At 47.7% G+C, this 115343-nt stretch carries 97 protein-coding genes, 1 other RNA gene and 1 riboswitch (1 of these 99 running past the window's edge); of the genes, 82 read left to right on the top strand and 16 right to left on the bottom strand.

Features of this window, described 5'->3' with window-relative positions:
• Window positions 1-77: the 3' end of an RluA family pseudouridine synthase gene (locus tag DWX00_RS11855; protein WP_055265689.1), read on the top strand. Its footprint begins 589 nt before the window's first position; the window shows 77 of its 666 coding nt (coding positions 590-666); the start codon falls outside the window, past its left edge; the stop codon is at window positions 75-77.
• 159 nt (window positions 78-236) lie between these two features.
• Entirely contained in the window at window positions 237-1457 is a 1221-nt protein-coding gene (locus tag DWX00_RS11850) for an ABC transporter substrate-binding protein (RefSeq protein WP_158578815.1), read from the top strand.
• A 77-nt stretch (window positions 1458-1534) separates the two neighbouring features.
• Here the strand turns inward: DWX00_RS11850 and DWX00_RS11845 are convergent, their stop codons facing one another.
• On the bottom strand, window positions 1535-2626 hold the full coding sequence (locus DWX00_RS11845) for a TM7S3/TM198-like domain-containing protein (protein WP_158565052.1): 1092 nt from the start codon (window positions 2624-2626) through the stop codon (window positions 1535-1537).
• 163 nt (window positions 2627-2789) lie between these two features.
• Between DWX00_RS11845 and DWX00_RS11840 the strand changes: the two genes are divergently transcribed.
• From DWX00_RS11840 to DWX00_RS11710, 28 genes are all read left to right on the top strand, one after another.
• Window positions 2790-3215: a hypothetical protein gene (locus tag DWX00_RS11840; protein ID WP_117762052.1), complete on the top strand. Its 426-nt coding sequence runs from the start codon at window positions 2790-2792 to the stop codon at window positions 3213-3215.
• A 147-nt stretch (window positions 3216-3362) separates the two neighbouring features.
• Entirely contained in the window at window positions 3363-4520 is a 1158-nt protein-coding gene (locus DWX00_RS11835; protein ID WP_118595292.1) for a class I SAM-dependent methyltransferase, read from the top strand.
• Window positions 4520-6988 carry a hypothetical protein gene (locus tag DWX00_RS11830; RefSeq protein ID WP_118595291.1) on the top strand — a complete coding sequence of 823 codons (2469 nt, stop codon included), beginning with the start codon at window positions 4520-4522 and terminating at the stop codon, window positions 6986-6988. The genes DWX00_RS11835 and DWX00_RS11830 overlap by 1 nt, the downstream gene beginning before the upstream one ends.
• Window positions 6989-7064: 76 nt before the next feature.
• A complete protein-coding gene (gene asnS, locus DWX00_RS11825; RefSeq protein WP_055219187.1) occupies window positions 7065-8456 on the top strand; it encodes an asparagine--tRNA ligase in 1392 nt (463 codons plus the stop codon).
• Between the two features lie 129 nt (window positions 8457-8585).
• On the top strand, window positions 8586-9650 hold the full coding sequence (locus DWX00_RS11820) for a metallophosphoesterase family protein (RefSeq protein ID WP_118595290.1): 1065 nt from the start codon (window positions 8586-8588) through the stop codon (window positions 9648-9650).
• 25 nt (window positions 9651-9675) lie between these two features.
• Window positions 9676-11208, top strand: coding sequence for an ATP-binding protein (locus tag DWX00_RS11815; protein ID WP_118595289.1), 1533 nt, complete (start codon window positions 9676-9678; stop codon window positions 11206-11208).
• 60 nt (window positions 11209-11268) lie between these two features.
• Entirely contained in the window at window positions 11269-12099 is an 831-nt protein-coding gene (locus DWX00_RS11810; RefSeq protein WP_118595288.1) for a deoxyribonuclease IV, read from the top strand.
• Between the two features lie 19 nt (window positions 12100-12118).
• Window positions 12119-13507 (top strand): 23S rRNA (uracil(1939)-C(5))-methyltransferase RlmD, encoded by a 1389-nt coding sequence (gene rlmD, locus DWX00_RS11805; protein WP_118595287.1) that lies wholly within the window; start codon window positions 12119-12121, stop codon window positions 13505-13507.
• 161 nt (window positions 13508-13668) lie between these two features.
• Window positions 13669-14604: a carbohydrate kinase family protein gene (locus tag DWX00_RS11800; RefSeq protein ID WP_118595286.1), complete on the top strand. Its 936-nt coding sequence runs from the start codon at window positions 13669-13671 to the stop codon at window positions 14602-14604.
• A gap of 12 nt (window positions 14605-14616) precedes the next feature.
• The gene (locus DWX00_RS20455; protein ID WP_118595285.1) at window positions 14617-15741 is read left to right on the top strand and encodes a non-canonical purine NTP pyrophosphatase; all 1125 of its coding nucleotides are present in this window, start codon (window positions 14617-14619) and stop codon (window positions 15739-15741) included.
• A gap of 85 nt (window positions 15742-15826) precedes the next feature.
• Window positions 15827-16378, top strand: coding sequence for a flavin reductase family protein (locus DWX00_RS11790; protein WP_055219194.1), 552 nt, complete (start codon window positions 15827-15829; stop codon window positions 16376-16378).
• A gap of 140 nt (window positions 16379-16518) precedes the next feature.
• On the top strand, window positions 16519-16836 hold the full coding sequence (locus DWX00_RS11785) for a PadR family transcriptional regulator (RefSeq protein ID WP_117509934.1): 318 nt from the start codon (window positions 16519-16521) through the stop codon (window positions 16834-16836).
• Entirely contained in the window at window positions 16833-17450 is a 618-nt protein-coding gene (locus DWX00_RS11780; RefSeq protein ID WP_118595284.1) for a DUF1700 domain-containing protein, read from the top strand. The genes DWX00_RS11785 and DWX00_RS11780 overlap by 4 nt, the downstream gene beginning before the upstream one ends.
• Window positions 17447-18376, top strand: a complete 930-nt coding sequence (locus DWX00_RS11775) for a DUF4097 family beta strand repeat-containing protein (RefSeq protein WP_118595283.1) — start codon at window positions 17447-17449, stop codon at window positions 18374-18376. Before DWX00_RS11780 ends, DWX00_RS11775 begins: the two co-directional genes overlap by 4 nt.
• A gap of 327 nt (window positions 18377-18703) precedes the next feature.
• Window positions 18704-19681, top strand: a complete 978-nt coding sequence (locus tag DWX00_RS11770) for a LacI family DNA-binding transcriptional regulator (RefSeq protein WP_022461553.1) — start codon at window positions 18704-18706, stop codon at window positions 19679-19681.
• A gap of 251 nt (window positions 19682-19932) precedes the next feature.
• Window positions 19933-20088, top strand: a complete 156-nt coding sequence (locus DWX00_RS19640; protein ID WP_158565053.1) for a hypothetical protein — start codon at window positions 19933-19935, stop codon at window positions 20086-20088.
• Window positions 20089-20229: 141 nt separating this feature from the next.
• Window positions 20230-21171 (top strand): ABC transporter permease, encoded by a 942-nt coding sequence (locus tag DWX00_RS11765; RefSeq protein WP_022461554.1) that lies wholly within the window; start codon window positions 20230-20232, stop codon window positions 21169-21171.
• A gap of 19 nt (window positions 21172-21190) precedes the next feature.
• Entirely contained in the window at window positions 21191-22102 is a 912-nt protein-coding gene (locus tag DWX00_RS11760; RefSeq protein WP_082426161.1) for a carbohydrate ABC transporter permease, read from the top strand.
• Between the two features lie 124 nt (window positions 22103-22226).
• Window positions 22227-24038 carry an extracellular solute-binding protein gene (locus DWX00_RS11755; protein ID WP_022461556.1) on the top strand — a complete coding sequence of 604 codons (1812 nt, stop codon included), beginning with the start codon at window positions 22227-22229 and terminating at the stop codon, window positions 24036-24038.
• Window positions 24039-24253: 215 nt separating this feature from the next.
• Complete coding sequence (locus tag DWX00_RS11750) at window positions 24254-25651, top strand: glycoside hydrolase family 32 protein (RefSeq protein ID WP_118595282.1); 1398 nt, start codon at window positions 24254-24256, stop codon at window positions 25649-25651.
• Between the two features lie 32 nt (window positions 25652-25683).
• On the top strand, window positions 25684-27051 hold the full coding sequence (locus DWX00_RS11745; RefSeq protein ID WP_055265616.1) for a glycoside hydrolase family 32 protein: 1368 nt from the start codon (window positions 25684-25686) through the stop codon (window positions 27049-27051).
• Between the two features lie 26 nt (window positions 27052-27077).
• Complete coding sequence (locus DWX00_RS11740; RefSeq protein WP_118595281.1) at window positions 27078-28583, top strand: serine hydrolase domain-containing protein; 1506 nt, start codon at window positions 27078-27080, stop codon at window positions 28581-28583.
• A 189-nt stretch (window positions 28584-28772) separates the two neighbouring features.
• Window positions 28773-29162, top strand: coding sequence for a helix-turn-helix domain-containing protein (locus DWX00_RS11735; RefSeq protein ID WP_118595280.1), 390 nt, complete (start codon window positions 28773-28775; stop codon window positions 29160-29162).
• Window positions 29138-29692: a hypothetical protein gene (locus DWX00_RS11730; protein ID WP_118595279.1), complete on the top strand. Its 555-nt coding sequence runs from the start codon at window positions 29138-29140 to the stop codon at window positions 29690-29692. The genes DWX00_RS11735 and DWX00_RS11730 overlap by 25 nt, the downstream gene beginning before the upstream one ends.
• A 142-nt stretch (window positions 29693-29834) precedes the next feature.
• On the top strand, window positions 29835-31196 hold the full coding sequence (locus tag DWX00_RS11725) for an MATE family efflux transporter (protein ID WP_118595306.1): 1362 nt from the start codon (window positions 29835-29837) through the stop codon (window positions 31194-31196).
• Complete coding sequence (locus DWX00_RS11720; RefSeq protein ID WP_055219212.1) at window positions 31193-31975, top strand: threonine/serine exporter family protein; 783 nt, start codon at window positions 31193-31195, stop codon at window positions 31973-31975. The genes DWX00_RS11725 and DWX00_RS11720 overlap by 4 nt, the downstream gene beginning before the upstream one ends.
• Window positions 31972-32427, top strand: coding sequence for a threonine/serine exporter family protein (locus DWX00_RS11715; protein ID WP_117761736.1), 456 nt, complete (start codon window positions 31972-31974; stop codon window positions 32425-32427). The genes DWX00_RS11720 and DWX00_RS11715 overlap by 4 nt, the downstream gene beginning before the upstream one ends.
• A gap of 45 nt (window positions 32428-32472) precedes the next feature.
• Window positions 32473-33252, top strand: coding sequence for a tRNA threonylcarbamoyladenosine dehydratase (locus DWX00_RS11710; protein ID WP_118595278.1), 780 nt, complete (start codon window positions 32473-32475; stop codon window positions 33250-33252).
• An 89-nt stretch (window positions 33253-33341) separates the two neighbouring features.
• Here DWX00_RS11710 and DWX00_RS11705 read toward each other — a convergent pair whose 3' ends face one another.
• From DWX00_RS11705 to murC, 5 genes are all read right to left on the bottom strand, one after another.
• Window positions 33342-35774, bottom strand: a complete 2433-nt coding sequence (locus DWX00_RS11705; RefSeq protein ID WP_118595277.1) for a GH36-type glycosyl hydrolase domain-containing protein — start codon at window positions 35772-35774, stop codon at window positions 33342-33344.
• A 222-nt stretch (window positions 35775-35996) separates the two neighbouring features.
• Window positions 35997-37187, bottom strand: coding sequence for a ribose-phosphate pyrophosphokinase (locus DWX00_RS11700; protein ID WP_022463223.1), 1191 nt, complete (start codon window positions 37185-37187; stop codon window positions 35997-35999).
• Entirely contained in the window at window positions 37184-38182 is a 999-nt protein-coding gene (locus DWX00_RS11695) for an ATP-binding protein (RefSeq protein WP_055219220.1), read from the bottom strand. Before DWX00_RS11695 ends, DWX00_RS11700 begins: the two co-directional genes overlap by 4 nt.
• Before the next feature lie 21 nt (window positions 38183-38203).
• The gene (locus DWX00_RS11690; RefSeq protein ID WP_117805049.1) at window positions 38204-39367 is read right to left on the bottom strand and encodes a DnaD domain protein; all 1164 of its coding nucleotides are present in this window, start codon (window positions 39365-39367) and stop codon (window positions 38204-38206) included.
• Window positions 39368-39904: 537 nt separating this feature from the next.
• Window positions 39905-41296, bottom strand: coding sequence for a UDP-N-acetylmuramate--L-alanine ligase (gene murC / locus DWX00_RS11685; RefSeq protein WP_055219224.1), 1392 nt, complete (start codon window positions 41294-41296; stop codon window positions 39905-39907).
• A gap of 697 nt (window positions 41297-41993) precedes the next feature.
• On the opposite strand from murC, the gene DWX00_RS11680 reads away from it, so the two are divergent.
• The 4 genes from DWX00_RS11680 (at window position 41994) to DWX00_RS11665 (ending at window position 46150) form a co-directional block, all read left to right on the top strand.
• On the top strand, window positions 41994-43265 hold the full coding sequence (locus DWX00_RS11680; RefSeq protein WP_118595276.1) for a glucose-1-phosphate adenylyltransferase: 1272 nt from the start codon (window positions 41994-41996) through the stop codon (window positions 43263-43265).
• Window position 43266: 1 nt separating this feature from the next.
• Window positions 43267-44382 carry a glucose-1-phosphate adenylyltransferase subunit GlgD gene (glgD, locus tag DWX00_RS11675; protein WP_118595275.1) on the top strand — a complete coding sequence of 372 codons (1116 nt, stop codon included), beginning with the start codon at window positions 43267-43269 and terminating at the stop codon, window positions 44380-44382.
• Between the two features lie 28 nt (window positions 44383-44410).
• Window positions 44411-44701 (top strand): septation regulator SpoVG, encoded by a 291-nt coding sequence (spoVG, locus tag DWX00_RS11670; RefSeq protein WP_118595274.1) that lies wholly within the window; start codon window positions 44411-44413, stop codon window positions 44699-44701.
• Between the two features lie 381 nt (window positions 44702-45082).
• Window positions 45083-46150, top strand: a complete 1068-nt coding sequence (locus DWX00_RS11665) for a P1 family peptidase (protein ID WP_118595273.1) — start codon at window positions 45083-45085, stop codon at window positions 46148-46150.
• Between the two features lies 1 nt (window position 46151).
• On the opposite strand, the gene DWX00_RS11660 is transcribed toward DWX00_RS11665, so the two are convergent.
• On the bottom strand, window positions 46152-48122 hold the full coding sequence (locus tag DWX00_RS11660) for a sigma 54-interacting transcriptional regulator (RefSeq protein ID WP_158578813.1): 1971 nt from the start codon (window positions 48120-48122) through the stop codon (window positions 46152-46154).
• A gap of 287 nt (window positions 48123-48409) precedes the next feature.
• Between DWX00_RS11660 and DWX00_RS11655 the strand changes: the two genes are divergently transcribed.
• The 17 genes from DWX00_RS11655 to DWX00_RS11575 all read left to right on the top strand — a co-directional run bounded on the left by DWX00_RS11655 (window position 48410) and on the right by DWX00_RS11575 (window position 66345).
• The gene (locus tag DWX00_RS11655; protein WP_118595271.1) at window positions 48410-50110 is read left to right on the top strand and encodes a glutathione ABC transporter substrate-binding protein; all 1701 of its coding nucleotides are present in this window, start codon (window positions 48410-48412) and stop codon (window positions 50108-50110) included.
• A gap of 140 nt (window positions 50111-50250) precedes the next feature.
• Window positions 50251-51171 carry an ABC transporter permease gene (locus tag DWX00_RS11650; RefSeq protein WP_055219236.1) on the top strand — a complete coding sequence of 307 codons (921 nt, stop codon included), beginning with the start codon at window positions 50251-50253 and terminating at the stop codon, window positions 51169-51171.
• A 12-nt stretch (window positions 51172-51183) separates the two neighbouring features.
• Window positions 51184-52068 (top strand): ABC transporter permease subunit, encoded by an 885-nt coding sequence (locus tag DWX00_RS11645; protein ID WP_055265632.1) that lies wholly within the window; start codon window positions 51184-51186, stop codon window positions 52066-52068.
• 15 nt (window positions 52069-52083) lie between these two features.
• Window positions 52084-53097 (top strand): ABC transporter ATP-binding protein, encoded by a 1014-nt coding sequence (locus DWX00_RS11640; RefSeq protein WP_055219240.1) that lies wholly within the window; start codon window positions 52084-52086, stop codon window positions 53095-53097.
• A 1-nt stretch (window position 53098) separates the two neighbouring features.
• Complete coding sequence (locus tag DWX00_RS11635; protein WP_055219243.1) at window positions 53099-54091, top strand: ABC transporter ATP-binding protein; 993 nt, start codon at window positions 53099-53101, stop codon at window positions 54089-54091.
• Window positions 54088-54888: a M55 family metallopeptidase gene (locus tag DWX00_RS11630; RefSeq protein WP_118595270.1), complete on the top strand. Its 801-nt coding sequence runs from the start codon at window positions 54088-54090 to the stop codon at window positions 54886-54888. The genes DWX00_RS11635 and DWX00_RS11630 overlap by 4 nt, the downstream gene beginning before the upstream one ends.
• 43 nt (window positions 54889-54931) lie before the next feature.
• Window positions 54932-56023 carry a M42 family metallopeptidase gene (locus DWX00_RS11625; protein ID WP_118595269.1) on the top strand — a complete coding sequence of 364 codons (1092 nt, stop codon included), beginning with the start codon at window positions 54932-54934 and terminating at the stop codon, window positions 56021-56023.
• A gap of 96 nt (window positions 56024-56119) precedes the next feature.
• Window positions 56120-56860 carry a gamma-glutamyl-gamma-aminobutyrate hydrolase family protein gene (locus tag DWX00_RS11620; RefSeq protein ID WP_055219249.1) on the top strand — a complete coding sequence of 247 codons (741 nt, stop codon included), beginning with the start codon at window positions 56120-56122 and terminating at the stop codon, window positions 56858-56860.
• Window positions 56861-56989: 129 nt separating this feature from the next.
• Window positions 56990-58300: a CapA family protein gene (locus DWX00_RS11615; RefSeq protein ID WP_119188878.1), complete on the top strand. Its 1311-nt coding sequence runs from the start codon at window positions 56990-56992 to the stop codon at window positions 58298-58300.
• A complete protein-coding gene (locus DWX00_RS11610; protein WP_158554999.1) occupies window positions 58293-59990 on the top strand; it encodes a M20/M25/M40 family metallo-hydrolase in 1698 nt (565 codons plus the stop codon). The genes DWX00_RS11615 and DWX00_RS11610 overlap by 8 nt, the downstream gene beginning before the upstream one ends.
• 72 nt (window positions 59991-60062) lie before the next feature.
• The gene (locus DWX00_RS11605) at window positions 60063-61547 is read left to right on the top strand and encodes a C69 family dipeptidase (protein ID WP_118595268.1); all 1485 of its coding nucleotides are present in this window, start codon (window positions 60063-60065) and stop codon (window positions 61545-61547) included.
• A 343-nt stretch (window positions 61548-61890) separates the two neighbouring features.
• Entirely contained in the window at window positions 61891-62040 is a 150-nt protein-coding gene (gene rpmG, locus DWX00_RS11600; RefSeq protein WP_055219257.1) for a 50S ribosomal protein L33, read from the top strand.
• Window positions 62041-62061: 21 nt separating this feature from the next.
• Window positions 62062-62262: a preprotein translocase subunit SecE gene (secE, locus tag DWX00_RS11595; RefSeq protein ID WP_022463243.1), complete on the top strand. Its 201-nt coding sequence runs from the start codon at window positions 62062-62064 to the stop codon at window positions 62260-62262.
• Between the two features lie 16 nt (window positions 62263-62278).
• Window positions 62279-62800: a transcription termination/antitermination protein NusG gene (gene nusG, locus DWX00_RS11590; RefSeq protein ID WP_022463244.1), complete on the top strand. Its 522-nt coding sequence runs from the start codon at window positions 62279-62281 to the stop codon at window positions 62798-62800.
• A 72-nt stretch (window positions 62801-62872) separates the two neighbouring features.
• Window positions 62873-63298: a 50S ribosomal protein L11 gene (rplK, locus tag DWX00_RS11585; RefSeq protein WP_022463245.1), complete on the top strand. Its 426-nt coding sequence runs from the start codon at window positions 62873-62875 to the stop codon at window positions 63296-63298.
• 79 nt (window positions 63299-63377) lie between these two features.
• Window positions 63378-64070 (top strand): 50S ribosomal protein L1, encoded by a 693-nt coding sequence (gene rplA / locus DWX00_RS11580; RefSeq protein WP_022463246.1) that lies wholly within the window; start codon window positions 63378-63380, stop codon window positions 64068-64070.
• 274 nt (window positions 64071-64344) lie between these two features.
• Window positions 64345-66345 carry a glycoside hydrolase family 31 protein gene (locus tag DWX00_RS11575; protein ID WP_118595305.1) on the top strand — a complete coding sequence of 667 codons (2001 nt, stop codon included), beginning with the start codon at window positions 64345-64347 and terminating at the stop codon, window positions 66343-66345.
• 303 nt (window positions 66346-66648) lie between these two features.
• Here DWX00_RS11575 and DWX00_RS11570 read toward each other — a convergent pair whose 3' ends face one another.
• Window positions 66649-67569, bottom strand: coding sequence for an aldo/keto reductase (locus DWX00_RS11570; RefSeq protein ID WP_117805060.1), 921 nt, complete (start codon window positions 67567-67569; stop codon window positions 66649-66651).
• A 351-nt stretch (window positions 67570-67920) separates the two neighbouring features.
• Here DWX00_RS11570 and DWX00_RS11565 point away from each other — a divergent pair, with 351 nt between their 5' ends.
• Window positions 67921-68694 carry an SGNH/GDSL hydrolase family protein gene (locus tag DWX00_RS11565; RefSeq protein ID WP_118595267.1) on the top strand — a complete coding sequence of 258 codons (774 nt, stop codon included), beginning with the start codon at window positions 67921-67923 and terminating at the stop codon, window positions 68692-68694.
• Window positions 68695-68900: 206 nt separating this feature from the next.
• Here DWX00_RS11565 and DWX00_RS11560 read toward each other — a convergent pair whose 3' ends face one another.
• Entirely contained in the window at window positions 68901-69560 is a 660-nt protein-coding gene (locus DWX00_RS11560) for a TetR/AcrR family transcriptional regulator (protein ID WP_118595266.1), read from the bottom strand.
• 350 nt (window positions 69561-69910) lie between these two features.
• Between DWX00_RS11560 and DWX00_RS11555 the strand changes: the two genes are divergently transcribed.
• On the top strand, window positions 69911-73009 hold the full coding sequence (locus DWX00_RS11555) for a hypothetical protein (protein ID WP_118595265.1): 3099 nt from the start codon (window positions 69911-69913) through the stop codon (window positions 73007-73009).
• 350 nt (window positions 73010-73359) lie between these two features.
• Here the strand turns inward: DWX00_RS11555 and DWX00_RS11550 are convergent, their stop codons facing one another.
• Window positions 73360-74292 carry an AraC family transcriptional regulator gene (locus DWX00_RS11550; RefSeq protein ID WP_117509907.1) on the bottom strand — a complete coding sequence of 311 codons (933 nt, stop codon included), beginning with the start codon at window positions 74290-74292 and terminating at the stop codon, window positions 73360-73362.
• Between the two features lie 189 nt (window positions 74293-74481).
• Here DWX00_RS11550 and DWX00_RS11545 point away from each other — a divergent pair, with 189 nt between their 5' ends.
• Window positions 74482-76491 carry a glycoside hydrolase family 127 protein gene (locus tag DWX00_RS11545; protein WP_118595264.1) on the top strand — a complete coding sequence of 670 codons (2010 nt, stop codon included), beginning with the start codon at window positions 74482-74484 and terminating at the stop codon, window positions 76489-76491.
• A 152-nt stretch (window positions 76492-76643) separates the two neighbouring features.
• Here DWX00_RS11545 and DWX00_RS11540 read toward each other — a convergent pair whose 3' ends face one another.
• Both DWX00_RS11540 and DWX00_RS11535 read right to left on the bottom strand, forming a co-directional pair.
• Window positions 76644-77252, bottom strand: a complete 609-nt coding sequence (locus DWX00_RS11540; protein WP_118595263.1) for an ECF transporter S component — start codon at window positions 77250-77252, stop codon at window positions 76644-76646.
• On the bottom strand, window positions 77249-78298 hold the full coding sequence (locus DWX00_RS11535; RefSeq protein ID WP_118595262.1) for a nucleoside hydrolase: 1050 nt from the start codon (window positions 78296-78298) through the stop codon (window positions 77249-77251). Before DWX00_RS11535 ends, DWX00_RS11540 begins: the two co-directional genes overlap by 4 nt.
• Window positions 78299-78329: 31 nt before the next feature.
• Window positions 78330-78374: riboswitch (PreQ1 riboswitch) on the bottom strand.
• A gap of 209 nt (window positions 78375-78583) precedes the next feature.
• Between DWX00_RS11535 and DWX00_RS11530 the strand changes: the two genes are divergently transcribed.
• From DWX00_RS11530 to DWX00_RS11500, 7 genes are all read left to right on the top strand, one after another.
• Window positions 78584-79051, top strand: a complete 468-nt coding sequence (locus DWX00_RS11530; protein WP_117802594.1) for a hypothetical protein — start codon at window positions 78584-78586, stop codon at window positions 79049-79051.
• A 407-nt stretch (window positions 79052-79458) separates the two neighbouring features.
• Complete coding sequence (rpsL, locus tag DWX00_RS11525) at window positions 79459-79875, top strand: 30S ribosomal protein S12 (protein WP_022463258.1); 417 nt, start codon at window positions 79459-79461, stop codon at window positions 79873-79875.
• Between the two features lie 173 nt (window positions 79876-80048).
• The gene (gene rpsG / locus DWX00_RS11520) at window positions 80049-80519 is read left to right on the top strand and encodes a 30S ribosomal protein S7 (protein WP_022463259.1); all 471 of its coding nucleotides are present in this window, start codon (window positions 80049-80051) and stop codon (window positions 80517-80519) included.
• A 15-nt stretch (window positions 80520-80534) separates the two neighbouring features.
• Window positions 80535-82652: an elongation factor G gene (fusA, locus tag DWX00_RS11515; protein ID WP_022463260.1), complete on the top strand. Its 2118-nt coding sequence runs from the start codon at window positions 80535-80537 to the stop codon at window positions 82650-82652.
• 197 nt (window positions 82653-82849) lie between these two features.
• The gene (gene tuf / locus DWX00_RS11510) at window positions 82850-84043 is read left to right on the top strand and encodes an elongation factor Tu (RefSeq protein WP_022463261.1); all 1194 of its coding nucleotides are present in this window, start codon (window positions 82850-82852) and stop codon (window positions 84041-84043) included.
• A gap of 208 nt (window positions 84044-84251) precedes the next feature.
• Entirely contained in the window at window positions 84252-84710 is a 459-nt protein-coding gene (locus DWX00_RS11505) for a DUF2399 domain-containing protein (protein WP_243038006.1), read from the top strand.
• Window positions 84711-84731: 21 nt separating this feature from the next.
• Window positions 84732-88127 (top strand): DEAD/DEAH box helicase, encoded by a 3396-nt coding sequence (locus DWX00_RS11500; RefSeq protein ID WP_118595260.1) that lies wholly within the window; start codon window positions 84732-84734, stop codon window positions 88125-88127.
• Window positions 88128-88277: 150 nt separating this feature from the next.
• Here the strand turns inward: DWX00_RS11500 and asnA are convergent, their stop codons facing one another.
• The 3 genes from asnA to DWX00_RS11485 form a co-directional block, all read right to left on the bottom strand.
• Entirely contained in the window at window positions 88278-89291 is a 1014-nt protein-coding gene (asnA, locus tag DWX00_RS11495; protein ID WP_022463264.1) for an aspartate--ammonia ligase, read from the bottom strand.
• A 214-nt stretch (window positions 89292-89505) separates the two neighbouring features.
• The gene (locus DWX00_RS11490) at window positions 89506-90357 is read right to left on the bottom strand and encodes a sugar phosphate isomerase/epimerase family protein (RefSeq protein WP_117805070.1); all 852 of its coding nucleotides are present in this window, start codon (window positions 90355-90357) and stop codon (window positions 89506-89508) included.
• A 133-nt stretch (window positions 90358-90490) separates the two neighbouring features.
• A complete protein-coding gene (locus DWX00_RS11485) occupies window positions 90491-91234 on the bottom strand; it encodes a ThuA domain-containing protein (protein ID WP_117805071.1) in 744 nt (247 codons plus the stop codon).
• 214 nt (window positions 91235-91448) lie between these two features.
• On the opposite strand from DWX00_RS11485, the gene ffs reads away from it, so the two are divergent.
• From ffs to DWX00_RS11440, 9 genes are all read left to right on the top strand, one after another.
• Window positions 91449-91711: signal recognition particle sRNA large type (ffs, locus tag DWX00_RS11480), an RNA gene on the top strand.
• A 194-nt stretch (window positions 91712-91905) separates the two neighbouring features.
• The gene (locus tag DWX00_RS11475; protein ID WP_022463267.1) at window positions 91906-92985 is read left to right on the top strand and encodes a 6-phosphofructokinase; all 1080 of its coding nucleotides are present in this window, start codon (window positions 91906-91908) and stop codon (window positions 92983-92985) included.
• 143 nt (window positions 92986-93128) lie between these two features.
• Window positions 93129-94778 (top strand): DNA polymerase III subunit gamma/tau, encoded by a 1650-nt coding sequence (gene dnaX / locus DWX00_RS11470; RefSeq protein ID WP_055265662.1) that lies wholly within the window; start codon window positions 93129-93131, stop codon window positions 94776-94778.
• Window positions 94779-94811: 33 nt separating this feature from the next.
• Entirely contained in the window at window positions 94812-95165 is a 354-nt protein-coding gene (locus DWX00_RS11465; protein ID WP_022463269.1) for a YbaB/EbfC family nucleoid-associated protein, read from the top strand.
• Window positions 95165-95761, top strand: coding sequence for a recombination mediator RecR (gene recR, locus DWX00_RS11460; protein ID WP_022463270.1), 597 nt, complete (start codon window positions 95165-95167; stop codon window positions 95759-95761). The genes DWX00_RS11465 and recR overlap by 1 nt, the downstream gene beginning before the upstream one ends.
• Before the next feature lie 2 nt (window positions 95762-95763).
• On the top strand, window positions 95764-96867 hold the full coding sequence (locus tag DWX00_RS11455; protein ID WP_117761711.1) for a LacI family DNA-binding transcriptional regulator: 1104 nt from the start codon (window positions 95764-95766) through the stop codon (window positions 96865-96867).
• 280 nt (window positions 96868-97147) lie between these two features.
• Entirely contained in the window at window positions 97148-97801 is a 654-nt protein-coding gene (gene fsa, locus DWX00_RS11450; protein ID WP_022463272.1) for a fructose-6-phosphate aldolase, read from the top strand.
• Between the two features lie 109 nt (window positions 97802-97910).
• Window positions 97911-98750 (top strand): transketolase, encoded by an 840-nt coding sequence (locus tag DWX00_RS11445; protein WP_055219293.1) that lies wholly within the window; start codon window positions 97911-97913, stop codon window positions 98748-98750.
• Window positions 98738-99679, top strand: coding sequence for a transketolase family protein (locus DWX00_RS11440; RefSeq protein WP_055219295.1), 942 nt, complete (start codon window positions 98738-98740; stop codon window positions 99677-99679). Before DWX00_RS11445 ends, DWX00_RS11440 begins: the two co-directional genes overlap by 13 nt.
• A gap of 91 nt (window positions 99680-99770) precedes the next feature.
• On the opposite strand, the gene yyaC is transcribed toward DWX00_RS11440, so the two are convergent.
• Window positions 99771-100358: a spore protease YyaC gene (yyaC, locus tag DWX00_RS11435; protein ID WP_022463275.1), complete on the bottom strand. Its 588-nt coding sequence runs from the start codon at window positions 100356-100358 to the stop codon at window positions 99771-99773.
• 200 nt (window positions 100359-100558) lie between these two features.
• Between yyaC and DWX00_RS11430 the strand changes: the two genes are divergently transcribed.
• The 12 genes from DWX00_RS11430 to DWX00_RS11375 all read left to right on the top strand — a co-directional run bounded on the left by DWX00_RS11430 (window position 100559) and on the right by DWX00_RS11375 (window position 114955).
• The gene (locus DWX00_RS11430) at window positions 100559-101866 is read left to right on the top strand and encodes a LysM peptidoglycan-binding domain-containing protein (RefSeq protein ID WP_226906423.1); all 1308 of its coding nucleotides are present in this window, start codon (window positions 100559-100561) and stop codon (window positions 101864-101866) included.
• A gap of 88 nt (window positions 101867-101954) precedes the next feature.
• Window positions 101955-103151 (top strand): DUF5711 family protein, encoded by a 1197-nt coding sequence (locus DWX00_RS11425; RefSeq protein ID WP_117805072.1) that lies wholly within the window; start codon window positions 101955-101957, stop codon window positions 103149-103151.
• Between the two features lie 12 nt (window positions 103152-103163).
• Window positions 103164-103853 carry a CvpA family protein gene (locus DWX00_RS11420; protein ID WP_055265670.1) on the top strand — a complete coding sequence of 230 codons (690 nt, stop codon included), beginning with the start codon at window positions 103164-103166 and terminating at the stop codon, window positions 103851-103853.
• 682 nt (window positions 103854-104535) lie between these two features.
• Window positions 104536-105675 carry a hypothetical protein gene (locus DWX00_RS11415; protein WP_055226864.1) on the top strand — a complete coding sequence of 380 codons (1140 nt, stop codon included), beginning with the start codon at window positions 104536-104538 and terminating at the stop codon, window positions 105673-105675.
• Window positions 105676-106141: 466 nt separating this feature from the next.
• Complete coding sequence (locus tag DWX00_RS11410) at window positions 106142-106408, top strand: hypothetical protein (protein ID WP_055226866.1); 267 nt, start codon at window positions 106142-106144, stop codon at window positions 106406-106408.
• Window positions 106401-107807 carry a Cys-rich peptide radical SAM maturase CcpM gene (ccpM, locus tag DWX00_RS11405; protein WP_055265672.1) on the top strand — a complete coding sequence of 469 codons (1407 nt, stop codon included), beginning with the start codon at window positions 106401-106403 and terminating at the stop codon, window positions 107805-107807. The genes DWX00_RS11410 and ccpM overlap by 8 nt, the downstream gene beginning before the upstream one ends.
• A 2-nt stretch (window positions 107808-107809) precedes the next feature.
• Window positions 107810-108853, top strand: a complete 1044-nt coding sequence (locus DWX00_RS11400; RefSeq protein ID WP_055226872.1) for a DUF1611 domain-containing protein — start codon at window positions 107810-107812, stop codon at window positions 108851-108853.
• 141 nt (window positions 108854-108994) lie between these two features.
• Complete coding sequence (locus DWX00_RS11395; protein WP_158554998.1) at window positions 108995-110404, top strand: ABC transporter permease; 1410 nt, start codon at window positions 108995-108997, stop codon at window positions 110402-110404.
• A gap of 6 nt (window positions 110405-110410) precedes the next feature.
• Window positions 110411-111304 carry a leucine-rich repeat domain-containing protein gene (locus DWX00_RS11390; RefSeq protein ID WP_022463281.1) on the top strand — a complete coding sequence of 298 codons (894 nt, stop codon included), beginning with the start codon at window positions 110411-110413 and terminating at the stop codon, window positions 111302-111304.
• A 20-nt stretch (window positions 111305-111324) separates the two neighbouring features.
• A complete protein-coding gene (locus DWX00_RS11385) occupies window positions 111325-113001 on the top strand; it encodes an ABC transporter ATP-binding protein (protein WP_055226874.1) in 1677 nt (558 codons plus the stop codon).
• A gap of 31 nt (window positions 113002-113032) precedes the next feature.
• Window positions 113033-113698: an ABC transporter ATP-binding protein gene (locus DWX00_RS11380; protein WP_055226876.1), complete on the top strand. Its 666-nt coding sequence runs from the start codon at window positions 113033-113035 to the stop codon at window positions 113696-113698.
• 24 nt (window positions 113699-113722) lie between these two features.
• Window positions 113723-114955 (top strand): ABC transporter permease, encoded by a 1233-nt coding sequence (locus DWX00_RS11375; RefSeq protein WP_055226878.1) that lies wholly within the window; start codon window positions 113723-113725, stop codon window positions 114953-114955.
• Window positions 114956-115343: the final 388 nt, after the last annotated feature.

Genomic DNA, 115343 nt, shown 5'->3' with positions numbered 1-115343 from the left:
TGAAGCATCCGCGGACAGGCAAACGGCTTTCGTTTACCGTAAAACCAGAAGGTGAAATCTTCCACAGCTTTGTGTAACTATTCAGAACTATGTGAAATTGCAAAAAAGTTCAGAAAATCATAAGAAAACAGGACTGGACTATTTTTACGGTTTGTGTATAATAGAGAAAGGTTATGTAACAAAACTGTAAAAAGTAATGGAAAATGATTCATCAGGCAAAGCAGAAAGGGAGAATTATGAAACGCAGAATGATTGCAGTACTGCTTTCCGGAATCCTGCTGTGCTCGGCAGCTGGATGCGGAAAAGAAGCAGTGACAGACAAGAGCACCGCAGCATCGTCGTCTCAGGAAGTGACAGAAACTCCGGCGGCAGAAGAAAGCCCGGAGGCCTCATCGTCCAGCGCAGATTCTACAGCAGAGTCAGCCAGTGCATCCACATCTTCTGAAAGCTCTGGAGATGAAGGAAAAGAAGCAGACAAAAAACGAATAGAAATCACCGTTCCGCACAAAGACGGCATGGAAGCATTGTACGACACCGTGGATGGACTTAACGTTGAAAAAGGCTCTTACATCGCCGTGGTTGCAAAAGACTTAAGTGCCGGTTTTTGGAAAGCCGTAAAAGCCGGTGCGCAGCAGGCACTTGACGATCTGAACGCCTCGCTTGGCTACACCGGAAACGACAAAGTTTATATGACATTTGAAGGCCCGGAAAATGAAAGTGACACCAACTCTCAGATCAATATCATCGACTCTGTCATTTCGGAAAATCCGGACGCGCTGATCCTTGGTATCATTGACCAGCAGTCGGGACAGGCACAGATGGAAGAGGCTTCCGACAGCCAGATTCCAGTCATCATCGCGGATTCCGGTATCGAGAGTGATCTGATCACCTCGACATGTGCGACTGATCACGCAGCGGCAGCAAAGCTTGCGGCAGATCATCTCTGTGAGGCCATCGGCAACAGCGGAGAGGTTGCGATTGTTGCACATCAGTACAACACCGAGAGCAGCGTAGAGCGCGTGGAAGCATTTAAAAAAGAGATCGAAGAAAAATATACCGATGTGAAAGTGGTTCAGGTGAATTACGGAGATGGAGAAGAATCCATCGCGGACATGCTGAAAAATACACTTGAAACCTACCCGGCTCTGAAGGGCATCTTCTGTACGAACGAAGACATGGCAGACCAGACGCTGGATGCGCTGGCAGATATGGAAAATACTGAGCAGATTCAGATTGTCGGTTTTGATTCCGGTGAAAAACAGCAGAAAGCGATCCAGGAGGGACGCGAGTACGGTACCGTAACGCAGAATCCGTACGGTCTTGGCTATGCGGCAATCGTGGCGGCCGTCCGCGCGATTCAGGGACTTCCGGTAGATCAGAAGATCGATACGGGATATCAGTGGCTCGACAAAGACACGATCGATCTGGAGACAAATCAGAAGTATCTTTATAACTGAAAATCAGGATAAAAAATGAACCCGGCAGACAAGGGAATGTTCCTTTGCCTGCCGGGTTTTCTGCGCTGCAGTGCGGATTACGAGTTCTGATCGTCTTCGTAAATTCTCTGTACCTCTTCGGAAATCTGCTGCCGGATCGCGGAGAGATCGACATCCGGGATGCCGTCCTCGGTGATCTGCGGTTTGGAAGGAGAGGTATACGGCTTCGTGTCGCCCATGGAAGCTTTTGGGGATGTTTCTTCTTCGTCAAACTCCTCCGGAGCGGCCGGTTTTGCGGATGGCCGGCGGCGGATGATTTTCGGAAGATCTTTCTCATCGTCGTCATCGTCAGGTTCTTCCGGAACAAAACGGAAATCGTACATGGTGTTCTGCGAAACACGGGTACGGTTCGACGGTTTCTGATAGCTGCGGTACGGATCTCTTGCGTTGCCGGAAGAAGAGGAAGAGGAGCCGCGGCGTTTCTTTTTCTTCTTTCTGGATGGAAGAGGATCGAAACCGGATCTGCGCTTCCGTCTGGCGCGCGCTTTTGCACGGTGTTCGCGTTCTTCTTCGTCGTCATCCTCCCAGTAGTCCGCCTCTTTCCACGGTTTAAACTGGAAGAGCATGCCTGCTGCGGCGAGAATGGCAGAGACAATCCAGAACATCATGTTCAGATCGAGGTCCTTGAAGAAATATGCCATGCGGATCGTCGTGAGGGCGCCGCAGATGGAGGTGACCAGGATTACGGAAATGCGTTCGAACGGAACGCAGATCAGGCTGATCACGAAAGCGACGAGGGCGACGAGTCCATAACCTGTGATATCGTTTGGATTAACGAGATGCCAGAGGCAAAAGCCGACGAGCCCGCAGATCAGAAGAAAAAGTCCGATCCGGTAGAGGACGAAGGCAATGATTGCGGTCAGAAGACCGGTGCCGACGGCAAGCGCCAGGGTGATCGTCGTGGTCTGATTCGTGTAGGTACCCGCTGCATAACCAGCGGCCGCGCCGAGAAAAAATCCGGGAATGACGCTCCAGAGTTTGCGGAGCGCATAGCCGAAGAAACAGTTCAGCAGGGCAAAAACAATCACAATCAGAAGAAGCTGCTGCTGGTAAACACCCATGACGTCCCGGACTTTATCGAGACCGCCAAGCAGCGTGTTGATGTTAAAAGCTTGCATATTCAGATTCATGATATTCACTCCTATATGATGTATCGGAAAAATAGATACAGGTTGTATTTTAGTACGGAACGGCGGTTTTGGCAAGTGAAATTGTGTTTGAGATCTGGAAAACGGCAGAATGGCGGCGGTGTGCATATGGTATAAGGAAGAGCAAAAAGGAAATAAAACAGGCATGAATCAGGATAGAGTGTATGAAAATAGAAGAAATTCCTATCAGGGAAATCCGATGGAGCGGCCGGAGCCGTTTTTTGCGGCACAGCCCTTATGGGGAAGAAGTATGGAGGAGCAGCAGGAAGCGCGGGAACGGCAGCGGATGCAGTCGTATTATTCCCGGACGGCATCTGATCTGCAGAGGCTGGTGGAGGCAGAGTGTGACCGCATGGATTACCGCGGCAGCATGATGTACGACGAATTCCCGGACCGGCTCATGATGGAGCACACCTGCCGGAATATCGCACGTCAGTACAGCAGGGAAAACGGCGGGAAGGATGAGAAAACGGCAGAAGAGGAACTGCTCGATTTAATCGGCGTTCTTTTTTATAATGAAATGTTCCGGAGGCGGAGCAGGAGGAAACATTATTACAATCTGTGGCTTTAAACCGCGCCATAAAGTAATAAGAGGGTAACACATTTTTAATAATTTTTTTGTTGTGGTTTTGCGGAAAACAGATTACAATATTAGCGGGGTTGTAAGGGGCTTTATTACACATGTTTACAAACGATTCAGGAAGTTTGGAGAGTATAAATGGAATTACAGAAATTATTACAGGATGAAATCCGGGAAGGGCTGTACCGTATCACGATCAGCGGTCCAAGAGGGGACAGTGAAGTGTCCAAAGTGAGAATACGCCCGGTTGAAATAAAAGGAAAACTGCTCTTTCAGTGCCAGGAGACCGTCGGCACGAAGGAGTTTCATAAAAATATGACAAAAGACGATGTGATCACCCGGATCAGCGACTGGATGAACGGAACCTTCAAGCAGATGCAGCTCGAATCCGACACCTGCACAGCATCCGTTCTGGTCAGCAAAAAGGGAACGATGACGATCAAAAAGAAACCGCATATGAAAGGAACCGGCAAACCCGTCAATCTGGCGCACAACCGGAAGAAACGGTATATTCTGGAAGAAGGAATCCCGGTTCCTTTTTTACAGGATCTTGGTGTTATGACAAAAGAAGGCAAAATCGTGCGGACCCGCTACGACAAGTTCCGCCAGATCAACCGCTTTCTGGAGTTCATCGAAGATATCCTGCCGCAGCTCCCATCGGACCGCGAGATCACGATTCTCGATTTCGGCTGCGGAAAATCGTATCTGACGTTTGCGATGTATTATTACTTCCGCGAACTGAAAAAACTGGATGTCAATATCATCGGACTTGACTTGAAAGAGGATGTCATCGCAATCTGCAACGGACTGGCGGAGAAATACGGCTATGAAAAGCTGCATTTCTATCAGGGTGACATCGCTTCTTATACCGGCCGCGACGAGGTCGATATGGTGGTGACGCTGCACGCGTGCGACACGGCGACTGACTATGCGCTGGAAAAGGCCGTCAAATGGAATGCAAAAGTTATTCTTTCCGTTCCGTGCTGCCAGCATGAGCTGAACCGCCAGATTGCAAACAAAGAACTGTATCCGATCATGGATTACGGCATCTTAAAAGAGCGCATGGCGGCGCTTCTGACCGACGGAATCCCGGCAAAGCTTCTGGAGAATGCAGGCTATGAGACACAGATTCTCGAATTCATCGACATGGAGCACACGCCGAAGAACCTTCTGATCCGCGCGGTAAAACGCCAGGAAGGCTCGAAAAAACTGCCGGAAGAACTGAAAGTGTGCATGGAAGCGTACCATGTGAAGCCGACACTGGCAGACCTCCTCACAGAAAAGGAGGAGCCGTGATGAATAAAAGAGCAGCAAGGATTCTGATCCTTTTTCTTGTTTTTGCCGCATCAGTCGGTGTGTTCACACACCTGATGAGCCACGAGACGACGGAGAATGCGACCGATCTGGACGCAGCGAGTCTTCCGGTGCTGTACATGAAGACCGCGGACACGACAGTGAACCGCATGTACGGATACCGCCAGGAGATGAACGGCGTAACGACAAGAGAAAACCTGACACCGCTGCCGATGGACCGTTCGCTTACGCTTGAAATTGATGCGAAGGGACAGAAAATTATAAACGTGACCTATACGGTGGAAAGCACAGACGGCGGAGCGCTGATTGAAAACTCGGTGCTGAAATCGTTTGACGAGGACGGAAGCTATCTGAAAGCAGACTTCCAGTTAGAGACCGCGATTCTGATGAATCAGGAATATACGCTGAAGCTCGAGGTTGCCTACGGAAACGGCCAGTCTGCCTGGTATTACACCCGCATTGTACAGCGCAACGGCGTGGAGGTCGGCGATTATCTGGCCTACACGCAGATGTTTGCGCAGACATGCCTGGATAAAACGCAGGCGGAAGCGCTCGTTCCGCAGCTTGAGCCGGATGAGACGGGGGATAATTCTTCGTTCCTCAATGTCAACATTCATTCCAGCCTCGACCAGATTTCCTGGGGAAGCCTCGCACCGACGATCGTACAGCAGCCGGTGCAGCAGATCAAAGAAGCGAATGAGACGACGACCAGCATCAAACAGGAGTACATGATCAGTGCGCAGGATGAGAACGGACAGACGGAGTATTATACCGTAAGCGAGTTCTACCGGATGCGAGAGTCCGACGGAGAGATTATTCTGCTGGACTTCGAGCGGAGCGCACAGCAGATCTTTGATCCGGAGCTTGGTGTTCTGACGAAATCCGGCATTAACCTCGGTGTGACCGGCGAGGATACCAAGTATGTGACGAATACGGCAGGTGATATTGTCGCATTTGTAGTAAACGGTGATCTCTGGTGCTACAACCGCAGCGCCAACAAGACGATCCGCGTTTTCAGCTTCCGTGAGAACGGCAGCATGGATGACCGGGAACAGCACGGAGAGCATGATGTCAACATTGTACGTGTGGATGATGCGGGCGATGTGACGTTTGTTGTTTATGGCTATATGAACCGCGGAAACCACGAGGGTGAAGTGGGAGCAGCCGTTTACTATTATCGCGCCGAGCGGAATGTGGCAACCGAGGAGATTTTCGTTCCGGCGGATATTTCCTACGAGATGCTGAAAAAACAGCTCGACCGCCTCTCCTACGTCAACAAGCAGAGAGAGATGTATCTCTATCTGAATGAGAACCTGTGTAAGGTAGATATTGAAACCGGCACGACGACGGTGGTCCGGGAAAGTATCCCGGAGGACTGCTTTGTAGTATCGGAAAGCCAGGAGAGCATCGCGTGGATGGATGCGGACAATGCAAGCAGTGCGATGAACATCACCGTGATGAATCTGGAGAGCGGGGAAACGCAGCGCTTTGCGGCGGATGACGGACAGAAGATCCGGGCACTTGGCTTTATCAATGAAGACTTTGTCTATGGTATGGCAAACGACAGCGATATTTTAAAAGATATTTCCGGCAATGAAGTTTTCGCTATGCATACGGTGCGGATTGTCAGCATCGACGGAAACGTGAAAAAAGAGTATCACCAGGACGGCTATTATGTGACAGGTGTGTCGATTTCGGACGGCCTTCTGGAGCTGGACCGCGTGGTACGCCAGGAAAACGGCTATGCGGATGCGCCGGAGGATCACATCATGAACGGCGAGCAGCAGAGCCAGGAACTGGTGACGGGCCGCCTGGCAACGGTGGACGACAGAAGAGAGCAGCAGTTCCTTCTGGAATTCTCGACGAGCGGCAAAACACAGTCGCTTCTGACACTGACACCGAAATATATCTATTCAACCTTACGGACCGATCTTACGATGTCGTACGACACGGGCAGCGCAGATCTTTACTATGTATATGGAAAAGGAAAACTGATCGCCATTTTAAGCTCCCCGGCCGAGGCCGTACAGCTTGCCGATGAGAATGTCGGCGTTGTGCTGAACAGCAGCCAGTCCTATGTGTGGGAGCGCGGAAACCGCCAGCAGGGCATGCGCCTCGACGAGACAACGATGCCGTCGGGATTCCAGAGTGCATCTCTGGACGAAAACGTGCTGAATGAGTCACTCGGTGATGATTACGAACTGCTGAACCTGACGGGCTGCACAAGAGAAGAAATTCTCTACATGATCAGCAGCGGCTACGGCGTTGTTGTAAAGACCGGCGCGAACGAGAGTCTGCTTCTGACCGGATACGATATTTTTGGAAATTCCTGGCTGTATAACCCGGCAACGGGCGAGACAACTGCACTTTCTGACGATGACAGCGATGCATTGTTCGCACAGAACGGCAATGTCTTCATCAGTTATATTAAAAAAGTAAAGATCGAGTGATTTGCGGGGTTTTCTAATGACGCAAAAAGTGCTAGAATAAAGAAAGCACTATGAATATTTAGGGAGAAAAAAGACAATGAAACTTACAACCATCCGAGAGATTTATAAAAACCGGGAAGTATACCTGGACAAAGAAGTAACCGTAGGCGGCTGGGTGCGCAGCGTACGTGATTCCAAAACCTTTGGTTTCATCGTTCTGCACGACGGAAGCTATTTCGAAACCCTGCAGATCGTATACCACGATGAGATGGAAAACTTCGCTGAGATTTCCAAAATGAACGTCGGCGCAGCCATCATCGTAAAAGGTACCCTCGTTGCTACCCCGCAGGCAAAACAGCCGTTTGAGATTCAGGCGGCAGAAGTTACCGTAGAGGGCGTTTCCGCACCGGATTACCCGCTGCAGAAAAAACGCCACTCCATGGAATACCTTCGTACCATTTCCCATCTGCGTCCGAGAACCAACACCTTCCAGGCAGTCTTCCGTGTTCGTTCCCTCTGCGCCTATGCGATCCATCAGTTCTTCCAGGAGAGAGACTTCGTTTATGTCAATACCCCGCTGATCACCGGAAGCGACTGCGAGGGAGCCGGCGAGATGTTCCAGGTAACCACCATGGATCTTGACAATATTCCGAAAACCGAGGACGGCGCTGTTGATTTCACACAGGACTTCTTCGGAAAGAAGACAAGCCTTACCGTAAGCGGACAGTTAAACGGCGAGACCTTTGCACAGGCATTCCGCAATATCTACACCTTCGGACCGACTTTCCGTGCAGAGAATTCCAACACCACCCGCCACGCAGCTGAGTTCTGGATGATCGAGCCGGAAATCGCATTCGCTGATCTGGAGGACGATATGGAGCTTGCTGAGGCAATGCTGAAATATGTCATCCGCTACGTTATGGAGCATGCACCGGAAGAAATGCAGTTCTTCAACAGTTTCGTGGACAAGGGACTGATCGAGCGTCTGAACCATGTCGTAAATTCTGAGTTCGGCCGTGTAACCTACACCGAGGCTATCGAGCTTCTGGAGAAAAACAACGACAAATTCGATTACAAAGTATACTGGGGATGCGATCTGCAGACCGAGCATGAGCGTTATTTGACCGAGCAGATCTTCAAGAGACCGGTTTTCGTTACCGATTATCCGAAGGAGATCAAAGCGTTCTACATGAAGCTGAACGATGACAACAAGACCGTTGCCGCTATGGACTGTCTGGTTCCTGGCATCGGAGAGATCATCGGCGGAAGCCAGCGTGAGGACGACTACGAGAAACTGCTTGGCCGTATGAAAGAGCTGGGACTTGCTGAGGAAGATTACGGATTCTATCTGGACCTCAGAAAATATGGTTCTACCCACCATGCAGGATTCGGACTGGGATTTGAAAGATGCGTCATGTATCTGACCGGAATGGGCAATATCCGCGACGTCATCCCGTTCCCGAGAACAGTAAACAACTGCGAGCTGTAATTACGAAAAGTGATATAGAAACTTAAAAAATACGGATGCCGGGTGCAGTGGAATCCAATGTGGATTTGGTGTGCCTGACGTCCGTATTGTAGTAATGGAGAAAATGAATCCAGAAAGGGGTATGCGCCTATGCGGTTTATTCATATTGCGGACGTGCATCTTGGCATGCAGCCGGATGCGGGATTTCCCTGGAGCGAGGAGCGCGGGGAGGCCATCTGGGAGAGCTTCCGGCGGATCATCCGCCTGGCCGGTCGGGAAAAGACGGACTTTCTGTTGATCGCGGGAGATCTGTTCCAGCGTCAGCCGCTGCTGCGGGAACTGAAAGAGGTTAATGATCTCTTTGCTTCCATCCCGGAGACGATCGTCGTGCTGATTGCCGGAAACCACGATTATGTGAAGCGGGAGAGCTTTTACCGCGGTTTCGACTGGGCAGACAACGTGGTAATGCTCCTGTCGCCGGAGCCGGAGTGTGTTGAAGTTCCGGAGAAGAAGACGGCGGTGTACGGATGCAGTTACGACAAAAAAGAGATCCTGGAAAACCGGCTGGACGGCGTGCGGCCGGAGGGAAAAATGAAATATCATCTGCTGCTCGCGCACGGCGGCGATGCCCGCCACATGCCGTGGAATCCGGGCCGCATGGCGCAGGCTGGGTTTGATTATATTGCGTGCGGGCACATTCATAAGCCGGGGATTCTTATTCCCGACAAAATGGCATACGCAGGCGCACTCGAACCGACGGATGAGACGCAGTTGGGGCCGCACGGCTACATCCGCGGAACAGTGGACGAGCACGGCACGCGGATTCAGTTTGTGCCGTTTGCCAGATATGAGTACGAAGATCTGGTGTTGAACGTGACGGAGGATCTGACACAGTATGCGCTGGAGACGAAGCTGAAACAGGAGCTGGCGCTGCGGGAGGATGGGAAGATCCGAAAAATCATCCGCCTGAAACTTGTGGGACACCGTGCCGCCGAGCTGGAATTTTCTCCGAAACGGCTGCTGGACTGCGGCAGAGTCATCTCCGTGGAGGATAAAACACGTCCGGCATACGATCTGGAACAGCTGAAGAAAACGTATGGCGCTAGTCTGATCAGCGCCTATATTGAAGCATTTGAAACAAAGACGGATGCGCAGTCACAGAAGGCGCTCGACTATGGTCTCGAGGCGCTGCTGGCGGCACGCAGGAACGGCTGAAAAAAGATTGCGGGAGGCATAGAAGATGAAAATAGAAAAACTGGAAATCCGCAATTTTGGAAAAATGCAGAACCGCACACTGGAATTTTCCGATGGGATTCAGCTCATCAGCGGGGAAAATGAGAGCGGAAAATCGACCGTCCATACCTTCATCCGCAGCATGCTGTTCGGCATGACACGCGGCCGGGGGCGGGCGGCAAAAAATGATGTCTACAGTCGTTATGAGCCATGGGAAAATCCGGCATACTATGCGGGAGAGATGGTGCTTGAAAGCGGCGGCAAACGGTTCCGCCTGACACGGAATTTCGGGCGGCAGAACGCCAATGCAAAGCTGGTGTGCCTGACGGACGGCGAGGTGCTCTCCGTGGTGGACGGCGATCTTTCCATGCTGCTCGGCGGTGTCAGTGAGATTGTGTATGATAATACGGCTTCGATCGGGCAGTTAAAAGGCAGAACCGAGGAAGGGCTTGCGGATGAGCTGCGGAACTATATGGCAAATTACCAGGGGAGCAGCGATGGAGAGCTAGATGTGGCGGCGGCGCTGGATCTGCTGAAGCAGAAGAGAAAGCGCCTGGAGCAGGAACAGAAAAAGACGCTGGCGGGACTGGAAAAACGGAAGGAAGAACTTGAGACGAAAATTTCCGTTTTTACGGAGGAGTGCCGTCAGAGCGAGGAGAATCTGCAGCAGGCGAAAGAGCAGATGAAGCGGGATATCTATCAGAAGGATGTGCCGATCGAACGGGTGCGGAAGATGAAAAAAGAATCTCGGAAGAGCCGCAAATGGGGTGCCGCGTGCGTGGCGCTGGCTGGATTTCTCTTGTTCTTATGCATTCTGCAGTTCTTCCATATTGATTCGCTGCTGACGAGAACGGGACTCGGGCTTGCGATTGCGGCGCTCTTGTATCTGGCGTACAGTCTGTTCCGTCACCGGAAAACGGAGGTCGAGCAGGTCGTGACGGAGCCGGAGGAGCAGGCGATCCGCCGCCAGCAGTGGAATGTGGACCGCCTGAAGCAGGAGCTGGGGCAGAAACAGACGGTGCTGTCGAACTTGCAGAGTGAATACGAAGAGCTCTGCATTTCCATGACGGAAAAAGATCATCTGCAGGAAGAACTCGATGCGCTTTCCCTGTCGGGGGAGACGATCCAGAGTCTCTCCGTACAGATGCAGAGCCGGATCGGCGACCGCTTAAAACAGCAGATGTCAAAAACGCTGTCATCGCTGACGAATGGCCGCTATCTGCAGGTGAATATGGATGAGAATCTGCGGATCGGCCTTCACACCGCAGACGAATATGTGCCGCTTGAACAGGTCAGCCGCGGCACGATCGAGCAGGCGTACTTTGCGCTCCGCATGGCGGCGATGGATGTGCTCTGCGGCGAGGAGGAGCTGCCGGTGATTCTCGATGAATCGTTTGCGTTTTACGATGAAAACCGGCTGAAAGAAACTTTGAAATGGCTGGCGGAAAACCGGACGCAGGTGCTGCTCTTTACGTGTCAGAAGCGGGAGGAGGAAGCACTCTCGGAGATGGGAATTCCGTACCGGAAAATTGTGCTTTAAGTAATGCGGCTCGCAGAGAATCGGTGAGTTGTGGTTTGGAAATAAAGGAGAATAGAAGTTATGCTGACAATAGGATGTCATTTATCATCGTCCAAAGGATATCTTGCCATGGGAAAAGAGGCGGTGTCCATCGGGGCGAATACCTTTCAGTTTTTTACAAGAAACCCGAGAGGAAGCAAGGCGAAAGCCATCGACGAGGCGGATGTCGCAGCGTTTCTTTCTTACAGTAAGGAGCATGGAATCGAGCGCATTTTGGCACATGCGCCGTACACGCTGAATCCGTGCTCGAAGGATGCGCACACGAGAGAGTTTGCATGGATGACGATGGCGGATGATCTGAAACGGATGGAGTATACGCCGGGAAACTGCTACAATTTCCACCCGGGCAGTCATACCGGACAGGGGGCGGAAGAGGGAATCCGTCTGATTTCGGAGATGCTGAATGAAATTTTAAAACCGGAGCAGACGACCACGGTGCTGCTTGAGACGATGGCAGGAAAAGGAACCGAAGTCGGCCGCTCGTTTGAGGAGCTGGCGGCGATTCTGGAGCGCGTGGAATTAAAAGACCACATGGGTGTCTGCCTAGATACGTGCCATGTGTACGATGCGGGATACGATATTGTGGATCACCTCGATGATGTGCTTGAGAGGTTCGACCGCGTGGTAGGACTTTCGAAGCTGAAAGCGGTTCATCTGAACGACAGCAAGAATCCGTTTGAGAGCCATAAGGACCGCCATGAGAAGATCGGCGAGGGATCGCTGGGACTTGCGGCATTTGAGCGGATTGTGACACATCCGGCGCTGGCGGGACTGTCGTTCTATCTGGAAACACCGAATGAGCTGGACGGATATGCAAAAGAGATCGCGCTGCTGCGCGGGTTTGCGAAATAGAGGAAGAAGGTAAGAGAAAGTGGAAAACACGAGAGAGAAGAATAAAAGATCTGACGGAAGAAAAAAGACGTATTTCGACAGGGAAAATAAAAAGAAAGCTGTTCGTATCGAGAAAACAAAGAGCGTGGCACCGGAAAAAGGAAAGCAGAAAAAGAGTTCATCATCGTCGAAATGTCCTTATCAGAAAAAATGCGGCGGATGCACATATCTGAACCTCTCCTACGAAGAGCAGCTCGCGAAAAAAGAGCAGTTCCTGAAGAAGACTCTGAAGGGCATCGTCCCGGTCAAAGGCATGGTTGGCATGGAAAATCCTTATCATTACCGGAATAAAGTCAATTCCGCCTTTGCACGCAAAAAAGACGGAACGATCATATCCGGCATTTATGAAAAGGGCACACACAAAGTGGTTCCGGTCGATGAGTGCCTGCTCGAGGATCAGCGTGCCGATGCCATCATCTGCGATATCCGCAGTCTGCTGAAGAGCTTCAAAATCATGATCTACAACGAGGACAGCGGCTACGGCCTCCTGCGCCACGTCATGGTGCGCACCGGCTTTGCTTCCGGCGAGATCATGGTCGTCCTCGTCTGCGTATCACCAGTCTTCCCGTCAAAAAACAACTTCGTAAAGGCCCTGCGCAAACTCCACCCGGAGATCACCACGATCGTACTGAACGTCAACGACCGCACCGACAGCATGGTACTCGGAAAACGCGACATTGTCCTCTTCGGACGCGGTTACATCGAGGATGAACTCTGCGGCTGCACCTTCCGCATCTCCCCGCAGTCCTTCTACCAGGTCAACCCGGTTCAGACGAAAAAACTGTACGAAAAAGCCATCTCCCTGGCCGGCCTCACCGGAAACGAACGCGTCCTGGACGCCTACTGCGGAATCGGAACCATCGGCCTCATCGCATCCCGCGATGCCAGAGAAGTCATCAGCGTCGAACTGAACCCGGACGCCGTCCGCGATGCCGTAACAAACGCCAAACGAAACCAAATCAAAAACGTCTCCTTCTACCAGAACGACGCCGGCGCCTTCATGGTCTCCATGGCCGAAAAAGGCGAAAAAGCCGATGTCGTCTTCATGGACCCGCCAAGAGCCGGCAGTGATGAAGCCTTTCTGTCCTCTGTCGTAACCCTTTCACCGAAAAAAGTGGTCTACGTCTCCTGCAATCCGGAGACATTGGCGAGAGACCTGCGGTATCTGACGAAACACGGATATAAGGCAGAAGAGGCATGGGGGTATGATATGTTCGCGTGGTCGGAGCATGTGGAGACGGTAGTCTTGATGTCAAAACAAAGAAATAAGGACCAGCTTCCAGGTCGAGACGGTGAAATCCGGCAACTCAACTCCCTGCGAGTGTATGGCCAATCAGAGGTCAGAGCGGATGGATTGTGTAGGAGTTGAGCGTTCTTCACTGTCTCAACTGTCGAGACAGTAGCAGAGAGCAGCAATGTAAAAGTGCCTTACATTATTTGGATGCTGAGAAGACAGAAATTTCGTGAAACAGACGAAGAGGCTTGTCTGAAAAAAGAAGGAATGAAAAAACAGGAGAGGAAAAAAGAAACATGGCAGTAAATAAAAATGGAATCGTAGTATTAGGAGCAGTTTTTGTGGATATCAAAGGTTTTCCAGAGGACATCTACGTCCCGGACGGCAGAAACGCCGGCCATGTCGAATACATCCACGGCGGTGTGAGCCGAAACGTGGTGGAGGATATCGCAAACCTGGAACTGCGCCCGACCTTCCTTGGAATCGTGGATAATACCGCACTCGGCGAGGATGTTGTGCGCAAACTGCAGCGCCACAAAGTCAATACCGAATACATGAAAGAAATCCCGAACGGTATGGGAACATGGCTTGCTGTCTTCGATCACAACGGTGACCTGGCGGGCTCCATTTCCCAGCGCCCGAACCTGATGCCGATTCTCGATATTCTGGAAGAAAACGGAGATGAAATTATCGAAAACTGCGATTCCATTGTGGCAGAGATCGATATGGACAAAGAGATCATCAAAAAGCTGGTACAGCTCTGTGAAAAATACGATAAAAAATTGTACGGCGTTGTCAGCAACATGAACATCGCAGTCAGCAGAAGAGATCTTCTGCAGAAATTTGACTGCCTGATCTGCAACCAGATCGAGGCAGGCGTTTTCTTCTCCGATGATTACAGCGAAAAAACACCGGCCGAGATGGAAAAGATTCTCGCCGAGCGTCTGAAAGCGGCAAATGTTCCGGCCATGGTCGTAACAATGGGCGGCGACGGAGCGGTTTATGCGGAAGCAGACGGAGAGAGCGGCTTCTGCCCGGCGCAGAAAGTACAGGTAAAAGATACAACAGGAGCCGGTGATGCGTTCTGCGCAGGTGTTTCCGCCGGTCTGACCTATGGAAAAACGCTTGGCAAGGCAGTTGAAATCGGTACGCGTCTTGCTGCATCCGTCATCACATCGTCGGAAAATGTCTGCCCGCGCTTCCGCCCGGAAGAGTTCGGCATCGAGGCATAGAAGGGGGCAGAAATGAAGTTACTGTACGGAACCGGCAACCCGGCAAAACTCGACGCGATGCGTCACCGCCTTGCCGGTCTTGGAATTGAGCTGATCGGGCTGAAAGATCTTGGCGGTGTTAAGCAGCCAGAGATTATCGAGGATGGAAAAACGCCGCTGGAAAATGCCAGGAAAAAGGCGGAGGCGTATTTCAACGCGCTTCATATGCCGGTGTTCTCCTGTGATTCCGGTCTGTATTTTGACAACGTGGCAGAGGACGACCAGCCCGGCGTCCATGTGCGGACCGTGAACGGAAAGTATCTGTCCGATGAAGAAATGACCGTGCATTACGCCGCCCTTGCAGAAAAGTACGGCGGCCTGACGGGACGCTACAAAAACGCAGTTTCGCTGATTCTTGATGCGGACCACCGCTATGACGCGATGGACCCGTCAATGGAGAGCGCTCCTTTCCGCATGGTCAGCACACCCCATCCGATGAGCAAAAAAGGCTTTCCGCTCGACCGTCTGTCGATCGATCTGCGGACCGGAAAATATTATTACGATCTGAATGAGCAAGAAGCCGCGCTCGATCAGCTTGCCGTGGAAGACGGTTTTCTGCAGTTTTTTGAGCGGGCAATGGAGGAATACCATAAAATGGAACGATATGAACTTCGAACCATCCGCCAGGACGAAATGGAACAGGGCGTTGCCATTGAGCTGGCGTGCTTTCCGCCGAATGAGGCGTGCTCCGAAAAGAGCATGCGCGAGCGGGTGCAGTACGCGCCGGAGCTGTTTCTGGCGGCAGTAGACAAAGAAACCGGAAAAATCGCCGGAACGCTGAACGGACTTGCAACAAACGAGACAAAATTCCGTGATGCCTTTTTCGATGAAATCAGTCTGTACGACCCGAAGGGAGAAAACGTCATGCTGCTGGGTCTCAGTGTCCTGCCGGAATACCGCGGCCAGGGAATCGCCCGCGCGCTGATGGAAGAGTACAGCCGCCGGGAACAGAAAAACGGAAGAAAACAGCTCATTCTGACCTGCCTGCAGGATAAGGTGGAGATGTACAAAAAGATGAATTTCCGCGACGAGGGAATCTCCGCATCCACCTGGGGCGGCGAGGAATGGCATGATATGACGAGAAAATTAAACGATTAAGAAAATTTGCAGAGAAAATCTCTTGTGTTAAAGTTTGCTGTAAGCGTTATAATAAAGAAAATCAAGCAAAACAGGAGGAACAACCATGAGCAGAGTAAATTTTGGAGCAAAACCAAACATGTATCCACTTCCGGTTCTGATTATTGCAACATATGACAAAGATGGCAACCCGGATGCCATGAATGCTGCATGGGGTGTAGTCACAGATTTCAATGAGATCTCCATCAGCATGGGCGACCACAAGACAACAGACAACCTTGCCGCAACCGGTGCCTTCACCGTCAGCATGGCAACCGAGGATACTGTTGTTGGCTGCGATTACGTCGGCATCGAGTCCGGCAGAAAAGTTCCGGATAAATTTGCACGCGCCGGTTTCCATGCAACGAAGAGCGAATTCGTCAACGCGCCGCTGATCGACGAGCTTCCGATGGCACTGGAGTGCAAAGTGAAAAGCTTTGACAACGGCATTCTGGTCGGCGAGATCGTGAACGTCTGCGCAGACGAGAGCGTTCTGACCGACGGAAAGATCGACCCGAAAAAACTGAAACCAATCGCCTTCGACCCGGTCAACAACACCTATCTCGCCATGGGCGACAAAGTCGGCGACGCATTCGGTTCCGGAAAAGCCCTGAAATAAACACAGATGATGACATGACAGCGAATATGTAAAAATTTTATATATTCCCCTTGACAAACCGCCTCCATAGTCTTATGATATGTATAAATTATATATATATAAATATTTTACATATCAGAAACTAACGGAGGTGGTTTTTTATGTATTTTCCGGTATCAGCACTGCTGATCGAATTTATGATCCTGTCGATTGTGAATCGGGAAGATTCTTATGGATATGAAATCAGCCAGACGATCAAACTGGTTGCAGACATCAAAGAGTCGACACTGTACCCGATCCTGAAAAAACTGGAAAAGGCGGGCTACGTGACGACGTATTCCGCAGAGTACCAGGGCAGAAAACGGAAGTATTATTCGATCACAGAAGCAGGAAAAACACAGATGGCGTACCTGCAGGGCGAATGGAAGTCCTATCGTGACACCATTGACGACATTATCGTGTGGAGGAAAAAAGAATGACGAGTGGGGAATATCTGAAACAATTGGAAAAGTATCTGAGGAAGCTTCCGCAGAGCGACTATGAAGATGCGATGGAATACTTCACCGAGTATTTTGCAGATGCCGGTCCGGAAAATGAGCAGGCCGTGATCAAAGAACTCGGAACACCGAAACAGGCAGCCGCCGAGCTGATGCGGAATCTTCTGGACAAAAAAGTAGATGAACGCGAGGCAATGGAAAAGGAAGAAAAACGGAAAGAGAAGAAAAAAACGACAGGCGCCAACATCGTCTGGATCGCGATTCTCGCCCTGTTTGCAGCCCCGGTCGGAGCCCCGATTCTGATCAGCATTCTCATCGTTCTGCTCTGCGCGGCCCTCTGTGCGGCACTGCTTGATATGAGCGTTTTTCTGATTGCAGTTGTCGGCGTGGCCGCCGGAATTAAGATGCTGCTGCGCGGCATTCTGGCAGTCTCGGTTTCCTTCGGCGGATTCTGCTTTATTACCGGAATGGGCGTTTTCATGCTGGGAATCAGTATTCTGTGCGCGGTGTTCGGCGTATACTTTGCAAAATGGATGGGACGGCTGTTCGTGTGGTGTACACGTAAGGTAACGAAAAAAGGAGGAAGCAGATCATGAAAAAATGGACAAAAACAGCATTACTGACAGGATGTGCCTGCTGTATTGCCGGTGCAGTGCTGATGTTCAGCGGATGGGCAAGCGGCGGAAAAGCATACGCGGAAACGTATGATCTGAATGCGATGAGCGGTTCTGCGAAGAAGGAAGACGGCATTTCCACACAGGAAAAGATAAAACTTGATGATTTTGATGAACTGCAGGCAGACCTTACGATCGGCGACCTGAACATCCTTCCGTCCGGTGACGATTCCTGTTATCTCGCCTGGCGGATTCCGTCGAAAAAAGGAGAGACTGCAGTGGAATATCGCGTGCGGGACGGTGTTCTGAGCATCGAAGAGACAAGCGCAGTGTCCGATACGATTTACATTAATATTGACTTTACGGAAGAAATCTTAAGTGGCGGTAAACAGTCGGAAACAGGAGTGATTCTGTATGTACCGGAAAAGAAGGTACTGAAAAAAATAGAGGTAACGATGGGATTCGGTGATGTGCAGATGAATGGCATCCAGGCGGAAAGCGGAAGACTGCAAAATGCGGATGGAGATATCACACTTTTCGGATGTGACATGCAGAATATCAAATGCAAAGCAGATTACGGTGATGTGGAACTGAAGAGCGGAACGTGGGAGAATGGGTCGATCACGCTGGAGGATGGCGATGCGAAAATCCAAAATACGAAGCTTTCCGGAGACGTGTCGGTGGAAAACTCCTACGGCGATATTGAACTTGAACTGGGTAAAAAAGATCTGGAACGGCTGGAAATTACGGCAAAGACAGATTTTGGGGAGATCAATGTACCGGATACCATGGAGAATCTGATGCAGAAAGAGGAGGACGAGCAGAGCTTTTCTTATGTACCGGATCAGCCAGCGGGCAGAATCACACTGATGACAAAGGATGGTGATATCTCGTTGGAAAACGATTAAGCGTTTCTGAATGTTCAGGGACATATGAAATTCCAGAAAAATCGCAAAGCATGCCCGCATGAATGAGCGTTTTTGGAAAATAAGACAAAAGTGACAAAAACACAGGAGGCTGTTTGGATGGTTTCACCAGAAAAAGGGAAATGATCCAAACAGTCGCTTGTTTTTTGTACTTAAATTTTCAGCTTTTAACTTGATTTGTAGATTGCGGTGCTTTAAAATAAAAGTAATCAAGCATTGTGGAACGGGCTCCACAGACCGGCAGCGGGGGAAAAGCCGGAACGAGTCAGAGAAAACAGCCCAGTGTCAGAATAGGAGTTAGGAGAAACTATGGCAAGTATTAGAGATGTCGCGATCAAAGCGGGAGTAGGAATCGGAACGGTATCCCGTGCACTCAATGGGAGCGGGTATATTTCCGATGAAACAAAACAGAAGATCATGCAGGCAGTGGAGGAACTGAACTATAAACCAAATGAGCTTGCCCAGAACCTGTTCCGCAACAAGTCCGGTTTTATCGGAATTGTTGTTAAGAATCTTTCACATCCGTTTATGGCATCTCTGGTGAAACATGTCGAGAATAATCTGTACACCAATGGCTACAAGTGCATGCTCTGCGAGGTTGGGGACAATCCGAACCGCATCGAGGAATTTGTGGAAATGCTGCAGCGAAATGTCATGGACGGCATTATCTGCTGTGCGGATATCCCGTCTTCTGTCAGCCTGGCGGAAATTCACCGTCCGATTGTCATGATTGACCGCTACGTCACCGAAGGGATTCCGTGTATACATTCCGACCATAAGCGCGGCGGTGAGCTTGCGGCGCAGGCGCTTTTGAGCGCAGGATGTAAGAATGTGCTCTATTTTGCATCGAGTGCAACAGAGCGTGGTTGCTCCATGGATCGTTACCGACGGTTTGCGGAAGTCTGCAAACAGCATAAATGTAAAATTACAGCGATTGATGCCGGAAGCAAGATTCTGAATTTTCAGAGCGGCCCGACGATCTGGAAAAAATACATCAGCCATTTTGATGGAATTGATGGACTCTTTACAGCCGATGTCACAGCGGCAGCGTGCATGAAGATGCTGCAGAAAAAAGGGATTAAGATTCCGAAAAAACTGAAGGTGGTTGGCTACGACGGCCTGGATTTTACCCGCTTTTTGACACCGGAGCTGACGACGGTCTGTCAGAATGTGCCGGAAATCGCAAAGCGGAGCGTGGACACAATCATCCGCATGATTGACGGAAAGAAGATTGAGGAGATGGAGCAGATTGTGGATGTGACCTTCCGAAAAGGAGAAAGTACCTGAAGATAACAAAACAGGGAATTACCGAATTTTGCATCATTTTCCGGGATTGCGATAGAACAGAAGAAGAACAGATATCAGAGACACTCGATCTGAAAAGAAAGGGTGTCTCTTTTTCATGTATAAAATAAAAATGAAATAAAACCAACTTATATACGGCAAAAGGGCAGAAAGACTGAGCAAAAGGATATGAAATCGCTGCTGAAACAGTTGCAATTGTCGAAAAAATAGTGAAAAACGGAAAAGTGGAACATATGGAACAGGAAAAGCATGGAACAGCGGAACATGTGGAACAGGAGAATGGGAGAAGAAAGAAGATAAGTGTGAATTTTATGAAAAACAGGATGCATATTGCACAAAAACACAAAATAAAAATTGTGAAAATATTGAAAATGACGAAAAAATATTGATGATTTGTTGACATTGGGCGAACTGCGTACTATGATACAGGTATGGAACAGGTTCCACAAGGCAAAGTGCCAAAACGGAAACGATGCAAATGTGGAACGAAAAGCGGTTGGTAAAGCTTTTAGAGAAATAAGGAGGGAACTATGAAGAAAAAAACGTCATCGCCGAAAACGGCAGAAAGTGGAAAATTGAAAAAAGCGCTCTCGTGCTGGCAGCTGTACATCCTGCTGATTCCTGCACTGATCTGGCTGATCGTTTTTGCTTACTATCCAATGTACGGCCTGATCATCGCCTTTAAAGATTTTAAAGGCCGCATGGGAATCATGGGAAGTCCGTGGGCAGATCCGATCTTCAAGTATTTCAAGATGTTCTTCAGTACCAGTATTGCCATGACGGCAATCAAGAACACGATCGTCATCAGTCTGGAGAGCCTGATCATCGGATTCCCGATTCCGGTTATCTTCGCACTCTTACTGAACCAGGTACAGAGAAGCGGACCGAGACGAATCATCCAGACCATCTCCTACGCACCGTACTTTATGTCAAACGTAGTTGTAGTCAGCCTGATTTCCGTACTGTTTTCCGCAAACGGTCTTGTAAACCACGCAGTTATGGGAGCCGGCGGAAAAGCAATCATGTTCACCAGCCTTCCGGAGTACTTCCGCAAACTCTTCATCGGAAGTAACATCTGGCAGACGATGGGATTCAACGCCATCATCTTCATCGCAGCACTGACCGCAATCAGCCCGGAATATTACGAAGCAGCAACGATGGATGGTGCTTCCAGATTTCAGAAGATCCTTTACATTGATTTACCTCTGATTATGCCGACCATCATCCTGATGCTGATCCTTCAGGTAGGTAACATTATGAACGTGGGATATGAGAAAGCTTATCTGATGCAGAACGGTACCAACACAACCGTCAGTGAGATCATTTCGACATACGTATACAAAGTAGGTCTCCAGACCGCACAGTACAGTTTTGCGACAGCCGTTGGCTTATTTAACTCCGTTGTAAACTTCATTATTCTGGTTATCACAAACGCAGTTGCAAAGAAGACCAGCGATATCAGTATTTTCTAAGAGTCAGGGGGCTTGAAAAATGGCAAATAATAACACTGTGAAAAAGAAAAAAGTAAAAATGAGTACGGGAGACAAGGTCTTTACCGTGATCAATACCGTCATCATGATCCTTGTCTGTATTGCAATTGTATATCCTCTGTATTACGTGCTTCTGGCATCTGTTACAGACCCGGTTGTTGTAAGCTCCGGTAAAATTCTTCTCTATCCGGAAGCGTGGTACACCAACGGATATGAAACCACACTGAAATACCAGCCGCTCTGGACCGGCTATGCAAACACCATCAAATATACCGTATTAGGAACGCTGATTTCCCTGGTCTGCACCATTCCGGCCGGCTATGCACTTTCCAGATACGATATGGTAGGAAGAAAACCGATTATGTTCCTGTTCACCTTCACGATGTTCTTCAGCGGCGGTATGATTCCGATGTACTTAACCGTACAGCAGCTGCACATCTACAACACAACATGGGCTATGGTCCTTCCGGTAGCAGTGTCCGCTTACAACCTGATCGTATGCCGCTCCTTCTTTGAAAGTGGTATTCCGGTCGAGCTTCTCGAAGCAGCAAAAATCGACGGCTGCAGCGATTTTGGATTCTTCTTCAAAATTGCAATTCCGCTGTCGAAAACGATCATCGCAGTTATGTGTCTGTTCTATGCAACCGCAATGTGGAACCAGTTCTTCAACGCACTGATGTTCCTGCAGGATGACAGCAAGATGCCTCTTCAGGTCGTTCTTCGAAACTTGGTACTGATGAACCAGTCCAACCAGATGGGAAGTAGTGCTTCTGAGATGGTAACAAAACAGAAACTGGCTGAGCAGTTAAAATACTGTGTCGTAGTTGTTTCCGCATTCCCGCTTCTGTGCGTATATCCTTTCCTGCAGAAATACTTCGCAAAAGGTGTTACGATCGGTGCAGTCAAGGGCTGATGCAGAACAGAAAATTTATTGTTGCAGAATTCATGGATATAGCAGACATGGTTTATGTGTAGGAATACAAAAATACTAACGTATTTCACTGCCGGAAAAGGCAGCAAAATAAAGGAGGAACAATATGAAGAAAAAAATCGTATCCGTATTACTGGCAAGCCTTATGGTAACCAGCATGCTCGCAGGCTGTGGAAACAGCTCCGGCAGCTCAAGCAGCTCCGGTGCAGGAAGCACAGGAGGAGACACCACCTCTGCATCCGGTACAGAAGCAGGTGACACAGGTCTCACAGCAGAAGAGCAGGAAGCAGTAGATGAGGGAATCATCCAGCTCGACGGTACCCTTCCGATCATCAAAGATCCGGCAAAATTCGAAGAGAAATACGGAAAAATTTCCGCTCTGATCGTAAACTCTGCAGACAGAACTGTAGAAGTAGGCGACCTGGCTATGTGCCAGAAATGGTTCGAGGACACAGGAGTAGAGTTTGACTGGCAGCCGATCCCGCAGGAGAGCGCAACAGAGAAAATCAATCTGATGCTTTCTTCCGGACAGGATCTTCCGGATGTATTCTGGAACTTCGGCGATGGTAAATCCGGAAACACCGTAGTTCAGTACGCAGACCAGGATGTATTCCTTCCGACCGAAGGCCTGATCGAAGAGTATATGCCGAACCTGAAAGCATTCCTCGATGACAATGAGCAGTATCAGCTTGAGATCACCGCTCCGAACGGCCATAAATATGGATTCCCGTACGTAGAGGAAATGAAAGGTCTTGTATTAACACCTGGACCATTCGTGATCAACAAAACATGGCTGGATAAAGTAGGCAAAGAAGTGCCGACAACCGTAGACGAGTGGGTAGACTGCCTGAAAGCAATCCGCGACGGCGGCGATCTGAACGGAAACGGCGAAGACGATGAAATCCCGATGGCAACCTGGTTCGGCGCAACCGATACCTTTGGTTCCTACAACCTGTTCTATCGTTTCACAGGTGCATTCGGATGCGCTGACTCCTACTGCGGAGGAAACTCCTATGCGGATCACTTAAGAATGGTTGACGGAAAAGTTACGTTCACTGCAACAGACGAAGCATTCAAGAAAACAGCAGAATTTTTCAACATGCTGTATGAAGAAGGACTGATCTGGAACGGTTCCTTCGAGGCAGATGAAAGTATGTCATTCAAATCTTCTCTGATCAAAGAGAATGTTGCAAAGATCGGTTCCTTCGGTGTTTGGGGCGATCAGGAAATTACAAACCAGGAAGTACATGATCAGTACGTAGCAGTTCCGAGACTGCAGGGCGAAGACGGTATGACCGGTTTCGAGTGCAACTACTCTGAGCTGCAGGATTCTTCCGATACAGCAATCACAACGACCTGCAAATTCCCGCACGTTGTTGCAAGATTTGTAGATTACATGGTAGGCGATCCGGAAATCTCTGTTACATCTAACTGGGGCGCAATCGGATACAACTATGAGAAAGACGAAGACGGCGTTCTTCGTACACCGCTCGATGAAAACGGAAACTACAAACCTCTGAATCCGGAATATAAGAACTTTGGTGAGGCTCGTGTAAACTCCACAACCTGCCGTGGTTCTATGATCGTTCAGAACGAGTACTATGACACCGTTTGCGGCTACACCTTCGATGCTGTAAAACTTCTCGAGATGCAGAAAGAAAACGGTAAAGATGACATCATGGAAGAGTATGACACCATTCCGCGTGTTCTGATGACCCAGGAAGAGATTCAGCGTCTGGCACAGATTCAGCCGACCGTCTCCGATATCGTTGACCGTTACATCACTACATGGGTAACCGGCGGCGTTGATGATGCAAGCTGGGAGTCCTATAAGACAGAGCTTGAGGGCGCTGGTTTGAGCGAACTGGTTGAGATTTACCAGGGCGCAGTAGATCGAGCAGCTTCTGCAGCAAACTAAAAATCGGGCGAAAAGCGATTACGAAAAAACAGTAACGTAAACGATTTGCAATTAATGTTCTATAACTAAAGAAATTCCAAATGTGGCCATGTTGTATCCCATATAACATGGCCATATTTAAAAAGAAGATTATTTCGTTCTTATTTCTTTTTTGTTGAAGTTCCAAATGGAAAAAGATAAAATAGGAAAAGAGAGAACAGGAAAAGAGGGATCCTATGAGTAAACAGGGAAAAAGAGATTTTAGACCGAACATTCATTTTACACCGGAGAAAAACTGGAACAACGATCCGAACGGACTGATTTATATCGATGGTATCTGGCATCTGTATTATCAGCATAACCCAAATGACGTTGTATGGGGACCGATGCACTGGGGTCATGCAGTATCGAAAGACCTGATTCACTGGGAGCATCTGCCGGTCGCCCTGTACCCGGATGAGATCGGAACGATGTACTCCGGAAGTATGGCATACGATGAAAATAACACCAGCGGATTTGCGAAATACGGTGAGAAACCGATGGTGGCTGTCTACACGGCGCACAATATGGAAACGGGCCTGGAGCAGCAGTGTATTGCATACAGCCTGGATCAGGGAAAGCATTTTGAAAAATATTATGGCAACCCGGTGATCGAAAACCCGGGCACACCGGATTTCCGTGATCCACGCGTCTTCTGGAATGACAAAAAGGACTGCTGGAGCCTTGTTCTGGCATCCGGCGACCACGCAGAGTTTTACGCATCCCAGGATTTGAAAAACTGGAAGAAAACAGGCGAGTTCGGTGTCGGTGTCAATAAAGTGCCGACTGTATGGGAATGCACCGATCTGATCCGTGCTAAAACAGGAAATGAATTTGACGGATTCAAATGGATTCTGATAGTCAGCATGATACATCCGGGAACCGAAGGCCGTGCCAATATACAGTATTTCGTCGGTGATTTTGACGGAGATACCTTCCAGTGCACCGAGATCACAGACGAGCCGCTGTGGATTGATTTCGGATTCGACAATTATGCCGGTGTAACGTATGGAAACTACGACCGTCCGGTTTACCTTGGATGGGGCGTTAATCCGCTCTACGCGAACTTTGTTCCGACCGGTGAGTATTCCGGTCTGATGACACTGCCAAGAGAACTTTCACTTTGTGAGACCGAGGAGGGCTACCGCCTGAAAACAAAACCGTTCGGGATCGATGAGTACCGTGCGGGTGCCTTCCCGATCGGAAATCAGAAGCCGCTGCTGACCGAGAGCTTTGGACTTCTCGTGCAGGGCAATTTCGGAAGAATTGCGCTGAAAAACAGCAGAGGTGAGGAAGTAGTCATCGAGGTAACGGTGGACAGCATCACGGTGGACCGCTCTAAGAGCGGCGACCTTAGTTACTTTGATGATGTAGATCCGAAGCTCTTCAAAAAAGAGGATCTGCTGATATCCACAACAAAACGTTACATGCGCGGAAATGTCAACATGGAGATTATTTTTGATGTTTCCTATCTGGAGATTTATGCAGATGGTGGTCTGGAGACCGCTTCTGTATGTGTTTACCCGGATGCTCCGTATCAGGTGGTTTCCACAGACGGAGATCTGGAAGTGAAAATGTACACCATTAAAAAATAGGGGATATGTTTATTTTGGGAGGTTTTACAAAAATGATGAAAAAAAGAGATTACAGACCGAAAATCCATTTTTCGCCGGAAAAAGGCTGGATGAATGATCCGAATGGCATGGTTTATGTAGATGGCGTGTACCACTTCTTTTATCAGAAGTACCCGTATGATACCAGCTGGGGACCGATGCACTGGGGCCATGCAACATCCCGCGACCTGATTCACTGGGAGCATCAGCCAATCGCACTTTATCCGGATGAACTTGGATTTATCTTCTCGGGAAGTGCTGTGTATGATACGCAGAATTCTTCTGAGTATGGCACCAATGAAAATCCGCCAATCATTGCTATTTACACGAGTCATCATAAGGACGGCCTGGAACAGCAGAGTATTGCATACAGCAATGATAAGGGCCGGCATTTTGAAAAGTCATATCTGAATCCGGTCATCAAAAACCCGGGAATTTCCGATTTCCGTGACCCGAAAGCGTTCTGGAATCCGGTCAGAAGATGCTGGAGTCTTGTCCTTGCAGCGCAGGACCGTGTCTTCTTCTATGCATCCCAGGATATGAAAAACTGGGAGAAAACAGGAGAATTCGGACCGGAAGGAAATCATGTGAAGGGTGTGTGGGAATGCCCGGATCTGTTCCCGATTGAGTATAAGGGGAAAAATGTATGGGTTCTTGTTGTCAGCATGACAAAAGCCTCCGAGGACGACCACTGCAAAATGCAGTATTTCCTGGGTGATTTCGATGGAGAAAAATTCCTCTGCACCTATCCATCCGATGAGCCAAGATGGCTGGATGAAGGCTTCGACAACTATGCAGCCGTTACATTCCAGAATGCGAAAGATGTTCTGCTGATGGGATGGGGTATGAACTGGCAGTATGCAGCACAGACTCCGACAGAAGAGTACTGTGGCCAGGCAACCCTGGTGAGAAAGCTGTCCCTGACAGAGGTAGATGGTGCGCTGACCCTCGTGGCTGCTCCGGCCGGACTGGAAAAATTCCGTCACAGCAGCTATCCGATCGAGAATCATACAACGATCCGCACAGAGACCTTTGGACTGAAGGTTTCCGGAAAAGGAGATGCGAAAATTTGCCTGAAAAACTCAGTGGGACAGAAATTGAAGATTTATGTAACTGACACCAAAATCACGGTTGACCGTACCATGGCGGGCTACAAAGAATTCAGTGAGCACTTCATGACGGAAAAATATTCCATCAGCACCGCAGCGAGAAAGAAAGACGGAGCATGGAATCTGGAGCTTGTTTTTGATGTTTCCATTCTGGAACTGTTTGCTGAGGATGGCGTAGATGCTATCTCTACAGTGGTTTATCCGGAGACACCGTACGACCGCGTAAGCTGGAAGGGCGATCTTTCCGTTGAACTTTACGAAATTGATGCATAAGGGCTGAGAGAAAGGGGAAAAGCAAAATGGGATACTTTAAAGATGTGACACCGGAATCAGCTGGAATCAGCTCCAAAGGAATTTTGAATTTTCTCGACCGAATCGAAGAGAACCAGATTGAGCTGCACAGCTTTATGGTGATCCGCCATGGACAGTGTGCAGCGAAGGGCTGGTGGAAGCCGTATGATGAAAAATTCCGTCATCCACTGTATTCGTTCAGTAAATCGTTGACAGCAACGGCGATTGGTTTTGCAGAGCAGGAGGGAATCTTATCGCTGGATGAGAAAATTGTCGATATCTTTCCGGACCTGCTGCCGGAAAATCCATCTGAAAATCTCAAAAAAATCACGCTGCATCACCTGTTGATTATGGGTTGTGGTCACGAGACGGAGATTATGGACAATTCCGAAAACTGGATTTCTACCTTTCTTCATCATCCGGTGCTCCATGAGCCGGGAACGTTTTATAAATACAATACAGCCGGAACTAACATGCTGGCTGCCGTTCTGAGGAAAAAAACGGGACAGAACGTCACAGAATTTCTGAAATCCCGTCTGCTGGAGCCGCTTGGCATCACATCCCTTACCTGTGCGCTGCTCGGAGACGGAACGGAGCTTGGCGGCGGCGGTATGAAGATGGTAACGGAGGATATGGCAAAATTCACGTATTTTCTGTCCAGACAGGGTGAGTGGGAAGGAAAGCAGCTGCTTCGAAAAGACTGGTTTGAACGCGCCTGCCGCAAGCAGATTGAGACGGAGGGCGATTCGGAAGGCCACGTAAAAGACTGGGCGCAGGGCTACGGCTATCAGTGCTGGATGTGCCGTTATCCGGGCTCCTTCCGCGCAGATGGTGCGTACGGTCAGTTCGGCGTTGTGTTCCCGGATCTCGATCTGATTGTGATCCTGACAACAGCAACAGAACAGACTCAGGAGGAGTTGAGCGCACTGCAGGAGGAACTGATCCCGTATGTGAAGAAAGAGGCAGGAGAGCTGCCACCGTCCCCACTTGCCGGTGCAGTAAAAGCGCGTACCGCAGATCTGGCTCTGCCGCCGCGCAGAGGAACGAGAAATCCGTTTATGGAAGAAAAGGTAAGTAAGCATGTTTATGTATCTGTTCCGCTGATGGGGAATCAGCAGCTGCCGGATTCCGCAGAAATTCTGATCGGCGGAAGCGGCCTGTTTTCGCTGGAGACAAGTCCGATTCAGGAGATGCGATTCGCTTTTGGCTGCGATAAGATGTACTGGAAAGTACAGGAAGGCGGGAAAGAAAAGGAATTTGTCCTCTCCATGCGCCGGGATTTCGCCTATAGTGAAGCGGATGGCCATATTTATGCTGGTTCTGCTGCATGGCGTACGCTAAATACGCTCGAGATGGAGCTTCGGCGAATGGACGGTTTGAGTGGTGGCCGCATGATCGTCAGATTCCAGAAGGAAAATCTTCTGCTGGAGGCAGAGGATACGCTGATTAGTGTCGGTGGACTCGGTATTTCACCACGTCAGGCATTGACTGTATTTGGGATAAAAAAAGATTAAACAGATCGAAAGAGAGAAAAACCGGCGGAATTTTCCGTCGGTTTTTCCATAACAGTGTGAAAATCCTGTAAAAAAAGAAAAACGATATGCAAAGCCGAACGGGAGAATTGCCAAGTCTCCCTGAATATGGTAAACTTTTACCTATATTGGAAAAGAATCGACGCAAAATATCGAGATACAGGAGGCTCTATGTCAGTTTTTTCAGATTTATTATCCGAATATATCACCATGAAAGATGTCGGGGTTTACCCGCTTTCGCAGTTCTGCGGACTCGATCGTTCTTCCATGTATAAGATCATCAATGGAAAACGAAATCCGTCCAGGGAGGATGTTGTGCGGAAGATGGCACAGTTCATGCAGCTGACGCCACGGGAAAAAACAGATTTCATGGATGCATTTTACATTACCCAGATGGGTGAAGAGGTTTATTACCGGCGCAAATCGGTCGGAGAACTGATTGAGACATTTAGCCGCCGCGAGGGAAGAAAAGAGCATATCTTTTATGAAAAGGAACTTGCAAAAATGAAAATGAGCCGCGGTATTTCTTCCAGAGAATGCCGTGTCTTTCCGGCCTTCTGACAGCAGAAATGCTGGAGCGCCATCTCGTAAAAGAAATGCCGGGGCGTGAGCAGATGATACGGGCGGTTGCACAGTACGCAAAGGTGATGCAGACACAGGTACTGGATAAAAAAACGACGATGTTTTTTTCAGAGGATGGCATCAAAAGTTTCCTGGACACGGGCCGCGTGGATGAGTATCCAAAAGAGTGCTATTCTCCGCTGGACTTTGACGAGCGTATTGCCCTGATCCGCCGCTTTCTGGCGCTGCGGGATCGCGCGAATCTTCGTATGATCCGGGAAACGAAAGAGAGAGCAGAGCATGCGCTGAATATTTCGGTCAATGCAAACGAGGGCTATCTTCTGTTCCAGACGCGGACAGAGCGGCTGATTTACCTCAGCATCCGGGAACCGAGCATTCTTATGGCATTCTACGATTACCTGGAATCCATGAAACCGGAAGAACTCTGCACGGAAGAGGAGATGCTGGGACGTGTCGAAGCCATTCTGCATGAATTTGTGGCTTGTCATTCCAGAGAAGGTTCGATATAATAGAAAAAAGGATATTTCCAAACCGGTCATCTCGGGTGAGTTCCGGTGCGTGTCTGCTGAAAAGAAGGCTGGACACGCACCGGGCGGGAACCTGCGGATGACCGGTTTTGACTGTACGAAAAAGAAATGGGGGTTTTTACGAATGAGTACAGAAAGTAAAACAAGAATGACGGAGGGCAGTATTTCAAAAAAGATGATTCTGTTTGCGATCCCGCTGTTCCTTGGCAATCTGTTCCAGCAGTTGTACAATACGGCCGACTCGCTGATTGTAGGAAATTTTCTGGGAAGCAATGCACTGGCAGCGGTCAGCTCTTCGGGCAATCTGATCTTTCTGATGGTTGGTTTTATTAACGGTATCGCAATGGGCGCCGGTGTCGTGATTGCAAGGTATTACGGAGCGAAAAACCGGGAAGATCTGCAGAAAGCGATCCATACGACCGTGGCGTTCGGCCTGGCGGCCGGTGTAGCGCTGACTGTGCTTGGCATGTATCTGGCGCCGAAAATCCTTGTGCTGATGGGAACACCGTCCGATGTCCTGCCGCAGTCCGTCGAATATTTCCGTACCTATTTTGCAGGATCTCTTGGTTTTATCATGTATAACATTTTCGTCGGCATCCTGCAGTCCGTTGGCGACAGCCGTCACCCGCTGATCTATCTGATCGTATCGTCGTGCATCAATGTTGTGCTCGACCTGCTTTTTATCGGAGGGCTTGGCATGGGGGTCGGTGCGGCGGCGCTTGCAACGGTCATTTCCCAGTTCACAAGCGCGATTCTCTGCATGATCCATCTGCTGCGGACGAAGGAAGAGTATCGTCTTCATATCCGCAAAATCCGTTTCGACGGCCGGGCGCTTGGCGAGATTATCCGCAACGGTGTGCCGTCCGGTTTCCAGAACTCGGTTATTTCGATCGCAAACGTTTTCGTGCAGACGAACATCAATGCATTCGGGAAAATGGCGATGGCAGGCTGCGGTTCATATGCAAAAATCGAGGGTTTTGCATTCCTTCCGGTTACATGCTTTACGATGGCATTAACGACGTTTGTCAGCCAGAATCTCGGTGCAAAACAGTATGACCGGGCGAAAAAAGGAGCGCGGTTTGGCATTCTCTGTTCCATTACCATCGCCGAGTTGATCGGGTTTGTGATCTATGCGGCCGCACCGACTTTGATTGCGGCGTTTAACAGCGATCCGGCCGTTGTCCATTACGGCGTGATGCAGGCGAGAACGATTGCACTGTTTTATTTTCTGCTGGCGTTTTCTCATTGCATCGCGGCTGTGCTCCGCGGTTCCGGGCACGCCGCGGTTCCCATGGTTGTCATGCTCTGTGTCTGGTGCCTGTTCCGCGTCAGCTACATTACCGTGACGGTCCGGCTGATCCAGGATATCCGCGTGATTTTCTGGGCTTACCCGCTGACCTGGAGTATCAGTTCTGTCATTTTCCTGTATCTGTTTTTGAAAGGAAAATGGGTATACGGTTTTGAAAAAGGAGGAAAACAAAGATGAACGCAGAATCGACGAGAGAAGCGCTTGATGTGGCATCGCTGGCGGGAGACATCCTGCTGGCGAGCGGCGCGGAAATCTTCCGTGTGGAGGAGACGATCGACCGCATTGCACGGGCGTATGGCGTCAACTCCAGCGATGCGTTTGTGTTGAGCAGTGGTATTTTCCTGACAGCTGAGAGCGGAAAAAAGCAGGAATTTGCCCGCGTGCGTCACATTCCGCTGTCGGCGGCGCGGCTCGACAAGGTAACGGCAGTCAACCAGCTCTCCCGTGAAATCGAGGAGGGTCTGCACATGCCGAAGGAGGCGAAGGCCTGGCTGCTCGATATTCAGCGGATGCCGGACAAACCAAGATGGCACCAGGTGCTTGCATCCGGTGTCGGAAGCGCCTGCTTCTGTTTTCTGTTCGGCGGCGATGTGGTGGACAGCATGGTAGCGTTTCTGTCGGGCTTTGTTCTGTATTTCTATCTGCTGTACCTGCTGCGTGGCAGAATGTCAAAGATTGCGACGAATATTTCCGGCGGCGCGCTTGTCACGCTGATTGCCGTTTTTCTGTATCAGGCGGGGATCGGCCATCATCTGGACAAGGTTATCATCGGTTCGATTATTCCGCTGGTGCCCGGTGTCAATTTCACGAACGCCATCCGTGATATTGCGGATCAGGACTACATCGCTGGTTCCGTGCGGATGCTCGATGCGCTGCTTGTGACATTCTGTATTGCGCTTGGCGTCGGACTGATTATCACAGGATATCATCAACTGGCGGGAGGGCTGCAGCTATGAGTGATACCATTCGTTTAATTGCGGAATTTTTTGCAGCCTGCGTCGGAACGATTGCGTTTGCGCTGCTGTTCCAGGTGCCGCGGAAATACTACCTGTACTGCGGACTGGCAGGTGCCTGCGGCTGGATCTGCTATAAACTGATCCTCCCGCATACGACAGAGCCGGTGTCCATCTTTTTTGCAACGGTGCTCGTCATCCTTCTGTCGCGCAGCTTTGCGGTGTACAAGCGCTGCCCGGTAACGGTATTTCTGATTGCGGGTATTTTCCCGCTGGTGCCGGGAAGCGGCATCTACTGGACTGCTTTTTACGTGGTAACCAATGATCTGGAGCGCGCCGGTGCAAGAGGATTTCTGACACTGAAGGATGCAGTTGCGATTGTGCTTGGCATTCTCTTTGTTTTTGAGTTTCCGCAGAGCTGGTTCCGTAAGGTGTTGACAGACAAAAGCAAATAACCTATTATTGTAGTAGAGATTATAAACAAGGAGGAAGGAAAACAAATGGCATTGAATCAGTTTTCCAGAACACAGCTTCTGCTCGGACAGGAGAGCATGGATCTTCTGGCGGATGCAACCGTTGCTGTTTTCGGTATCGGCGGCGTGGGCGGCTATACCGTGGAGGCGCTGGCAAGAAGCGGTGTCGGCCATTTTGTGCTGGTAGACGATGATAAGGTCTGCCTCACCAACATCAACCGTCAGATTATTGCGACGAGAAGCAGTGTCGGAAAATATAAAGTAGACGTAATGAAAGAACGCATTCTGGATATCAATCCGAAAGCGGAGGTAGAGGTATACAAATGCTTCTATCTGCCGGAAAATGCGGACGATTTTGATTTTTCGAAGTATTCATACGTGGTGGATGCTGTCGATACCGTGACAGCGAAGATTGAGATTATCATGCGCGCCAAAGCGTGCAATGTGCCGGTCATCAGCTGCATGGGAGCCGGAAACAAGCTGGACCCGACGAAGTTCCGCGTGGCGGATATCTATAAAACGAACATGTGTCCGCTGGCAAAGGTCATGCGTCGTGAGATGAAAAAACGCGGCGTGAAGAAACTGAAAGTGGTTTATTCAGAGGAAAAATCCCTCCGTCCGCTTGAGGATATGAGCATCAGCTGCCGGACAAATTGTATCTGTCCTCCGGGAGCTGCAAGAAAATGCACGGAGCGGCGTGATATCCCGGGCAGCGTAGCGTTTGTGCCGTCCGTAGCAGGACTGATTCTGGCGGGAGAGGTCATCAAAGATCTTTCCGGTGTCAGAGAGAGACGGCAGCTGCAGTAAAAAATAAGAATAAAAGGGACGAGCCCCGAAAAAGCAGTTGTGCTTTCCGGGGCTCGCCTTGTGTTTATGGAAATTTGAAATTTGAAAAATTACATTACGGCAACAACATCATATTCGGTGCAGCCTTCGGTGAGCGGAATCAGATTTCCTTCTACTGCGGTTCCGTTTACCGTGAGGGAAGAAATACCTTTCTCCCTGTGCTCCGGATTCTTAAAGGTGATGTTATACCATGCACCGCGGAAGTATCTGCGGATCTTGAACTCTTCCATATTGGACGGAATACACGGATTTAAGGAAAGTCCGTCGTAATCCGGCTGAATGCCGAGGATGTACTGGGAAACATTGACAAAAGTCCATGCGGCAGTACCGGTCAGCCAGGAGTTCTTTGCCTCACCGAAATGAGCAGCGTCTTTTCCGGCGATCATCTGAGAGTAGACGTACGGCTCGGTGCGGTGGATCTCGCTGATGTCCTCAATGTAAGCCGGGCAGATCTTGCGGTACAGATCAAATGCGCGGTTTCCGTGGCCGACAACGGCTTCAGCGATGGAGATCCATGGGTTGTTGTGGCAGAAGATACCAGCATTCTCTTTGTATCCCGGCGGATAGGAGGAAACCTCACCAAGATTCAGGTAATATCTGGTGTAAGCCGGCTGCAGAAGAACAACGCCGTACTTGGTTTCCAGAATGTTCTGGACAGAAGTCAGGGCTTTTTCTGCCAGTCCTTCTTTGACACCGATTTCAGCAAGAACACAGAAGCCCTGCGGCTCGATGTAGATCTTACCTTCTTCACACTCATTGGAACCGACTTTTTCGCCTGCTGCATCATAAGCACGCAGGAACCATTCGCCGTCCCAGCCTGCATCAAGGACTGCCTGGTAAACTTTTTCGACTTCTTTTTCTGCGTAAACAGCTTCTTCCTCATTGCCTCTGCGGCGGCAGATGGCTGCGTACTCTTTGCCGTATTTCACGAACATAGCGGCGATGAAAATGGACTCAGCAACCGGTCCCTCGGAAGGTCCTGTCGTCTGGAACGGTTCGCCCGGCTCTGCAGAGAAGCAGTTCAGGTTCAGACAGTCATTCCAGTCTGCACGGCCGATGAGCGGCAGTTTGTGCGGTCCGAGATGGGTTACGGTAAAGTCGAAGGAACGTTTCAGGTGCTCCATCAGAGGCTGAGCCTTGGTGGAATCGTTGTCGAAATCAACCTGCTCGTCGAGAATAGAGAAATCTCCGGTCTCTTTGATATAGGCGGCACATCCGGCGATCAGCCAGAGCGGGTCATCGTTGAAGCCGCTTCCGATATCCATGTTTCCTTTTTTCGTCAGTGGCTGGTACTGATGGTATGCGCTTCCGTCTTCAAACTGGGTAGCGGCAATATCGAGCAGACGCTCTCTTGCGCGGTCCGGGATCAGATGAACGAAGCCGAGCAGATCCTGGCAGGAGTCACGGAAGCCCATGCCACGGCCGGTGCCGGACTCAAAGTAGGATGCGGAACGGGACATGTTGAAGGTAACCATACACTGATACTGGTTCCAGATGTTGACCATGCGTCCCAGTTTTTCATCTGCACAGGAGAGCGCATATTTTGCCAGCAGGCCTTCCCAGTAGGAAGCAAGCTCTGCAAGTGCTGCGTCAACCTGCTCGTCGGTCTGATAGTGGGAGAGCATCTCTTTTGCCGGCTTTTTGTTGATCACGCCAGGAGCTTCCCATTTGTCATCCGCTGCATTCTCACAGTAGCCGAGAACAAAGATAAAGGAGCGGGACTCGCCTGGTTTTAAGGTAACGTCGATGTGGTGGGAACCGATCACACCCCATCCGCTGGCGACGGTGTTGCCTGCAGTGCCGCGAAGAACCGTCTCCGGGCGGTCATTTCCGCGGTAAGCGCCAAGGAAAGCGTCGCGGTCGGTATCGTATCCGTCGATCGGGCAGTTGACTGCATAAACAGCGTAATGTCTGCGGCGCTCGCGGTACTCAGTTTTGTGGTAAATCTCAGAACCCTGGATCTCAACTTCGCCGATGCTGAAGTTTCTCTGGAAGTTGGTCATATCGTCCACGGCGTTCCAGAAGCAGAACTCTACAAAAGAAGTCAGAGCCAGTGTTTTTTCTTCGGTGCCGTTGTTGGTCAGCATGAGACGGTTTACTTCGCAGGAATCTGCCAGCGGAACAAAAGCGGTCAGTTCAGCGGCAACTAAGTTTTTGGAAGAAACAAAGCGGCTGTAGCCAAGGCCATGATGGCACTCGTAGGAATCGAGCGGCGTCTGGGTCGGCTGCCAGCCCGGGTTCCAGACGGTATCGCCGTCCTTGATGTAGTAGTAGCGTCCGTTCTGATCGAGCGGCGTATCGTTATAACGGTAACGGGTCAGACGCAGAAGTTTTGCGTCCTTGTAGAAGCTGTATCCGCCGCAGGTATTGGAAATCAGAGAAAAGAAGTTCTCAGATCCCAGATAGTTGATCCACGGAAGCGGAGTCTTCGGGCTTGTGATGACATACTCTTTTTTCGCATCATCAAAATGTCCAAATTGCATGTGTGATACCTCCTTCGTCGTACAATGTAATTTCATTATACAGCCGAAAAAAGAAAAAACTAGCAAGAATTTGCTAAAAATATAAAAAACGCCGAAACCGTTTTCGTGACAGTTTCGGCGTTTGTGGATATTCACGAATTGTTCCGCGATTCTGCAAACATTCGGAATCCGCTGGCGCTGCTTCCTCATGTTTGGCGGGTTCCAAATTCGAACCCTGGAATATCAGATCTTCTCGTGATTCTTAAATTTCTTAATAACTTTCTGAATACGATCCGCCGGATCCAGCAGTCCGCTGATGGAGGCGTCGTGATTCAGCTTGTCGATGATGAGAGCGATATATTTGCTCAGGTCGCAGCTGATGTAATATTCGCGGGAGAGAAGCTCCGGTGTCTGGTATACGACGTTGGTGGTCAGAACTTTTGTGAAGAGTCCTTCCTCATAAGCCTTGTCGAATTTCTCCAGTCCGCTGGTGAACAGTCCGAAGGTCGAGCACATGTAGATGTTGCGTGCCTCACGATCCTTTAAGAGTTTGGCAACTTCCAGCATACTCTCGCCGGAGGAGATCATATCGTCGATGATGATCATATCCTTACCTTTGACATCAGCACCGAGAAACTCATGGGCAACGATCGGGTTGCGTCCATCAATGATGGTAGAGTAGTCGCGGCGTTTGTAGAACATACCCATGTCAACACCGAGGTTGTTTGCCATGTAGATAGCACGGCCCATACCGCCCTCATCCGGGCTGATGACCATCAGATGATCCTTGTCGAGCTTCATATCCGGTGCATTGCGCAGGATGTTTTTGATGAACTGGTAAGCCGGCTGGATGGTTTCAAATCCATGCAGCGGAATCGCGTTCTGGACACGCGGGTCGTGAGCGTCGAAGGTGATGATGTTTTCTACGCCCATAGCAGTCAGCTCCTGCAGACCAAGTGCGCAGTCGAGAGACTCTCTTCCAGATCTCTTGTGCTGGCGGCTCTCATACAGGAATGGCATAATGACATTGATTCTGCGGGCTTTTCCACCGATGGCTGCGATGACACGCTTCAGATCCTGGAAGTGGTCGTCCGGAGACATGTGGTTGGTGTAGCCGCACAGAGAATAGGTCAGGCTGTAGTTGCAGACATCGAGCAGAATGTAGATATCGTCACCGCGGACAGATTCGTTGATGATACCCTTTGCCTCGCCTGAACCGAAACGCGGAACCTGAGACTGGATAATGTAGCTGTCACGCTCATATCCTTCATAGGCAGCGACATATTTTTCCGCAAATTCATTGCCGCGTCCCTTTCTCCAGCTGACCAGATAATCGTCGACCTTTTTTCCAAGTGCGGCGCTGCTGTTCAGCGGGATCAGTCCCAGTCTTCCGATTGGCAGTGTGTCAAAATGTCCTTCAGTTCCCTTACTCATGCTTTGGTTCCTCCCAAAAGTTTTTTCTGGATCCGAATATCGTTTCCAAAAAGTTTAATGATGGTGTAGTTACTTGAAATTCGTGAAAAGGTACGTTCCGAGTACGTCTCCATGAAGCGGTCAAGGGGCAGGTTCGTGGAGATGATCGTCGATTTCTTCCGCAGGATGCGTTCGTTGATGCAGAGAAAGAGCTGGGAAGAGACGAAGCTGTTGGTCAGTTCCGTACCTAAATCATCGATGATCAGAAGATCGCAGTCAAAGATATTGGCGTGAGCGTCTTTTGCTTCTTCTGAACTGGAAAAGGTGTAGCGTGCAAACAGGTCAAACAGATCAAATGCAGTAAAATAAATCACACAGAACGACTGCTCGATCAACTCGCGGGCAATACAGTGCGAAAGAAACGTTTTTCCGACACCGGTGTCGCCGTAAAAGAAGAGATTTTCAAACGACGAGCCGAAATTGCGGACGAACGCCTGGCTTTTTTCGAGCGCGGCAGCAGCGGCCTCGCGGGAAGTGAGCGGTGTTCCGGTACTGGTCAGGCTGTCCGAGTAGTAATCCAGGGAGAACTGGCTGAAATTTTCGGCTTTCAGAAGCTCCTCCACGTTGGACTGCCGGTACAGAAGATCGACGGCAGCTTTTTTGAAGCAGGCGCATTTCTGCGTGCCGTTGATGTAGCCGGTGTCGCGGCAGAGCGGGCAGTCATACGTCAGCTCGAGATAGTCTGCCGGGTAGCCGTGCATGGAAAGGAGCGCCGCGCGTTCCTGGGAACGGTCACGGATGGCAGCATTCAGGTCGAGATCCATGGAAGCGTCTCCGTTCAGCATCGCTTTTGCTTTCCGGACCGAGAGGGATGCAATCTCGGCGTCGATTTCCGCAAGGCGCGGAATCTTTTCATAAGCAATGCGGATGTGCTCCTGCTGTTCTCTCTGGTGGCGGAGCTGCCGTTCGTTGTACATACGCATAATCGCATCGTATTGCGGGTTTGTCAGTGCCATAGTTGTTTCGTCCTCCGGGCGTTATTTCAGAAGCTGTTCTTCTAACTTCTGGTAGTCGTATTCTCTCTGATGGAAATTGTTGAAGCGGTTACTTGAAGCAGCAGGAGCGGTTTTTCGTGCCGCATTTTGATCAGAAGCGGTTTTCTTCCTTTTCTGGTGCTCCGCATCGCGCTGTTCGACGTCTGCCATGGAGCGGACGCCCTGTTCCTTCCATTTGGAGAGAATGCCTTCCGCGTACTGGAAGCTCGGCTGGCCGATCTTGGAAACGGTGCGCTGACAGGCTTCCGTGATAAGATCAATCGTAAAACCGTAGGTATTCAGCCAGCGGTCCATCATCTCGGCTTCTTTTTCCACCGGTGCGCGGTTGCGGATGCCGAATGCTTTCAAAATTGTGTAGTAATGTTTGTTGAATGTCGTGGTCTCCTGTTTGGCAGAGGCAACATCGCGGATTCCGCTTTCCTGCCAGGCGAGTCCTACCTTTTTCAGGTAGTGGATGCTGGTGCTTCCCTTCGAAACACAGTATTCCACCAGGTATTCCAGAAGATCCGCGGAAAAGTGGAGATCATCATAGAAAAACATGATGCATTCGATTTCCGTCGGCGACAGAAGATGACCGAAATACGTCTGCGCAACGTAAAGAACGTGCTGCAGTTCTTCGCGGCTGCCGGGAGCGTGTTTTTTTTCTGCTGACTGTCCGGAAATACCGGAACTGGAAAGATCATCTGCCGGAGAAGAGGCAGATGGGGCAGAAACGGCCGGCTGTGATGATGGAGCCGGGGTCTGTTCCGTCTGCGGGATTTCAACGGATACAGCAGAAACAGCCGGTGCAGCCGCAATCGGGCCGGAAATCGAGGATTCCGGTGTTGGAAGGATTCCGCTTTCTTCCTTCCGTACAAGCGGCAGAAAGGCGATTCCGGTCGGAACGCTTTCCCCGGCGGTGTAGGAGAGCGAGAGGAGTCCCTGCTTCTCCCAGTATTTCAGCGCACGGACGATATCGTTTTCCGTGCAGGAAAAAAAATCTGCCATCGATGACAGAGTGGAATCCTGCTGATGATCCTTGACCAGCTTCAGCAGATAAAGGTACACTTTTACAAATTCTCCGTTGGCTGCGGGCATATATTGTTCCAGAAAAAGATCCGGCACAGCAGTCACACTGGCCAGGCAGTCATTGTTTAATGTCAGCATACTCAAAATTACACCATCCTGTTCTTATCGTGCGGCAGATTTTTACTTTTAGCGATCTGTTTTTTATTATACGTCTTGCCTTCTCATACACAATCAAGTATAACACAGTATTTTCGACAAGTGAATAGGTGTTTTGCGGAAAAAAACATTCCGGGAAAAAGGCACGGTGGATGAAAAAGGACTGTGGACAATGTGGATAATGTGGAGAAATCTGTTTTGTGAAATATTATCATCTACCAAAAATGTTGAAAAATGGAGGAAAACAGGGAAGTATAGGACTTTCTGGTGATATCGTTATGTAAACAAAGTTATACACAGGGAATCCACATTGTGTGGATCGTAAAAATGTGTATAAAATTGTGGACAATGTGGATAACTCTGAAAACAGGCGAAAATACAGGAAAATAGCTGTGAATAAAAATGTGCGTAACTATTTGGCGAAAAGACAGATTGTGTGGATTCGGAGTAAAAAAAGACCCTGCGGAAAAAGGAAAATTCCATATTTCCGCAGGGAGCAGGTGAAGCGAAAGAATGATTTTATTTTTCGGAAGCAAGAAGCTCCTCGCCGATTTTTACAACGTCTCCGGCGCCCATGGTGATCAGCATGTCGCCCTCGGCAAGATTTTCGTTCAGATAGTTTTCGATTTCCGCAAAGGATGGGAAATATTCGCAGGCAGTGCCGAGTTTTACAATGCGTTCCTGGATATCTTTGGAGGAGATGCCGAGCGTATCGGTTTCTCTGGCTGCGTAAATATCGGCGAGAACCACATGGTCTGCCAGGGAAAGAGCGGCAGCGAAATCATCGAGCAGCGCTTTCGTTCTGGTGTAGGTATGCGGCTGGAAGACGCACCACAGTGTTCTGTGCGCACAGTTTTCAGCGGCTTCCATCGTTGCACGGATTTCGGTTGGATGATGCGCATAATCGTCGATCACCTTTGCTCCGTGGTATGTACCCTTATACTGGAAACGGCGGTCGGTTCCGCGGAAGGTGGCAAAGCCTTCGTGGATGGCGTTTTCCGGCAGCTGCAGTTCATCGGCCAGTGCAATGGCAGCCAGGGCGTTGGAAACGTTGTGAAGTCCCGGAACCATCAGCGTATAGCGACCGCGCAGCTCGCCACGGCAGATGCAGTCGAAGGACGGGTGATCGAACTCATCGTAGGTGATGTTGGCAGCGGTATAATCAGCGACAGCCTGATTCTCCAGCGCGTAGGTGACAACCTTACAGCCAAGACCTTCGGTCACGTAATCGTATTTCGGCGTATCGGCATTGATAATCAGCATGCCGTCGGTCGGGAGCAGACGGGCAAACGCACGGAAAGAGTGGCGGATGTCGTCGATATCCTTGAAGAAATCGAGATGGTCTGCATCCATGTTGAGGATAATGCCGATTTTCGGAAAGAAGCTTAAGAAACTGTTGGTATACTCGCATGCCTCGGTCAGGAAGGTTTCGGAATGGCCGACACGGATATTTCCGCCGATGGACGGAAGAATACCGCCGACAGAAATAGTCGGATCGCAGTCAGCGGCCATCAGAATGTGGGAGAGCATAGAAGTTGTTGTCGTCTTTCCGTGTGTACCGGAAACGGCGATCGGTGTATCGTAGTTGCGCATGATCTGTCCGAGCAGCTCGGCACGGGTCAGCATCGGAACACCGGCAGCTTTTGCAGCGGCAAATTCCGGGTTGTCCGGATGGATGGCTGCGGTATAAACAACAAGGTCGGTTCCCGGAAGAATGTTTTCTGCCTTCTGACCGTAGAAAACCTGTGCGCCAAGAGAAGTCAGGTGGCGGGTCAGGTCACTTTCTTTTGCATCGGAACCGGAAATTGTAAAGCTTTCTTTTAAAAGAATCTCGGCAAGGCCGCTCATGCTGATGCCGCCGATGCCAATAAAATGTATATGGATTGGTTTACTGAAATCTACTTCGTACATGGTATCTCCTTCAATGTGTCTTTTCACTGAAAATGGGGAAATTTTCTCAATACATATTTTTCGATTAATATAGGAAAGAACAGAACGAAATGCAGCGCCGGTTCCCCGGAATCCGGCTGGAACTGTTCTGGCTAATAGTATACACGTATTTGCCGGAAAAGTAAAAGAAAAAAAGCGGATGAATTCGAAAATGAAATAAAAAACAATGGATAAGTATTATAAAACAGATCATATGCAAAAAGAAATATTGCAAACTAAAATGAACGAAATGTAACAAAAACTGGTAAAAATAAATGAATACGCTGTCGAAAATTGTAGAAAATCATGATACGATTTTTGACACAAATAAAATACATAGTCAAAATCAATAAAATATAAGATAAAATAAAAGAAAAATTATAAAAAATGTTCACAATGAGACGGAAGTGTGATATAATTTTAATTGTAGTTATCAAAGAAGTGCGTGGATATGAAAAACCAGAACCGACAGCATGGTGGCTGTTTCATACACAGGGAGGCAGGTGCTGTTTCGCTGCGTGCGAAAGTGATTCAGGTGTAAGCAGCCCCTTCTTGCAAGGCAAAGCCTGAAATGGGGGCAGTGAAGGTTACCGCTCGCGGAAAACCGGTGAACGGTAAGCGTAGAACCGTACATTCTTACAGTTACTGCAAATCTTTAGATACGACAAGAGGTGATTGCATGATTAAGAAAGAGATGATAGCAATGCTGCTGGCAGGCGGTCAGGGAAGCCGTCTCGGTGTGCTCACGGAGAAAGTGGCAAAACCGGCAGTAGCATTTGGCGGAAAGTATCGAATCATCGACTTCCCGCTCAGTAATTGTATCAATTCAGGAATTGATACGGTAGGCGTACTGACCCAGTATCAGCCGCTGCGGCTGAATACCCATATCGGAATCGGTATTCCGTGGGATCTCGATAAAAACGAAGGCGGTGTAACCGTTCTGCCGCCATACGAAAAAAGTACAAGCAGTGAATGGTATACAGGAACAGCAAATGCAATTTACCAGAACATGGCTTATATGGAAACATACAATCCAGAATATGTTCTGATTCTTTCCGGCGACCACATTTACAAAATGGATTACGAAGTGATGCTTGACTATCACAAAGCAAATCACGCAGATGTGACCATCGCATGTATGCCGGTACCGATCGAAGAAGCAAGCCGTTTCGGTGTCATGATCACAGACGGAAACGGAAGAATTACCGAATTTGAAGAAAAACCGGAGCACCCGAGAAGCAACCTCGCTTCTATGGGCATCTATATTTTCAGCTGGAAAGCATTAAAGGAATCTCTGACAGCCCTGAAGGATCAGCCGAGCTGTGACTTCGGAAAACATATTCTGCCGTACTGCCGCGACAACGGAAAACGTTTGTTTGCGTATGAGTTCAACGGCTACTGGAAAGATGTCGGAACGCTTGGCTCCTACTGGGAAGCAAATATGGAGCTGATCGATATTATTCCGGAATTCAATTTATATGAGGAGTTCTGGAAGATCTATACCAAAGGTGATATCATCCGTCCGCAGTATGTTTCCGGGGACGCTGTCATCGACCGCTGTATTATCGGCGAGGGCGCTGAAATCTACGGAGAGGTACATAATTCCGTCATCGGTGCGGATGTGCGCATTGAAAAGGGTGTTGTTGTAAGAGATTCTATTATTATGCGCCACAGCACAATCGGCGAGGGAACCCAGGTCAATAAGGCCATTATTGCAGAAAACGTACATGTCGGCAAACATGTTGTGATGGGCGTTGGCGAGGAAGCGCCGAACGTCTTAAAACCGAATATTTACGGATTCGGACTTGTGACCGTTGGAGAAAAGGCAGTCATTCCGGATGGCGTAACCATTGGAAAGAATGTCTGCATTTCCGGCGAAACTTCCCTTGAGGATTACCCGGATGGCACACTTCCGTCCGGCGGAGCAATTGTAGAAAAGGACGGTGAGTAATATGAGAGCATTGGGAATTATTCTTGCAGGCGGTAACAACAACAAAATGAGAGAGCTGTCCAATAAAAGAGCCGTTGCAGCTATGCCGGTCGCAGGCAGCTTCCGCAGCATCGATTTTGCGCTGTCAAGTATGGCAAACTCTCATATTCAGAAGGTGGCTGTCCTGACACAGTACAACGCCAGATCCTTAAACGAGCATTTGAGCTCATCCAAATGGTGGGATTTCGGAAGAAAACATGGCGGTCTGTTTGTATTTTCACCAACCGTTACATCAGATAACAGCTGGTGGTACCGTGGAACGGCAGACGCGATCAGTCAGAACCTGACTTGGCTGAAAAACAGCCATGAGCCGTACGTAGTCATTGCATCAGGAGATGGCGTATACAAACTGGATTTCAATAAGGTGCTGGAATATCATATTGCAAAACGTGCGGATGTTACCGTGGTATGCACGGATTCCAAGGAAGCAGACACCAGCCGCTTCGGCGTTCTGAAGATGAATGAGGACTGCCGCATCGAGGAGTTCGAGGAGAAACCGATGGTTTCGAACTCCAACGTGATTTCTACCGGCATTTATGTCATCCGCCGTCGCCAGCTGATCGAAATGATTGAGCGCAGCGCACAGGAAGACCGCTACGACTTTGTAAAGGATATTTTGATCCGTTACAAGAACCTGAAACGGATTTACGGATATAAAATCAATACCTACTGGAGCAACATTGCTACTGTGGATTCCTATTACAGAACCAATATGGATTTCCTGAAACCGGAGGTAAGAGATTACTTCTTCGGTCAGTATCCGGGCATCTACTCCAAGATCGACGATCTTCCGCCGGCAAAATACAATCCGGGCTGCGCAGTGAAAAATTCTCTTGTATCCAGCGGCTGTATCATCAACGGACAGGTTGAGAACTCTGTTTTGTTCAAGAAAGTATATGTTGGAAACAACTGTGTAATTAAAAATTCTATCATCTTAAATGATGTATATCTCGGAGACAACACTCACATTGAAAACTGTATTGTGGAGAGTAGGGACACCATCCGTGCAAACTCCTATCACTGTGGGGAGGACGGCATCAAAATTGTTGTCGAAAAAAACGAAAGATACGCCATCTGATTATGAGGTGAAAGGGGCATAAAAGTTTATGAACATTACAGACGTGAGAGTACGCAAGGTAACAAAAGAAGGAAAAATGAAGGCGGTTGTGTCTATCACAATCGATGACGAATTTGTTGTACATGATATCAAGGTGATTGAAGGAGAAAAAGGACTGTTTATCGCAATGCCGAGCCGTAAGGCTACGGACGGGGAGTACCGCGATATCGCACATCCGATCAACTCCGGAACCAGAGAAAAGATTCAGACCATTATCCTGAAACAGTACGAACAGGCGATGGCAGAAGCGGAAGTAGAGGAAGCTGCTGCAGAGGCCTGAGCAAAAAGGAAGAAAGAATGCCCCCGGGCGGAAAACGGAAGTGGTTACGTTTTCTGCCCGGGGGCGTTTTTGTCAGTAAAAATAAAGATGACGATATACAAAAGTATATCGCCATCTTTTTATGAGGGGGGAGATAGTGAGTGGTTTATCAACTATCCGAGCTTTATTATAAAAGGAATATGTGAGCAAAGTGTGTCCAAATTCTAAAAGAAATGGAAAAAATATAAAGAAAAGAAGAAAAATTGTGGGAAGAGGTATGGACAGAAGAGAGAAGAGAGCGTAAAGTGAGAGAAAAATGTATCTTCGGAGTCTTTTTTTGTGCCTGTATTTGCGCGAGCTGAAAAATTCCGGGAGTACATCAGAAAAAGAGGAGGAAACAGGATGAGACAGAAGAGAATCAGCGATTACGGATATCGGATCGGACATCATGAAAACGGACCGCGAAACAAAATTACGGATGTGCCCGGTGTGCGGGTAGGCCATGCGACGGTGGAAAGTGGAAATCAGCATACCGGAGTGACGGTGATTGTGCCGGGAGAAGGCAATCCGTTTCTGAAAAAGTACCTGGCGTCTGCCTATGTGCATAATGGTTTCGGGAAAACGTGCGGTCTTGTGCAGGTACAGGAGCTCGGAACTCTTGAAACGCCCATTGCCCTGACCAATACACTGAATGTCGGAAAAGTGGCGGATGCCATGATTTCATGGATGATACAGCAGACCCGAAAAGAAGGGGAAGGTGTTTTTTCCATCAATCCGGTTGTCGGAGAATGTAATGATTCGAGAATCAATGAGATTTGTAACCGGGTAGTGGGGGAAAAAGAGCTGTATCATGCACTGGAGCAGGCGGATACAGACTTTGCGGAAGGTGATATCGGTGCCGGAACAGGAACTATCTGCTATGGGCTGAAAGGGGGAATCGGATCAGCATCCCGCACGCTGGTGCTTGACGGAAAAACATATACCATTGGTGTTCTGGTACAGTCAAATTTCGGGGCAACCAGAGATTTGAAAATCAGTGGAAAACCGGCAGGAGAGAAGATTCTGGAGCGGATCCGGAAGGAAGAATGTGGAAGCAGCGCCGAAGACCGGGGATCGATTATGACGGTTCTGGCAACAGATCTTCCGGTATCGGAGCGGCAGCTGTACCGGATTATCCGCCGCTGTGGAGTCGGAATCGCCAGAACAGGAGCCTATACCGGCCATGGAAGCGGTGAAATCATGATCGGATTTACAACAGCAAACCGCGTAGACACAAAGAGTACATGTGAGGTGGAAGTGTGTGCCCGGATAAAAGAAGAAAAAATCAACGAGGCATTTGAAGCAGCGGCAGAGGCTGTGGAGGAAGCGATCCTGAACTCTATGGTAACCGCAAAGGAAAAAAGAGGCCTGGACGGAGCCAGATACCGCAGCCTTGCAGAATTTCTGGAAATACCGGGATTTCTGAAATAAATTATTTTTCCAGAACCATACGCCCCAGCTCGGAAATTTCACATCCGCCTTTTGTCCGGTGCACGATGAGATAACCGGCGGAAGAAAGCTCTCCGAGTACGGTGCGCAGAGCCGCTTCGGATACAAAGGTTTCTCCGTCGGCCAGTCCGTTTTTGATTGCCAGGCGGCCTGCTTTCGGATGCGTCGATACGAAAGAAAGAACCTGATATTGAAGGTCGGTGAGGGAAACGTCAGCCATCTGGCGGGAGCGGAGGTACGTTGGCAGATCGGAAAGCTGCAGCTTATGGCTGCTGTACCGGGTAAACAGGCTGCAGGACAGATTGTACAGCTCATGAATATTTCCGGGGTACGCATATTCCTTCAGAAAGCGCAGAAGCCCTTCCGAAAAGATCCGGTCGCAGGTCATATCGGTGTTGTGGAAAAACTGAAGCAGAAAGTAATTGAGAAGATCGGGAATATCCTCCCTGCGTCTGCGGAGCGGGACTGTCTGAAGCTCTGAAGCACTTAAAAGGTGAAAAAGTTCCCGCAGGAAGGTTCCTTTTTCTACTTTTTTGTAAAGGTTATCATCCGCAATAGCAATGATCCGCACATCGAAACGGCGGGTTTCCGGTGCGGAAAAGAAGTTACCATGAACATTGGTAAGAACATTGACCAGCAGATCCTGAATGGAAAGCGGAAAACGGTCCACCTGGGAAAGAACGAGTGTGCCATGGTTGGTTTCGGCAAGAAGCCGGAGCAGGGAGGCTTCGGTCAGATCATTTCCCGGAGAATGAAGAACGGAAAACGGATAATGATGGCGGCGCGAAAAATTGTGGATCGCACGTGCGAGTGTCCTGCGCTGTGTACCGCTTTCTCCCTGGATCAGAATCGGAAAATCAAAAAGTGCAAGATGTCTGGCCTGCGCCATCAGATTCTGGACGGAATCTGCGTGGGACAGGGAAAGGGAAAAGGTACGGGAGGAAGCGAAAAAAGTGCTTTCTTCCGTTTTTTCGTCTTTCGGTACCGACATTTCCGTGGATCTGCTCTCGGGAAGAAACGCAAGAAAAACAGGCTCTGTATCCGGAAAAACCATAGAGAGAACGCTTAACGTGATCTGTGTTTTCTGATCCGAAAGGAGAATGGTCCAGTCACCGTTGCGGTCGAAAGCAGTGTCCGCGTAGGCAGGCGGAAGACATTCCGAAAAAGGCTGTCCTTCAAAGTTGGAGGAGGGAAGCGAGAAGGCATGTGCAAATTTAGCGTTCATGAACTGAATGCGGCCATCCGCACCAAACAGACAGATGCCAATGGGAAGAGAGAACAGGATCACCTGCATGAGCTGTTCGGTCTGTACATAATTTGTATAGTAAGTTTCTGAGGTCTTGACGGTGTGAAGAATCTGGTTGACATAATTGCGCGATACACGGTTTACGGTCTGCAGAGGAATGTTGAAATATTCGCAGAGCTGTAAAATAGTGGAAATATCGATGATGCGGTTGCCGATATCCAGCACATTGGGAATGCGGGAAGGAACGAGCTGCGGCTCGCCGGCGGTGATGGCAAACTGAATGTCAGACTCGGTATCCTTGCATCCGGGATAAAACGGAACAAAGTCATATTGGGTGATGCCGCATTCCTCAAGCTGGGAAATGATAGCGAGCGTGGAATATTTATCATCGTTTACCAGATAGACACGTTCGTGCGGCGGAATCTGAATGATTTTATCCAGGAACATATGGTTGAAAACACGGTCGCAGGGGAGCTGCAAAATGGAGGAGCCAAGGGTAAGCGGAAAGGTTTCCATGGCGCGGACGGTTGGAAAAAGGACGCACTGGTATCCCCGGAAGAGAGAGGGGTCTGTGGCCTGCTCTCTTAAAAGGGTATTAAAGGTGAGATATTCACCGAGCACGGAGTGAAGATAAGACTGAAATTCGGAAAGCATTCGTTTCCGGGAAGAAATGATCAATACGTTGCCAAGCTTTTGTGTTCTGTTCATAAAGGGACCTCTTTTCCTGCTAAAAAGTGGTAATGGGTTAAAAATTAGGATAATTATATCATTTTTGACGAAAATAAACAACCTAAATGCAAAAAGACAAAAAAGAAAAGAAAAAATCAGGAAGAATGCTTTGACATAGTGACGCATTACATCTATAATACCGATTAAGCAAAGGGGCTGTAAAAAAAAGTAAGGCATCTTTGCTCTTTTTTATATCATGGTTTTGTTATCTGTGAAAAAAAGAACAAAGAAAAACAGCAGCATTTGCAGAAAAGGAGGAGACAACAATGAAAAAAAGACATGTAATGCGCGCTCTGGTTGCAGCAGCAACAGCACTGGCATTGACAGCATGCGGATCGACAGGCTCTTCTGACACAAGTAAGAGCACATCAACAGCATCTGCTGCATCGACCTCATCCGGTTCGGAAGCAGATACGGAGAATACCATCACGATCCCGGCAGGCGAGTCGGTATCCCAGGATTCAGATGTTACGGCAATGGTAGGTGTAGATTTTACCACCATGGATCCGATGGATACTTCCGATACACTTTCCGGTGGTGTACAGCGAATGATGATGGACGGTCTGTTTGGATTTGATGAGAATATGCAGATCATTCCGATGCTGGCAACCAGCTACGAAGCAAACGATGAAGCAACCGAGTATACGATCCATCTTCGTGAGGGCGTAAGCTTTACCGATGGAACTCCGTGGAATGCAGATGCCCTGATTGCAAACGTAAATAAATGGGCAGACAAGAGCCTTGGACTGAAACGTACTACATTCCTCTGCAATGTTCTGGATCATGCAGAGAAGATAGATGATTATACCGTTAAAATTTATTTATCACAGTCATTCGGTGCTTTCATCAGCAACCTGGCACATCCGGCTACGCTGATCATGAGCCCGAAACAGATTGAAGCAGGAGAAGATGCCTGTGCACAGGCACCGGTAGGAACCGGCCAGTACAAATTTGTTGAGTGGGTTGCCGGTGACCATATGAAGGTAGAGCTGAACAAAGACTGGTGGGGATATGACGCAGACGTCTGCGGCGGAACTGCTCTGGCAGATGCAGATGCAGGATTTAAGAGCATCACATTCAAACCGGTTGCAGAAAGTGCTACCCGTGTATCTGCAATTCAGGCAGGTGACGCACAGATTATGTGGTCTGTACCGACCGAAAGCGTTGACACCTTAAAAGGTGACAGCAACGTATTCGTTGGAATGGGCGACAGCATCGCCGTATGGTACTTCTTCATGAATACACAGAAAGCACCGTTCAACGATGTTAAGGTTCGTGAGGCAATGGCTTATGCAATCAACAAAGAGGCATATATCCAGGTCGTTATGAACGGTTACGGTTCTGTGGCAACTTCTATGGTAGGAGAAGAAGTACAGCACTACAAAGGAAATGATCCGTATTCCTACGATCCGGAAAAAGCAAAAGAGCTGTTAAAGGAAGCAGGATATCCGGATGGATTTACCACAACACTGATGTACAGCAACACGACAGCAAATCAGAAAAAAGCAGAGTTCTACAAACAGCAGCTTTCTGAGGTTGGTATTGATCTGGAATTGAACGGAATGGAAAATGCCGTTCTGAATGAAAAGGTTCAGGGAGCTGACTGCGCAGGAGCAGATGCCGAGGTTGACTGCTACTTAAGCGGATGGTCTACTTCCACCGGTGATGCTGACTGGGGACTTCGCCCGCTGCTGGCAACCGAGTCTGAGCCGCCGATGAGCTTCAATATCAGCTACTATGAGAATGAAAAAGTAGATCAGCTTCTCAAAGACGGTCTTGCAACTGCAGATGAAGACAAACGTGGTGAGATCTATGGAGAAGTACAGGATATCGTATGGAAGGATCTCCCGCTGCTCTGCATCGCAAGCGATAAAAACATCTGGGCAACCAGCAACAACATTACCGGAGTATATCTGTTAGGCGATGGAAGCATCGGCATGAGAAATGCCAGAATGGCAGCCGAATAACGGCAGACTGAAACAAGGATATGAAAAAGACCCCGGCGTCCTTCCGTCAAAAGAGGGCGTCGGTTTCTTACAAACAGGAAAGCAGGCAGTGATCCGTGGGATTGTACCTGTAGGATAAGCATGAAAGTAGGAGATACAATATGCCAAAATATATACTGAAGCGTATTGTGGGTACGATCCCCACACTGATTATTGTTGTTACATTTGTATTTTTCTTTGTCCGCCTGATTCCGGGAGATCCGGCGAGACTCGTTGCAGGAGAGCAGGCAACACAGGATGACGTAGAGGCAGTAAGAGAAGAGCTTGGCCTCAATAAATCCATTCCGACACAGTATGTTACCTATGTGACAGGACTTTTAAAAGGAAATCTCGGAACCTCCCTTCGCACAAAGCAGCCGGTTACAAAGGAGGTTGCGGGAAGATTCGGAAATACCGTTCGTCTGGCATTTGTCACATTGCTGTGGAGCTCGGTTGTTGGTGTGCTCTTTGGTGTGTGGTCCGGAACACACCGGGGAAAATGGCAGGATTATACCGGAATGACGATTGCGGTCTCAGGTATTTCGCTCCCCTCGTTCTGGATCGGCTTTCTGCTGATTATGCTGTTTGCGGTAAAACTGCGAATTCTGCCGACAACAAGCGGAACAAGCCTGAAAAGTCTGATTATGCCGTCGATCACGCTCGGCGTCGGAATTGCAGCCGTGATCGCACGATTTACAAGATCCTCCATTATTGAGGTTTTAAAAGAAGATTACGTCAGAACAGCAAGAGCAAAAGGAATCAAAGAAAAGGTTGTGATCTGGAAGCATGTTTTCCGCAACTCCATGATCTCCGTCGTGACGGTTGTGGGTCTGCAGTTCGGCTTTCTGCTGGGAGGTTCTGTTGTCACAGAAACGGTATTTGCCTATCCTGGCCTTGGCTCCCTTCTGATTGAATCGGTCAATTACAGAGATTATCCGGCAATCCAGTCCCTGATTCTGATCTTTTCGCTGCAGTTTATCGTCATCAACCTGATTGTCGATATCCTCTATGCGGTTCTGAATCCGGAAATTAAACTTCAGTAGGAGATGAGTGGAATGAAAGAAAAGAAAAAAGTACAGACCGAGAACCAGGAGAGAATTAAAACTCCGTTTTCTGAGATGGTTCGAAAATTTAAAAAACAGAAAAATGCAGTAGTTGCGCTTTGTTTTATCATTTTTCTCATTTTCCTTGCGTTTTTCGGAAGCAAAATTGTGCCGTACGGAATCAATGAGTATGATTACAATGCGATTCTGCAGGGACCAAGTATGAAGCACCTGTTTGGAACGGATGAGTTTGGACGGGATCTGTTTTCCCGTATCGTCTGTGGAACCCGGATTTCACTTGCAGTCGGATTCGGCGCTGTTACGGTCGGTGCAGTCTGTGGTACCATTCTCGGACTTCTGGCCGGATATTACGGCGGATGGATTGATTCTATTATTATGAGAATCTGCGATGTCCTGTTCGCTTTTCCGGGACTGATTCTTGCAATCGCCATCGTGGCAATCCTCGGAAGCGGCATGACAAACGTTGTGATTGCGGTCGCTGTCTTTTCTACACCGACCTTCGCACGACTTGTCCGAAGCAAAACGCTGAGCCTGAAAAATTCCGTCTTTGTCCTGGCGGCACGGAACATCGGTGTTTCCGATGCAAGAATTCTGTTTCACCATATTCTGCCGGGAGCCATTCCGGACATCATTGTACAGTATTCCATGTCGTTTGGATCTTCCATTCTGACAGCATCGAGCCTTTCCTTCCTGGGAATGGGCGCACAGCCGCCGACACCGGAATGGGGACTGCTTCTTTCCAACGGAAGAAACTATATGGCAAGTGCAATGTATGTGACGATTTTCCCGGGTCTTGCGATTTTCCTTACCGTACTGAGCTTTAACCTGTTAGGCGACGGACTTCGCGATGCACTCGATCCGAAACTTTCCGATTGATAAGGAGGAGCAGAAGTGGCTACTGATAACGTACTTGAGATAAAAAATTTACATACGTATTTCTATACCGATGGCGGCGTGATCAAAGCAGTAGACGGTGTCGATGTGGAGCTTCGACGCGGCGCAACGCTTGGCATCGTAGGTGAGTCGGGAAGTGGAAAGAGCGTGACATCCCTCTCTGTGATGGGATTACTGACCGGAACGAAAGGAAAAATTGCTGATGGCGAAATCCTGCTGGATGGCGATGACATTGTAAAGCTGACGAAGGAACAGCAGAGAAAGCTGCGCGGAAGCAAGATTTCCATGATTTTCCAGGAACCGATGACCAGTCTGAACCCGGTCATGAAGATTGGAGACCAGGTGGCAGAATGCGTTCTGCAGCACGAAAAAATATCAAAAAAAGAGGCACTGAAAAAGGCAGAGGACATGCTCCGGAAAACCGGTGTTCCGCGTGTGGAGCATATGATGAAGGAGTATCCGTTCCAGCTTTCCGGCGGCCAGAGACAGAGGGTCATGATTGCCATGGCACTTGTATGCAAGCCGGAAATCCTGATTGCGGATGAGCCGACGACTGCATTGGATGTAACGATTCAGGCACAGATACTGGATCTGATGAATCAGCTGAAAAAAGAGACAGGTACATCGATCCTGTTTATTACACATGATCTTGGTGTTGTCGCAGAGGTCTGCGATGATGTTGCCGTTATGTACTGCGGCCGCGTGGTAGAGCGCGGAGATGTAAAAACAATTTTCGCCAATCCGTCCCACCCGTATACGAAGGGACTGCTGGGATCGATTCCGAGACTGGGAGACGCCGGAAAAGAACTGAAGTCGATTCCGGGTAACGTTCCAAACCCGAAATATATGCCGAAAGGCTGCAAATTTGAGCCGCGATGTCCATACGCTTCGGAAAAATGCCGCGAGGAAGAACCGGGATTTTTCCAGATCGAAGAAGGCCATATCAGCAGATGCTGGCTCTGCGAAAGCGGACAGCTCAAAACAGATCACGTAGAGAAGGCAGGTGACTAGGATGTCAGATACATTACTTAGAGTAGAGGATTTGAAAATTTATTATCCGGTTGCCGGAAGCGGATTTGGGAAAAAGGAATTCGTCAAAGCGGTAGACGGAGTTACCTTTGAGGTGAAAAAAGGAGAGGTATTCGGAATTGTAGGCGAGTCCGGCTGCGGAAAATCCACGCTGGGAAGAGGCGTCTGCAAACTGGAAAATCTGACATCGGGCCATGTGTATCTGGATGGAGAAGATATTACAGAGTACAATGACCGGAGAATGCGTTCCATCCGGAAAAAGGTACAGATGGTTTTTCAGGATCCGTATGCGTCCCTGAATCCACGGATGTCCGTTTTTGACATCATTGCAGAGCCGCTGCTGGTGCATCATCTGTATCAGGATAAAGCGGATCTGGAAAAGAAAGTGCTGGATCTTTTGCACCGGGTAGGACTGGATGACTACCATGCAAACCGTTATCCACATGAATTTTCCGGCGGTCAGCGTCAGAGAATCGGAATTGCCCGTGCACTTGCGGTAGAACCGTCTCTGATCATCGCAGACGAACCGGTTTCGGCACTGGATGTGTCTATTCAGGCGCAGGTTCTGAATCTTTTAAATGAACTGAAGCATGACCTGGATCTGACCTATATTTTTGTTGCACATGACCTGAGCGTTGTGGAATACATCAGTGACCGTGTCGGCGTTATGTATCTCGGCAATTTCGTGGAGGTCGGAGAAAAAGAGAAAATTTACAGCAATCCGATGCATCCGTATACGCAGGCACTGCTTTCCGCAGTTCCGGTTCCGGATCCGACGGCAAAAAGAGAAAGAATTCTGCTTGAGGGAAGCATCCCATCCGCCCACAAGCCGCCGACAGGCTGCAAATTCCACACCAGATGTCCAAAATGCATGGAATGCTGTAAAACACAGGCGCCGGAGCGGTATGAAGTGGATGACGGACATTACGTATATTGTCATCTTTATGATAAAGAAAGAAGGGAACAGCAGAAATGAAGCTTTTTATCAGTGCAGACATCGAAGGATGTGCCGGGGTGGCACTGACCGATGAAACGCATAAGAAGGAAAGCGTATACCAGAGATTTGCAGAGGAGATGACCGAAGAGGTCGTTGCGGCATGCGAAGCAGCACATGAAGCGGGCGCGGATGAGATTGTCGTAAAGGACGGTCACGGAGATGCATCCAACATTGACCCGCTGAAAATGCCGGAGTATGTCACCCTGATCCGGGGAAAGAGTGGTCATCCGTATAATATGATGTATGGTATCGACGACAGCTATGACGGCGTACTGTATCTTGGATACCATGCACCGGCAGGAGATCCCAATTTTTCGATCAGCCACACATCGACAGGAAACAGCCTGTATATTCATCTGAATGGAAAAGTGATGAGTGAGTGCATGCTGAACAGCTATACAGCAGCATCACATCACGTACCGGTGCTGTTTCTTTCCGGAGATGAAGAGATCTGCCGTCAGGCCAAAGAACTGATTCCGGGCATTACGACAGTGGAAACGAAGCATGGTGTCGGTGCGGCAACGTGGTGCAAGGCGAAAGGAAAAGTGATCTCCGAAATCCGGGAAGGGGTAAAAAAGGCAGTTGCCGGACAGAAAAAAGAGTGTCAGGTGGCTCTTCCGGAGCACTTTACATATGAGGTAACCTATAAAGACTGGAAAAAAGCGTACACGATGTCGTTTTATCCGGGAATGCAGAAGGTAGATACCTTCACAAATAAGCTGGAGACAGATCGCTGGACGGATATTGTCACAGCACACTGCTTTGTTGTATATTAAGAATATAAATCTGATAGAAACCCAAAGAAAAGAGGATAAAACAATGGATATAGAAATGTTTGGTAAGCTTTCCGATGCATTTGGACCAAGTGGATTTGAGGAGGATGTCATCCGTACCATAGCAGATTACTGCAAAGAATTTGATGTAGAAAATGACGCAATGAATAACCTGTATGTGCGGATGCCGGGAACAAAGCAGGATTCCCGTCCGGTCATCCAGCTGGATGCCCATCTGGACGCATGCGGTTTCATGGTACAGAATATCCAGGACAACGGATGCCTTGGCATTATCATGCTTGGCGGCTTTCATCTGACCAGCCTTCCGGCACATACGGTATGGATCCGCACCAGATCCGGAAAAATGGTACATGGTATTATCTGCGCAAAACCGGTTCATTTCATGACAACAGCGGAACGCAACAGTCAGACTCTGGAAATTGAAAAAATGTATGTGGATGTCGGAGCAACCAGCCGCGAGGAGGTTGAAAATGTTTTCGGAATCCATATCGGTGATCCGATGATGCCGGATGTAACCTTTGAATACGATGCAGAGCATGAGATCTGCTTCGGAAAAGCATTTGACAACCGGGCCGGCTGCGCATGCATCGTAGATACGATGAAACAGCTGGAAAAGGAGCAGGCTTCTCTTGCGGTTAATGTTGTCGGCGCCTTTGCAGCGCAGGAGGAGGTCGGAACCCGAGGTGCTGTGGTAACAAGTCAGATTGTAAAACCGGACCTTGCCATTGTATTTGAGGGATCTCCTTCCGATGACTTTTTCATCAGCGCAGGACAGGCACAGGGCTGCATGAAGAAGGGTGTTCAGATTCGTATCCTGGACAACAGCTATATTTCCAATACGCAGTTTATTTCACTGGCCGAGGAAGTAGCAGAAAAATGCGGAATTAAATACCAAGAGAGCGTAAGAAGAGGCGGAAGCACAAACGCAGCAAAAATCAGCGTGACAGGAAAAGCAGTTCCGTGTCTGGTGCTTGGTGTTCCATCCCGCTATGCGCACAGCCATTACAATTTCTGCGCAAAAGAAGACCTGGAGGCAGCAAGCGCAATGGCAGCCAATGTCATTCGTGCTTTAGATGAGGAAAAGATCCGTCATATCTGCCATCAGGATGTACTGTAAAATATTCGATAACGAAAGAAAAAGCATGCCGGAAGCGGGTTCACAGGAAAGGTGAAGCCGTTTTCGGCATATCTGGTAAAAAAGGAGAGTTTACAAGTGAGAAAACCGATCATTGGAATCTTGGGAAATACGTATAAAACACAGCCGGGACTTTTTTCAAGTGCGGAGAGAATGTATGTCAACAGCGATTATATCGAATCAGTTCTGAACAACGGCGGAATTCCTATGGCAATTCCGGCAGTTGCCATGAAAGCGGATCCGGAAGGCATACTTGCTGTGTGCGACGGAATTCTGGTTCCCGGCGGAGAGGACTTAAATCCGTGGTATTATGGGGAAGAGCCAAAACCGCAGATCCAGACCATCCGCCCGGAGATCGACGAGGCATGGTTTGCACTTGGACGGGCAGCAAAAGAGATGGGAATGCCTATGCTTGGCATCTGCAAAGGAATTCAGTTTTTAAATGTCCTGTGCGGCGGTGATCTGTACCAGGATATCTATACACAGAAGGAAACTACAATTCTGCATCTGCAGTCCCTGGAGCGGTCGTATCTGCATCACCATGTAGAAATTAAAGAGGGAACCCATCTGGCAGAAATCCTTGGGGCGGGAACCCATGCGGTAAACTCCATGCATCATCAGGCAGTGCGTACGCCGGGAGAGGACATCGTGGTTTCAGCAACGGCGCCGGATGGAACCATCGAGGCGATAGAAAGCCGCAACGGACAGATTGTGGCCGTACAGTGGCATCCGGAAGGGCTGATCCACTCAGCGCCGGAGATGAACCGCCTTTTTGCGGATCTGGTAGAAAGAAGCAGCAGATACAGAGAGAAAAAGTAACGATTTGGAACCATGTAAAAGGAAAGAAAAACCGGGATGGGACTTTTGAACCGTTACGAAAAAATAAGAATGGATAAAGATGCGATTCTAAAAGCAGAGAGCAGGAATCGTTCGGGAGGCAAAAAAAGAATGAACAGAACAATAAGAGTATCGGCGGCGGGTGATATTCTGATTATGAAACGGCTTCTGCCGGGATATCAGGATGTTTTGCCGATTCGCGAATTTCTGATGCAGGGAGAGGTTCGGATGGCGAATCTGGAAACAACGATATCGGACGGCAGCTGTTACGCATCGGCGTATTCCGGCGGAACATGGCTGACTGCAGATGCGAAGTGTCTGGAAGATACCCTGCGTTACGGTTTTAATTTTCTTGGGATTTCGAATAATCATACGATGGATTATTCCTACGAAGGACTTGCATCTACGATCAGCGAACTGAAAAAAAAGGATGTGGCATATGCCGGAGCAGGCAAAAATCTTTACGAAGCATCGCGTCCTGCTATTCTGGACACAACAGCGGGACAGATTGCGGTGATTGATATCTGTTCTACCTTTGAAAATGCAGCCAGGGCGGGAAGCCAGACGGAACGGCAGCCTGGCAGGCCGGGCTTAAATCCGCTGCGCTTTTCGGAAAAATATACCATTACGGAGAAACATGCGCAGGATCTTGCAAAGATTGCAGAGGTGACCGGAATCAACGGACTGCGGGATCTGCACCGGCAGGAGGGATTTATCGCTCCGCTTCCCGAGGGTATCATGGAATTTGGCGGGAAAATGTTTGAAATCAGCAAGGACGGAACAGAGGGAAGAAGCTCCAGCCCGAATCCGATCGATGTGAAACGCACCGTCGATGCAATCCGGGAAGCGAAGATGACATGTGAGGCAGTCCTGGTTATGGTACATTCCCATGAAATCCGTAAGGACAATGACGAGGAAGCGGATTATTTTCTGGAGGAATTTGCACACGCCTGTATCGATGCGGGTGCCAGCGCGGTGATCGGGGGCGGAACGCATCAGCTGAAGGGAATCGAACTGTATCATGACTGTCCGATTTTCTATTGCCTCGGAAATTTTATTTTTGAAAATCAGTATGTACGCCTTCTGCCTGCGGACTACATGGAAAAATATGGTCTGAATATTCACACGGCAGCATCCATCGGAATCGCCAGGCGGCAGGAGCAGTCCTCACATTCCCTCTACGAAATTCCGGAGGTCTATCGGAGTGTGCTGCCGTATTTCGAGATCTGTCAGGGGAAATGCACACATTTGGAGCTTCTGCCGGTCGAGCTTGGTATGGACAGGGAAAACGCAGAAAAAAATATTCCGTACGTAGCAGACGAAAAAACAGCAGAAAAAATTGCAGAATATCTCACCCGCGTGAGCAAGAGATATGGAACAGAATGGGAATACAAAGAAGGAAGGATTGTACTTCATGCGTAAAAAATGGGAAATAGAAGAGGAATACCGAAACTTTTGCCGGAACAACAAAGAACTTGCGCTGCAGACGCTGCGGGAGCTGACACTGACCCCGACGGAAACGGGAAAAGAAGATCAGAGAATCGCATATTGCATGGAATGGATGAAACAGCAGGGCATGGAGTCGGTTCATACGGATGAGCTTGGAAATGTAATCTGGGAGTATCGGCCGGAACAGGAAAAGAAGGTTCTGTATACGGCGCATCTGGACACCGTGTTTTCGCTGGAGGAGCCGCTGGAGATCAAAGAAGACGGAATGATCTGGCGTTGTCCCGGCATCACAGACGATACCGTGAATGTTGTGATGCTTCTGATGGCGGCAAAATACGTTCATGAGACAGAGCCGGAGCTTCCATGCGGTCTGATTTTTGCAGCGGATCTTGGAGAAGAAGGGCTTGGCAATCTGTGCGGAGTTCGCGCGCTTGTCGACCATTATGAAAAAAATCTGTGCGGAATGGCAGCCTTTGATCTGTATCGGGATAAAATGTATCCCATCTGCATCGGGTCTGTCCGGTATCGGATTTCGGCAAAAACAAAGGGCGGTCATTCCTTCCTGAATTTCGGAAGAAAAAATGCTATTGCAGAGCTTGCGGGCCTGATCGGAGAGCTTTACCGTTTTCAGACGGATGCAGCATCTCATACAACATACAATGTGGGAAAAATAGAGGGAGGAACCTCTGTTAATACGATTGCGCAGGATGCCTCCATGCTGTTTGAATTCCGTTCGGAGGATTACAGGAGCCTGGAAGCCTGCGAAACATATCTGGAGGAGACCATAGCAGCACGCCAGAGTGAGGAGGTACAGTATTCCTGCAAGCTCGTCGGAAAGCGGCCGTGCGCAAGAGAAACCGATCCTGTCCAGATGGCACGTATGACGCGGTGCGCACAGAAAACGCTGAAGGCAGCCGATGGGGAAGAGGCGGTATGCTCTGAAGCATCCACAGACTGTAATATCCCATTGTCGCGGCATATTCCTGCTATCTGCGTCGGTTTCTGCCGGGGCGGGGGAGCGCATACCAGAGAAGAATGGCTCGATGCCGCCAGCGTAGAAGATGGCATGTGTGCAGCCGTAGCACTCGTATGCCGGCTTCCGTGGATGTGCTGCGAGAGCAGAGTCGTTGTAAGGGACGGGATAGAGGATCGAAAAGAGAAAGAGGAAATCCGGCAGCTGCTGGAGCTGTGCGATCAGGATTTCGTTCCGCCGCTTTCCCACCGCAACAGTACATCCCAGACGAACTGGGCCGAGACAGAAGAAAAGACGGATGGAATTGCAGAATATCTGGAGAATATCTGCAGTCAGCATGTGGTGCTGTGGAAGGAAGAGGGAGTCGTGCGGGCCTTTATGACCTGGAAGGATCACTTTAACTGTGAGAATCTGGAAGCATATCCGGATTCCTGCTATCTGACCACCCTCTGCGTCTGGCCGGATTACCGCGGACAGGGAATTTCGGAGGTAATGTATGCAGAAGCAGAAAAGGATATCGCAGCAAAATTTCCGGGAAGCCGGATTACTCTCCGTACCTGGTCCACGAACGGGGCCCAGGAGCATATCCTGGACAAGCTGGGATATAGTCTTGTCCGGCGGCTGAAGGATGACAGGGGAGAAGGAATTGATACGGTTTATTTTGTGAAAAAGGAAGAAAACGACAGATAACATGGTGCTTGCAAATCGCAGCTGAAGATGTCATAATCGGAAGCATAAGACAGCAAAAGGAGGGCTATAGCTATGCCTTGTACAACCATTTTAGTTGGAAAGAAAGCATCGTATGACGGTTCCACCATGATCGCGCGAAACGACGATTCTGGTGCAGGCCATTATACATCGAAAAAATTTGTAGTGATTCACCCGGAGGAGCAGCCGAGAACCTATAAAACCGAGATTTCTCATCTGACCATTGAGCTTCCGGACAATCCGATGCGGTACACTGCAGTGCCAAACGCAGAAAAAGGCGAGGGTGTCTGGGCGGCAAGCGGCGTGAATGCAGCGCAGGTCGGCATGACTGCGACCGAGACAATCACATCGAATCCGCGTGTGCTGGGTGCTGATCCGCTTGTCGTTTATCAGCCGGCGGAAGACGGAAAAGAAGAGGTTCCGGGCGGAATCGGCGAGGAGGACCTCGTTTATATTGTTCTTCCTTATATTAAAAGCGCCAGAGAAGGTGTCAAAAGACTTGGCAGCCTGCTGGAGCAGTACGGTACATACGAGATGAACGGCATTGCATTTCAGGACCACGATGAGATCTGGTGGCTGGAGACGATCGGCGGCCATCACTGGATGGCAGTGAAAGTGCCGGATGACCATTATGTGGCCATGCCGAACCAGCTTGGCATCGACCATTTTGATCTGGAGGATGCACTCGGCGAACAGAAGGAATATATGTGCTCAGCAGACTTGAAAGAATTTATTGAAACATATCATCTGGATCTTTCTATGGATGGAAATTTTAATCCGCGCGATGCCTTCGGAAGCCACGATGATTCCGATCACGTTTACAATACACCGCGTGCCTGGTTCATGGAGCGCTGTCTGAACCCGCACACGAAAAAATGGGACGGACCGGATGCCGATTACACACCGGTATCCGACGATATTCCGTGGATGATGGTTCCGGAGAAGAAGATCACCGTAGAGGATGTGAAATACGTACTGTCCTCCCACTATCAGGGAACACCGTACGACCCGTATGCCGCATACGGCGATAAATCGTGGAAGGGAGCATATCGCTCCATCGGTGTCAACCGGACCGATTTCCTTTCTGTCATCCAGATGCGCCCGGATCACAAAGGAGACAACGGCATTTTGCAGTGGATTGCATTTGCGTCAAATACATTCAATGTGCTGGTTCCGTTCTACACCGATGTGACGACAACACCGGAGTATCTTTCCAACACAACGGGAGAGGTTTCCACAGATAACTTCTACTGGGCAAGCCGCATGGTGGCAGCAATGGCAGATGCATCCTATAAGTCTTCTATCTTTCACATTGAGCGGTATCAGGAAAAGGTGATGGCAAAAGGCCATGCACTGATCCACCAATACGATGCGCTACTTGCAGGGGAGACAGACGAAACAAAACAGACACAATTGAGAGAAGAAGCAAACAACAAAATCGCTGAAATGCTGAAAAAAGAGACGGGTGCAACACTGCACAAGGTACTCTTTGAACTCAGCAACCAGATGAAAAACGCGTATTCCAGATCGGATGCGTAAGGCTTTTTCAGGGAAAGAATAAGAGAATGGTTCTGCGCGCAGGAAAAATTGCGCGCAGAATCATTTCCTGTCCGGAATCGTCTCGAACAAACAGGGTGTTACAGTTCGCCGGACACCGGTGAACGATACGATCCTGATAAAAAATCTCAGCGTACTTTGGTGAATTTTGTTGACAACAGGCAGTTCCTGTGCTACAATAAACCAGCGACATGGAAGAAGGTCTTTTTTTTATGCCTGAAATTGCTGAAGTACGAGCAGCAAAAACAGGGCAGAAATGAAGAGACCGCCGCTGATCCGCAAGGATCACAAGCGATAACGCAAATACACAGTGGAGGTGGAAGTCGTGCGCGTAAAAATCACATTGGCATGTACTGAATGCAAACAGCGTAATTACAACATGACAAAAGAGAAAAAGAACCATCCTGAGAGAATGGAGACAAAGAAGTACTGCAGATTCTGCAAAAAGCACACAATGCACAAAGAAACCAAATAATCTTTGGTAAGAGGTGATCCAATGGCAGAAACTGAAAAAAAAGCATCCAAAAAGAGCTGGTTCAAGGGCTTGAAAGCAGAGTTCAGAAAAATCATCTGGGTTGACAACAAAACGCTGGGCAAGCAGACCGTTGCAGTCGTAGCGATCTCTGCAGTAACCTGCGGGTTAATCACCCTGGTTGACAGCGCTGTAATCGAGTTCGTCAATTTATTGATCAAATAAGGATAAAGGTGTCAGAATGTCAGAAGTAAACTGGTATGTAGTCCACACCTATTCGGGCTATGAAAACAAAGTAAAAGCCAATATTGAGAAAACAATTGAGAACCGTCATCTTGAGGATCAGATTTTGGAAGTACGTGTTCCTATGGAAGAAGTTGTTGAAGTCAAGAACGGAACCAAGAAACAGGTACTCCGGAAATTGTTTCCGGGCTACGTTCTGATCAACATGATCATGAACGACGATACCTGGTATGTTGTCCGCAATACCAGAGGTGTTACGGGCTTCGTCGGACCGGGATCCAAGCCGGTACCGCTTACGGATGAGGAAATGGTGAACCTTGGAATCACCGGTGGTGAGGAAAAGGTTGAGCTTGACCTTGAAGTTGGCGATGCAGTCGTTGTAACAGGCGGCGCATGGAAGGATACAACCGGACTGATTCAGAGTATCAACGATACAAAACAGATGGTTACCATCAATGTTGAGCTGTTCGGCCGCGAAACGCCGGTAGAAATAAGTTTCGCAGAAGTCAAGAAGATGTAAGAAATGCCCCAGGGGCGTTTCGTGGGAGGGAAATTCCCGCAATTACCACATTTATTTAGGAGGTGCCGTAAAATGGCAAAGAAAGTTACAGGATATATCAAATTACAGATTCCTGCTGGTAAAGCAACACCAGCACCACCGGTTGGACCTGCACTTGGACAGCACGGAGTAAACATCGTACAGTTTACCAAAGAGTTCAACGCAAGAACAGCAGATAAGGGAGACCTGATCATCCCTGTAGTTATCACTGTATATGCAGACAGAAGTTTCAGCTTCATAACCAAAACTCCTCCGGCAGCAGTTCTGCTTAAGAAAGCCTGCAACCTGAAATCTGGTTCCGGCGTTCCGAACAAAACGAAAGTTGCTACTATCTCTAAGGACAAAGTTCGTGAGATCGCAGAGATGAAGATGCCAGACCTGAATGCAGCAACTGTTGAGGCAGCTATGAGCATGATCGCAGGTACCGCAAGAAGTATGGGTATCGTTGTAGAGGACTAATTTAGAAGAAGAGTTTACATCTTCTCGTATTGACGTGGGAGGGAGATTCCCGCAACTACCACCAGGAGGTTATTAGACAATGAAACATGGTAAGAAATATTTAGAGGCTGCAAAAGCAGTTGATCGTAGCATTCAGTACGATCCGGCAGATGCTATTTCCACAGTTAAGAAATTAGCTACTGCTAAATTTGACGAGACAATCGAAGTTCACATCAAAACTGGTTGTGACGGACGTCACGCAGACCAGCAGATCCGTGGAGCAGTTGTTCTGCCGCACGGTACCGGAAAACAGGTTCGTGTACTTGTTTTCGCTAAAGGCGCAAAAGCTGATGAGGCTGTTGCAGCAGGTGCAGAGTTCGTTGGAGCTGAGGAGCTGATCCCGAGAATCCAGAACGATGGCTGGTTTGATTACGACGTTGTTGTTGCTACACCAGATATGATGGGTGTTGTTGGTCGTCTGGGCCGTGTACTTGGACCGAAAGGTTTAATGCCAAACCCGAAGGCTGGTACCGTAACTATGGATGTTACCAAAGCCGTTAAAGAGATCAAAGCAGGTAAGATTGAGTATCGTCTTGACAAAACAAACATTATCCACGTGCCAATCGGAAAAGCTTCTTTTACTGAGGAGCAGTTAAGCGACAACTTCCAGACGCTGATCGGTGCAATCAACAAAGCAAAACCGGCTACTCTGAAGGGACAGTACCTGAAGAGCGTTACTCTGGCTCCTACTATGGGACCTGGAGTTAAGGTTAATACTTTGAAGCTTGCATAATAAATGAAATACTGAGAACCCCCGGGGCTGTAATGGCTCCGGGGGTTCTTTGCGTTGAAAAACGGACGCAGGGGAAAGGCGAATTCCGATTCCTTAAGAAAGAGCTTTATTTCAATGGGAAATAATTGAAAAAGATCAAAATAGTGTTAGAACATGAAAATTAAGATCAAGTATTCTGCCGGAAATGTTAGTATAATGCTAAGTAGAAAGCAAACGAAAAGAGCAGAGCCCATGCATGCGTTTGGAACGGCGGGTTCTGGAAAGGGAGGTTTTTATGCAGTATTTTGAGAAACAGGGAAATGCGCTGATTTTCCGGCAGGATGGGGAGACGGTCCGGGTGGAGCCGTGGCAGAAGGACAGTCTTCGGGTGAGAGGTACGCTTCTTTCGGAGATAGAAGAGGGAAGCATTGCACTGCTTGATCCGGAACCGGTGGAAGCGGAAATTGAGCTGGTGGATGAACGGAAAGCGACGATCAAAAACGGTAAAATCCAGGCGGTTCTCGAGCTTCAGCCGTGGGGACAGAAGCTTCGGATTACGTTCTTGAATCAGAAGGGCGAGGTGCTGCTCTCTGAGATTGCGAACGGCGGAGCGCTCTGCCTGCGCGCACACGATTACCGTGCATTAAAGGGCGGCGCTTATCAGCTAAAAGTATCCTTCGATTCCAACCCGGATGAGAAGATTTACGGTATGGGACAGTATCAGCAGGAGCGAATGAACCTGAAGGGATGCAACCTGGAACTGGCGCACCGCAATTCGCAGGCGAGCATTCCGTTTTATGTATCGAGCCTTGGCTACGGCTTCCTGTGGCACAATGCAGCAGTCGGTGAGGTTCATTTCGGAACAAACACAACGGAATGGCTGGCACGCACCACAAAGCAGCTCGACTACTGGGTAACCGCAGGTGATACCCCGGCGGAAATTGAAGAGCACTTTGCAGATGCCATTGGTAAAGTTCCGATGATGCCGGAGTACGGCCTTGGCTTCTGGCAGTGCAAACTGCGCTACTACAATCAGGAGCAGGTACTGAATGTGGCACGCGAGTACAAAAAACGCGGCATTCCGCTGGATGTCTTTGTCATCGACTATTATCACTGGCCAAGATGCGGTGATTATCGTTTTGATGAAGAATATTTCCCGGATCCGAAAGCAATGATCGACGAGCTGCATGAGATGGGCATCGAGACGATGGTTTCCATCTGGCCGCAGATCGACTGGAGAAGCGAGAATTACGAAGAAATGAAACAGCAGGGACTCCTTGTGAAGAGCAACGCAGGTGTTGATGTACAGATGCTGTTCCATGGAAATAATGTCTTCCTGGATGCAACAAATCCGAGAACAAGAAAGTATGTATGGGAGAAAGTAAAGAAAAATTATGCAGATCTCGGCATCCACACCTTCTGGCTGGATGAGGCAGAGCCGGAGTTTTCAACCTATGAGTACGAGTGCTACCGCTACGCCGCAGGCCCGGTGGAAGAGATCGGAAATATTTATCCAAGAGAGTATTCCCGTATGTTCTACGAGGGCCAGAAAGAGAGCGGCCAGGAGGATATTGTCAACCTCGTCCGCTGCGCATGGCTCGGAAGCCAGAAATACGGAGCCCTTGTGTGGTCCGGCGATATTTTCTCAACCTACGAGGATTTCCGCAAACAGATCTGTGCAGGTCTTCATATGGGACTTTGCGGTATTCCGTGGTGGACGACTGATATCGGTGGATTCCACGGCGGTGTGACCGAAGATCCGGACTTTCAGGAGCTGCTTGTGCGCTGGTTCCAGTTTGGCACCTTCTGCCCGGTTATGCGTATTCACGGAAACCGGGGACCAAGAGAAGAGATCATCAACAAGGCTGGCGAAGTGCGTGAGGGAACCGGAGCTGACAACGAGGTATGGAGCTTCGGAGAGAAAAATTATGAAATCCTGACAAAATTCATCGGTGTCCGCGAAAAAATGCGCGATTACACGAGAAGCCTGATGGCAGAAGCACACGAAAAAGGAACACCGGTCATGAGAACGATGTTCTATGAGTTCCCGGAGGATGCAGCGTGCTGGGATATCTCCGATGCTTACATGTTCGGCTCCGACATCCTTGTAGCACCGATTGTCCGGCCAAAAGCAACGAGCCGTACCGTTTATCTGCCGGCCGGTGCGTCCTGGACGCTGGCAAATACCGGTGATGTTTATGAGGGCGGAAAAGCCTATGAAATTGAGGCGCCGATCGAAACACTGCCTGTTTTCCTTCGCAACGGAAAACAGGGATATCTGGTGGGAGAGATCTGATTTAACCGAATCAAGTAAGTCACCTGCTTCGAGTACGAAAAGTAATAAGCAGTGGTTGGGGACTTGCCTGTATCAGGAGGAATGCAAGCTTCTTCTGATAAACTGCGGAGCAGTTATTTGGTTATGGGCAGGCAGCCAATGCGGATTGCAGATAGCTGCATGAAAAAAGAAAAGGAAAAGGGAAAAGCATTCCAGAAGATCGATAAGATCCAAAGGAATGCTTTTCCGATGTTATAAATCAATCACGGATCCGAAAAGGGGATTTTAGCCTTGTTCCGCATATGGGCAGGCGGACAGAAAAACTTACGGAAGCGGATGGCCTGCCGCCAGATACAGCTCATACCATTCTTCCCGCGTCAGCGTAATAGCACATGCCGCGATAATCTCTTTCAGGCGGTTTTCGCTTGCCGTACCTGTGACAAGCTGCATATTTGCCGGGTGGCGCAGAATCCACGCTGCCGCAATCGTGGTATCACTGACGCTGTATTTTTCGGCCAGTGCACGGATTTTCCGGTTCAGTTCCGGGTACTCGTCGCTTCCAAGAAAACATCCTTTCCATGATGGCATCTGGAACGGAGACCATGCCTGCAGGGTAATATCGTGCAGACGGCAGTAATCGAGCAGACTGCCATCGTGGTCAACCGAACCCGGTGTTTCCATGTTCACTTCCATGCCATTTGCAACAAGGTTGGAAACCGGAATGCTGAACTGTACCTGATTGGCAACGAGTGGCTGGCGGACATATTTCTGCAGCAGTGCAATCTGCATCGGCTTGTGGTTGGAAACACCGAAATGGCGGACCTTTCCGCTCTCAAACAGAACATCAAAGGCGGCAGCTACATCTTCTGGTTCTACGAGCGCATCCGGCCGGTGGAGCAGCAAAAGATCGAGGTAATCCGTCTGCAGACGTTTTAAAATACCATCGACAGATTCCAGGATGTGGTCTTTCGACAGATCATAGCAGCCCTGGCGGATGCCGCATTTGGACTGGAGAAAAATATCCTCCCGTTTCAGGGACGGATCGCCGGAAAATGCCTCACCGAACACAGTCTCGCTCATGCCGCCGCCGTAGATATCCGCGTGATCAAAGAAATATGCGCCCTGCTCCAGCGCGGAGTGGATAAAATGATTCATCTCGTCCTTCGATTTTTCGGAAAGCCGCATGCATCCGACTGCAATGGAAGGAACTTTTCGCAGGTGATTGCCTAAAATTGTTTCTTTCATAGTAGAATTTTCTCCTTTGCAATGCTTCTGTATTCGCAGAGGTTTTCGTAAAGCAGGCGTGGAAGGACTCTGGAAGTACAGAAAGAATAGTAATTACGTTGCTTTTAATATATCATTTAAGTGCACTTGAAAGTCAATGGTTTTTGAGGAAAAGAGAATAAAAAAATCGCCGGAATCGATCAGAATTCGACCAGAACACAGAAAATCCGTATTTTGTTAACAAAATCGGAACAAAATCGACAACAAAGTTTACTTGCATTTTCAGAAAAATGATGTAAGATAGGGGTATTCGAAAAAAAGATCCGACAGGATCTGCGAAGTGGTATTGACTCAGATAATGGAGGTTTTGCGATGGATGCAAAAATAATAGCCGGAATCCTGGCCGCAGGAGGCGCAGCCTTAGCTGTGGGCGGCATATATAGCATGAATAAGAAAACAGGTTATTTTAAAAAGGGAAATTCCGTCCGATACGATGTTTCCCGTATTCCGTTTAAAAAAACAAGTCCGTTAAAAGGAAAAACAGTTGTATTTTTGGGATCCTCCGTGACGAAGGGCTTTGCTGCCCACAACAATTCGTTTGCGGAGTACATAGCGAAGAAAGACAGCTGTACCTGCATCAAAGAAGCGGTCAACGGAACCACGCTGATTGATAATGGTGAGGATTCCTACATCGAGCGTATGCGCGACAGGCTTGATCCAAAGCAACAGGTGGATCTTTTTATCTGCCAGCTGTCCACGAACGATGCAACACGCAACAGCCCGCTCGGTGAAATTTCGGAATCCTGCGATCTGGAGAGCTTCGATGTCGAAACTGTCTGCGGCGCGATTGAGTATATCATTGCATATGCAAAAGAAACGTGGCATTGCCCGGTGATGTTCTATACGAATCCACAGTATGATTCCGAGCCGTACGCGAAGATGGTAGAGGCGCTTCTGAAAATTCAGGAAAAATGGCAGATCGGTGTGATCGATTTCTGGAATGACGAACGAATCAACCGTGTTTCCCCGGAAAAACGAAAACTGTATCTTCAGGATCCGATTCATCCGATGAAGGCCGGCTATGCCGAGTGGCTGGTGCCTGTGATGGAACAGCGGATTGGTGAGTATCTGGAACAGCAGGTATAGGCAAAGAGAAAAATAAAAAATACTTTCGTGGTTTCTTTTGAAAAGATTCCGCGAAAGTATTTTTTTGATTTACAGGAAACTTCGTTGAATTTTCCTGTAAATTAAAAAAGCCCTCCGGGCAGGATCGCACTGCGGCGGACGGGAATTATGTCGCTGAAGCGACCCGCCGCAGGCGGAGAATCCTGCAAAGCAGGATTCTTTCTTGTTTACGAGAGCAGTGAGTCGGGATTCGCGCCTGCATTTTCCGTGGTTTTCCGTTTCTTCCGGATTCGGAACTGCTTGAAAATGCCCCGAATGGCAGCGTAGAGCTCCGGCTTTAGTTCTTCAAGCGGAACCGGCTGCTGGTACAGGATAGCATTGTAGCTTGTACCGCTTACAAGCTCCAGAATCATATAGAACATCAGCTCCGGTGAGCGATACGTATATGCTGCATGAGAGAGCAGAGATTCATAGATGGTGTAGATGGCCGGCGTGTCGGCAAACGGAGCAAAGGTAAGAGAGTTTTTGAAGAATCCCCAGCTCAGATGCTTGGAAATCAGCGTCACGAGGCTGTGGTTGGCGGCAAACTGGTCGAGGATATTGTCGGTGATAAAAAGCACCTGCTCTTCAAAATCATGGATATCCGGGTGGCGCAGCAGATCTGAGTAGGCGGCCTGAAATACCTGACTCGCCTTATGTGCAATCAGATGATTCCGAATATCGTACTTATCTTTGAAATAAAGATAGAAGGTACCTTTTGCAACGCCGGCGTTATTCACGATATCCGAAATGGATGTTTTACTGAAGCCGTTGTTGATAAAAAGTGAGAAAGCAGAGTCCAGAAGGGACTCACGTTTCATTTGTTTGTTGTTGTCAATTTTTCCCACAGAGAGTCTCCTTTCCTGAAAAATATCACATCATGTGTCATTTACTTAACTACAATTATAGTTAGAATACATGGAAACTGTCAAAGGGAAAATGACTAATTTTCTCATTTTTGTGACTATGCACGAAGAAAAAAATGACCGATCGTCAATTTTGTGCAGTATTTAATGTTGACTAAGAGTCATTTTTGCGTTATAACATTAGATGATTGAAAGGCATAGGAAAAACATCCTCGATCTGAGGGAAACAGTATCCCGCAGTATCTTACTCCGAGCGGGTTTTACTTCTCTTATGATCCTGGATTTCATCATAAAAAACCATTATAAAAACCACAGAAAGGAAGTTTATCACAATGAATAGAAACAGAAAACTGAGAAAACAGATGATGTCTGGTCTTGCTGTTGGTATGGCTGCTGTTATGGGAGCTGCTCCGGTTTATGCAGCGACAGGAGAGGACGCAGCGGTTTCCAAAGAAGAAACCGTATATGTAAATGCAAATGCAGACGGATCGGAAGATCAGATCACCGTATCCAACTGGCTGAAGAACGCAGGAACGGAAAAGAACCTGAAAGATGAGAGTGAACTGAAGGACATCAAAAACGTAAAGGGCGACGAGGAGTTCACCCAGAGCGGAAACGAGCTGACCTGGCAGACAGACGGCGAAGATATCTATTATCAGGGAACAACCACAAAAGAACCTCCGGTTTCCGTGAAGTTCACCTATTATCTGGACGGCAAGGAAATCAAACCGGATGACCTGGCCGGAAAGAGCGGAAAACTGAAAATCAAAGTTGACTATACAAACAACACAAAGACAACGGTTGACATCAATGGCAAGAAAGAGACGATGTACACCCCATTCGTCCTGATGACCGGAATGATTCTTCCGCAGGATACTTTCTCCAATGTCAAGATCGACAATGGTAAAGTCATTTCCGATGGAAGCAGAAACATCGTAATCGGATTTGGTATGCCGGGCCTGCAGGAAAGCCTGGGATTAAATTCCGATTCCCTTGAAGATCTGGTATCCGGTGACAGCGATTTCGAACTGCCGGAAAGCCTGGAGATCACTGCAGATGTGGAGAACTTCTCTCTGGATTCTACCTTCACCGTTGCACTTGACGATGTTCTCGACACCATCGATACCGACAACATCACCGGATACGATGATCTGAAGGATGCACTGAGTGATCTTGAGGATGCTGCAATGGAACTGGTTGACGGTTCCAAGGCACTCTCCGATGGTGTGGATACTTTAAAAGACAGCTACAAAGAGCTGGATGACGGTATCGGAACGTTAAAAGACGGCGCTGACGAGCTGAACAGCGGAGCCGGCACACTGGCAAGCGGAGCCGGCACACTGGCAAGCGGAGCATCGACTCTGGCAAACGGAACTTCTACTCTGAACAGCGGAGCTTCTACCTTAAACAGCGGAGCAGCTACCCTGTCCAACGGAGCATCCACCTTAAGCAGCGGAGCTTCTTCCCTGGCAAGCGGCGTAAACTCCTACACCGAGGGCGCTGATACCCTGAATAAAGCAATCCAGACGTATCTTGGAAAGAACGGTGTGCTGACTGGAAGCGTAACCGAGTATGTAAACGGTGTGAATAAAGTCGTTGCAGGCGTAAAACAGTACACCGACGGAACAACACAGCTGTCCGACGGCGTTGCTTCTTATGTAGCAGGCGAGAAACAGCTTGCAGCAGGCGCTGAGCAGCTTCAGCCTCTGGCAGACGGCCTGACCGGGGTAAACAGTGCAATCGCAACACTGAACGCAGCACTCGACGGAAAAGATGAGAATGATATTTTAGCAGGAGCAAAACAACTCTCCGAAGGACTGACCAGTTTGAACGAGCAGCTGCAGAGCACCGATGTACAGAGCCTTCTGACGATGGCAGACGGTATGACCAGCACCGGTTCTACCCTGATCTCCGAGACCGAGGCACTCTCCGAGGTTCTGAACACCACAATCGCAGGATCTGTCAACAGCATGATGACAAACGGCAACGAGCTGATGAGCCAGATGGATACGTTGTCCAAAGGACTTGAGAGCTACTTAAGCGGTCTGGAGGCACAGATCACGAATCAGGCAACGCAGATGGGAACCCAGATGGCAGCACAGGTTCAGGCATGGGCAGACGGAGCAGCAGCACAGCTGAACCAAGAAGCAACAGCAGCAGCACAGAGCGCAGCTGATGCAGCAGCAAGCCAGGCATCCGCCGATGCAGCAAAACAGGCAAATGATCAGCTCTCTGCAGCAGCAGCTACACTGGATGCACAGATTTCCGCAGCTAAGAGCGCTGGAAATACAGAGCTTGCCGATTCCTTAAGTAAAGCAAGAAACCAGATCGGAAGTGTCAGCGTTTCCGCTTCCGCCGGAACCGTTTCGGTTACTCCGGTTACAGCTCCGCAGATTACCCTTCCGGAACTGAACTTCGAAATCGAGCGCCCGGATCTCTCCGGTCTTGCAGCAATGCAGCAGAAGATGAGCGACATCAAGAGCCAGTACAGCGATCTGCAGAAGACGGTTGCAGCTCTGATGCCGCAGCTTGAGACCATGCAGAAACAGATGCAGACCATCACCGATAATAAAGCAGTTGTTGAGCAGAATCTTGGTGCAATGCAGAAACTGACCGCAGGTGTGGCACAGCTTGATGCAGGCGGAAGCGCTCTGTACAAGGGCATCGGTACTCTGTCCGCAGGTGTGAGCCAGCTGTACAGCAGCACAAATGAGAGTTTTGCAAAAGCAACAGCAGGCATCAATGCACTGACCGCAGGATTTACTCAGCTGAGTGCTTACAATGATACGCTGCTTTCCGGCGCAAGCCAGCTGAAAGCAAATGCACCGGCTCTGGTTGAGGGTGTTACGACTCTGCAGGGCGGCACGACACAGCTGACCGCAGGTCTTGGACAGCTGGGAAGCCAGTTAAGCGATGGATCTGCAAAACTTTCTGCAAACAGCGGAAGCTTAAGAAGCGGTGCTTCTCAGGTAGCAGGCGGAGCATCCCAGCTGGCAAGCGGAGCCTCCACACTGGCAAATGGAACTTCTTCCCTGGCAAGCGGAGCTTCTGAACTGAACAGCGGAGCATCTACGCTGGCAAGCGGAGCATCTACGCTGGCGAGCGGAGCTTCTACACTGGCAAATGGAACTTCTTCTCTGGCAAGCGGAGCTTCTGATCTGAAATCGGGAAGCAGCAAGGTTGTTGATGGTATTGACGAGCTGTCCGATGGGGCGAAAGAACTGGCTGACGGTACGAAGAAGTTTGAAGAAGAGGGTACCAGCAAGCTGAAGAGTACCTTTGAGGATGATCTGGGAGATGTACTGGATCGGATTCAGGCGCTGAATTCGGATAAATGTGCTTATACTTCTTACAGTGGTAAGGCAAATGGAATGGATGGAAGCGTGAAATTTATTATCGAGACTGCAGCAATTGAAGCTGCGGAAGAGTAATGTGATTCCACGGTAGATTGTGAGGCCGCCTGCGGTCGGGATATTTTCCCCGACCGCAGGCGGCATTTACGTTAGGTGGGGTGCAAAAAGACAAAAAATAAGAACAGCCCGCGGATATGCGGGCTGCTCTTTCATAATGAGGGGGGAGATAGTTTTGAGTGGTTCATCAACTATCTGAGATATAGTATAGTGAAGAAATGTGAGCAAAGTATGTCTATTTTCTAAAAGAAACAGTAAATTTCTAAAGAATAAGTGAATCCATCCATTGAGTAAATCACTTCCGTCCGCCAAAACGTAGATGGGTCCCCAGGCGGACGTTCCGCTGTGCCTGGGGGTCGTATCCTCCCGTCCTATTCAAAAGAAAGTTTCCGGTTCCCATAACTCTTCCGGTACTGTCCCGGCGTCATCCCGGTGAGTTTTCGGAAAGCCGTGGAAAAATTATGCGCATCCTGAAATCCCACATTATAAGCAATCTGAGAGACCGTGTGATTTGTGTCCGTCAGCTCGGCCATAGCGCTGTCCATTTTGGATTTCAGGATGAATTGTTTTAACGTCATCCCGGTGCCCTCGTGGAAGAGGGAGGAGAGGTATTTGTCGTTGTATCCGAAATAACGGGCGAGTTCGGTGACTTTGAGGGACTCGCTGCTGTGGTACTGGATGTAGCTGATGATGTCCTGCAGGATCTGCGTCCGCTGCGTTTCGGAAGTGTAGGTGCGGTAGAAGGGACTCTGACAGTTGATTTCGCCGAGAACAGCGGCAGTCAGGCTGTTGTTGAGGAACGTGTTGTGGAAACGCAGGGAAGTGTCCTGGAGCTGCTTCATGAGGATGATGACGCGGTTCGGGGAGGAAAGCGTTCTCTGGAGCGGGATGCATAACGTTTCGGGGTAGTTGGATGGAAGCTGGGCGGGAGCGAGGTCCTCAAGGCGGTAGGAGGATGGCGGTGCAGCATGAAACTCATCCAGAACCGATCCGGCGGTCGGGTCAGAAGGAGCGACGATCGGTGCGGAGGGGATACCTGGGATAAAATGGAGCCAGTAGAAAGAGCAGCTTCCCTTTTTCGAGCCATGCTGATGGACGGTCGGCGGCAAAAGAAGATATTCGCCGGGGTGAACCTCGTAAGAGCGGCGTTCGTCCGCGATAAAAAGCGTTCCTTCCGTCACAACCATCAGTTCAAAATTGACGAGATTCCGTGTCAGGTGCATCCACTCCGGGGACGGGGACTGGAATTTGCCGCAGAGGTCGTAGGTAAAACAGGCGGCATCTGGAAATAAAACAGAGATCATATGACTTTTTCAAACCTTTTCAAACATTCTTGTATTTTAAACGGCGGTCCGTTTTGCTAAAATAAAACTATAGAAAAACAGGAAAACAGCCGTCAAAAGAAGTGTAACGCTTCCCATCCCTGAAAGCAAGGAAAATATCTTTTTCAAACCAGGAGGCGGCGGAAGACAACGAAAAAGGAGACCGAAAAAATGGATCAGAAAAACTTCAGCAAACCATTATCCCTGGCAAAAGTCCAGGTTACTGATGCATTCTGGAAAAAAGAGATGGAGCTTGTCCGCACCGAAGTAATTCCGTATCAGTGGAATGCCTTAAATGACAATGTTCCGGGAGCAGCACCGAGCTTCTGTATGCGGAACTACCGCCGCGCCGGTGAAGTTGAAAAAGAGCGGAAAGCAAAAGGAGACAAATTTGTTCAGATCAAATATCCGCTGGATACTTTTGAGACACTGCCGAAGGATGGCAAAATGGACGGAAGATTTTATGGCTTCCTGTTCCAGGATACCGATTTTACCAAATGGGTGGAGGCAGTTGCGTACTCCCTGACACAGCATCCCGATCCGGAGCTGGAAAAAACGGCAGATGAAGCAATTGAAGCTGTCTGCGCAGCACAGAGAGAAGACGGATACCTCGATACCTACTATCTGATCAACGATCAGGATATGATTTTTACAAACCTTAAGGACAACCATGAGCTGTACTGCTTCGGTCATCTGACGGAAGGCGCCGTAGCCTATTATCAGGCGACCGGAAAAGACCGTCTCTTAAAAGCAGCAGAGCGTTTCGCGGACTTTATTGCCAGCAAACTCGGTCACGGCGAGGGTAAAAAAGCAGGTTATCCTGGTCACGAAATTGCAGAGATGGCTCTGATGCGTCTCTATGATCTGACCGGCGAGCAGAAGTATCTCGATCTTGCAAAATACTTCATCGACGAGCGCGGAACAAAACCATACTATTACGATATCGAGCGCGGTCTGACCTGCCCGGAGGGCGAGGAACGATATAGCTACAATCAGGCAAACCGCCCGGTGCGTCAGCAGGATGAGGTGCAGGGGCACTCCGTACGCGCCGTATATCTCTATTCCGGCATGGCGGATGTGGCAAGGGCAACGCAGGATGAGAGCCTGCTGAAAGCCTGTGAAACTCTCTGGAACAACATGGTGCATCAGAAAATGTACGTCACCGGCGGAATCGGTGCCACTCATATAGGAGAGGCATTCTCTTTCAACTATGACCTGCCAAACGATACCGCTTACGCAGAGACCTGTGCATCCATCGGTCTTGTGTTCTTTGCTCGCCGCATGCTGGAGATTCAGGCAAAAGCAGAGTACGCGGATGTGATGGAATTAGCCCTCTACAATGGCGTTCTCTCCGGAATGGCGCTCGACGGAAAGAGCTTCTTCTATGTCAATCCGCTGGAGGTACTGCCGGAGGCATGTCACAAGGATGAGCGGAAATTCCATGTAAAACCGATCCGTCAGAAATGGTTCGGCTGTGCCTGCTGCCCTCCGAACCTGGCAAGAACGGTAAGCTCAGTTGCATCTTACGCATACACGGAAAACGACACAACCCTGTTTGTCCACTTGTACATGGGCGGAACAGTGGAAGGAGAAAAAGTAAAAGCATCCATCACTTCCGAATTCCCGTGGGACGGCCATGTTTCCGTGACCTGCGAGAGCGATACCAAAGAGCCGTACACCTTTGCATTCCGCATCCCGGGATGGTGTGCTTCTTATGAAAAAGAGATTCCAAAAGGCGCAGAAGTGGAAGAAAAAGACGGGTATCTTTATGTGACAAAAGTATGGGCGAAGGGTGAGACGATCCGCCTGAACTTCCCGATGGAAATCCAGTTTCTGGCATCCAATCCGCTTGTACGCGAGGACGCCGGCCGTGTTGCCGTAAAACGAGGACCGGTTGTTTACTGTATGGAAGAAGCAGACAACGGAAAGAATCTGCATTTGACAAAACTCTGTGTGAATGGTGAAAAAACCGCAGAAGCAGCCGATGAGCTGGGCGAGTACTTTGTGAGCGTAACGGCCGAGGGACGTCGCATGAAGCTGGGCGATGCAGAAAAACAGCCGTTGTATCATCTGTATCAGAAAGAGGAAGAGGAAAAGACGAAACTGAAGCTGATTCCATATTATATGTGGAACAACCGAGGTGAGGGCGAAATGCAGGTATGGATCCGCGCATGTGAATGATTTTATTAAAGAAGAAATAAAGAACTCCGGAAAAGGGATGGCTCCTGATACAGCCTCCCCTTTTTTCCGGAGTTCTTGTTATGCCAAAATATGAGAATCCTGCAAAAAAGAAAGTGAATTTTTTGCAGGATTCTTTGTGCTATTGGTACAGATTATTTTCTGCTTCTCATAGAAAGACTGCCGAAAGCAGAAGAAACGGCGGGCAGAATCACGAGGACGACCGCAAGGACAATCATTCGATCCACAAAGTCTGTCATGGCCTGTACAACGCAGACAGAGAGAGTCAGATTCATACCGAGGCTGTGAAGCAGCTGCACCAGCACAGTGGAGCCGGAGGAAGTAATTCCACCGAAAACAACCGCGGTGATTGTGGAACTTACCACAGTACCCGGAAGTGAGATCACAAGCGCTGCCGGAAACAGCTTCCAGCCCATGGTGCGAAGAGAAAGTCCCTCACTGCGGGAGCCGGCCGTATGGGATGGGCGGAGCTTCCGGAATACAAGACCTGCAACCAGACCAAGGATGAGCTGTACCGGAATATAGTAAAACGCATAGACATCACTTGTCATACCGGAAATCAGTCCGGAAATGAGTCCCGGGACGAGGCCTGCAACCGGTCCGAACAGGGCGGCAGCCAGAACCGTTCCGATGGAGTCGAGGTAAACCGGAAGGCGCAGCAGCAGTGCAACGGTACCGCCGAGGATATTGATAACACCACAGAGTGCCAGAGTCGTGAGCTTTAACGTACGGTTTGCGTTCATCTTGCGTCCCCTCCCTTCTGAAACATTGTCTCATGCGGGAAGACGGGCGGTGCGGTAAGAATCTGGTCGAGAACCGGTGCAGATTCCACTTCAGATACGCCAAGAACACGCGCAAAGAACATCAGGAAAAAGCGGCTCACATCGACCTGCGTCAGAATGTGACTGTTCGGTGCTTTCTGATAAAAATTCATGGCATCCACAACGGTCTGACCAAGGCAGAGACCATTTGTTTCCACCTGCGTATAGGCATCAAAACCGCTGCAGAGCGACGGATCCACAAGATAAGCGGCTGCGAGCGGATCGTTGATTACGCATCCGATGACCTTTTCCTGTTTCCAGTGAAAATCGAAGTAAAAACGTGTCAGCTCCTCGATGCGGGTTCCGACTTCCGGATTTACACACTTCATATATTCCACGAGATTCGGAGTCAGAACAATTTTTCTTGTGACATCCAGCCCGATCATATGGAGCTTTTTGCCGGCAAGCTGCGGCAGCTCGGAGAAAGCACGGAACACTTCGGCTGCGGCGTCCGGGTCGCACCAGTAATTATACTCGGCAACCGGAGAGCAGTTTCCGTGACTCTTGTAGCTTCCGCCCATGGAGACCAGTGCTTCGAGATTCTCAAGGCATTCCGGTGCACACGAAATAACCTTTGCAAGATTCGTCATCGGTCCGAGGGCAAGAATTGTAACATCAGGGGTTGTTTTTAAGGTTTCGATGAGGAAAGAAACAGCGTCTGTTTTTGGCGTAAGCTCTTTGACATCCGGCCAGCCGGATTCGCCGAGGCCGTCCATGCCGTGCGTGTCCATGGCATCCACATAGTCGCGGACCAGGGGAGTTTCCTCTCCGACATAAACAGGGACATCTGTTTTTCCAATCATGGAAAGAATTTTGAGGGCATTTTTTGCGCCCATAGAAGCGGGTACATTTCCGCTGACTGTGGTGATGCCGATCAGATCCAGCTCTTTGGAAGCTGCGGCAAGCATCAGGGCGAGAGAATCGTCGATGCCGGGATCACAGTCGATGATCAGTTTTTTTGCATTCATTTTCCAATCTCCTTGAAATAAAATGATTTTGAGATACTTGGTTTTTTATACTGGGAAGTTCACGAACCAGTCCGGACACCCGTAAAAAGGCGGGAAAATCCGATTATATAAATGCACGGGAATGAGTATAGCACAGATTCAAAAAAGAATCCAGCAAAAAGAATCGAGTAAAAAGAATTCAGTAAAAACAAGCCTTGCCTGTTGGAGAAAAATCGAGTATGGTATATAAGCGTAGAACAAATGAGAATATATGAGAATATATGAGAATATATGGGAGATAAAAGCATGGCAGATGGATTTTTAGCACCAACGGGAAGATTCTATCCAAAAACAGAAAATTTTCATGCGCAGACCGCGCGGGCAATTCTAGGCCCGGAAGGTCAGACGGACGAGCCGATTCAGGAGCTTTTGCGCCGGGGATATATTTTATTTGTGGGCTTCCACAAACCAGGTGAACCGGAAAATCTCCATGCCGATATGGATTATGTGCTCGGCGGACCGGGACACCCGGCGACAGAAGGGCAGAAGGCATGGATTGCGGAACATGTAGAGGAGTTGTCGGGAAAACAGCAGTTTGACATCAACAACGATGAGATAACCTTTCAAAGATTCTACATCAGCAACATCCGTATGTTTCCCTGGTGCAGGGGCTGCGCGGAGGAAAAAGCGCGCGAGCTCTGGGGAAATGCACAGAGTGAGGAAAAACCAAAACGGTGTGATGCGTGCCCGGGCTTTCGAGACCGTCCGCTTTAGAGTATGTCTGAAAAATCATTTCCGCAAACAGCCGGTTTCGTTTTTATATCGCTGAAGCGACCCGCCGCAGCCGGTGAAGTCTGAAAGCCTGCAAAGCAGGATTCTTTCGTGTACACGTTCTGACGAAAAAAATGTCAGAAAATAATTGGATGAGAATATAATAGGAAGAAAAAACACTTTTATATAGTAATGCAGCAATGGGGAAAATCCGCAAAAAGCCGCGTGAACACGCGATTTTTACGGATTTTCCCCTTGACTTTTGATAGGACAGACGATATAATAAACGAGCGTGCGTAAAAGACGGTTTCTTTTGGCGCGCAAAAGCTGCAAAGCAATTATGTTGAACTAAAGCAGCCGTATGAAACCCCGTGGGACACACGGAGAAATCTATCAGGAGGTGAAATGGAATGCCAACATTCAACCAGTTAGTAAGAAAAGGCCGTGAGACTTCCGTAAAGAAATCTACCGCGCCGGCACTGCAGAAAAGCTACAATTCTCTGAGAAAGAAATCCACAGATATGTCTTCTCCTCAGAAGAGAGGTGTGTGTACAGCTGTTAAAACTGCTACACCGAAGAAACCTAACTCAGCTCTTCGTAAAATCGCCAGAGTTCGTCTTTCCAACGGAATCGAAGTAACAAGTTACATCCCAGGAGAAGGTCACAACCTTCAGGAGCACAGCGTTGTTCTGATCCGTGGAGGAAGAGTTAAGGACCTGCCAGGTACCAGATACCACATCATCCGTGGTACACTTGATACTGCAGGTGTTGCTAACAGAAAACAGGCCCGTTCTAAATACGGTGCTAAGAGACCGAAAAAGAAATAATTAAGTAAAACGAGTTCGAGATATATCTAGTATCACAAAAAAGCGAAATGTTGTGCGTTATTCCATAAATCCCCACGGCTGCGGATTTATAGAGAATTTACACGCGCGGACATACTGCAAATAAGTGTGAGTACCGATGATTTAATCGAATGATGGTTAAGGAGGGAAGTAACGTGCCACGTAAAGGACATACTCAGAAAAGAGATGTTTTAGCAGATCCGTTATACAATAACAAAGTGGTAACCAAGCTGATCAACAACATCATGCTGGATGGTAAGAGAGGCGTTGCCCAGAAAATCGTATACGGCGCATTTGCTAAAGTAGAAGAAAAAGCTGGAAAACCAGCAATCGAAGTATTTGAAGAAGCAATGAACAATATCATGCCGGTTCTTGAAGTAAAAGCAAGACGTATCGGTGGTGCTACTTATCAGGTACCGATCGAGGTAAGACCGGACAGACGTCAGGCTCTTGGCCTTCGTTGGCTGACCGCTTATTCTCGTAAGAGAGGCGAGCGTACCATGGAAGACAGACTGGCAAACGAGATTCTGGATGCATCTAACAACACAGGTGCTTCTGTGAAGAAGAAAGAAGAAGTTCATAAGATGGCAGAGGCTAACAAGGCATTTGCTCACTACAGATTCTAAGAGGAGGAAAATCCGTTGGCTGGAAGAGAATATCCATTAGAGAGAACCAGAAACATTGGTATTATGGCTCACATCGATGCAGGTAAAACAACCCTGACCGAGCGTATCCTGTACTATACCGGTGTTAACTACAAGATTGGTGATACTCACGAAGGAACTGCTACCATGGACTGGATGGAACAGGAGCAGGAGCGTGGTATCACAATTACTTCAGCTGCTACAACCTGCCACTGGACTCTGGAAGAGAACTGCAAGCCGAAACCGGGCGCTCTTGAGCACCGTATCAACATCATTGATACCCCAGGTCACGTTGACTTTACCGTAGAGGTAGAGCGTTCTCTTCGTGTACTGGACGGCGCTGTCGGCGTGTTCTGTGCAAAAGGTGGTGTAGAGCCTCAGTCTGAGAACGTATGGCGTCAGGCTGATACCTACAACGTACCGCGTATGGCATTCATCAACAAGATGGACATCCTTGGCGCTGACTTCTACAACGCTGTAGATCAGATCAAGACCAGACTTGGTAAAAATGCTATCTGCCTTCAGCTTCCAATTGGTAAGGAAGATGAGTTCAAGGGAATTATCGATCTGTTCGAGATGAAAGCTTACATCTACAACGACGATAAGGGCGATGATATCTCCATCGTTGATATCCCGGAAGATATGAAAGACGACGCTGAGCTGTATCACACCGAGCTGGTAGAGAAAATCTGCGAGCTGGATGATGAGCTGATGATGCGTTATCTGGATGATGATATCCCGTCTGTAGACGAGATGAAAGCAGTTCTGCGTAAAGCTACCTGCGAGTGTACAGCTGTACCGGTATGCTGCGGTTCTGCATACAGAAACAAAGGTGTTCAGAAACTTCTGGATGCGATCCTTGAGTACATGCCGGCTCCGACCGATATCCCGCCAATCGAGGGTACCGATCTGGACGGAAACCCGATCGTAAGACATTCTTCCGATGAGGAGCCGTTCTCCGCACTGGCATTCAAGATTATGACAGACCCATTCGTTGGTAAACTGGCATATTTCCGTGTGTATTCAGGAACCATGAACTCCGGTTCTTACGTACTGAATGCAACAAAAGATAAAAAAGAGCGTGTTGGACGTATCCTTCAGATGCATGCAAACAAACGTATGGAGCTGGACAAAGTTTACTCCGGTGACATCGCAGCTGCAATCGGATTCAAGTTCACCACCACAGGTGATACCATCTGCGACGAGCAGCATCCGGTAATCCTTGAGTCTATGGAGTTCCCGGAGCCGGTTATCGAGCTGGCTATCGAGCCTAAGACAAAAGCAGGCCAGGGCAAACTGGGCGAGTCCCTTGCAAAACTGGCTGAGGAGGATCCGACCTTCCGTGCACACACCAATCAGGAAACTGGTCAGACCATTATCGCTGGTATGGGTGAGCTGCATCTGGAAATCATCGTTGACCGTCTGCTTCGTGAGTTCAAAGTAGAGGCTAACGTAGGTGCTCCGCAGGTTGCATACAAAGAGACCATTACCAAACCGGCAGACATCGACAGCAAATATGCAAAACAGTCTGGTGGACGTGGACAGTATGGTCACTGTAAAGTTAAATTCGAGCCTATGGATGCAAACGGCGAAGAGATTTACAAATTCGAGTCTACCGTTGTCGGTGGAGCTATTCCGAAAGAGTATATCCCGGCTGTAGGCGAAGGTATCGAAGAGGCTATGAAAGCCGGTATCCTGGGAGGCTTCCCGGTAGTCGGTGTTCATGCAAATGTATACGACGGATCTTATCATGAGGTCGATTCTTCTGAGATGGCATTCCACATTGCTGGTTCTCTGGCATTCAAGGAAGCTATGCAGAAGGGTGCTCCGGTTCTTCTTGAGCCTATCATGAAAGTCGAAGTTTCCACTCCGGAAGATTACATGGGTGATGTTATCGGTGATATCAACTCCCGTCGTGGTCGTATCGAGGGTATGGATGACATCGGCGGCGGAAAGATGATCCGTGGATTCGTACCGTTGGCTGAAATGTTCGGTTACGCAACAGACCTTCGTTCTAAAACTCAGGGACGTGGTAACTACTCCATGTTCTTTGATAAATACGAGCAGGTTCCGAAAAACGTACAGGAAAAAGTTCTGTCTGCAAAAGCAAAATAATGTAAGAAAAATAATCGGGTGTGCAGCTGTCAAAGGCTGCACAGCCTAAAAGTATTATTTTTCTGAGATTTCCCTTGCAAATAAGACGGAAATGCAATATAATCAGACTTAGCAGGTTTACGATTCAGGTGGGTTCCTGCCACCAATTTAGTCTCAAAAAAGCCCACTGGGCGCAATTTTAAGGAGGACATTTTAAAATGGCTAAAGCTAAATTTGAAAGAACAAAACCGCATTGTAACATTGGTACCATCGGCCACGTTGACCATGGTAAAACAACTCTGACCGCAGCTATCACAAAAGTACTTTCTACCAGAGTAGAAGGAAACACTGCTGAGAACTTCGAAGATATCGATAAAGCTCCGGAAGAGAGAGAGCGTGGTATCACAATCTCTACTGCACACGTTGAGTATCAGACAGAGAAAAGACACTATGCACACGTTGACTGCCCAGGCCATGCTGACTATGTAAAGAACATGATCACTGGTGCTGCACAGATGGACGGAGCTATCCTTGTAGTAGCTGCTACAGACGGTGTTATGGCTCAGACAAAAGAGCACATCCTTCTGTCCCGTCAGGTAGGTGTACCTTACATCGTTGTATTCATGAACAAATGCGATATGGTAGACGACGAAGAGCTGCTTGAGCTGGTAGACATGGAGATCCGTGAGCTGCTGAACGAGTATGACTTCCCGGGAGATGACACTCCGATCATCCAGGGTTCTGCTCTGAAAGCTCTGGAAGATCCGGCTGGCCCATGGGGAGATAAAATCATGGAGCTTATGGATGCAGTAGATAGCTGGATCCCGGATCCGCAGCGTGACACAGATAAAGATTTCATCATGCCTGTAGAGGACGTATTCACCATCACTGGTCGTGGTACTGTTGCTACTGGCCGTGTTGAGGCTGGTGTTCTTCATCTGAATGAGGAAGTTGAAATCGCAGGTCTGAAAGAAGAGACCAAGAAAACTGTTGTAACTGGTATCGAGATGTTCCGTAAACTCCTCGATGAGGCTCAGGCTGGTGATAACATCGGTGCTCTGCTTCGTGGTGTTCAGAGAACAGAGATCGAAAGAGGACAGGTTCTGGCTAAACCAGGTACCGTTCACTGCCATACCAAATTTACCGCTCAGGTATACGTTCTGACAAAAGACGAGGGTGGCCGTCATACTCCATTCTTCAACAACTATCGTCCGCAGTTCTACTTCCGTACAACTGACGTAACAGGTGTTATCACTCTTCCAGAAGGAACTGAGATGTGCATGCCTGGCGATAACGTAGAGATGACCATCGAACTGATCCACCCGATCGCTATGGATCAGGGTCTTACCTTCGCTATCCGTGAGGGTGGCCGTACCGTTGGATCAGGCCGTGTTGCTACTCTGATCGACTAATTATCGGTAGACTATTCTAAATAAAATATAATTGTATCGAAAGATACTTGTGCTCAAACGTAAGAGACCCCGGCGCCGTAAGGCGGCCGGGGTTTTTCTGTTTTTAACCAAAAGAAACTTATCATATATAGCAGGATATGATATAATTTTTATTAGTTGAAATAAAAGAGAATAAGAAAGGAAAAAAGGATGGACTACTTGGAGGCAATTGATCAAACCTCTTATTTATCAGTACCGAATGCAATGGAGAGAACTGCTGCAGTGCGTGGGAATTGTACCGGATAACATTTCTTCCCTGGTACATGCGTTTGGAATTCGTTTGAAAAAACAGGAGATATGGCATCCAGCATATGAAGCCTTTTGCCGATGCGGGGAACCGTATGTGCTTACCATGGAAAATCTGAAGGGTATTACAGAAGTACAGCCTGTCGGAACGTGTGTATACATTGTGGAAAACGAAATGGTATTCAGCTATCTTATGGAACAGGTGCAGGGAAAGAATGTGTCGCTGCTGTGTACGTCGGGACAGCCGCGGTATGCAGCATTAAAACTGATTTCGTTGATCGTACAGAGTGGGATTCCCATTTACTACAGTGGAGATCTTGACCCGGATGGGATCAAAACCAGAATCTGTAAAATACGAATTGTGAATGATGGGAAAAGATAGAACAGAAAGGATTTTACCAGCATGATTACAAAGGCGGACATCAAACAGGAGACGAATTCCGTATCATATAACCGTGGAAAAAAGATCTATGAAGAACAGAAAGTGCATGCTTTTCAGGTACAGGAAATGGAGGATATTTTCGGATATCAACTGCATAAAATTACAGCTGTCGTAGACGGAAGCGGAAAAAATATGTATTGTGTCAGCGTTTCTGTAGATGAAGAAATGTCTGAAATTATGGAAGATGATTGTGATTGTCCGGCACATGAGCAGTACTGGGGATTGTGCAAACATTGTGTCGCTGTTTTGCTGTACTATCTTGAATGGCGGAAAAAAGAGAGAAAAAAACTGGAAGAAAAAGTGAGAAATGACGAAGAACATCAGGAACTGGAGCAGCTTCTTCGTGCTGTCGGCGTGAAAAAAGGAATGGAAGAATTCCAGGGAGAACATAAAATTGTCAGAAAAGTAGTAAAACCAACACCAAAAGCAGAGACAAGCCCCGGTTTTTCTGAACTGCTTTCACATTATGTGATGCGGGATCAGGTTGCTTTTCTGCCGAAAGCAAAAGCAGGTCAGGTTAAACTGGAAATTCATCTGGAGAGCCAGTTTGACGATTCCTTTCGGGCAGAATTTAAAATCGGAAGCAAAAGGATGTATGTATTAAAAAGTGTTTCCAAAATGACAGCAGCTGTAAAAAATATGGAAACGGTCAGCTACGGTGCACAGCTTTCTTTTTTGCACTGTATGGATGCTTTTGAAGAAGAAAGCCGTCCGATGGTAGAATTTCTGAGCGCATATACCATGGAACGCGGCTCATGCTATCAGATAGGTACCGGCAGCTATGCGTCCTGCTTTGATGACCGTTATGTGATGATTTCTGTGCAGAATATGGATGAATTTTTTGAGGCTGTTGGCAGCCAGGAGTTCTTTTGTCGTACGAACTGGAGAGAAGAAAAACTGTGGCACTGCCAGGAGGGGATGCCGCAGTATGAAATGAAGCTTTTACGGAAAGCAGATGGCCTAAAGGTACAGATGTACGCGGATCCCATTTTTTATGGCAGAAAATATTTGTATTTTCTTTCAGAAAAAAATACAATTTACCGAGTCCCAAGGGAAGAGATAGCAGAAGTCTGCGACTTCCTGGAATATATGGAGCGATGTCCGGACGGAGTCTGTGAAATTGCAAAAGAAGATATCCCGACCTTCTGCCAGGGACTTCTCCCGGTGTTGGAGGAACATTTTAAGGTAAAAAAAGAAGAAAAGCTGGAATTACAGCAGTATCTTCCGCCGCAGGTGGAATTTCAGATTTATCTGGATGCGCCGCAGCATGATATGATTATCTGCGAACTTCTGGCTGTCTATGGCGAGAAAAAATACAATGTTTTTGCAGATGCAAACGATATCCATCAGCTTTCCCATGGCCGTGATGTACGGAAAGAAGCAGCGGCAAACCAGCTCGTTCGATCCTGTTTCAGCGCTTATGATGCGCGGAAACATCAGATGCTTCTCCAGGGAGCCGATGAGATGTATGAGTTTTTAAGCAGCGGTATGGAAGATCTGCAGAAACTGGGCGAAATTTTTGTTTCTGACCGGTTAAAAGCGATCCGTGTCATCCCGTCCCCGAAAGTTTCTGTCGGTGTATCCCTCGCAGAAAATGTACTGGAACTTCATTTGAATCCGGGCAATTTTGACATGGAGGAACTGGCAGAGATTCTTTCAAAATATGACCGGAAAAAGAAATTTTACCGCCTGAGGACCGGTGAATTTATGGATATGGACGAGGACGGTATCCGCGTTCTCTCGGAACTGCGGGAAAATCTGCAGATCTCCGAGGCAAAGCTGAAGAGCGGCGAGATCACAATTCCGAAATACCGAGCACTCTACCTCGATACCCGTTTAAAAGAGCAGGATGATCTTCAGGTTGAGAAAAACCGCGAGTTCCGTATGCTGATCCGAAATATGAAAACTGCAGAGGAGAACGATTTTGAACTTCCGGACAATCTGCAGGCACAGCTCCGTGAATATCAGAAAACAGGATTCTGGTGGCTGAAAACCTTATGCCAGAACGGCTTTGGCGGTATTCTGGCGGATGATATGGGACTTGGAAAGACGCTGCAGACCATCGCCTTTCTCTTATCTGAAATGCAGGAAGCACCCGAAGATGCAAATCGTCGTTCTTTGATCGTTGCACCGGCATCTCTCGTCTATAACTGGGAGAGCGAATGTGCCCGCTTTGCTCCGGAGCTGCAGACGAGACTCGTCGCCGGTACACAGGAACAGAGGAAAGAGATGATCGAAAATGCCGGTATGCAGGATATTTTGATTACCTCGTACGATTTGCTCCGCCGCGATATCGAACTGTATCAGGATCTCCCGTTCTTCTGCGAGATCATTGATGAGGCGCAGTTCATCAAAAATCACGCAACGCAGGGAGCAAAAGCCGTGAAAACGATCCATGCATCGTTCCGCCTGGCATTAACCGGAACACCGGTAGAAAACCAGTTAAGTGAACTATGGAGCATCTTTGATTATCTGATGCCGGGATTCCTCTATGGATATCAGAAATTCCGCGAGCAGTTTGAACTTCCGATTGTGCGGAACGGCGACGAAGAAAGATTAGAACGTCTGCAAAAGATGATCCGTCCGTTTATTCTGCGCCGTCTGAAGAAGGAAGTGCTGAAGGATCTGCCGGACAAAATTGAGAAAAATATGGCTGCCCGCATGGAACAGAAGCAGAAGGAGCTGTATCATGCACATGCCCAGCGGCTGGCGCTTATGCTGCAGAACCAGACAGAGGAAGAATTTGCCGATTCCAGGTTCCAGGTGCTCTCTGAACTGACGCGGCTGCGTCAGCTCTGCTGTGATCCTGCGCTTGTTTACGAAAATTACGAAGGCGGTTCGGCAAAACTCGATCTCTGCATCGAGCTGATTCAGAGTGCCGTGGAATCCGGCCACAAAATCCTGCTGTTCTCCCAGTTCACTTCGATGATCGAGATCCTGACCGCGCGTCTGCAGGAAGAAAGCATCAGCTACTTTGTCCTGCAGGGAAGCACGAAAAAAGAGCAGCGTGCACAAATGGTGGAACAGTTCAACCGGGATGACACGTCTGTATTCTGTATTTCCCTGAAAGCAGGTGGAACCGGCCTGAACCTGACCGGCGCGGATATCGTCATCCATTACGATCCATGGTGGAATGTTGCTGTTGAAAATCAGGCGACAGACCGTGCACATCGTATTGGGCAGAAAAATGTTGTGACGGTATACAAATTGATTGCAAAAGGAACCATCGAGGAAAAAATCATCAAGCTTCAGCAGATGAAAAAAGAGCTGGCGGAAGAGATCCTTTCCGGTGATGAAATTAAGACAGCATCCTTTCAGAGAGAGGAACTGCTTGAGCTTTTGGAAGAACGGTTCTGAAACCGCGAAAAACAGAAAAAGATTTGATGTAAGGACGAAATGCAGCAGCAATGCAGGAAAATATAAAAGGGATACGTTTCTGTCATACCCTGAAAACGGGCGGACAGGAAACGTATCCCTTTTACAGTAATAGTCTATTCGAAACCAATCTTACAGAAGCTGAATATTCATCACATCCATCACCTCTCGTGTCTCCATCGGCCATACCGAGCACTGTACCTCTCCGATGTGCGCTTTGCGCAGGAAAAACATACAGATACGGGACTGTCCGATACCGCCGCCGATTGTCTGCGGGAGAGTGCCGTTCAGAATGGATTTCTGGAAGGGAAGCTTCGCGCGGGACTGGCATCCGCATTCCTTTAACTGGGCGCGGAGAGCATCTGCGTTGACGCGGATACCCATGGAGGAGAGCTCAAGGGCGATGTCAAGCACTGGATAATAAACGATCAGATCGCCGTTTAAGGACCAGTCGTCGTAGTCCGGGGAACGTCCGTCCTGACGCTCTCCGGAAGCAAGCACGCCGCCGATCTGCATAATAAAGACAGCACCTTTTTCTTTGGTGATTGTATACTCTCTTTCCTTTGGAGTCAGATCCGGATAGCGATCCTCAAGTTCCTGGGAAGTGATAAAGAAAATTTCATCCGGCAGAATGGTTTCGATGTAGTCGTACTGGTCTGCCATATGTTTTTCCGTGTTTTTCAGTGCCTCATAGATATCTTTTACGGTACTCTTTAAGAAATCAAGATTGCGTTCTTCCGGGGACATGATTTTTTCCCAGTCCCACTGATCCACGTAAACGGAGTGAATGTTGTCGGTCACCTCGTCCTGGCGGATGGCGTTCATATCGGTGTAGATGCCTTCTCCCTCAGAGAAGCCGTATTTGTGAAGCGCGTACCGTTTCCATTTTGCCAGAGACTGAACAATTTCAGCGGTTTTCTTGGTACCCTGATCCTTTAACTCAAAAGAAACCGGGTGTTCTACGCCATTCAGATTGTCATTCAAGCCGGTTTCCGGCTGTACAAAAAGCGGAGCTGTTACACGGAGCAGATGTAGACGATGTGTCAGCTCGTGCTGGAAATAATCCTTTACTGTTTTAATCGCCACCTGTGTATCGTGGAGGTTTAATGCAGATTTGTAACCCTGCGGAATAATAATTTCTCCCATTACTTTAAAACCCTCTTGTTTTAGATTTGCTTTTCGAATCACGCCTTCTCAAAAAGCTTCAAATTTAGTTTACCATGTTTTCCATGGAAAGCAAGGAAAAGATACGAAAAAACCAAAGATAGTAAAGAATTTTTTCGACATAATTTTTTTGCTGAAATTCTCCCCGGAAATACGAATTTTTCCGAAAATCAGAGCGCTTATGAAAGAGGCGGAATTATTCGGAAACCCACTGGCGCAGAAACGCTGCGGACTGTTCGATGAACGATAACTGATCCGGCGCATCGAAATGCTCGATGGCGAGATAACCGTCGTAATCGCACGCTTCTAAATCTGTAAGAAGCTTTGCCATCGGCAGATATCCCGTTCCGGCCGGTGTCTGGCCAAGGCCGCGGCAGAAACGTCCGTGAACGAGCGGGCTTTCGGCACGATCCTTACAGTGAACATGGACAATATAATCCTTCAGAAGCCAGGCAGCATACGAAACATCCTCATCACTGAAAGCAAAATTTCCGATATCAAGCGTATACCGCAGCCCCGGCACGTGCTCCATAAACCAGAGCAGCGGATATGTGCGTGCAAACGGCTGTAAAAAACCGTCAAAGTCCTCTAAGGTAATCGTAACGCCACGCAAAGCCGCATATTCGGCGAGTGAGGAAAGCGCATGTACCATATTTTGAATCGATTTGTTTTCGGCCATAAAAGTACTCGTTGCCTCATAGGTGCTGCTGCAGGCTGCAAGCTCTGCCGCTTCGGCAGTTTCAAGCGCGCCTGCAACAAACAGGACACGCGAAACCTGCTGCGATGCCGCAGTATCGAGCATCTGCTGTGCTCTGCCAAGATCCGTATCATGGGAAAAATCAAAGGTTTCATGCATACAGCTGATCACCAGCCCCGCATCGGAAAGCATCGGGGCAATGACCTCTTTTTCTGATGCAAACAGACTGTAGTTCATCTCAACAGCCGAAATTCCCTGATCCCTGCAGAACGCGAGCACTTCCGGAATCGTCTTACCGGATTGCTCACACGCCTGTAGAATGTGTTCGTAAAAAACGGAAAGCTTTCTCATATAACATTTCCTCCTGATTTATGCAATGTGTACGCAGATTCCATCCGCGTATTGCAGAACATTTTTGATCGTGAAATCAGACCCCTGTTTTGAAAAAATCAAACGGGATACAGATATCGGTAAACTGCAGTTGCTATTTTTCGTGTGAAGAAAGATACACTTCCTCTGTAGATGGATTCACCCATGCATTATCCAGTGGTGCCGGTCTTCGTACTACAGGAACGCACCAGCGCACCCCGTTTTTGATAATCTTCTGAATCACCGGCATATGGTAAATGGGGTATTCCTCGTGTCCCGGCTGAAAATAGAAAATTTTGCCCAGCCCACGTGTAAAGGTGCATCCGCTGCGGAACACCTCACCGCCTGCAAACCATCCCGTAAATACCACATCATCCGGTTTGGGAATATCAAAAAACTCCCCGTACATCTCTTCCTCCGGAATATCCACCCATGCCGGAATTCCCTGCGCGATCGGATGGGTCGGACACGTACAGAACAGTCTCTCACGATCCCCATGCCGCCACCGAAGCGTCATACTTGTTCCGAGAAGCTTCCGCATAATCTTGGAATAATGCCCTGAATGCAGAACTACCAGCCCCATTCCGGCTAGCACATGACGCCGAACCCGCTCGGCCACATCGTCCGAGAACTCCTCCTGCAGCATATGATTCCAGAACACCAGCACATCGGTATTTGCCAGCACTTCTTCCGTCAGCCCATGCTCCTTCTCGTCAAACACAGCCGTCCGAACCGAAAGCTCCTCCTCTTGTCCCAGAAACTTTGCAATACAGGCATGAATCCCGTCCGGATAAATCTCTTTCACTTTCTCCTGTGTTCGCTCATGCTGAAACTCATTCCAGACCGTAACTCGTATCATTCGTCCACCCTCCTTCTATAAGAAAAAAATATATCATTTTCAAAAAGTTATCGATAGCAAATTTTGAAAATAATGAAAAAAGCAGTCGTTCACACTCTGCGGTACTGAATTTTTGCGTTATTTTCTGGCCTTACTATAAATTATACTCGTGCTATACCAATATTTCAATTCACAAATTCCTTGACATCCCCTCCGAAATCCCGTATACTAAACAATGCGCAGCCGGGGAGATAGCGGTGCCCTGTACCCGCAATCCGCTACAGCGGGGGTGATGCCAATCCGAGGGCTCTTTCATTGCGAAGCTGCCTTCTATAAGTGACGTTGACGTCTGGGTCTTACGCAACAGGACTCCATGAACCGTGTCAGGGCAGGAATGCAGCAGCACTAAGTGGAATCTCCTGTGTGCCGTGAGGGTGCCTGGGCCGAGTAGGCTGTAGGAGTAACGTTCGTGGTGAGAGTTCGAAGTGCGGCGCGCATAAAAAAGAAAATCCAAGGAAGCCTGAACCCCAGACTTCCTTTTTTCGTACAAAAAATAGAAACTCCCGCGCTTTCTTCCCCCGAACTATTGTGAGAACGAAAAAAATAGGGTATAATGTAAACATTCCATAATACTGCCAAGAAACAAGAAGCAGTCGTGAAAATCTAATAAAGAACAGGATGGGAAAAGTCATATGTTAAGAATTGGTCTGTTAACAAGCGGCGGAGACTGCCAGGCATTAAATGCGACCATGCGCGGAGTCGTAAAAGGCCTTGCAAACAATGTAAAAGATCTCGAAGTATACGGATTCATGAACGGCTATAAAGGCCTCATCTACAGCGATTACCGCATGCTCAGTGCAAAAGATTTTTCCGGTATATTAACACAGGGAGGAACTATTCTCGGAACCTCACGTCAGCCGTTTAAGCTGATGCGTACCCCGGATGCAAACGGTCTGGACAAAGTGGAAGCAATGAAGCATACCTACCACAAGCTCCTTCTGGACTGCCTTGTCATTCTTGGCGGAAACGGAACCCAGAAAACAGCAAACCTCTTGAGAGAGGAAGGACTGAATATTATCCATCTTCCGAAAACCATCGATAATGATATCTACGGAACGGATATGACCTTCGGTTTCTACAGTGCCGTCAATATTGCATCCGATGCGATCGACTGCATCCATACAACAGCCTCCTCTCACCAGAGAGTTTTTATCGTAGAGGTTATGGGTCATAAAGTAGGCTGGCTGACGCTGTACGCCGGAATCGCAAGCGGCGCAGACGTTATCCTGATTCCGGAAATTCCATACGATATTGAAAAAGTATGCGAGGCCATCAACAGACGAAAAGAGCGCGGAAGCGGATTCACCATTCTTGCCGTTGCCGAGGGTGCAATTGCAAAAGAAGACGCAGCACTTCCGAAGAAAGAGCTGAAAAAACGTCAGGAAGAAATCGCAAAGAAATACCCGTCCGTATCCTACAAGATCGCAGAAGAAATCGAGGCAAAGACAGGCATGGAAATCCGCGTCACCGTACCGGGCCACATGCAGCGAGGCGGCAGCCCGTGTCCGTATGACCGTGTCCTTTCCACAAGACTCGGATCCGAGGCAGCACAGCTTATTCTGGACAAACAGTACGGCTACATGGTCGGAATGGTCAACGGAAAAGTAAAGAAAATTCCGCTGGGCGAGTGCGCCGGAAAATTAAAGACCGTAGATCCGAATGCACAGGAAGTCCTGCAGGCAAAACGGATGGGAATCAGCTTCGGCGATTGATGCGTTCCCGAAAAAGGCAGGGAAAAAGAACGGAGGCCTTAAAGCAAGAAGAACAAGGTCTCCGTTCTTCTGTTGCACTGCTGTCTAAAAGAAACTGCCGGCGGCAGGCTTCCATGCCGATGCAATAAAAGGAGAAAAATTTTATGAGCTATACTGCTCTGTACCGAAAATTCCGTCCTTCCACCTTTGAGGATGTAAAAGGACAGGATCACATTGTAACAACATTAAAAAATCAGATCCGCGCGGACCGCATCGGTCATGCGTACCTGTTCTGCGGAACCCGCGGAACAGGAAAAACGACGATCGCCAAGATTCTCGCCCGTTCGGTCAACTGCGAACATCCCGTGGACGGAAGCCCGTGCAACGAATGTCCGACGTGTAAGGCGATTCTGGCGGGCGTTTCCACGAACGTCATCGAGATCGACGCGGCATCGAACAACGGTGTCGACAACATCCGTGAAATCCGTGAGGAGGTAGCCTACCGGCCGACACAGGGACGGTATAAAGTCTATATCATCGACGAGGTGCATATGCTTTCTACCGGAGCGTTCAATGCACTCTTAAAAACCCTGGAGGAGCCGCCGTCCTATGTCATCTTCATTCTGGCGACCACAGAGGCAAACAAAATCCCGGTGACGATCCTTTCCAGATGCCAGCGGTACGATTTCCGCCGCATCACGATCGATACCATCGCGGCGCGTCTTAGTGAACTGATGGAAAAAGAGGGCGTGGACGTCGAAGAAAAAGCCATCCGCTACGTCGCAAAGGCGGGCGACGGCTCCATGCGAGACGCGTTAAGCCTCCTGGACCAGTGCATCGCCTTCTACCTCGGGCAGAAGCTGACGTACGATAAAGTCCTTGAAGTTCTCGGAACTGTTGATACCGAAATCTTCAGCCAGATGCTCCGCACGATCCTCGCCGGGGATGTAACGGGAAGCATCCGCACGCTGGAAACCCTTTTAAACCGCGGAAAAGAGCTGGGACAGTTCGTTACCGACTTTACGTGGTATCTGCGGAATCTGCTGTTGGTAAAAAGCGCAGATGAAACCGAAGAACTGCTCGACGTCTCTACAGAAAACCTGAAGCTCTTAAAAGAAGAGAGCACGATGGTAGACGATGAGACGCTGATCCACTATATCCGCGTTTTATCCGAGCTCTCCGGCCAGCTCCGCTATGCGGCGCAGAAGCGCGTGCTCGTCGAGGTGGCACTCGTCAAACTCTGCAAACCGCAGATGGAGCAGAACCTCGAATCCGTGCTGGAGCGTCTTAGGATTCTCGAAGAAAAAATGGAGCGCGGAATCCCGATGATGGTGACAAATGCACCGGGAGCAGGAAACGGCAGTGCAGGAGGCTCCGGAGCGGCCGGAGACGGCTATGCGGCGGCAGAAACACCGCAGAGTGCACCGGCACCAGTGAAAGCCGCACCGGCGGATTTACAGCGCATCAGCGCGTCCTGGAAGGCAATTGTCGGCCAGACAAGCGGCATGTTCCGCCAGTTTCTGCAGAGCGCCGTTCCGAAATACAACAGCGAGACGGGCGACGCCAAACTGTTTGTTGAGTTTGCAGACCAGCTCGCATCCATCTACGTTGAGCGGCCGGAGGCAGCCGATGAGATCCGCACCATTATTGAACAGATGACTGGAAAAACCGTAGAGGTCCAGCTCATTTTAGCAGACCAGCATGCAAACGCCGCGCTCTCCACGATTTCCGTGGATGATGCACTGACGCAGGCGATTCATGGAATCCCGGTCGAGGAGGACGACGAGAGCGACTTCGACGACGGGGAAGAATAGATTAAAAACAAATTTTTCAGGAGGATATTACCCATGGCAAAAAGAGGAGGATTCCCGGGAGGAATGCCGGGCAACATGAACAATCTGATGAAGCAGGCTCAGAAAATGCAGAAGCAGATGGAAGAGAACCAGAAAGCGCTCGAGGAGAAAGAGTTCACTGCGACAGCAGGCGGCGGAGCCGTAGAAGTAACCATTTCCGGTAAAAAAGAAGTAACCAAAGTTAAAATCAGCGAAGATGCCGTCGATCCGGATGACGTAGAAATGCTCGAGGATCTGATTATGGCAGCGACAAACGAGGCACTGCGCAAAGTGGAAGACGAAGCAGCCAAAGCAATGGGCAAACTCGCCGGCGGACTTGGCAGCATGGGCGGAGGATTCCCGTTCTGATGGATTACTACAGCGGATACATCAATCAGTTGATCGAGCAGCTGTCCCATCTGCCTGGCATCGGTGTGAAAACCGCACAGCGACTGGCCTTTCATATTATGAATATGCCGGCCGACCAGGCAAAACGGCTGGCCGATTCGATCACAGAAGCAAAATCCCATGTCCAGTACTGTAAGTGCTGCCAGACCCTGACCGACAAAGAGCTGTGCCCGATCTGCGCAAATGTCAAGCGCGACCACAGCGTGATCATGGTGGTGGAGACGACGCAGGATCTTGCGGCATATGAAAAAACCGGAAAATACGACGGCGTTTACCACGTCCTGCACGGGGCCATCTCCCCGATGCTGGGGATTGGGCCGGACGACATCCGGTTAAAAGAGCTGATGCAGCGCCTCCAGGGCGATGTCTCGGAGGTTATCGTTGCCACGAACTCCAGCCTGGAGGGCGAGACAACGGCCATGTACATCAGCAAGCTGATCAAGCCGACCGGCATCAAGGTGACGCGGATTGCAAGCGGTGTTCCGGTGGGCGGCGATCTGGAAAATATTGACGAAGTCACCCTTCTGCGTGCGTTAGAGGGCAGAACGGAGCTGTAATTATGGGCAGAAAAAAAGTGACATCCAGTGATGTCGCAGCAGCCTCAGGCGTATCCCAGGCGACGGTCTCCATGATCCTGAACCGGCGGGAAAACGTTTCGTTCTCGCGGGAAACAGTAGAAAAAGTGGAGGCGGCGGCAAAAGAGCTGGGCTACCAGATTCCGCGGCGGAAGATGAGAAGAGAGTCGAACGGCAACAAGCTGATCGTCGTCTTCTGTCCGACGCTGACGAATCCTTACTATGTGATGCTGCTGCACGGCATCGAAGAAGTTGCAAAAGAGAAGAATTACGGGGTCTTTGTCTGCAATACGCAGAGGGACCTGAAAATCGAAGAGAATTATCTTCGGATGATGAAGAGTGTGCGCCCGCGCGGAATTATCTACACCTGCAATCCGAGCAGAAGCTGCAAGGAAAAAGTGGAGGAGCTGGCCGCGGAGATTCCGCTTGTCATCATCAACAACCGAGAAGAGCTGCTGGAAATTGATGCGGTCGAGCTGAACAATGCAAAACCCGGCAGGCTGATGGCACGCCACCTGCTGGAACTGGGACACCGGCATGTGGCGTTTGTTTCACCTCCGCTGACTTCCAAACAGGGCCAGCGCCTGAAACGCGTGGAGGGCTTTGTGCGCGAGTTTGAGGAGGCAGGATACGGCCACGGCGTGATCGTCAAATCGGCGGATGAGGACCTCGACGAGGTGATCCCGAGCATGGATTCTGAGTACAAGATGGGCTATTATCTGACGAAGGAACTGCTGCGGGAGGACAAGAACCTTACGGCAATCGTCGGCATGAATGATATGATCGCGTTCGGGATCATGGACGCCGTGCTCGAGAGCAAACTGCGCATTCCGGCGGATATTTCCGTAGTGGGATGTGACAACACCGTCTATTCCAGCTTCCGCTCGATTTCCCTGACGACGATTGACCACTATGTGCCATTGAAGGGCCGCGATGCGTGCGATATCATCCTGCGGAAAATCCAGTCTCTTCGGGAAAGCCAGGACGGCAATGAACCCTTAAGCACGTATCATGTCGAGTATGAGCCGAAACTGATCGTGCGGCGCAGCACTTCGTATGCAAGAACCGAAAAATTAAAAAATAAATAGGACGGCTGAAATTATTATTAATAATTTTGAATAAAACAGCTCCGACGCAAACCGGGAAAACACAAAGAAAAGGAAAAACCGGAAAAAATGAGAAAAAATCCGCCAGAGTAATTTATAAAATAGTATTTATAAATAATAAAATTAATTAATAAAAATGAGGCCGACTTGACGGAAAAACCAAACATATCTATACTGGAGATAACAGAAAAACGGAGCCGTTCTGCGGAAAACAACAGGCCCCGAAACCTTACGAAAGTATGAATATGGGAGGAAAAACAACATGAGATTTTTCATCGACACAGCAAAAGTAGAGGACATTAAAAAAGCAAACGACATGGGCGTTATCTGCGGCGTTACCACCAACCCGTCCCTGATCGCAAAAGAAGGACGTGACTTCAAAGAGGTCATCAAAGAGATCACCGAGATCGTAGACGGACCGATCAGCGGCGAGGTAAAAGCTACCACAACAGATGCAGAAGGCATGATCAAAGAAGGCCGTGAGATCGCAGCCATCCATCCAAACATGGTTGTTAAAATCCCGATGACCGTAGAAGGACTCAAAGCTGTTAAAGTTCTGAGCGCAGAGGGCATCAAGACAAACGTAACCCTGATCTTCTCCGCAAACCAGGCACTTCTGGCTGCAAGAGCAGGTGCAACTTATGTTTCCCCATTCCTTGGAAGACTCGATGACATCAGCACCCGCGGCGTTGATCTGATCCGTGAAATCGTTGAGATCTTCGACGTAGCCGGCATCGACACCGAGATCATCGCAGCAAGTGTCCGCAACCCGATCCACGTAACCGACTGCGCACTGGCTGGTGCAGACATTGCAACTGTTCCATACAACGTAATCGTACAGATGACCAAACATCCTCTGACCGACGCCGGAATCGCAAAATTCCAGGCTGACTACAAAGCTGTATTCGGCGAATAAGACCTAAACATGATTGCATAAAAGCTGGAAATATGGTATTGTGAACAAAGTGAACAATAGCGATATTTCCAGCTTTTGATTCCGATTCAACTAAACAAGGAGAAAAGACATGAACAAGTTAGAACTTCAGAAGACGGCCAATGAGATCCGCAAAGGGATCGTCAGCGGCGTTCATGCAGCAAAGGCCGGCCATCCGGGCGGATCTCTGTCTGCAGCCGATATTTTCACGTATCTGTATTTTGAAGAAATGAACGTGGACCCGAAAAATCCAAAAGATCCGGACCGCGATCGTTTTGTACTTTCGAAAGGCCACACAGCGCCGGGACTGTATGCAGCACTGGCTGAAAAAGGTTATTTCCCGAAAGAAGATCTGCTGACCCTTCGCCATCTTGGATCTTATCTGCAGGGACATCCGGATATGAAACATATCCCGGGCGTTGATATGTCAAGCGGTTCCCTCGGACAGGGAATCTCCGCAGCAGTCGGAATGGCACTCGGTGCAAAACTGCAGAACAAAGCATTTCGTGTTTATACACTTCTTGGCGATGGTGAAATCCAGGAAGGTCAGGTCTGGGAGGCAGCCATGTTTGCCGGAGCAAAACATCTGGACAACCTCGTTGTGATCGTAGACAACAACGGACTTCAGATCGACGGAAACGTAGCAGATGTCAACAGTCCGTACCCGATCGACAAAAAATTCGAGGCATTCAACTTCCACGTAATCAACGTAGCGGACGGCAACGATTTCGATCAGCTGAAAGCTGCATTTGATGAGGCGCGCACCGTAACAGGCATGCCGACCGCCATCATCACAAAGACCGTAAAAGGAAAAGGCGTTTCCTTCATGGAGAACCAGGTAGGCTGGCACGGAAAAGCTCCGAACGATGAAGAATACGCAATTGCTATGGCAGAACTGGAAAAGGCAGGTGAAGCGTTATGTCAGAAGTAAAGAAAATCGCAACAAGAGAAAGTTACGGTAATGCACTGGTTGAACTTGGCGCAGAGCATGACAATCTGATCGTACTCGACGCTGACCTTGCAGCAGCAACCAAGACTGGTGTGTTCAAAAAAGCATATCCGGACCGTCACATCGACTGTGGTATCGCAGAATGTAATATGATGGGAATCGCTGCCGGCCTTTCCACCACAGGCATCGTTCCGTTCGCAAGCACCTTCGCGATGTTTGCCGCAGGCCGTGCGTTTGAGCAGGTACGCAACTCCATCGGATACCCGCATCTGAACGTAAAAATCGGTGCTACCCATGCCGGAATTTCCGTAGGAGAAGACGGCGCAACACATCAGTGCAACGAGGATATCGCCCTGATGAGAACCATCCCGGGTATGGTCATCCTGAACCCGGCAGATGATGTAGAGGCAAAAGCCTGCGTGAAAGCAGCTTATGAATACAACGGACCGGTTTACCTTCGTTTCGGACGTCTGGCAGTGCCGGTGATCAACGACAGACCGGATTACAAATTTGAACTCGGAAAAGGCGTTGTTCTCCGTGAAGGCAAGGATGTCACCATCGTTGCAACAGGCCTTTGCGTAAGCTCCGCTCTGGAAGCAGCAGAGAAACTTGCCGCAGACGGCATTGATGCCAAGATCATCAACATCCACACCATCAAACCGCTGGATGAGGAGCTGATCGTTGCAGCAGCAAAAGAGACCGGCAAAGTCGTAACCGTAGAAGAGCACTCGGTGATCGGAGGACTTGGAAGCGCAGTCTGCGACGCACTGGCAGAGAAATGCCCGGTTCCGGTGAAGAAAATCGGTGTACAGGATGTCTTCGGAGAGTCCGGCCCGGCAGCCGCTCTTCTTGCAAAATACAAACTCGACGGCGAGGGCGTTTACGAGCAGGTAAAAGAGTTCTGTAAATAAGATTTTTCGAAATAAATGACAAAAGAAAACAGGCAGAGGCCACACCGGAAAACGGTGCAGTCTCTGCCTGTTTTGTTGTCTGCAGTTTTTCTTAAAGCAGAAGTTCGCTTGTCCCGGCCGCCTCAAGTTCCCGGCAGGCGAGCAGGATTCCCTGAGAGATGGATTCCGCCATATGGAAAATCGTGGCAAGCCGGGTTGTCTGCAGAAGAAGCTGTTCAAAACTGCCCGATACATTCACAATACCTGTGATAAAAATATCCCCGACCTCGGGCAGCGTCTTCCCTGCCCCCGCGCCCGGCCGGATCGCCCCGTTTCCGATCGTGATGTATCCCTGATGACGCCGCGAACCAAGCGAAGCATCGATCGCAACGAGCAGTGCCTCCGGGTGGCGGGAATGGATGTACGAAATCCGGTCCGGTAGATTCAGGGCGTGCACCGGGTCATCCAGCGTTCCATAGACATGAAAAACGCGGCTGCAGTACGGCGAAAGCTGGTACCCGATCAGCGGTCCTAAGGAATCCCCAGTGATCCGGTCGCTTCCGATGCAGAGAAATACCAGTTCACGGAACATGCGTCCGTCCTTTTGAATGCAGTAAGAAAACAGCGACGCCAGCTCTTCGCTGGCGCTGCGGCTTCGCTCATTGATGTAGTAAACTTCGGCGTCTTTTTTTCGAAACATGACCGGTACCTGCCTTTCAGAAGAATCATCCACAGTTTAACCGTATATGGTATAAACTATTCCTGCAATGAAAAAAACATGACATGCCCTCCGGTGCAGAAAAACGGGAAAACAGTCGGAAAAAACCGTGACAGCCCTGCCCCAAAACGATCTTTTTCGCGGAACATCCGTGATAAAGTAGGCAAAAAGGGGTGAAAAGCATGATTGAGATTGTCTATAAAGAAAACAAAGAGCAGGCGAACGGCAACGAGGGATACTTTCATCTGCCGAAAAATATCCGCCAGGTCGGTGATACGAACGGCAGGGAGCGGATTTATCTGGAAGATTATGTCGGAACCTTTCTGAAAAAATATTTTTCCGCACCGGAGGGACGTGCCGCCATGCTGTTCGGCGAATTTAAGTGGGCGGACGGAATTTCCTACTTTTTTATCCGCAGCGCGGCCGCGATTCATACGATGGAGCCGGCGCCGGATCACCTGGTCTTCGATGATGCAGTATGGACGGAGGTCCACGATGTGATGGAAAAATATTTCAAAAACCAGCAGATCCTCGGCTGGGCACTTTCTCTTCCGGGATACGGGGAGGATCTGAATGAACAGATCATCCGAGCGCATCTGAACCACTTCGGCGGAAATGACAAGACGCTGTTCCGCGTCAACGGACAGGAAAAAGAGGAAACCTTCTATACGTACGAGGGCGGCACCCTGCGGAGCACGGGAGGCTTTTACATTTATTATGAAAAGAATGAGCCGATGCAGTCGTATCTGATCGATCAGAATCAGAACCGGTCGATCGAAAACGGAGAGAGCGTGCCCGACCGCGCTGTCAGCGATTTTCGGAAGATGATTGAGGAGAAGAGCGGGGAGGAGCCGGAACACGATCACAGAAAGCCGATCCTCTATGCGATGACAGCATGCGCGGCTGCGGCGCTTCTTGTGACGGTGACGCAGAAATACGGAGATGCGCTGCCGTTTCCGGGGAAAACAAAGGAGCAGACGGTAGCAGTGGCGGGAAACGTACAGGGAGAGAAGACACAGACGGCGGAGAGTGCAGCGGAAGCATCAGCGGCGGAAGAGGGAAACACAGGGGAAAATACTTCGACACCGGAAAGCACAGGAACGGAACTGGAAACGGAAAATGAGAGCGGGAGCGCGGCGGTAAGTGAGGAGCAGAATTTATCCGGAACGGATCCGGCAGGCAGCGGAGAGCAAAGCACATCCGGCGGGGAGCAGACTGGTGCAGCGGAGAACAATACCGGTACGGCGCAGACAGATCCAGCACCGGGAGCAGAGCCATCGTCCGCCCCGGGAACTGCTTCCGGCAGTGAGACGGCAGAAACCGCCGCGCAGGTCTGGCAGGAGTACACCGTACAGAAGGGGGACAGCCTCTCGAAAATCAGTGAGAGATATTACGGAACGATGAGCAGAGTGAAAGATATCTGCGAACTGAACCAGATCGCGGTGGAAGATCTCATATATGCGGGGCAGAAAATATACCTCCCAAAATAGAGAAAAATATGGTACACTAGAGCGGAATCAAACTGCGGCCGAAAGGGCGGCAGAAAATAAGTCCGAAAAGAACATAAGGGGAATGAAAATGGACGGAAAAAACAGAGAAGAACAGGAGAACGGAGCAAAAGTCCGGGATCTTGAGGAGTATAAAGCAGAAAACAGAAAAAGAAAACGCAGACGCCGGATCACCGTTGGAATCCTTGCAGGAGCCATTCTCGCGGCCGGAATTGGTACAGGGGTATGGCTTCAGCTGCGTACTTTTCAGGGATACGACACAGTACAGGCAACAGAGACCGAGGACACCGATACGTATATGTTTCAGAAATCCGGAAATAAGATCGTGCGCTACGGTATCGACGGCATCGAACTGCGCGACCGGAAAAATCAGACCCTCTGGAGCGATCATTATACCATGGAAAATCCGCAGATGATATCCTGCGGCGATGCAATTGCCATTTACGATAAAAACGGAACCAAAATTGTTGTATACGATGCCGATGGAAAGGCCGGCGAAATTACCGCGTCGTATCCGATCGTGAAAGCATCCGTTGCAGGCCAGGGCGTCGTTGCGGCGATTCTGGAAAACAACGGGGAGAGCTGGATCAAATACTATAATACCGATGGAACGGAGATCGCCTCCTCCCACCCGAATATGGACAGTCCGGGCTATCCGATGGATCTCTCGCTTTCTTCGGACGGACTCTGGATGGCGGTTTCCTACGCTTACGAAGACGGCGGCAAGATGAAATCACAGGTCGCTTTCTACAATTTCGGGAGCAGGGGCGAGGATCTGGTGGACAACCTTGCAAGTTCATCGAGCTATACCGATATGCTGTGCCCGCAGATCGAAACCGCGGGAACATCCTCATGGGTTGCCTTCTTTGACAACGGCTTCCGCATCTATGAAGGAACGAACAAGCCGAAAGAGACAGTGAGCGTATCAGAAGATGGAGAAATTTTAAGCTGCGCGTATGCAGACGACCGCGTGGTTCTGATTCTGCGCGGGGAGAGTGACGATCATCCGTACCGGATGAAAATCTACAATCTGAAAGGAAAACAGCTTGCGGATGAAAATCTGGATTTCTATTACCAGAACCTTCAGATAGAAGAAAAACAGATTCTGCTGACGAACCGGCAGGAACTGTGTGTATATACCTTAAATGGAAGAAAGAAGTACAGCGGCGTGGTCAGCGAAACACAGATTCACGAGATCCTCGGCATGGGGCAGAACCGGTATCTGCTCGCGGAGGAGGACGGCGTTTCGATGATCCGGCTGAAATAGGAGAAGAAAAACATGAATTGGCTGAGATACGTATTACTTGCGGTGTGTATTCTTTCCGCGCTGGCTGGATATCGAAAGGGGCTGGTCCGGACAGTGCTGTCCATGGTGTCCCTGATTCTGGTGACAGGACTGGCGATCTGGATGAATCCGTATGTAACGGATGTGCTGAATGAGCGGACAACGCTGCCGCAGTATGTGGAGAAGAAATGTTTAGAGACATTTGAAAACAATGAATTTCTGTCGGGGGAAAACCAGGATGTGCAGAAGAAATGGCTGGAGAGCATGGGCGTGCCGGAGGAGCTGGTGAACCAGATCCTCGGAAGCGGCGCGGTGCGGGAGTACCAGGAGGAACAGCTGCACAGTTTGGCATCCTACGCGGCGAAGGCGGTATCGGAAAAGATTATGAAAGGGATTGCTTTCTTTTTGACGCTGGTGCTTGCCGTTGTTTTCGTGACGATTGCGGTGAAAATTGTGGAATTGATTGCGGAGATTCCGGGGATCAGCTTTTTGAACCGCATGGGAGGAGCAGGACTTGGTGTCGTGCGTGCGGTGCTGTGGATCTGGATTTTCTTTGCGGTGGTGTACTGCTTTCAGGCGACACACTGGGGGAATGTATGCATGAAGCAGATCCAGGGCGATATGGCGCTGGCATGGATTCGGGAGAATAATCCGGTGCTGATGCTGTTGAAGAATGTATTATAAGATGAGAAAAAACGGTTCCTTGTGGGGCCGTTTTTTGGTGGGAGGGGGGACGAGGAAAAGCGGGCGTCGTGTGGGCGGCGGATGCGGTGGGAGGGGAGAAACGTGCCGGGGTGCGGGGCTGTGATTTGGGTGGGGCGGAGACCTTGGCGTGGATGGGACGGAACGGGGGAGCACCGAGACAATTCGTCAGGAAAACTGATGTTTTCCCGACTCAGTGTCTCTTGAAATCCGGCTTTGTGAGCCGGATTTCATCTCCCCCGTTCCGTCCCGTCCGCGTCAGGTTCCGCTCCCACCCAAATCAATGCCCCGCGCCCCGGCACGTTTCTCCCCTCCCACCGCATCCGCCGCCCACACGCCGACCGCTTTTTCTCTGAAGTTGAGAGCGGAAGAATCTGCTAGATAGAAGGGGATAAGAATGGAAATGAAAGAACAAATAGGATATTAGTGGAAAAAGTTGAGAGTTGTGGAAAATATGGGGGTTGAACTGATATGAAAAGAAATATCTATAAATATACGTATTTATATAAAAAAAATTACATGTTTTTGTGAAAAAAATATTTATGTGAATTTATAATGAATAAAAACTGAAAATATGTACAAAAAGCACATTGAAAAAAGAAGAAATATAGATATAATGTAAGTATGTAGACGAAAAAGAAAAGCTGAACAAGACTATTTGCATATGAAAAATAAAAAAAACGATGGAAAATATGTAATTATAGATGACGGGACAGCAGGGGGGCTGTTTCTGAGTGAGAATGAATACTATGTTGATGAGAATAAAAAAGTTGTTTTGTGCAATTCTGAAAAAAAAGATAATCTGTTTAGAAAGAGATATAAACTAACACATGGCGATAAGTGTTATAGTATCATCAAATATTTTTGCCCAGAGGTAGAATTTATCTCTATAAAAATTATGGAAACAGGGGAAAGAGGTAGCATTGATTCATTCAAAGCGGCGTTAGAATGGTGCTTAAAAGAAAAGATAAAACTTGTGCATATGAGTGTTGGAACAACAAATTATATAGATGCAAAAAAGATAGAAAATATTATAAAACAAATGGTTTCTAATAAAATGATATTATGTGCAGCGCTATCAAATACAAACTTTCCTACATGGCCGGCATGCTTTGATGGGGTTTTCGGGGTAAGAAATTATATTGCTAAATTGCAGGAAAAAGAAATTTCGGTGTCTAAATCATTTCCTTTTTCGGAAATGAATTCGATACAGTTAAATTTTGATGACGTTTTAAAGAAGATTGTTGGGAAAGAATACAAATCAAATAGTTTTGCAGCTCCGATTATTACTGTGCTTTTGATATGTTATTTAAGGAAAAATAAAAAAGGTTCATACCAAGATGCAAAAAAATTTATTATGAATCATATAAACAAATGTATCTATGAAAAAGAATTGGAATGGAATGGGATTGTGAATAATAAAGCGTGGTCAATTCCGATAATTTTAACACGTACTGTTATTGGGGCAAAGTTGTTATATGAGTGTTTTGGGAAGGAAGACTATGAGTGTATAGTATTAACATCAGAAAAGAACCTAAAAGAGTCTTGCGTGGCAGAAATTCCATTAGAATTTTATACGCATGGGAATGTGACAGAGACGTTAATAATGGCAGTAAATACAATATACAATCCAGATGTGCTTATTATTCAAACGGATAAAAATATATTTGAAAGTAATAGTTTGATAGATTTTGAGGTTTTTGATAAAAAAGGATGGAATGTGAAAACAAGGATGGAGCAAATGCAGTTTGAAAATTGTTATAACGCATATAAATGGATAATAATGCAACTTTTAGACGACTAAAATTTACTGGATTACTTTTGCGATCGCAATGGGTAATAAAATTATGCTCGAAGGGAGGTATTCAAATGAAGAAAACGCTTAAAAAGAAAGAACATAAGGGAAGAAATAATGTGAGTGTTTATGCAAATGGACCGTGTTCATGCACATGCTTTTCTACGTGTGGGTCTGCCTATGTTCAGAAAGCTCAGGCGCAGAATCAGTTATACACAAGTGTATTTGGATCTAATGCTAATCACTAAAATGTAAGAAAGATGAGGGCTGCTACAGTGTTAATTAGTGGTAGTCCTCTAGTCCTCATTTTAATTAGAGGATAAGTTTAAAAGTTGATTTAAGCATTATAAAAAATCGTTTAAGAATATGGCTAGAAGTATTATAGATCCTTTGAAATAGCGTTTGTTAAAATGTTGATATGTTTGTTGTAGAGTAAAAATGCTGACAATAGTAGATTTGATGAAAGAGAATAGAAATGATAGAAGAAAAAGTGAAAGATATATTAAAGAAATATAGAAATTTAGAACAGAAAAAAGACTGGAAAAATCAAAAGCTTTTAGGAAATGATCTAAAATTCAGCGCAAGAGATTTGATAAATGTATATGTGGAGTTAGAAAAAGAATTTGATATTCATTTTAAGGAAAAAGATATTGTGGCTGGAAAATTTGATACATTTGATGACATAATAAAATTGATTAACAAAGAAATAGCATATAAAACAAGAGGAAAAGAACATGCATAAACCATTTATTCATTGTTTCAAAACTGCAAAAGAATATTATGTATATGATGTGAATACTGATAAAATTATTCAGGTGTCTTTCGAAACATATAATTTTTTGGAAAACAATATTTGGGATGAAAAAGCGGAAAGAGAAATAGAAAAGCTAATAAATGAAGGATATTTGAAAAGAACGCGGGTAGAAGAGGTAAAACATTTTGCTACGGACTTTTTAGAATCTTATTTAGAAAATAGAATGAATCAGTTAGTTTTGCAAGTGACACAAAAATGTAATTTGCGTTGCAGTTATTGTGTTTATTCTGGTGATTACAAAAATAGAAATCATAGTCAAAAAGAAATGAGCTGGGAAACTGCAAAAGAAGCAGTAGATTATTTGTATGGGCATTCGATGTCTAGCGAAGACATATATATATCATTTTATGGCGGAGAGCCATTATTAATGTTCAGATTGATAAAAGAAGTAGTTGAGTATGTGAAGAGAGAATATTGCCAAAGAACGGTACATTTTAATTTGACCACTAATGGAACGTTGTTTACACCAGAAATTGTTCAGTATTTTATTAAAAATAATATACAAATTATGTTTAGTTTGGATGGGCCTAAAGAAGTGCACGATAAAAATAGAATATTTGCAGGAAGTAATAGAGGATCATTTGAAAAATTGAGAGATAGCATGAAAATGATATATAGTATGGACAGAAAATATTATAAAAAAAATGTGTCTTTCAACACAGTGTTAGATCCCCAAAATGAGTTAAGAACAATATATGAGTTTTTGGATAAAGATAGGCTGATTTCGAAAAATTTGAGTAGAATATCTGTTTTGAATGATAATTATACGGATAAACAATGTGAATTTAGCGGAGAATTTGTTGAAGAACAGGAATATGAATATTTTAAATGTTTTCTTTCAAAATTAAAACGAATTAATGAAAAATTTGTGGCTAGAGCAGTAAAAGAAGAATTTGATAATGAAATGAGAGAAATTAAACAACATGAGGAAAAAATGCAAGAAGAGATTTCAAAGGTAAATCATCATAGTGGTCCCTGTATTCCAGGCGCGAAAAAAATTTTTGTAACAGCAGAAGGAAATATATATCCGTGTGAGCGAGTGAGTGAAATATCAGAAGTTTCCAAAATAGGTGATATAAAAAAAGGAATAGATAAAAACAAAGTGTTAAATTTGCTAAATATAGAACGATATTCGCAAGACCGGTGTAAGGATTGTTGGGCATATCAACATTGCACAATTTGTATAGCATGTGCAGATGACACTAAAAATATTTCAAATAAAGAAATAGAAAAACATTGCTGGAAGGTTAGAGGGGGATTTGAAGAGGCAATGAAAAATTACTGTACTTTAAAAGAACTTGGTTATAAATTTGAGGAGTATGAATGAAAATGTTAAAAAGAGTAGGTATATTTCCGGTAGATCAAGAAAGTATAACACTATTTGAGAACATACATGAATGTAGATATGGTGAAATTATGCATATTGCTTCAATAAAAGCATGGGGACTTTGCGGGAAAAAAATTCAACGTTGTGATGGTAGTGAGATAATAATAGAGGAGGGAATAGGTAATATTATAAAAGAATGTGAAGTGTTAATTCTTCTTGAAAGTTGGCACGATGCATCGCCTGAATATATAAAGAGCGTGGTGAAAACAGCAAAGCAGAAATCCATAACGATAGTTTCTATTAATAATATCAGGAACAGTTTAGAGATAGATCAGCATTATGAAAATGTCGTTGTTGCTAAAAAATTAAAAATTCAAAAAAAGTGTGACGATTTAAGAGTAAGAAAGATAAATATTCCGGTTATTTGCGTTTTGGGTTTGACACAAAATAGTGGAAAATTGAAAATGGAATTAGAACTGCAAAAATGTTTGAAACAAAAAGGATATAAAGTTGCAGCAATTGTTTCTGGATTAAATGGATTAATTGGGAAAGATACATTTTGCTTTGAAAAGAAATATTTAAATGGGAAAAATAGGAATGAAGAGATAATTATAAATATAAATGCGGCTGTAAAGCGGTTAGAACAAGATTATGATATTGTAATTGTTGGGATACCAGGAGCATGTCTCTCGTTTAATCCACAATATTCTAATGATTTTGGCATTACTACACAATTGTTTATGTGTGCAATAGAACCAGATTATAGTGTTTTGATGCTACCATATATGCGCTATGAAGAAGCGTTTATTAGTCATGTTAAAGATGAGGTTCAAAAAAGATATGATATTACAATTAATGATATTGGAATATCAGAATTTGCAATTGATATGGATGCGAGTTTTGAACAAAAAAAGATGTGTTTTTTAAAATTAATTGACAAGGAAAGGGATTTTGAGCATTTGAAAAAAATATCAGTTGTTGATATTAAAAGTGATTCTCAAATAGAAAAATTGAGCGATAGGATTATTTGGACACTTGAAAATTAAACATAAGCTTGTCGCATTTTGAAATATATAGGGGGAAGAAAGAATATGTTGAAAAGAGCAAGCAGAAAATTAAGAAGTACTCCTGCGAAAACATTGATGTATATCATACTGTTTTTAGTACTTTTCCTGGCGATATTTTCTATGCTGATGATTGGAATTGCAAGTGGAAATAAAGTGAAAAGAGCACAGGAAACATTGGCCAACTCTATTACTCTGCGCGGGCCGGCCGAGGGAGAAGCTGGAAAATCATGTACTGTATATGCGATCCCGTCCGCAATCGTAGAAAAGTTCATTGACAGCAATTATGTTCAGGGGTACACCATGGAAGCGGGAACATATTGGCTTGATCCGGTGGATACGGAAACATATATCAGCGAGGAGACACAACAGCGCCTAAAAGGTTATCTGAAAGATTCAGGCATGTATACGATGACGGCTGTTGGAACACTGGACTGCGCATACGATACCTATTTTCTGGCAAAGGGTTACAGGATTGTGGAAGGAAGCGGACTGAGCTACGGAGAACGGGGCAAATACGAAGCTGTGGTAGGAGAAAAATACGCCGAAAAAAATCATCTCCATGTGGGCGATACTGTTAAATATAAAATGGAGCAGGGAACGATCGAATACTATAAAGTAAGTGCCCCGGAAGAAATTAGTTTCAAAATTCGAGGCATTTACAGAACTCCAGAGGTTTATCAGTCCGATTCCGTTGTGAATGACTGGCACAATAATTTAATTTTTATTCCACTGGATATTTTCTGCGAGTATTCTATGAAAGCATTAAAAATTCAAAATGTGGGATTTAATACAGTTACGGTCTATTTGAAAGATACAAAATCAGTTGAACCATTCATAGAAGAAACAAAAAACAAAATAAAAATAGGAAGTGTGGATGATGTTGTACAGACCGATGAAAATGGAATACGTTCCAGCGTAAAGCCAATGGTAATATCACAGCAGGATTTGGAATCTGGAGAATGGTCCTATCAGTTGATTCGAAACAAGGAATGGTATGAGATGGTTGCGAAACCTGTTGAAAAATTGAATCGTCTGATAGGATATATGATCGTAGGATTTGTGACTGCCGGAATTTTACTGTTCGGCATTCTGACCAGCCTGTCAGTCAAAGGGCGAAAACGTGAGATTGGAATTTTACTTTCGATGGGGGAACACAGAAAAAGGATTTTAGGACAGTTCGTTTTGGAGAATTTGGTTCCGGTTTTGATTGCCCTGGTTTTTGCGGCGCTGTGTGCGACACCAACAGCAGAGTATTTCGCAGATCGGATGATTTCGAATCAGGCTGAGAAAGTGGAGCAGGAAAATGAAGATCTGTCGGGAAATATTAAAAACGCGCTCCCGACAAGCGAAATAGCTGCGTATGAATCAACGGGAGTAACTGTTGATACGGATTTGTCCATTGAGTGGAACTGGAAAATCATGACGGGGATGATTCTTGGTATTTTAGATCTTTTCCTTTTGATATTAATTCTGCAAGTCGGCAAAATAACTAGAGAAAGCCCGGCATCTATATTGCTGGACAGAAAGTAGGTGTTCATGAAGAAAAAAAGAATGATAATGATCGTAGCGATGGTTCTGGTGCTGGTATGGCGGGAAGACGTTTTTGCAGTGGAATCTGGAACGACACAGGTTTCGCTACAGGCAGACTGGCTCCAAGAGGGAGATTACCAGTATAGCGTGGAAGAAGATGAAACTGTAACTTTACGAAACTATATCGGGACGGAAAGCGTGATTGTCACACCGAAAGAAGTAGGTGGGAAAGAAGTGACGAGAATCGGAGATTCCTGCTTTTTGAGAAAAACGGATCTTCGGGCAGTGCAGATATCCGAAGGCATTGTTGAAATCGGGGAATCTGCCTTTGCGGAAGATGGTCAGTACAGTGATACAACTGCTGGGTTTATCAGCATTGTAATGCCAAAAACACTAAAAAAGGTAGGAAAAAGCGCATTTCAGGGAACTAGAATCACACAGATTTATTTTTATGATGGTTTAGAGAGCATTGGTGATAATGCCTTTATGTATTGCTCTTCTTTGTCAAAAATACGGATTCCAGATAGCGTGGAGAAAGTAGGACAATTTTTATTTTTGGGAGCTGGAAAACCCTATGAAGAAAGTCAAGATAGTGCGATGAAGATTTTTGGCGGAAAAATAGCGGAAGAACTTGCAAAAGATAATCAAAGAGCCGAATATGGTGGTGAAGAAATGCAGGAAATTTCGATCCAGTATTGGCTTGAGAAGAAGGAGAATGAAACGAAAGAAGAGGTTATAGGACAAAAATATTTTGATAAAAATGATACAGGCTTTGAAAAAGTATTTTTTAAGGCTCCTTCGAGTGGAGAAAAGCAAAGTGGGAAAATAGTCTGGATGGACATATTTCTTGGGGTGTGTATGGTTGGACTAATAGGAATCAGTGTTTGCTTAAAGGATTAAAAATATTATATTTGTGAACAATGAAGAAAATAATAGAGAATAATAAATGTTTATATTTTTTAAAAGAGTTACTCAAATATAAAAAAGAAATAGGTATTTTGAGTATAAGCACTATTGTTTCTACAGTAACTGTATTTCTGCAACCATTATTGATAAAACAGATCACAGACATCGGAATACTCGAAAAAAATATGCCCCAAATTGTTAATGGAGTAGCCGGTTTATTTGTTTGTGTGCTGGTATATTTAATGATTGAAGTTGTGCAGGCAAAAACTTTTGCAGAAATACATAATTCATTCTATAAGAACTTGTATTGCAATGTATTTCGAAAATTATTGCATTTAAAAAAACATTATTTTCAAATGAAAAATAGTATGGAAATAGTGCAAATGTTACAATGCGATGTATCTCAGGTTGCGTCTATGACAGATAGATATGTAGTGATGAGCTTTTCGTATGTTTTTCGTGTAATTAGTGGACTTGCTGGACTTATGCTGTTGAGTCCTGAACTGTTATGCATTGTAGTGATAGTAATTCCAGTGAAATACGTGTTAGTAAAATGTCTTGCTAAAAAGCGTGAGAAAAACATGAAAATGTATATTCAAGTTGAGCAACAATTTGGAGGATGGCTTGGCGATACAATTAATACTGTGGAAGAAATTAAATTGTGGAATCTATATGAATTAAGAAAATGCGAATTTTTAAAACAGATTTGTAAATCGTTAGCGGTTGAAATGAAAGGAACCATGATTGAGACATGGAATATTTTTGGGGATGCTGTTTTAGAGTGGGGTGTAACAATTCTTATTTATTTAGTTGGTGGATATTTGGTGTTCGTGGGAAAAATTTCCATAGGTTCAGTTTTTGCTTTTGTTTCTTATTCTAGTTATGTTACAAGACCGGTAAATAGTTTAATTGATCTGCGTATGCATTTTGCAAGTGTCAAACCGTCCGCTGAACGACTTTATACATTTTTGAATATGGAAGAGGAACGAAGTGGAAGTAAAAGAGTGGAAAAAGAGATTTCGCCAATATTAGAATTTAAAAATGTGAGATTTCAGTATACAAAGGATAGGGAAGTGTTAAAGAAAGTATCTTTTAAACTTGAGCCGGGAGAAAAAGTGGCTATTATTGGAAAAAATGGAAGTGGAAAATCAACAATTTTGGAATTACTATTACGATTTTATGAACCGGAAGAAGGAGAAATTTTATGTAATGGTGAAAATATAAAAGTGCTAAAATTATCAGAATACCGAAGCCTTTTTTCTGTTGTGAGTCAGAAATCAGCGTTGTTTTTGGGGGACATTGTGCAGAATATAGATTTGGAGGGGAAAGCAGACAGACAAAAACTGAATGAGGTACTAAGGAAAAGTGGCGTGAAAAAATACTTGCAACGTTTTCCAGAAAAAGAAAAAACACAAATAGGAGATGATGGAGCATTTCTTTCAGGAGGAGAAAGACAAAAGCTTGTGGTTGCACGGGCACTATTGAAAGATGCGCCGGTTATGCTTTTTGATGAAGCGTCCAGTGGATTTGATGTAGAAGCCAATGAATATCTTTATAAAATTATAACAGAAGAAATGCCGGAAAAATCTGTGATTTTTATTACACATCATTATGATAAACTGGAAAAATTTGATAAAGTATATTTGGTAAAAGATGGGTTTCTTACGGAAGTGAGAACTGGAAAAATGTAGAGGCGACTAGATTATAGTAGAAAGGAACAATATGGCAGAACTGGAATTAAAAGAGGTAAGCTATTTTTACGAGAGCGGCGGAAAGAGAATTGATATTTTGGATAAAGCCAGCTATTCATTTGAGAAGGGTACTCTTTACACGATTGTTGGTCCTTCTGGATCGGGGAAAACAACGACGCTGACTTTGGCGGGTGCGCTGGAAGAACCTAAGAGCGGCTGCGTGTGCTTTGAAGGAAAAGATATCCGGGAAATTGGCTATACAAGATATCGAAACAGCAAGATTGGAATTGTGTTTCAGGCGTATAATCTGCTGCCTTATCTGACCCCGCTGGAGAATGTGCTGGCGGCAATGGAAATTACGTCAAATCCGATTAAAAACAAAAAAGAACGGGCGCGGGAACTTCTGACACGAATGGGAATTACAGAAGATCAGATGAACCGCAATATCAATAAACTTTCAGGAGGCGAACAGCAGCGCGTAGCGATTGCGCGTGCGATTTCGACAAATGCAGAGGTGATTCTTGCGGATGAGCCGACGGGAAATCTGGACGTTGATACGGCGGCTGGCATTGTGAAAATTTTCAAAGAGCTGGCTCATGAAGATAAGAAATGTGTAATAGCAGTTACACATTCGGAAGCATTTGCCGCGGAGGCAGATGTGGTGGTACGGCTGGAAAAGAAAAAATTGCAGGATTAAACATGAGGGGGAGGGAAAGTTTTTATGAACTGGATCAAAAGAGCATTTCGCAGTATTTCTTATCATAAAAAAAATACAATTCTGATGTTTTTAAGTTTCCTGATTTTATCCATCCTGATCCTGTTTGGCTTATGTATCCGCGCGGCAAGTCGGGAACGGATATGGGAGATTCGGACGAGCATCGGAGGAAGCGTGCTTGTATCGAATGAGCGTCAGATATACAGTGAAGAGCCGCGCGGTGTGAATTCGATTTCACATCAAAAATATTTGGAACTCTGCGCTGATGAAAGAATTCGGTTTGGCAGCTGTAATACGGTGACAGCTGCTCTGGCGGATAACTTTACAGCTGAAATTATGGACGGACAGGAAGAAAATGGAACAGAAAATATTTATGTGGAGGGATCATCTGATCCTGTCGAGTATTTTAGTTCTGTTTCTTCTGTAGTTACACTGATTTCGGGACATGTACCGCAGAATGCAGAAGAAGCGGTAGTCAGTGATGGGATTGCGGAACGGAATGGACTGGGAATAGGAGATACCATAGCTGTTCTTTCACCATACACAAAGGAGCGGTATACATTTAAAATCAGTGGTATTTACAGTACGAACGAGGCAGCTTACAGTGGAAATGTGGTATATAATAACCCAGCAAATGCTATCTATACCCTGGATACACCAGTTTATGAGATGAATGAAAATGATAATGTAAAAGAAATTACATTGCAGTTGAAGGACCCGGAAGAAGGAAGAGCGTTTGCTGAAGATGCGAAAAAAATGCCGGAATATATCAAAGAAGAATATGATATGGACTATACGGTAAATGTTTCAGCTTATAAAGCGGTGGCCGACAGCCTGAAGAGCCTGGCAGGGATTTCGAATCTCATGGTGATAGTTTCCGTAATCCTTGGAACTATCACATTAAGTTTTTTGATTCTTATGAATTTGCGGGATCGCATGTTTGAGATTGGCATTCTTCTTTCTGTTGGAGAAACAAAGATGCGGATTATGCTGCAGATGTTGATGGAATCTTTTTGCCCGGTATTGCTGGCAATTACAGCGGGGGTAATTTTTTCTTATCCTTTGGCGAATGTGATAAAAATAGCTGTAGATCTTTCGAACGGTGTGCAGGCTGCAATTAAGACACAGCAGATTATAATATTGTATCTTTGTGGAATGGGGGTTGTGCTGGCTTCTTCTATGGTTATGGTATACCAGATTGTACGATATCAGCCGAAAAAGATTTTGATGATGGAGTAAAAAAAGAAATAGTCAGATAAAATACTGAATATGCAGAATTGACCGTATTTTTCTAAAAATAAGAAAATTCGAAAAAAGGTGTTGACTTTTGCTTTCGGGGGTGTTATTATAACTAAGCTGTCAGCGAGAGCTACAGTGAATGAGTTCTTTTGAAACAGAAAAACCTAGTTCGGAGCCGGGTGGCGGCCGCGGGCTTCAAAAACTGCTTCAAAAAAACTTGAAAAAAGTTCTTGACAAAAGCAAATGAGTTTGATAAAATAAACGAGTTGCTGATCGAGAGAACAGCAAAGAAGTTCGAAAGAACTTCAAAAAATAAATTTAAAAAAGTTCTTGACAAACGAAAAGTTCTGTGATAAAATAAATGAGCTGATCCGAGTCGGGACAGCAG

This window comes from Blautia sp. AF17-9LB (assembly GCF_003479185.1).
In the GTDB taxonomy this organism is placed as follows: Bacteria; Bacillota; Clostridia; order Lachnospirales; family Lachnospiraceae; genus Fusicatenibacter; species Fusicatenibacter saccharivorans.
The sequence above is the reverse complement of the archived record's forward strand: the minus strand, read 5'-3'. Positions and strand labels throughout refer to the sequence as shown.

Bases quoted from the DNA above. Each gene is read 5' to 3' on its own strand.
- DWX00_RS11665 (WP_118595273.1), top strand. From the start codon at position 45,083: ATGAGACAGAAGAGAATCAGCGATTACGGATATCGGATCGGACATCAT.
- DWX00_RS11800 (WP_118595286.1), top strand. From the start codon at position 13,669: ATGGCAGTAAATAAAAATGGAATCGTAGTATTAGGAGCAGTTTTTGTG.
- DWX00_RS11420 (WP_055265670.1), top strand. From the start codon at position 103,164: ATGAATTGGCTGAGATACGTATTACTTGCGGTGTGTATTCTTTCCGCG.
- DWX00_RS20455 (WP_118595285.1), top strand. From the start codon at position 14,617: ATGAAGTTACTGTACGGAACCGGCAACCCGGCAAAACTCGACGCGATG.
- DWX00_RS11740 (WP_118595281.1), top strand. From the start codon at position 27,078: ATGGGATACTTTAAAGATGTGACACCGGAATCAGCTGGAATCAGCTCC.
- asnA (WP_022463264.1), bottom strand. From the start codon at position 89,291: ATGGGAGAAATTATTATTCCGCAGGGTTACAAATCTGCATTAAACCTC.
- DWX00_RS11775 (WP_118595283.1), top strand. From the start codon at position 17,447: ATGAAAAAATGGACAAAAACAGCATTACTGACAGGATGTGCCTGCTGT.
- DWX00_RS11475 (WP_022463267.1), top strand. From the start codon at position 91,906: ATGTTAAGAATTGGTCTGTTAACAAGCGGCGGAGACTGCCAGGCATTA.
- spoVG (WP_118595274.1), top strand. From the start codon at position 44,411: ATGAACATTACAGACGTGAGAGTACGCAAGGTAACAAAAGAAGGAAAA.
- ccpM (WP_055265672.1), top strand. From the start codon at position 106,401: ATGCATAAACCATTTATTCATTGTTTCAAAACTGCAAAAGAATATTAT.
- DWX00_RS11465 (WP_022463269.1), top strand. From the start codon at position 94,812: ATGGCAAAAAGAGGAGGATTCCCGGGAGGAATGCCGGGCAACATGAAC.
- DWX00_RS11625 (WP_118595269.1), top strand. From the start codon at position 54,932: ATGGATATAGAAATGTTTGGTAAGCTTTCCGATGCATTTGGACCAAGT.
- DWX00_RS11820 (WP_118595290.1), top strand. From the start codon at position 8,586: ATGCGGTTTATTCATATTGCGGACGTGCATCTTGGCATGCAGCCGGAT.
- DWX00_RS11810 (WP_118595288.1), top strand. From the start codon at position 11,269: ATGCTGACAATAGGATGTCATTTATCATCGTCCAAAGGATATCTTGCC.
- DWX00_RS11770 (WP_022461553.1), top strand. From the start codon at position 18,704: ATGGCAAGTATTAGAGATGTCGCGATCAAAGCGGGAGTAGGAATCGGA.
- DWX00_RS11540 (WP_118595263.1), bottom strand. From the start codon at position 77,252: ATGAACGCAAACCGTACGTTAAAGCTCACGACTCTGGCACTCTGTGGT.
- fsa (WP_022463272.1), top strand. From the start codon at position 97,148: ATGAGATTTTTCATCGACACAGCAAAAGTAGAGGACATTAAAAAAGCA.
- DWX00_RS11680 (WP_118595276.1), top strand. From the start codon at position 41,994: ATGATTAAGAAAGAGATGATAGCAATGCTGCTGGCAGGCGGTCAGGGA.
- DWX00_RS11575 (WP_118595305.1), top strand. From the start codon at position 64,345: ATGCAGTATTTTGAGAAACAGGGAAATGCGCTGATTTTCCGGCAGGAT.
- DWX00_RS11750 (WP_118595282.1), top strand. From the start codon at position 24,254: ATGAGTAAACAGGGAAAAAGAGATTTTAGACCGAACATTCATTTTACA.
- rpsL (WP_022463258.1), top strand. From the start codon at position 79,459: ATGCCAACATTCAACCAGTTAGTAAGAAAAGGCCGTGAGACTTCCGTA.
- DWX00_RS11415 (WP_055226864.1), top strand. From the start codon at position 104,536: ATGAAAAATAAAAAAAACGATGGAAAATATGTAATTATAGATGACGGG.
- DWX00_RS11570 (WP_117805060.1), bottom strand. From the start codon at position 67,569: ATGAAAGAAACAATTTTAGGCAATCACCTGCGAAAAGTTCCTTCCATT.
- DWX00_RS11390 (WP_022463281.1), top strand. From the start codon at position 110,411: ATGAAGAAAAAAAGAATGATAATGATCGTAGCGATGGTTCTGGTGCTG.
- DWX00_RS11650 (WP_055219236.1), top strand. From the start codon at position 50,251: ATGCCAAAATATATACTGAAGCGTATTGTGGGTACGATCCCCACACTG.
- DWX00_RS11455 (WP_117761711.1), top strand. From the start codon at position 95,764: ATGGGCAGAAAAAAAGTGACATCCAGTGATGTCGCAGCAGCCTCAGGC.
- DWX00_RS11375 (WP_055226878.1), top strand. From the start codon at position 113,723: ATGAACTGGATCAAAAGAGCATTTCGCAGTATTTCTTATCATAAAAAA.
- DWX00_RS11725 (WP_118595306.1), top strand. From the start codon at position 29,835: ATGAGTACAGAAAGTAAAACAAGAATGACGGAGGGCAGTATTTCAAAA.
- DWX00_RS11840 (WP_117762052.1), top strand. From the start codon at position 2,790: ATGAATCAGGATAGAGTGTATGAAAATAGAAGAAATTCCTATCAGGGA.
- DWX00_RS11645 (WP_055265632.1), top strand. From the start codon at position 51,184: ATGAAAGAAAAGAAAAAAGTACAGACCGAGAACCAGGAGAGAATTAAA.
- rplK (WP_022463245.1), top strand. From the start codon at position 62,873: ATGGCAAAGAAAGTTACAGGATATATCAAATTACAGATTCCTGCTGGT.
- DWX00_RS11445 (WP_055219293.1), top strand. From the start codon at position 97,911: ATGAACAAGTTAGAACTTCAGAAGACGGCCAATGAGATCCGCAAAGGG.
- DWX00_RS11690 (WP_117805049.1), bottom strand. From the start codon at position 39,367: ATGCTGACATTAAACAATGACTGCCTGGCCAGTGTGACTGCTGTGCCG.
- DWX00_RS19640 (WP_158565053.1), top strand. From the start codon at position 19,933: ATGGAACAGGAAAAGCATGGAACAGCGGAACATGTGGAACAGGAGAAT.
- DWX00_RS11615 (WP_119188878.1), top strand. From the start codon at position 56,990: ATGAACAGAACAATAAGAGTATCGGCGGCGGGTGATATTCTGATTATG.
- DWX00_RS11835 (WP_118595292.1), top strand. From the start codon at position 3,363: ATGGAATTACAGAAATTATTACAGGATGAAATCCGGGAAGGGCTGTAC.
- dnaX (WP_055265662.1), top strand. From the start codon at position 93,129: ATGAGCTATACTGCTCTGTACCGAAAATTCCGTCCTTCCACCTTTGAG.
- DWX00_RS11490 (WP_117805070.1), bottom strand. From the start codon at position 90,357: ATGAGAAAGCTTTCCGTTTTTTACGAACACATTCTACAGGCGTGTGAG.
- DWX00_RS11850 (WP_158578815.1), top strand. From the start codon at position 237: ATGAAACGCAGAATGATTGCAGTACTGCTTTCCGGAATCCTGCTGTGC.
- DWX00_RS11395 (WP_158554998.1), top strand. From the start codon at position 108,995: ATGCTGATGATTGGAATTGCAAGTGGAAATAAAGTGAAAAGAGCACAG.
- DWX00_RS11635 (WP_055219243.1), top strand. From the start codon at position 53,099: ATGTCAGATACATTACTTAGAGTAGAGGATTTGAAAATTTATTATCCG.
- yyaC (WP_022463275.1), bottom strand. From the start codon at position 100,358: ATGTTTCGAAAAAAAGACGCCGAAGTTTACTACATCAATGAGCGAAGC.
- DWX00_RS11700 (WP_022463223.1), bottom strand. From the start codon at position 37,187: ATGAGTAAGGGAACTGAAGGACATTTTGACACACTGCCAATCGGAAGA.
- DWX00_RS11765 (WP_022461554.1), top strand. From the start codon at position 20,230: ATGAAGAAAAAAACGTCATCGCCGAAAACGGCAGAAAGTGGAAAATTG.
- recR (WP_022463270.1), top strand. From the start codon at position 95,165: ATGGATTACTACAGCGGATACATCAATCAGTTGATCGAGCAGCTGTCC.
- DWX00_RS11530 (WP_117802594.1), top strand. From the start codon at position 78,584: ATGGCAGATGGATTTTTAGCACCAACGGGAAGATTCTATCCAAAAACA.
- murC (WP_055219224.1), bottom strand. From the start codon at position 41,296: ATGTACGAAGTAGATTTCAGTAAACCAATCCATATACATTTTATTGGC.
- DWX00_RS11815 (WP_118595289.1), top strand. From the start codon at position 9,676: ATGAAAATAGAAAAACTGGAAATCCGCAATTTTGGAAAAATGCAGAAC.
- DWX00_RS11410 (WP_055226866.1), top strand. From the start codon at position 106,142: ATGATAGAAGAAAAAGTGAAAGATATATTAAAGAAATATAGAAATTTA.
- DWX00_RS11385 (WP_055226874.1), top strand. From the start codon at position 111,325: ATGAAGAAAATAATAGAGAATAATAAATGTTTATATTTTTTAAAAGAG.
- DWX00_RS11610 (WP_158554999.1), top strand. From the start codon at position 58,293: ATGCGTAAAAAATGGGAAATAGAAGAGGAATACCGAAACTTTTGCCGG.
- rplA (WP_022463246.1), top strand. From the start codon at position 63,378: ATGAAACATGGTAAGAAATATTTAGAGGCTGCAAAAGCAGTTGATCGT.
- DWX00_RS11710 (WP_118595278.1), top strand. From the start codon at position 32,473: ATGGCATTGAATCAGTTTTCCAGAACACAGCTTCTGCTCGGACAGGAG.
- secE (WP_022463243.1), top strand. From the start codon at position 62,062: ATGGCAGAAACTGAAAAAAAAGCATCCAAAAAGAGCTGGTTCAAGGGC.
- DWX00_RS11425 (WP_117805072.1), top strand. From the start codon at position 101,955: ATGGACGGAAAAAACAGAGAAGAACAGGAGAACGGAGCAAAAGTCCGG.
- glgD (WP_118595275.1), top strand. From the start codon at position 43,267: ATGAGAGCATTGGGAATTATTCTTGCAGGCGGTAACAACAACAAAATG.
- DWX00_RS11430 (WP_226906423.1), top strand. From the start codon at position 100,559: ATGATTGAGATTGTCTATAAAGAAAACAAAGAGCAGGCGAACGGCAAC.
- DWX00_RS11695 (WP_055219220.1), bottom strand. From the start codon at position 38,182: ATGGCACTGACAAACCCGCAATACGATGCGATTATGCGTATGTACAAC.
- DWX00_RS11715 (WP_117761736.1), top strand. From the start codon at position 31,972: ATGAGTGATACCATTCGTTTAATTGCGGAATTTTTTGCAGCCTGCGTC.
- nusG (WP_022463244.1), top strand. From the start codon at position 62,279: ATGTCAGAAGTAAACTGGTATGTAGTCCACACCTATTCGGGCTATGAA.
- DWX00_RS11720 (WP_055219212.1), top strand. From the start codon at position 31,193: ATGAACGCAGAATCGACGAGAGAAGCGCTTGATGTGGCATCGCTGGCG.
- DWX00_RS11755 (WP_022461556.1), top strand. From the start codon at position 22,227: ATGAAGAAAAAAATCGTATCCGTATTACTGGCAAGCCTTATGGTAACC.
- DWX00_RS11790 (WP_055219194.1), top strand. From the start codon at position 15,827: ATGAGCAGAGTAAATTTTGGAGCAAAACCAAACATGTATCCACTTCCG.
- DWX00_RS11555 (WP_118595265.1), top strand. From the start codon at position 69,911: ATGAATAGAAACAGAAAACTGAGAAAACAGATGATGTCTGGTCTTGCT.
- DWX00_RS11485 (WP_117805071.1), bottom strand. From the start codon at position 91,234: ATGATACGAGTTACGGTCTGGAATGAGTTTCAGCATGAGCGAACACAG.
- DWX00_RS11380 (WP_055226876.1), top strand. From the start codon at position 113,033: ATGGCAGAACTGGAATTAAAAGAGGTAAGCTATTTTTACGAGAGCGGC.
- DWX00_RS11845 (WP_158565052.1), bottom strand. From the start codon at position 2,626: ATGAATCTGAATATGCAAGCTTTTAACATCAACACGCTGCTTGGCGGT.
- DWX00_RS11785 (WP_117509934.1), top strand. From the start codon at position 16,519: ATGTATTTTCCGGTATCAGCACTGCTGATCGAATTTATGATCCTGTCG.
- DWX00_RS11655 (WP_118595271.1), top strand. From the start codon at position 48,410: ATGAAAAAAAGACATGTAATGCGCGCTCTGGTTGCAGCAGCAACAGCA.
- DWX00_RS11705 (WP_118595277.1), bottom strand. From the start codon at position 35,774: ATGCAATTTGGACATTTTGATGATGCGAAAAAAGAGTATGTCATCACA.
- DWX00_RS11400 (WP_055226872.1), top strand. From the start codon at position 107,810: ATGTTAAAAAGAGTAGGTATATTTCCGGTAGATCAAGAAAGTATAACA.
- DWX00_RS11440 (WP_055219295.1), top strand. From the start codon at position 98,738: ATGTCAGAAGTAAAGAAAATCGCAACAAGAGAAAGTTACGGTAATGCA.
- DWX00_RS11780 (WP_118595284.1), top strand. From the start codon at position 16,833: ATGACGAGTGGGGAATATCTGAAACAATTGGAAAAGTATCTGAGGAAG.
- DWX00_RS11535 (WP_118595262.1), bottom strand. From the start codon at position 78,298: ATGAATGCAAAAAAACTGATCATCGACTGTGATCCCGGCATCGACGAT.
- DWX00_RS11735 (WP_118595280.1), top strand. From the start codon at position 28,773: ATGTCAGTTTTTTCAGATTTATTATCCGAATATATCACCATGAAAGAT.
- tuf (WP_022463261.1), top strand. From the start codon at position 82,850: ATGGCTAAAGCTAAATTTGAAAGAACAAAACCGCATTGTAACATTGGT.
- DWX00_RS11730 (WP_118595279.1), top strand. From the start codon at position 29,138: ATGCCGTGTCTTTCCGGCCTTCTGACAGCAGAAATGCTGGAGCGCCAT.
- asnS (WP_055219187.1), top strand. From the start codon at position 7,065: ATGAAACTTACAACCATCCGAGAGATTTATAAAAACCGGGAAGTATAC.
- DWX00_RS11565 (WP_118595267.1), top strand. From the start codon at position 67,921: ATGGATGCAAAAATAATAGCCGGAATCCTGGCCGCAGGAGGCGCAGCC.
- DWX00_RS11605 (WP_118595268.1), top strand. From the start codon at position 60,063: ATGCCTTGTACAACCATTTTAGTTGGAAAGAAAGCATCGTATGACGGT.
- DWX00_RS11745 (WP_055265616.1), top strand. From the start codon at position 25,684: ATGATGAAAAAAAGAGATTACAGACCGAAAATCCATTTTTCGCCGGAA.
- DWX00_RS11630 (WP_118595270.1), top strand. From the start codon at position 54,088: ATGAAGCTTTTTATCAGTGCAGACATCGAAGGATGTGCCGGGGTGGCA.
- DWX00_RS11500 (WP_118595260.1), top strand. From the start codon at position 84,732: ATGATTACAAAGGCGGACATCAAACAGGAGACGAATTCCGTATCATAT.
- DWX00_RS11760 (WP_082426161.1), top strand. From the start codon at position 21,191: ATGGCAAATAATAACACTGTGAAAAAGAAAAAAGTAAAAATGAGTACG.
- DWX00_RS11830 (WP_118595291.1), top strand. From the start codon at position 4,520: ATGAATAAAAGAGCAGCAAGGATTCTGATCCTTTTTCTTGTTTTTGCC.
- DWX00_RS11550 (WP_117509907.1), bottom strand. From the start codon at position 74,292: ATGATCTCTGTTTTATTTCCAGATGCCGCCTGTTTTACCTACGACCTC.
- DWX00_RS11545 (WP_118595264.1), top strand. From the start codon at position 74,482: ATGGATCAGAAAAACTTCAGCAAACCATTATCCCTGGCAAAAGTCCAG.
- DWX00_RS11660 (WP_158578813.1), bottom strand. From the start codon at position 48,122: ATGAACAGAACACAAAAGCTTGGCAACGTATTGATCATTTCTTCCCGG.